The 111,349-nt window shown below is 71.0% G+C and carries 103 protein-coding genes (1 of these 103 cut by a window edge); 40 read left to right on the forward strand and 63 right to left on the reverse strand.

The window, feature by feature from the left end; translation table 11 throughout:
• Positions 1-814 (forward strand): alpha/beta hydrolase family protein (locus IPJ59_RS27870; protein WP_293274060.1); only part of this gene is annotated, 814 nt, incomplete at its 5' end.
• Positions 815-859: 45 nt separating this feature from the next.
• Positions 860-2,362 carry a PQQ-binding-like beta-propeller repeat protein gene (locus tag IPJ59_RS27875; RefSeq protein ID WP_293261740.1) on the forward strand — a complete coding sequence of 501 codons (1,503 nt, stop codon included), beginning with the start codon at positions 860-862 and terminating at the stop codon, positions 2,360-2,362.
• Positions 2,363-2,415: 53 nt separating this feature from the next.
• Here the strand turns inward: IPJ59_RS27875 and IPJ59_RS27880 are convergent, their stop codons facing one another.
• Positions 2,416-3,570, reverse strand: a complete 1,155-nt coding sequence (locus IPJ59_RS27880) for a hypothetical protein (RefSeq protein WP_293274061.1) — start codon at positions 3,568-3,570, stop codon at positions 2,416-2,418.
• 53 nt (positions 3,571-3,623) lie between these two features.
• On the opposite strand from IPJ59_RS27880, the gene IPJ59_RS27885 reads away from it, so the two are divergent.
• Positions 3,624-4,334: an enoyl-CoA hydratase/isomerase family protein gene (locus tag IPJ59_RS27885; RefSeq protein WP_293261734.1), complete on the forward strand. Its 711-nt coding sequence runs from the start codon at positions 3,624-3,626 to the stop codon at positions 4,332-4,334.
• A gap of 67 nt (positions 4,335-4,401) precedes the next feature.
• Positions 4,402-6,162 (forward strand): FG-GAP repeat domain-containing protein, encoded by a 1,761-nt coding sequence (locus IPJ59_RS27890; RefSeq protein WP_293274062.1) that lies wholly within the window; start codon positions 4,402-4,404, stop codon positions 6,160-6,162.
• A 288-nt stretch (positions 6,163-6,450) separates the two neighbouring features.
• On the opposite strand, the gene IPJ59_RS27895 is transcribed toward IPJ59_RS27890, so the two are convergent.
• The 7 genes from IPJ59_RS27895 to IPJ59_RS27925 form a co-directional block, all read right to left on the reverse strand.
• Complete coding sequence (locus IPJ59_RS27895) at positions 6,451-7,695, reverse strand: C1 family peptidase (protein ID WP_293261728.1); 1,245 nt, start codon at positions 7,693-7,695, stop codon at positions 6,451-6,453.
• Positions 7,696-7,748: 53 nt separating this feature from the next.
• A complete protein-coding gene (locus IPJ59_RS27900) occupies positions 7,749-7,949 on the reverse strand; it encodes a hypothetical protein (RefSeq protein ID WP_293261725.1) in 201 nt (66 codons plus the stop codon).
• 45 nt (positions 7,950-7,994) lie between these two features.
• A complete protein-coding gene (locus IPJ59_RS27905) occupies positions 7,995-8,234 on the reverse strand; it encodes a hypothetical protein (protein ID WP_293261722.1) in 240 nt (79 codons plus the stop codon).
• A 45-nt stretch (positions 8,235-8,279) separates the two neighbouring features.
• Positions 8,280-8,522, reverse strand: a complete 243-nt coding sequence (locus tag IPJ59_RS27910) for a hypothetical protein (protein ID WP_293274063.1) — start codon at positions 8,520-8,522, stop codon at positions 8,280-8,282.
• Positions 8,523-8,625: 103 nt separating this feature from the next.
• Positions 8,626-8,754 (reverse strand): hypothetical protein, encoded by a 129-nt coding sequence (locus tag IPJ59_RS27915; protein WP_293261716.1) that lies wholly within the window; start codon positions 8,752-8,754, stop codon positions 8,626-8,628.
• Positions 8,755-9,004: 250 nt separating this feature from the next.
• The gene (locus IPJ59_RS27920) at positions 9,005-9,622 is read right to left on the reverse strand and encodes a hypothetical protein (protein ID WP_293274064.1); all 618 of its coding nucleotides are present in this window, start codon (positions 9,620-9,622) and stop codon (positions 9,005-9,007) included.
• A gap of 12 nt (positions 9,623-9,634) precedes the next feature.
• On the reverse strand, positions 9,635-10,435 hold the full coding sequence (locus tag IPJ59_RS27925; protein WP_366524706.1) for an FAD-binding protein: 801 nt from the start codon (positions 10,433-10,435) through the stop codon (positions 9,635-9,637).
• Between IPJ59_RS27925 and IPJ59_RS27930 the strand changes: the two genes are divergently transcribed.
• On the forward strand, positions 10,382-10,894 hold the full coding sequence (locus tag IPJ59_RS27930) for a protein kinase family protein (RefSeq protein ID WP_293274066.1): 513 nt from the start codon (positions 10,382-10,384) through the stop codon (positions 10,892-10,894). The genes IPJ59_RS27925 and IPJ59_RS27930 overlap by 54 nt on opposite strands.
• On the opposite strand, the gene IPJ59_RS27935 is transcribed toward IPJ59_RS27930, so the two are convergent.
• Both IPJ59_RS27935 and IPJ59_RS27940 read right to left on the reverse strand, forming a co-directional pair.
• A complete protein-coding gene (locus IPJ59_RS27935; protein WP_293261704.1) occupies positions 10,852-11,586 on the reverse strand; it encodes a Rossmann-fold NAD(P)-binding domain-containing protein in 735 nt (244 codons plus the stop codon). The genes IPJ59_RS27930 and IPJ59_RS27935 overlap by 43 nt on opposite strands.
• A gap of 96 nt (positions 11,587-11,682) precedes the next feature.
• Positions 11,683-12,582 carry a porin family protein gene (locus tag IPJ59_RS27940; RefSeq protein ID WP_293274067.1) on the reverse strand — a complete coding sequence of 300 codons (900 nt, stop codon included), beginning with the start codon at positions 12,580-12,582 and terminating at the stop codon, positions 11,683-11,685.
• A 302-nt stretch (positions 12,583-12,884) separates the two neighbouring features.
• Between IPJ59_RS27940 and IPJ59_RS27945 the strand changes: the two genes are divergently transcribed.
• A complete protein-coding gene (locus IPJ59_RS27945) occupies positions 12,885-13,661 on the forward strand; it encodes a hypothetical protein (protein ID WP_293261698.1) in 777 nt (258 codons plus the stop codon).
• A 25-nt stretch (positions 13,662-13,686) separates the two neighbouring features.
• Here IPJ59_RS27945 and IPJ59_RS27950 read toward each other — a convergent pair whose 3' ends face one another.
• The 6 genes from IPJ59_RS27950 to IPJ59_RS27975 all read right to left on the reverse strand — a co-directional run bounded on the left by IPJ59_RS27950 (position 13,687) and on the right by IPJ59_RS27975 (position 21,406).
• Complete coding sequence (locus IPJ59_RS27950) at positions 13,687-14,355, reverse strand: YqaA family protein (protein WP_293261695.1); 669 nt, start codon at positions 14,353-14,355, stop codon at positions 13,687-13,689.
• 27 nt (positions 14,356-14,382) lie between these two features.
• Positions 14,383-15,051, reverse strand: a complete 669-nt coding sequence (mobA, locus tag IPJ59_RS27955) for a molybdenum cofactor guanylyltransferase (RefSeq protein WP_293261692.1) — start codon at positions 15,049-15,051, stop codon at positions 14,383-14,385.
• 115 nt (positions 15,052-15,166) lie between these two features.
• A complete protein-coding gene (locus IPJ59_RS27960) occupies positions 15,167-16,042 on the reverse strand; it encodes a DUF6929 family protein (RefSeq protein WP_293274068.1) in 876 nt (291 codons plus the stop codon).
• Between the two features lie 37 nt (positions 16,043-16,079).
• On the reverse strand, positions 16,080-18,164 hold the full coding sequence (locus IPJ59_RS27965) for a molybdopterin biosynthesis protein (protein ID WP_293274069.1): 2,085 nt from the start codon (positions 18,162-18,164) through the stop codon (positions 16,080-16,082).
• Entirely contained in the window at positions 18,161-19,558 is a 1,398-nt protein-coding gene (locus IPJ59_RS27970) for a molybdopterin-binding protein (protein WP_293274070.1), read from the reverse strand. The genes IPJ59_RS27965 and IPJ59_RS27970 overlap by 4 nt, the downstream gene beginning before the upstream one ends.
• A gap of 195 nt (positions 19,559-19,753) precedes the next feature.
• Complete coding sequence (locus IPJ59_RS27975; RefSeq protein ID WP_293261683.1) at positions 19,754-21,406, reverse strand: NAD(P)H-dependent oxidoreductase subunit E; 1,653 nt, start codon at positions 21,404-21,406, stop codon at positions 19,754-19,756.
• 207 nt (positions 21,407-21,613) lie between these two features.
• On the opposite strand from IPJ59_RS27975, the gene IPJ59_RS27980 reads away from it, so the two are divergent.
• From IPJ59_RS27980 to IPJ59_RS28005, 6 genes are all read left to right on the forward strand, one after another.
• Positions 21,614-22,882 carry a hypothetical protein gene (locus tag IPJ59_RS27980; protein WP_293261680.1) on the forward strand — a complete coding sequence of 423 codons (1,269 nt, stop codon included), beginning with the start codon at positions 21,614-21,616 and terminating at the stop codon, positions 22,880-22,882.
• Positions 22,883-22,934: 52 nt separating this feature from the next.
• The gene (locus tag IPJ59_RS27985; RefSeq protein ID WP_293274071.1) at positions 22,935-23,564 is read left to right on the forward strand and encodes an RNA polymerase sigma factor; all 630 of its coding nucleotides are present in this window, start codon (positions 22,935-22,937) and stop codon (positions 23,562-23,564) included.
• A 106-nt stretch (positions 23,565-23,670) separates the two neighbouring features.
• The gene (locus tag IPJ59_RS27990) at positions 23,671-24,135 is read left to right on the forward strand and encodes a UPF0158 family protein (RefSeq protein ID WP_293274072.1); all 465 of its coding nucleotides are present in this window, start codon (positions 23,671-23,673) and stop codon (positions 24,133-24,135) included.
• Between the two features lie 386 nt (positions 24,136-24,521).
• Complete coding sequence (locus IPJ59_RS27995) at positions 24,522-25,118, forward strand: DUF4331 family protein (RefSeq protein ID WP_293274148.1); 597 nt, start codon at positions 24,522-24,524, stop codon at positions 25,116-25,118.
• A gap of 10 nt (positions 25,119-25,128) precedes the next feature.
• Positions 25,129-25,929, forward strand: coding sequence for a hypothetical protein (locus tag IPJ59_RS28000; RefSeq protein ID WP_293261669.1), 801 nt, complete (start codon positions 25,129-25,131; stop codon positions 25,927-25,929).
• Between the two features lie 100 nt (positions 25,930-26,029).
• Positions 26,030-27,340 (forward strand): tetratricopeptide repeat protein, encoded by a 1,311-nt coding sequence (locus IPJ59_RS28005; protein WP_293274073.1) that lies wholly within the window; start codon positions 26,030-26,032, stop codon positions 27,338-27,340.
• A 12-nt stretch (positions 27,341-27,352) separates the two neighbouring features.
• Here IPJ59_RS28005 and IPJ59_RS28010 read toward each other — a convergent pair whose 3' ends face one another.
• From IPJ59_RS28010 to IPJ59_RS28030, 5 genes are all read right to left on the reverse strand, one after another.
• Complete coding sequence (locus IPJ59_RS28010) at positions 27,353-28,747, reverse strand: serine/threonine-protein kinase (protein ID WP_293274074.1); 1,395 nt, start codon at positions 28,745-28,747, stop codon at positions 27,353-27,355.
• Positions 28,748-28,791: 44 nt separating this feature from the next.
• Positions 28,792-29,739: a hypothetical protein gene (locus tag IPJ59_RS28015; protein WP_293274075.1), complete on the reverse strand. Its 948-nt coding sequence runs from the start codon at positions 29,737-29,739 to the stop codon at positions 28,792-28,794.
• On the reverse strand, positions 29,736-30,242 hold the full coding sequence (locus tag IPJ59_RS28020) for a hypothetical protein (protein WP_293261656.1): 507 nt from the start codon (positions 30,240-30,242) through the stop codon (positions 29,736-29,738). The genes IPJ59_RS28015 and IPJ59_RS28020 overlap by 4 nt, the downstream gene beginning before the upstream one ends.
• 47 nt (positions 30,243-30,289) lie before the next feature.
• A complete protein-coding gene (locus IPJ59_RS28025) occupies positions 30,290-31,201 on the reverse strand; it encodes a PLL family lectin (RefSeq protein WP_293274076.1) in 912 nt (303 codons plus the stop codon).
• A 212-nt stretch (positions 31,202-31,413) separates the two neighbouring features.
• Entirely contained in the window at positions 31,414-32,262 is an 849-nt protein-coding gene (locus IPJ59_RS28030) for a CHAD domain-containing protein (protein ID WP_293261650.1), read from the reverse strand.
• Positions 32,263-32,519: 257 nt separating this feature from the next.
• Between IPJ59_RS28030 and IPJ59_RS28035 the strand changes: the two genes are divergently transcribed.
• Both IPJ59_RS28035 and IPJ59_RS28040 read left to right on the forward strand, forming a co-directional pair.
• On the forward strand, positions 32,520-33,788 hold the full coding sequence (locus IPJ59_RS28035) for a cytochrome P450 (protein WP_293274077.1): 1,269 nt from the start codon (positions 32,520-32,522) through the stop codon (positions 33,786-33,788).
• A gap of 93 nt (positions 33,789-33,881) precedes the next feature.
• Complete coding sequence (locus IPJ59_RS28040) at positions 33,882-34,715, forward strand: hypothetical protein (protein ID WP_293274078.1); 834 nt, start codon at positions 33,882-33,884, stop codon at positions 34,713-34,715.
• Here the strand turns inward: IPJ59_RS28040 and IPJ59_RS28045 are convergent.
• Positions 34,696-36,147 (reverse strand): MBOAT family O-acyltransferase, encoded by a 1,452-nt coding sequence (locus tag IPJ59_RS28045; protein WP_293274079.1) that lies wholly within the window; start codon positions 36,145-36,147, stop codon positions 34,696-34,698. The two genes, IPJ59_RS28040 and IPJ59_RS28045, sit on opposite strands and share 20 nt — an antisense overlap.
• Positions 36,144-37,094 carry a hypothetical protein gene (locus IPJ59_RS28050; RefSeq protein ID WP_293261638.1) on the reverse strand — a complete coding sequence of 317 codons (951 nt, stop codon included), beginning with the start codon at positions 37,092-37,094 and terminating at the stop codon, positions 36,144-36,146. Before IPJ59_RS28050 ends, IPJ59_RS28045 begins: the two co-directional genes overlap by 4 nt.
• A gap of 135 nt (positions 37,095-37,229) precedes the next feature.
• On the opposite strand from IPJ59_RS28050, the gene IPJ59_RS28055 reads away from it, so the two are divergent.
• Both IPJ59_RS28055 and IPJ59_RS28060 read left to right on the forward strand, forming a co-directional pair.
• On the forward strand, positions 37,230-38,402 hold the full coding sequence (locus tag IPJ59_RS28055) for an AAA family ATPase (protein WP_293274080.1): 1,173 nt from the start codon (positions 37,230-37,232) through the stop codon (positions 38,400-38,402).
• Positions 38,399-38,983, forward strand: coding sequence for a DUF4276 family protein (locus tag IPJ59_RS28060; RefSeq protein ID WP_293274081.1), 585 nt, complete (start codon positions 38,399-38,401; stop codon positions 38,981-38,983). Before IPJ59_RS28055 ends, IPJ59_RS28060 begins: the two co-directional genes overlap by 4 nt.
• A 24-nt stretch (positions 38,984-39,007) precedes the next feature.
• On the opposite strand, the gene IPJ59_RS28065 is transcribed toward IPJ59_RS28060, so the two are convergent.
• The gene (locus tag IPJ59_RS28065) at positions 39,008-41,191 is read right to left on the reverse strand and encodes a DEAD/DEAH box helicase (RefSeq protein ID WP_293274082.1); all 2,184 of its coding nucleotides are present in this window, start codon (positions 41,189-41,191) and stop codon (positions 39,008-39,010) included.
• 137 nt (positions 41,192-41,328) lie between these two features.
• Between IPJ59_RS28065 and IPJ59_RS28070 the strand changes: the two genes are divergently transcribed.
• Both IPJ59_RS28070 and IPJ59_RS28075 read left to right on the forward strand, forming a co-directional pair.
• Positions 41,329-41,886: a heme NO-binding domain-containing protein gene (locus IPJ59_RS28070; RefSeq protein ID WP_293261626.1), complete on the forward strand. Its 558-nt coding sequence runs from the start codon at positions 41,329-41,331 to the stop codon at positions 41,884-41,886.
• A gap of 5 nt (positions 41,887-41,891) precedes the next feature.
• Positions 41,892-42,803 (forward strand): sensor histidine kinase, encoded by a 912-nt coding sequence (locus IPJ59_RS28075; RefSeq protein WP_293261624.1) that lies wholly within the window; start codon positions 41,892-41,894, stop codon positions 42,801-42,803.
• 10 nt (positions 42,804-42,813) lie between these two features.
• Here the strand turns inward: IPJ59_RS28075 and IPJ59_RS28080 are convergent, their stop codons facing one another.
• The 6 genes from IPJ59_RS28080 to IPJ59_RS28105 form a co-directional block, all read right to left on the reverse strand.
• Positions 42,814-43,956 carry a hypothetical protein gene (locus tag IPJ59_RS28080; protein ID WP_293274083.1) on the reverse strand — a complete coding sequence of 381 codons (1,143 nt, stop codon included), beginning with the start codon at positions 43,954-43,956 and terminating at the stop codon, positions 42,814-42,816.
• Between the two features lie 26 nt (positions 43,957-43,982).
• Complete coding sequence (locus IPJ59_RS28085; RefSeq protein ID WP_293274084.1) at positions 43,983-44,669, reverse strand: DUF4276 family protein; 687 nt, start codon at positions 44,667-44,669, stop codon at positions 43,983-43,985.
• Positions 44,666-45,244, reverse strand: coding sequence for an AAA family ATPase (locus tag IPJ59_RS28090; RefSeq protein WP_293274149.1), 579 nt, complete (start codon positions 45,242-45,244; stop codon positions 44,666-44,668). Before IPJ59_RS28090 ends, IPJ59_RS28085 begins: the two co-directional genes overlap by 4 nt.
• Before the next feature lie 123 nt (positions 45,245-45,367).
• Complete coding sequence (locus IPJ59_RS28095; RefSeq protein ID WP_293274085.1) at positions 45,368-45,718, reverse strand: AAA family ATPase; 351 nt, start codon at positions 45,716-45,718, stop codon at positions 45,368-45,370.
• Positions 45,719-45,723: 5 nt separating this feature from the next.
• Entirely contained in the window at positions 45,724-46,905 is a 1,182-nt protein-coding gene (locus IPJ59_RS28100; protein ID WP_293274086.1) for a lipid-transfer protein, read from the reverse strand.
• A 37-nt stretch (positions 46,906-46,942) separates the two neighbouring features.
• Positions 46,943-49,954, reverse strand: a complete 3,012-nt coding sequence (locus tag IPJ59_RS28105; RefSeq protein ID WP_293274087.1) for a peroxisomal multifunctional enzyme type 2 — start codon at positions 49,952-49,954, stop codon at positions 46,943-46,945.
• 175 nt (positions 49,955-50,129) lie between these two features.
• Between IPJ59_RS28105 and IPJ59_RS28110 the strand changes: the two genes are divergently transcribed.
• Positions 50,130-51,335, forward strand: a complete 1,206-nt coding sequence (locus tag IPJ59_RS28110) for a protein kinase domain-containing protein (protein ID WP_293274088.1) — start codon at positions 50,130-50,132, stop codon at positions 51,333-51,335.
• Between the two features lies 1 nt (position 51,336).
• On the opposite strand, the gene IPJ59_RS28115 is transcribed toward IPJ59_RS28110, so the two are convergent.
• Positions 51,337-52,419 (reverse strand): hypothetical protein, encoded by a 1,083-nt coding sequence (locus IPJ59_RS28115; RefSeq protein WP_293274089.1) that lies wholly within the window; start codon positions 52,417-52,419, stop codon positions 51,337-51,339.
• A 179-nt stretch (positions 52,420-52,598) separates the two neighbouring features.
• Between IPJ59_RS28115 and IPJ59_RS28120 the strand changes: the two genes are divergently transcribed.
• Complete coding sequence (locus IPJ59_RS28120; RefSeq protein WP_293261600.1) at positions 52,599-52,919, forward strand: hypothetical protein; 321 nt, start codon at positions 52,599-52,601, stop codon at positions 52,917-52,919.
• A gap of 27 nt (positions 52,920-52,946) precedes the next feature.
• Here IPJ59_RS28120 and IPJ59_RS28125 read toward each other — a convergent pair whose 3' ends face one another.
• The 3 genes from IPJ59_RS28125 to IPJ59_RS28135 form a co-directional block, all read right to left on the reverse strand.
• Positions 52,947-53,732: a crotonase/enoyl-CoA hydratase family protein gene (locus IPJ59_RS28125; RefSeq protein ID WP_293261597.1), complete on the reverse strand. Its 786-nt coding sequence runs from the start codon at positions 53,730-53,732 to the stop codon at positions 52,947-52,949.
• A gap of 108 nt (positions 53,733-53,840) precedes the next feature.
• Entirely contained in the window at positions 53,841-54,791 is a 951-nt protein-coding gene (locus IPJ59_RS28130; protein WP_293274090.1) for a hypothetical protein, read from the reverse strand.
• A gap of 172 nt (positions 54,792-54,963) precedes the next feature.
• A complete protein-coding gene (locus IPJ59_RS28135; protein ID WP_293261591.1) occupies positions 54,964-56,598 on the reverse strand; it encodes a bifunctional aminoglycoside phosphotransferase/ATP-binding protein in 1,635 nt (544 codons plus the stop codon).
• 129 nt (positions 56,599-56,727) lie between these two features.
• Here IPJ59_RS28135 and IPJ59_RS28140 point away from each other — a divergent pair, with 129 nt between their 5' ends.
• Complete coding sequence (locus IPJ59_RS28140) at positions 56,728-58,413, forward strand: hypothetical protein (RefSeq protein WP_293274091.1); 1,686 nt, start codon at positions 56,728-56,730, stop codon at positions 58,411-58,413.
• A gap of 3 nt (positions 58,414-58,416) precedes the next feature.
• Here the strand turns inward: IPJ59_RS28140 and IPJ59_RS28145 are convergent, their stop codons facing one another.
• A complete protein-coding gene (locus IPJ59_RS28145; protein ID WP_293274092.1) occupies positions 58,417-58,902 on the reverse strand; it encodes a hypothetical protein in 486 nt (161 codons plus the stop codon).
• Positions 58,903-59,017: 115 nt separating this feature from the next.
• A complete protein-coding gene (locus IPJ59_RS28150) occupies positions 59,018-60,598 on the reverse strand; it encodes a lamin tail domain-containing protein (protein WP_293274093.1) in 1,581 nt (526 codons plus the stop codon).
• 148 nt (positions 60,599-60,746) lie between these two features.
• Here IPJ59_RS28150 and IPJ59_RS28155 point away from each other — a divergent pair, with 148 nt between their 5' ends.
• Together IPJ59_RS28155 and IPJ59_RS28160 are read left to right on the forward strand one after the other, a co-directional pair.
• Complete coding sequence (locus tag IPJ59_RS28155; RefSeq protein WP_293261579.1) at positions 60,747-61,373, forward strand: methyltransferase family protein; 627 nt, start codon at positions 60,747-60,749, stop codon at positions 61,371-61,373.
• Positions 61,374-61,462: 89 nt separating this feature from the next.
• Positions 61,463-62,041: a head GIN domain-containing protein gene (locus IPJ59_RS28160; protein WP_293261577.1), complete on the forward strand. Its 579-nt coding sequence runs from the start codon at positions 61,463-61,465 to the stop codon at positions 62,039-62,041.
• Between the two features lie 72 nt (positions 62,042-62,113).
• Here the strand turns inward: IPJ59_RS28160 and IPJ59_RS28165 are convergent, their stop codons facing one another.
• Complete coding sequence (locus IPJ59_RS28165) at positions 62,114-63,412, reverse strand: glutamate-5-semialdehyde dehydrogenase (protein ID WP_293274094.1); 1,299 nt, start codon at positions 63,410-63,412, stop codon at positions 62,114-62,116.
• Between the two features lie 83 nt (positions 63,413-63,495).
• Between IPJ59_RS28165 and IPJ59_RS28170 the strand changes: the two genes are divergently transcribed.
• The gene (locus IPJ59_RS28170; protein WP_293274095.1) at positions 63,496-63,915 is read left to right on the forward strand and encodes a hypothetical protein; all 420 of its coding nucleotides are present in this window, start codon (positions 63,496-63,498) and stop codon (positions 63,913-63,915) included.
• Positions 63,916-63,988: 73 nt separating this feature from the next.
• Here the strand turns inward: IPJ59_RS28170 and proB are convergent, their stop codons facing one another.
• From proB to IPJ59_RS28195, 5 genes are all read right to left on the reverse strand, one after another.
• A complete protein-coding gene (proB, locus tag IPJ59_RS28175) occupies positions 63,989-65,161 on the reverse strand; it encodes a glutamate 5-kinase (RefSeq protein WP_293274096.1) in 1,173 nt (390 codons plus the stop codon).
• Positions 65,162-65,309: 148 nt separating this feature from the next.
• The gene (locus IPJ59_RS28180) at positions 65,310-66,476 is read right to left on the reverse strand and encodes a calcium-binding protein (RefSeq protein WP_293274097.1); all 1,167 of its coding nucleotides are present in this window, start codon (positions 66,474-66,476) and stop codon (positions 65,310-65,312) included.
• 81 nt (positions 66,477-66,557) lie between these two features.
• On the reverse strand, positions 66,558-67,424 hold the full coding sequence (locus IPJ59_RS28185) for a hypothetical protein (protein ID WP_293274098.1): 867 nt from the start codon (positions 67,422-67,424) through the stop codon (positions 66,558-66,560).
• The gene (gene aroC, locus IPJ59_RS28190) at positions 67,421-68,530 is read right to left on the reverse strand and encodes a chorismate synthase (protein WP_293274099.1); all 1,110 of its coding nucleotides are present in this window, start codon (positions 68,528-68,530) and stop codon (positions 67,421-67,423) included. The genes IPJ59_RS28185 and aroC overlap by 4 nt, the downstream gene beginning before the upstream one ends.
• Positions 68,531-68,547: 17 nt before the next feature.
• Positions 68,548-69,444, reverse strand: coding sequence for an alpha/beta fold hydrolase (locus tag IPJ59_RS28195; protein ID WP_293274100.1), 897 nt, complete (start codon positions 69,442-69,444; stop codon positions 68,548-68,550).
• A 197-nt stretch (positions 69,445-69,641) separates the two neighbouring features.
• Between IPJ59_RS28195 and IPJ59_RS28200 the strand changes: the two genes are divergently transcribed.
• The 3 genes from IPJ59_RS28200 to IPJ59_RS28210 are packed head-to-tail and all read left to right on the forward strand — an operon-like array spanning position 69,642 to position 73,108.
• Positions 69,642-69,821, forward strand: coding sequence for a SlyX family protein (locus tag IPJ59_RS28200; RefSeq protein WP_293261558.1), 180 nt, complete (start codon positions 69,642-69,644; stop codon positions 69,819-69,821).
• Between the two features lie 56 nt (positions 69,822-69,877).
• Positions 69,878-70,258, forward strand: a complete 381-nt coding sequence (locus IPJ59_RS28205; RefSeq protein WP_293274101.1) for a hypothetical protein — start codon at positions 69,878-69,880, stop codon at positions 70,256-70,258.
• A gap of 33 nt (positions 70,259-70,291) precedes the next feature.
• Positions 70,292-73,108: a ricin-type beta-trefoil lectin domain protein gene (locus IPJ59_RS28210; protein WP_293274102.1), complete on the forward strand. Its 2,817-nt coding sequence runs from the start codon at positions 70,292-70,294 to the stop codon at positions 73,106-73,108.
• A 7-nt stretch (positions 73,109-73,115) separates the two neighbouring features.
• On the opposite strand, the gene IPJ59_RS28215 is transcribed toward IPJ59_RS28210, so the two are convergent.
• From IPJ59_RS28215 to IPJ59_RS28225, 3 genes are all read right to left on the reverse strand, one after another.
• A complete protein-coding gene (locus IPJ59_RS28215) occupies positions 73,116-73,505 on the reverse strand; it encodes a TraR/DksA family transcriptional regulator (protein WP_293261548.1) in 390 nt (129 codons plus the stop codon).
• Positions 73,506-73,527: 22 nt separating this feature from the next.
• Positions 73,528-74,166 carry a class I SAM-dependent methyltransferase gene (locus tag IPJ59_RS28220; RefSeq protein WP_293274103.1) on the reverse strand — a complete coding sequence of 213 codons (639 nt, stop codon included), beginning with the start codon at positions 74,164-74,166 and terminating at the stop codon, positions 73,528-73,530.
• Between the two features lie 166 nt (positions 74,167-74,332).
• Positions 74,333-74,608: a hypothetical protein gene (locus tag IPJ59_RS28225; RefSeq protein ID WP_293261542.1), complete on the reverse strand. Its 276-nt coding sequence runs from the start codon at positions 74,606-74,608 to the stop codon at positions 74,333-74,335.
• Positions 74,609-74,772: 164 nt separating this feature from the next.
• On the opposite strand from IPJ59_RS28225, the gene IPJ59_RS28230 reads away from it, so the two are divergent.
• Complete coding sequence (locus IPJ59_RS28230) at positions 74,773-75,855, forward strand: hypothetical protein (protein WP_293274104.1); 1,083 nt, start codon at positions 74,773-74,775, stop codon at positions 75,853-75,855.
• Between the two features lie 81 nt (positions 75,856-75,936).
• On the opposite strand, the gene IPJ59_RS28235 is transcribed toward IPJ59_RS28230, so the two are convergent.
• Positions 75,937-76,515 carry a hypothetical protein gene (locus IPJ59_RS28235; RefSeq protein WP_293261536.1) on the reverse strand — a complete coding sequence of 193 codons (579 nt, stop codon included), beginning with the start codon at positions 76,513-76,515 and terminating at the stop codon, positions 75,937-75,939.
• 89 nt (positions 76,516-76,604) lie between these two features.
• Here IPJ59_RS28235 and IPJ59_RS28240 point away from each other — a divergent pair, with 89 nt between their 5' ends.
• On the forward strand, positions 76,605-77,552 hold the full coding sequence (locus tag IPJ59_RS28240) for a hypothetical protein (RefSeq protein WP_293261533.1): 948 nt from the start codon (positions 76,605-76,607) through the stop codon (positions 77,550-77,552).
• Here IPJ59_RS28240 and IPJ59_RS28245 read toward each other — a convergent pair.
• Genes IPJ59_RS28245 through IPJ59_RS28255 form a run of 3 tightly spaced genes read right to left on the reverse strand, consistent with a single transcriptional unit; the run spans position 77,519 to position 80,963 of the window.
• The gene (locus tag IPJ59_RS28245; RefSeq protein WP_293274105.1) at positions 77,519-79,069 is read right to left on the reverse strand and encodes a DUF1501 domain-containing protein; all 1,551 of its coding nucleotides are present in this window, start codon (positions 79,067-79,069) and stop codon (positions 77,519-77,521) included. The two genes, IPJ59_RS28240 and IPJ59_RS28245, sit on opposite strands and share 34 nt — an antisense overlap.
• Entirely contained in the window at positions 79,066-80,340 is a 1,275-nt protein-coding gene (locus IPJ59_RS28250) for a hypothetical protein (protein ID WP_293274106.1), read from the reverse strand. Before IPJ59_RS28250 ends, IPJ59_RS28245 begins: the two co-directional genes overlap by 4 nt.
• A complete protein-coding gene (locus tag IPJ59_RS28255) occupies positions 80,337-80,963 on the reverse strand; it encodes a hypothetical protein (RefSeq protein ID WP_293274107.1) in 627 nt (208 codons plus the stop codon). The genes IPJ59_RS28250 and IPJ59_RS28255 overlap by 4 nt, the downstream gene beginning before the upstream one ends.
• Before the next feature lie 79 nt (positions 80,964-81,042).
• On the opposite strand from IPJ59_RS28255, the gene IPJ59_RS28260 reads away from it, so the two are divergent.
• From IPJ59_RS28260 to IPJ59_RS28270, 3 genes are all read left to right on the forward strand, one after another.
• Positions 81,043-82,167, forward strand: a complete 1,125-nt coding sequence (locus IPJ59_RS28260) for a tryptophan 2,3-dioxygenase family protein (RefSeq protein WP_293274108.1) — start codon at positions 81,043-81,045, stop codon at positions 82,165-82,167.
• 1 nt (position 82,168) lies between these two features.
• Positions 82,169-83,332 (forward strand): N-methyl-L-tryptophan oxidase, encoded by a 1,164-nt coding sequence (gene solA, locus IPJ59_RS28265; protein WP_293261518.1) that lies wholly within the window; start codon positions 82,169-82,171, stop codon positions 83,330-83,332.
• A gap of 648 nt (positions 83,333-83,980) precedes the next feature.
• Positions 83,981-84,784, forward strand: a complete 804-nt coding sequence (locus tag IPJ59_RS28270; protein WP_293274109.1) for an SDR family NAD(P)-dependent oxidoreductase — start codon at positions 83,981-83,983, stop codon at positions 84,782-84,784.
• 18 nt (positions 84,785-84,802) lie between these two features.
• Here IPJ59_RS28270 and IPJ59_RS28275 read toward each other — a convergent pair whose 3' ends face one another.
• The 3 genes from IPJ59_RS28275 to IPJ59_RS28285 all read right to left on the reverse strand — a co-directional run bounded on the left by IPJ59_RS28275 (position 84,803) and on the right by IPJ59_RS28285 (position 88,745).
• Complete coding sequence (locus IPJ59_RS28275) at positions 84,803-85,870, reverse strand: DUF1295 domain-containing protein (RefSeq protein WP_293274110.1); 1,068 nt, start codon at positions 85,868-85,870, stop codon at positions 84,803-84,805.
• 86 nt (positions 85,871-85,956) lie between these two features.
• A complete protein-coding gene (locus tag IPJ59_RS28280) occupies positions 85,957-86,571 on the reverse strand; it encodes an RNA polymerase sigma factor (RefSeq protein ID WP_293261506.1) in 615 nt (204 codons plus the stop codon).
• A 413-nt stretch (positions 86,572-86,984) separates the two neighbouring features.
• A complete protein-coding gene (locus IPJ59_RS28285; RefSeq protein ID WP_293274111.1) occupies positions 86,985-88,745 on the reverse strand; it encodes an FG-GAP repeat domain-containing protein in 1,761 nt (586 codons plus the stop codon).
• Positions 88,746-89,074: 329 nt separating this feature from the next.
• Between IPJ59_RS28285 and IPJ59_RS28290 the strand changes: the two genes are divergently transcribed.
• Entirely contained in the window at positions 89,075-90,586 is a 1,512-nt protein-coding gene (locus tag IPJ59_RS28290) for a GGDEF domain-containing protein (RefSeq protein ID WP_293261500.1), read from the forward strand.
• Between the two features lie 69 nt (positions 90,587-90,655).
• On the opposite strand, the gene IPJ59_RS28295 is transcribed toward IPJ59_RS28290, so the two are convergent.
• Both IPJ59_RS28295 and IPJ59_RS28300 read right to left on the reverse strand, forming a co-directional pair.
• Complete coding sequence (locus IPJ59_RS28295) at positions 90,656-90,856, reverse strand: SEC-C metal-binding domain-containing protein (RefSeq protein WP_293261497.1); 201 nt, start codon at positions 90,854-90,856, stop codon at positions 90,656-90,658.
• Between the two features lie 35 nt (positions 90,857-90,891).
• On the reverse strand, positions 90,892-92,184 hold the full coding sequence (locus tag IPJ59_RS28300) for an FG-GAP repeat domain-containing protein (protein WP_293261494.1): 1,293 nt from the start codon (positions 92,182-92,184) through the stop codon (positions 90,892-90,894).
• 64 nt (positions 92,185-92,248) lie between these two features.
• Between IPJ59_RS28300 and IPJ59_RS28305 the strand changes: the two genes are divergently transcribed.
• Complete coding sequence (locus IPJ59_RS28305; RefSeq protein ID WP_293274112.1) at positions 92,249-93,622, forward strand: hypothetical protein; 1,374 nt, start codon at positions 92,249-92,251, stop codon at positions 93,620-93,622.
• Between the two features lie 55 nt (positions 93,623-93,677).
• On the opposite strand, the gene IPJ59_RS28310 is transcribed toward IPJ59_RS28305, so the two are convergent.
• Positions 93,678-94,397 carry a hypothetical protein gene (locus tag IPJ59_RS28310; protein WP_293274113.1) on the reverse strand — a complete coding sequence of 240 codons (720 nt, stop codon included), beginning with the start codon at positions 94,395-94,397 and terminating at the stop codon, positions 93,678-93,680.
• Positions 94,398-94,477: 80 nt separating this feature from the next.
• On the reverse strand, positions 94,478-96,007 hold the full coding sequence (locus IPJ59_RS28315) for a Vgb family protein (protein WP_293274114.1): 1,530 nt from the start codon (positions 96,005-96,007) through the stop codon (positions 94,478-94,480).
• A gap of 207 nt (positions 96,008-96,214) precedes the next feature.
• On the opposite strand from IPJ59_RS28315, the gene IPJ59_RS28320 reads away from it, so the two are divergent.
• Positions 96,215-97,177: an RCC1 domain-containing protein gene (locus tag IPJ59_RS28320; protein ID WP_293261482.1), complete on the forward strand. Its 963-nt coding sequence runs from the start codon at positions 96,215-96,217 to the stop codon at positions 97,175-97,177.
• 13 nt (positions 97,178-97,190) lie between these two features.
• On the opposite strand, the gene IPJ59_RS28325 is transcribed toward IPJ59_RS28320, so the two are convergent.
• The 3 genes from IPJ59_RS28325 to IPJ59_RS28335 form a co-directional block, all read right to left on the reverse strand.
• Positions 97,191-98,672, reverse strand: coding sequence for an FG-GAP repeat domain-containing protein (locus tag IPJ59_RS28325; RefSeq protein WP_293274115.1), 1,482 nt, complete (start codon positions 98,670-98,672; stop codon positions 97,191-97,193).
• 1 nt (position 98,673) lies between these two features.
• Positions 98,674-100,029: a Vgb family protein gene (locus tag IPJ59_RS28330; protein ID WP_293274116.1), complete on the reverse strand. Its 1,356-nt coding sequence runs from the start codon at positions 100,027-100,029 to the stop codon at positions 98,674-98,676.
• 145 nt (positions 100,030-100,174) lie between these two features.
• Positions 100,175-100,570 (reverse strand): hypothetical protein, encoded by a 396-nt coding sequence (locus IPJ59_RS28335; RefSeq protein WP_293261473.1) that lies wholly within the window; start codon positions 100,568-100,570, stop codon positions 100,175-100,177.
• A gap of 243 nt (positions 100,571-100,813) precedes the next feature.
• Between IPJ59_RS28335 and mgtA the strand changes: the two genes are divergently transcribed.
• Positions 100,814-103,300: a magnesium-translocating P-type ATPase gene (gene mgtA, locus IPJ59_RS28340; protein ID WP_293274117.1), complete on the forward strand. Its 2,487-nt coding sequence runs from the start codon at positions 100,814-100,816 to the stop codon at positions 103,298-103,300.
• A gap of 12 nt (positions 103,301-103,312) precedes the next feature.
• Here mgtA and IPJ59_RS28345 read toward each other — a convergent pair whose 3' ends face one another.
• From IPJ59_RS28345 to IPJ59_RS28355, 3 genes are all read right to left on the reverse strand, one after another.
• Positions 103,313-103,864 (reverse strand): hypothetical protein, encoded by a 552-nt coding sequence (locus IPJ59_RS28345; protein ID WP_293274118.1) that lies wholly within the window; start codon positions 103,862-103,864, stop codon positions 103,313-103,315.
• 48 nt (positions 103,865-103,912) lie between these two features.
• Entirely contained in the window at positions 103,913-104,707 is a 795-nt protein-coding gene (locus IPJ59_RS28350) for a phosphatidylethanolamine N-methyltransferase family domain-containing protein (RefSeq protein WP_293261464.1), read from the reverse strand.
• A gap of 88 nt (positions 104,708-104,795) precedes the next feature.
• Positions 104,796-106,232 carry a DUF4215 domain-containing protein gene (locus IPJ59_RS28355; protein WP_293261461.1) on the reverse strand — a complete coding sequence of 479 codons (1,437 nt, stop codon included), beginning with the start codon at positions 106,230-106,232 and terminating at the stop codon, positions 104,796-104,798.
• Positions 106,233-106,479: 247 nt separating this feature from the next.
• Between IPJ59_RS28355 and IPJ59_RS28360 the strand changes: the two genes are divergently transcribed.
• Positions 106,480-107,115: a hypothetical protein gene (locus IPJ59_RS28360; protein ID WP_293261458.1), complete on the forward strand. Its 636-nt coding sequence runs from the start codon at positions 106,480-106,482 to the stop codon at positions 107,113-107,115.
• A gap of 25 nt (positions 107,116-107,140) precedes the next feature.
• Here IPJ59_RS28360 and IPJ59_RS28365 read toward each other — a convergent pair whose 3' ends face one another.
• Positions 107,141-109,123, reverse strand: a complete 1,983-nt coding sequence (locus IPJ59_RS28365) for a membrane dipeptidase (RefSeq protein WP_293274119.1) — start codon at positions 109,121-109,123, stop codon at positions 107,141-107,143.
• A gap of 230 nt (positions 109,124-109,353) precedes the next feature.
• Here IPJ59_RS28365 and IPJ59_RS28370 point away from each other — a divergent pair, with 230 nt between their 5' ends.
• The 3 genes from IPJ59_RS28370 to IPJ59_RS28380 all read left to right on the forward strand — a co-directional run.
• A complete protein-coding gene (locus tag IPJ59_RS28370) occupies positions 109,354-109,656 on the forward strand; it encodes a hypothetical protein (protein WP_293261452.1) in 303 nt (100 codons plus the stop codon).
• A gap of 225 nt (positions 109,657-109,881) precedes the next feature.
• On the forward strand, positions 109,882-110,619 hold the full coding sequence (locus tag IPJ59_RS28375; protein WP_293261449.1) for a DUF4097 family beta strand repeat-containing protein: 738 nt from the start codon (positions 109,882-109,884) through the stop codon (positions 110,617-110,619).
• Between the two features lie 82 nt (positions 110,620-110,701).
• Positions 110,702-111,349: the 5' portion of an NmrA family NAD(P)-binding protein gene (locus tag IPJ59_RS28380; RefSeq protein ID WP_293274120.1), read on the forward strand. Its footprint extends 219 nt past the window's final position; 648 of the gene's 867 nt are visible here — the first part of the coding sequence; its start codon is at positions 110,702-110,704; its stop codon lies off the right edge, out of view.

Below are 111,349 nucleotides of genomic sequence, written 5' to 3' on the forward strand. Positions count from 1 at the left end.
GAGCGTCGCCGGCCAGAATTACGACCGCACCTTCCTCGTCATCGTCCCGGACGACTATCAGCCCGGCGAGCAGCTGCCCGTCATGTTCATGTGGCACTGGCTCGGCGGCTCCGGCAAGGACTTCTACGAGCGGGCCGAGGCCCAGATCGCCGTCAACGAGAAGCGCTTCATCGCCGTCATCCCCGACGGCCGCAACAGCGACCAGGGCGTCCTCTTCAAGTGGCCATTTAGCATCCTCGACAGCGACGAGCAGCTCGAGGCCGAGTTCCAGTTCTTCGACGACATGCTGTCCTGCGTGCACGAGCAATTCGGCGTCGACAAGGACTGCGTCGGCAGCGTCGGCGTCAGCGCGGGCGCGCTGTTCACCGACCAGCTGGTCGGCGGTCGTGGCGATCGGCTGTCGTCCTTCCTCTCGCTCTCGGGCGGCACCGGCGGCGGCACCGTGCGGCCGTTCACGCCCCCGGCGCACAAGCTGCCCGCGCTGGTCCTGTGGGGCGGACCCAACGACTTCTGCGTCGTCATCAACTTCCAGGACGCCTCGCACGACCTGGAGAAGAAGCTGGTCGAGGGCGGCCACTTCGTCGAGGAGTGCGTGCATAACTGCAACCATTCGACGCCGCCATTCGACGTTCCCGACGGCATGCCGGCCTTCGCCCCGCTGTGGGACTTCCTGTTCGATCACCCCTACTGGCTCAAGGCCGGCGAGTCGCCCTACAACGACTTCGGCCTGCCGCCGAGCATGCCCAGCTGGTGCGCCGTCGGGGTTGGCAACGCGGTGCCGCCGCCCGGCGTGTGCGACAAGAACGAGTGCTAATGAGGCTTTGACGGGCGCGTCGGCTTCCTGCGATGCTCGCGGCGCATGTCGGCCGCGCGCCTCGCTGTCTCGCTTTGCCTCGCCGGTGTGCTCGCTTGCGGGGACGACGGGGCGGGCGAGAGCGCGAGCACGAGCGCGGCGAGCAGCAGCGGCGAGGTCGCTGAGAGCACGACCAGCCCGACGAGCGGCGTGGAGAGCACCGGCGGATCGAGCTCCTCGGCGGGATCTTCGGGCGGCGAGACCGGCTTCGATCCGCCGACGCCGGCCTGCGGCAACGGCTATCTGGAGGCCGGCGAGGAGTGCGACGACGGCAACCTCGGCGACGGTGATGGCTGTAGCGCCGCCTGCGAGGTGCCCTGCGGCCTCGAGCTCGCGGTGACCGAGCTGGCGCCCACGGCCCAGTCGATCATCGGCGGCGTGAAGGTCGCCCCGGCGCCCGACGGCGGCTTCGTGACCTTCGCCCGCCTGCGCGAGATCACCGTCGACCAGGAGCAGAACTCGATGGTCGGGCCGCGCCAGATCCTCGTGCTCGCCTACGACGCCGACGGCGTGCAGCGCTGGCGTCGCGAGGTCGGCGACCCGATGGGCGACCTCTACGCCGCCGGCGGCACCGTCGACGCGGACGGCGATGTCTTCCTGATCGGCAGCCTCGACGGGGCCGACGCGAAGGACATCTGGATCGGCAAGCTCGCGGGCGCCGACGGGGCCCCGCTGTGGACGCAGGTGTTCGACGGCCAGCTCGACGCCGGCGAGGACTATGGCACCTCGGTGGTCGCCACGCCGACGGGCGACGTGATCGCGGTCGGGCAGATCCGCGACGTGCTCAACGACACGGACGTGTGGATCTCCAAGCTCGCGGGCGCGGACGGCTCGCCGCTGTGGACCACCACCTGGACCGGCGAGCCGAGCGACGGCTACTCGGTCGACGCGCCCGGCCCCGTGGCGCTCGGGCCCGACGGCAGCATCCACGTGCTGGCCCGCGAGTACGTCGACGCCAAGACGATCGAGGCCACCCTCCTCAAGTTCGCCCCCGACGGCGGCAAGCCGCTGTGGACCGCCTCACCGCTCGCCGATGGCAGCGAGCACAAGCACAACATCGGCCCGCTCGCGGTCGGCCCGGACGGTGAGATCGCGATGGGCGTGCTGCGCGACGGCGCCGCTGCGACCTTCTGGGTGTTTCGCCTCGGCCCGGACGGCGGCGCGCCGACCTGGTCGCGCACCCGCGACGACTTCATCGTCGCCGGCGAGGAGTGGTACCTGAGCGGGCTCGGTATCTACCCCGACGGCAACATCGTGGTCGGCGGCTCGTGGCTCGACGACGTGAGCCAGGCCGACAGCGAGTGGTGGGAGGTGTGGACCACCCGCCTCGACGCGAAGGGTGAGCCGCGCTGCCACGTCAGCGTGCGCGCGCCGGGCGAGGACCTCGTGCCGCCGTCGATCTTCCCGGCCGACCTCGTGGCTGGCCCCGATGGCGTCGCCCTGGCCACCGGCGAGCTGATCGAGGGCGGCGAGTCCTCGGTGTGGACCGGCCGCTTCCGGCCGCTGTAGCGACCGGCGAGCTGATCGAGGGCGGCGAGTCCTCGTTGTGGACCGACCCGCGATCAGTCGACCCAGGTGGCGAGGAACACGTTGGTGTCGCCCGGCGTGGCCGCGCCGCGGTTCGACGCGAACACCAGGGTCTTGCCGTCGCGGGTGAACATCGGGAAGCCGTCGAAGCTGTCGTTGAAGGTGACCTGCTCCTGGCCCGTGCCGTCGTCGGCGATCAGGAAGAGGTCGAAGTTGCGGCCCTTCGGGTCGGCCTGGTTCGAGCTGAAGATGATGCGCTTGCCGTCCGGGTGGAAGAACGGGGCGAAGTTGGCCTTGCCGTTGCTCGTCACCTGGCGCTGGTTCTTGCCGTCGACGTCCATCACGAAGAGCTCGAGGCGGGTCGGGCGGACCAGGTTCTCCTTGACCAGCTCCTCGTACTTGGCGAGCTCGTCGGCGCCCTCGGGGTGGTTGGCGCGGTAGACCAGACGCTTGCCGTCGGGTGAGAAGAAGGCGCCGCCGTCGTAGCCCTTGCTGTTGGTCAGGCGGCGCTGCTGCTTGCCGTCGATGTTCATGATGTAGAGCTCGGGGTCGCCGTCGCGGGTCGAGGTGAACACGATGCGGTCGCCGAGCGGCGAGACGGTGGCCTCGGCGTCGTAGCCGGGGCCGACGACGAGCGGCCTGGTGTCGCTGCCGTCGGCCTTCGCGGTGTAGATGTCGAACTCGGGGTAGAGCTTCCACACGTAGCCGCGGCTGCGGTCGGGCGGCGGCAGGCAGTCGTCGGCGGCGGCGTGGGTCGAGGCGTAGAGGATGCGCTCGTCCTTCGGCAGGAAATAAGCGCAGGTGGTGCGACCCTTGCCGCTGCTGATCCGCTGCACCGCGCCCTCGTGCAGGTGCAAGGTGTAGATCTGGTCGCAGGCCGCCCCGTCGCGGGTCGACTGGAACACCAGGCGCGTCTCGTCGCTCGAGAAGTACGCCTCGGCGTTCTCACCCCCGTGCGTCAGCTGCTGCAGTTTGCCCTGGAAGTGGCGCTCGCCGGCCAGAGGGACGCTCGGGTCGACCGGCGCGGGCTTGGCGGGCTCGGTCTTCGCGGGCTCGGGCTTGGCGGGCTCGGTCTTCGCGGGCTCGGGCTTCGTGGACTTCGCGGGCTCGGTCTTCTTGCCCGCGTCCGGCGGGTTGCAGGCGGTCAGGGGCAGGAGACAGGCGAGGATCAGGCGCGGCGAGGCAGACATCGGGGCGCGGATGATAGCAACGCGGCGCGCGGCTTTGCTATGGTCGCGGCCGCATGATCGACCTCGTCCTCGAAGGCCCCGGGAAGAACGCCCTCAGCACCGTCCTGATGCGCGAGCTGCTCGCCAAGCTCGAGGCCGCCGCGGGGGCGCCGGCGCTGCTGACCGGGGCGGGCGACGCCCTCTCGGCGGGGCTCAACCTCGTCGAGCTCGCCGGCTTCGACGTCGCCGGCATGCGGGCCTACCTCGAGCTGCTCGAGCAGACCATGCACGCGCTCTATCTCTACCCCGGGCCGCTCGTGGCCTTCGTCAACGGCCACGCGATCGCCGGCGGATGCATCTTCACGCTGTGCGCCGATCATCGCGTCTCCAGCCCGGCGCCGACCGGGAAGATCGGCCTCAACGAGGTCGCGCTCGGGCTCCGCTTCCCGCGCAGCGTGCTGCAGCTGGTCCGCCGCCGCGTGGCCCCCGAGCACCTCGACGAGGTGGTGCTCGGCGCCGGCCTGCACGACCCGCAGGGGGCCCTGCGCCTCGGCCTCGTCGACGAGCTCGGCGACCTCGCCCTCGCCCGCGCCCGCCTCGCGGCCCTGGCCCAGCACCCCGCCGATATCTACGCCGCGACCAAGGCGGAGCTGCGCGCCGGCGTGCTCGTCGAGGACGCCGCGCAGGCGCGGGCCTTCCTCGAGGACGCGCTGCCGACCTGGACCTCGCCGGCGCTGCGTGAGCGCCTGCTCGGCTTCCTCAAGCAGCGTTCGCGGCGCGCCTGATCGCGGTCGATCGCCGCGTGAGCCGGCGACGCTTGACCCGATGTCGCCCCTTGGCGACGCTGGTGGCATGCCGCGCGAGCTCCCTCGATCCCTCGTCCTCGTCCTCCTGGCCGCTGCGTGCGGCGACAGCACCCGCGAGAGCGCGAGCGAGTCCGTCAGCGCCAGCGCGACCCCGGGCGGTCCGACGAGTGAGCCCACCACCACGCCGACCACGGCGCCGACCACCGCGTCCGGCGAGAGCGAAACCGGCGGGGTCAGCGGGACCGGCAACACCGGCTCCGGGCCGACCAGCACGGTCGCGTCGGACCCGACCGGCGACCCGAGCGGGAACCCGAGCAGCGAGCCCAGCACGGGCTCCGGGCCGAAGTTCGACGTCGGCGGGACCGGCGGCCCCGAGACCGACAGCACGACCGGGCCGCCGGTCGATCTGTGCAAGGTGCAGGACGACATGAACGCGATCGGCGAGTGCGACAAGGAGGCCCCGCCCAACAGCTTCGAGCCCGAGATCCAGTGGGCGTGGACCGGACCGAACGGCGACCAGTTCAGCATCGTCACCCCGCTGGTCGCCAACCTCACCGACGACAACCAGGACGGCGCGATCGACCTGTGCGACATCCCGGACGTGGTCGTGGTGGCCTCGCCGAGCTCGGGCCAGCCGAACATCGTCGGCCACATCTACGTGCTCGACGGCCTGACCGGCGCGCTGCACTTCCAGATCGCCGACGCGGTCGACCACACCGTGACCCCGGCGCTCGGCGACATCGACGGCGACGGCCTGCCGGAGATCGTGACCTCGATCGTCGGCGGCAACCCGGTGGCCTTCGAGCACGACGGGACCAAGAAGTGGACCAGCGCGAGCAACTGGCCGGAGGTCTACTCGGGCTCGATCGCCCTGGCCGACGCCGACAACGACGGCGACGTCGAGATCCTCGCCGGCAACCGCCTCTTCGATCACAACGGGACCCTGCTGTTCACCGCGCCGCAGCCGGCCGGCAACTGGTCGTCCTCGGCTTTCGCCGACCTCGACGGCGACAAGGACCAGGAGGTCGTGCTCGGCCACGCGGCCTATCATCATACCGGCGCGCAATACTATGTCAGCGGTGTGGGCCCCGGCTATCCGTCGATCGCCAACCTCGACCTCGACCCCGAGCCCGAGGTGCTGGTGACCAACATGAACGGCCTGTCCCTGCTCAACCACGACGGCTCGGTCATCTACCAGGACCAGCGCCCGACCGGCGACTTCCCCGGCGGCACGACCTGGCTGCGGCCATCGACGGTCCACGACTTCGACGGCGACGGCAAATCCGAGTTCGCGACCAGCTCGGCCAACAACTACACGACCTACAAGCCGATCGGCCCGGCGATCCTGTGGAAGGCGGCGGTCTCGGACCAGAGCGGCATCGCCGCGGGCACCGCCTTCGACTTCCTCGGCGACGGCGTGGCCGAGGCGATGTACGCCGACGAACACTTCATGTTCATCTTCGACGGTAAGGGCCAGGTGCTGCTGAAGATCCCGCGCTCGTCGGGTACGCTCAGCGAATACCCGATCGTCGCCGACATCGACAACGACGGGTCGGCGGAGATCGTGGTGGTGTCGTGCCAGTATATGCAGCCGCAGTCGCCGACGGTGCAGGTGATCCGCGACAAGATGGACCGCTGGATCCAGGCGCGCCGGATCTGGAATCAGCACACGTACCACGTGACCAACGTGCGCGAGGACGGCACGATCCCGCAGTTCGAGGCGCCGTCGTGGAAGCAGCTCAACACCTTCCGCACCAACTCGCAGATCGAGGGCGGCGGGCTGTGCAAGCCGCCGATCCCGCAGTGAAAGGCGCAGACATGGCCATGTGACTCACATCCTCTGCGCGGCCGGACCGTCCAGTGTCGTGCGACGAGGCGGCGTTGCGGCCGACACGCCACCCCACGTCCACGCACTTCGAATTGATCCGTGCGCGGCACCAGCGTCTACGAAGCGACTCGAGCTCGGAGTACGGAACCCCATGCTCAGTCGTGATCCGTCGCAGCCGCCTCGACCTCTGCCGAAGCGCTTCGGGATCGCCTCGAGCTCACCGCCGAGCGACCATCGAGCCGAGCCTGGCCAACGAACCCGGCTCCCTCATCCCTCGATCCGCCAGGCCTTGGCGACAGAGTGGTGGAATGCACGTTCCTGGGCGAGTTCGCCGTCGGTTTCGTTCACTCGTCGCATCGCCGAGAGAATCCAGGCCAGGTCTTCCGCGGAGAAGAAGCGCGCGAAGAGTGCAATCGATTCATCGATGAGCGCCTGGTTGTCGATGTGAGCGAGCGCGTAGCCGAGGATGCCATTCGCGTCATCGTCGCCTCCGGCCCGCTTGAGGATTGGTCGAAGGTATTCGGCTACCTTCGAGATCTCAGCCTCGCTGAGGGTATTGTCAGCTGCGGCGCTGTGATAGAAGAGAAGTGCGAGTCGGAGTTCGAATCGATGCTCGTCCATCGCGTCGAGCATTTCGGAGTACTCCTTTTCGGACATTTTCGAGAGAATCGTGTCGGCCTTGTCGAGCACGCCATCATCCTCGGTGGACCACGTCGACTTGTCCGGCTCGAGCGCGTCGACGTGCTTGATGATCCATGAGTCGTGATAATTATACGACATCATGTACGTGTATGGGATGTAGCAATAACCGGCGTCGCCGAACTCGGTGCCATGAGAATTTCGGACGATGAACACCGCGTCCGCGTCCGAGTAGCCGACGCAGAGCATGGCATGGCCTCCCCATGCATTCGACCTGTCCGCTGAGGTGGGCATCGGAATGAGCCCCGCCCTATCGCTGGCGAACGACCTGAAGATCTGGACCGCGAAGAGGATGGGGTGTCCATTGGCGAGCGCCGCTTTCCAAGCGGCCATCGTCGTGGGGACAGACTCCTCGCCCTCGATCAACAACCTCTTCCCCTCTTCGTAAAGATTCTTGGGCGGCGCTTGATTCACCGACCCTTCCTCGAACGGCCAGGACGTCTCCCGGCAGGCGCCGTGCTGCTTCAGGGCCTTCATCACAGCGGGCAGCGAGGCCCCCTTGTCCGTGATGCTAGACGTGTCAGGGCTCGCCGACGCGCGCGCGTTGTAGTAGATGAAGAGCCGGCTGACGTCGTGCCCGGCGTCGGCCTGGTGCCGCCTCAAGAGGTACTCGCAAGCGCCGGCCGCAGCGTGCGCGGCGCAGCTCTCTGTCTTCCCCTGCTGTTCGACAGCCGAGAGGGCGTGCCGGAGATCGACCTTTGCCGGTGGTACGAACTCGGGCGATCCGACGAATTGGTGCGTTCCCTTCGGGGCCTCCACGAAATGGTACCCACCTACGTTCAGCGTCTCACCGTTGGCGCGTTTCAGCTTCATTGGTACCATCTCGACGTTGGTCGGTCATCCGGCGGGTTCGGGGGACGCGGTATTCAGCCGCCCGACGTACCTGACCTTCCGACCGGCTCTCCCGTCAACGGGTCCGGTAGGTCCAACAGGTGCCGCAGGAGGCTGTTCAGGTGGACGTGCGGCACCTGGGTCGCCTTGTCGGCACTGGCCTTGAGGGCAGTCGCGACGTCGGCGTCGAGTTCGATGTCTTCAGCGAGGTCGTTGGAAATCTTGATGTTGGTCATGGGGCTCCAGAAGGCTCGATACAGATGGAAGGTCGCGCGAGGACATCACCCGGCTGACGGTCCACTTCCTCCGGTCACCCCAGGCCTGGTCCTGGTGTTGACTGGAGCCCCGACCGGCTCTCCCGTCAACGGGTCCGGTAGGTCCAACAGGTGCCGCAGGAGGCTGTTCAGGTGGACGTGCGGCACCTGGGTCGCCTTGTCGGCACTTGCCTTGAGGGCAGCCGCGACGTCGGCGTCGAGTTCGATGTCTTCAGCGAGGTCGTTGGAAATCTTGATGTTGGTCATGGCGCTCCAGAAGGCTCGATACGGAGGGAAGGTCGCGCGAGGACATCACCCGGCGGACGGTCTACTTCCGCCCGTCGTCCCAGACCTGATCCTGGTGTTGACTGGATCTGCTCCGACCGGCTCTCCCGTCAACGGGTCCGGCAGGTCCAACAGGTGCCGCAGGAGGCTGTTCAGGTGGACGTGCGGCACCTGGGTCGCCTTGTCGGCACTTGCCTTGAGGGCAGCCGCGACGTCGGCGTCGAGTTCGATGTCTTCAGCGAGGTCGTTGGAAATCTTGATGTTGGTCATGGCGCTCCTATAGCAAGACGAAGCCCCGAATTCGGCCTCGTACGGCGGGTTCTGGGAGCCTTCGCAGGTCAGCCACATCGCCAGAGCCCTGTGCCTCGATCACTCACTTGAAGATGTCGAAATTGCCGAGGACGACCCACAAAAGAATGAACAGCAGGATGGTGCCAATGACGCCACCGCCGAGCTTCCAAGCCCCAGCACCCGCAACTGCACCGCGTAGAAGTTTGCTCATCGTGGGACCAGGTTGCCCGCTCGTTGCGTACGCGCCAGTGCGCGAGCTGCGTCCCCCGGTGTGTCGCGGGAGCCCGATCTGCCGCTGAACCCGCGTGAGGGCTCCGGACGGCCAGCAGGCGGCGATTCGTCGCTGGTGTCGGCCGTGCAGCGTAGGCACCGCTCGGGTCATGAAGTCGATGCGCTCGTTGCGTGCGCGGGCCGCGGCTGGCTTGTTGGTGTCGCTCGGCTCGTGCGGTGAGCCGCGGTGGCTATGACGCTCTGCGGGCGAATGAGGCGAAGGGGTAGATCTTGGCCAGGAAGTAGCGACTCCCGAAGCCGAGCATCAACCCCTCCGACGACCCCTCTTTCACCGCGATCGTGTTCGCCGGGTGCCACATCTCACCGGCCAGGAAGTGCAGCGCGATGCAGGTGTCGCCGGCCTCGAGATGGACCTGGATGGTGTGGTGGCGGCCGCCATGTCGCGCGGACAGCCGCACCGTGCTCTCATGCAGGTCGATCTCGTGGGTCTCGTCGCCGAGCGTGACCTCGAGGTGGGTGTCGTCGATCCATCGTAGCGACCCGCGGGCGACCCACCACGACAGCCGCCTGAGCGCGGCGAATGCCACCGCGAGCGAGCCCACGACCCCCCACGCGAACATCGGGATCATCGCGTGCTCCATTTCCCGCGGCTTCACGTCGGCCGTGAACGGCAGCAATACCACGCCGCACAGGACCAGCATGATCACGAGCACCCCGATCGTGCGGAGCGAGTCCTGCGGATCGATCAAGGGGATCCGGTCGCGCGTTCGCTCGAGCCACAGCCACACGCCGCCCCCCAGAGTCAGGGCGGCCCCCACGATGTGCACAGTGGCCGCGAGCGAGTGCAAGGCAGTAATGTCTCACATCCCTGGGCCGCCGTCGCACGGCGGGCTGCTTGACCGCGGCCGTCGCCGAGCATGGGCTGGCGGCCGGGTAGCGATCGAAAACCGCGGATTTTCGCCGCATCCCAGGACCTCGAGCGCCACGACCTCTTCCGAGAAGGCGCCGTGGGCCAGTCCGGTCCCGTGGGAGGCCGTGGAGATCGCGCCCGCCGCCGTGATCTCGGCGATGCTCGGCTCGGTGGCCAGCGCCAGCCCGCGCCCGGCGACCGCCTCGTCGAGGTCGGCGAGCAGGATGCCCGCCTCGACCGTGATGCGTTGGTTGGCCTCGTCGAGCGCGAGCACCTTGGTGAGCGAGCGCGTGTCGATGAGGATCTGATCGGTGCACCCGAGCGCGCTCCACGAGTGGCCCGCCCCGACGACGCGCACGCCGGCTGCGCGCCGCACCGCGGACTGCAGCTCCTCTCGAGTCTCGGGCCGAACGATCTCCCGCGGCGCGCAATGGAGGTTCCCCGCCCAGTTGGACCACTCGCCACACGTCGACGATATCAAGCGTTCACCTGCGACATATCTCTCCACGAATCCAGGCCGCTCCGGTGCGGGGCGCCGACTATACAGAAGACACACGGCGCGGGCGATGGCGGAATCCTCGTGGCGGCCTCGTCGTCGGGGTGCGCTGGCGCGCGGCCGGCCCCTGTTGCCGCACGAGCCCCGTTCCTCGACTATCGCAGGATGGCCGATGTGCCGCGACATCCTCGGGAAGAGCCGGTGTTGCCGCTGCTGCCGCTCGTCGGCGTGCCACCGGCCAGGCGCGGCGACCATCCACCCGCGGAGCGTACACCCGTCGATGCTCCGGTCGACGTGACCTCGGTTGAGCCCCACCGGTCCGCCGACGCCTTCGCGGTGCCGGGCACGCACGACCAGTTCGGCCATGCTCGGCGCCGACGGCCGGGGGTCCGGGTCCTCGACTTCGGGCTGTCGCGCGGCCGCGGCGTCTCGTCCGCGCCGGTCCTCGACGTGTCGCGCGAGAACCTGGCCGACCTCCGCGTCACCGCGGCGGGCACGCCGGCGTACATGTCCCCGGAGCAGTTCCGCGGTGGTGAGGCCGACGCGGGCAGCGATCAGTTCAGCTTCTGCGTCGCGGCGAGGGGCCCGGAGATCGAGGAGGGCAGTATTCGCTTCAGTTGGGGGATTACCGACCGAAGACAGCCAGACCAACGCCGAGTCGACGCTCAGGACTACGCCTGCCCGCTCGCGATCAGCGCCATCATCTCCGGGTAGTGATACGTCGCGCTCGCCGCGGGGTGATGCTTCGCCGTAGCGATCATCGCCTTGGCGATCTGTTCCACGCGGATCGACCTGTACTTCGCCGGCGTGACGAACGAGAACAACGGCAGCGTCTTCTCGAGCAGCCACGGCGTGTGCTGAGAGCCGATGATCATCGCGGGACGGAACACGCTCACGATCGCCGGGCCGTTCGCGCGAACGGCCGCTTCGGCCTCGCCCTTCACGCGGTTGTACCGCGACATGCCTGCGCCACCACTGCCGCTGGCCTTCGCAGTCGGGTTCGCACCCGCGGCGCTCATGAACGCGAGATGCGGTACCTTGCCTGAATCTCGCAGCGCCCGCGCGAACGCTTCGTTCAGCGCGACGTCGACCGCGCGATGCTCCTCGAGCGTGAGCTTCGCCGTGCCGGCGCCGACGCCGAGCACGCTGAATCCTTCCAGATCGCCGTCGAGGTCGCTCACTGCATCGATCGTCGCCGCGGCGAGGGGCGCGGGCTTCATCTCGGGGACGAGCTTCTCCACCAGTCTGCGGCCGACGCTGCGAGCCATGGCGACGGCCTCGGGTAGCGATCGTCGGGATAGCGTGATGACGGCGTCGAAGCCATCGTCGGAAAACAACTCGCGGAGCAGTGCGGCTCCGACCGAACCGGAGCCTCCGAGGACGATCGCTGTGCGCTTGTGGGTCATCGCGGCGCGATGATACGCCAGTCCTGCGGCAGAACGCCTCGGCGGTGTGGTCCCTGGCTGGCAACGGCGACCTGGCCTCGCCTCGAGTGCGTCCCGTCACTTCTGGACCGGAGGGACGCTGTCCGGGCAGCCGTCGAGGTCGTCGATCTGATTGATGGTCTCCGGCTGGACCGGGCACATGTCGACGAGGTCGAGGAGCCCGTCGTCGTCGCCGTCGGTCAATGGACAGCCGCCGTTCGTGGGCGGGCCCGGCTGCTTCGGGCACAGATCCTCGTCGGCCTGGAGCACCCCGACCTGCTTAGGATCGCGGAGCCCGTCCCCGTCACTGTCGATGACCACCAGCGCGGGCGCAACGAGCCTCGCCTTCGCCTTCCCCAGCCGGACCGACAGCCCGAACAGGGCCTCCACGTTGTTGGTTCGCGCCTTGCCGATCCCGAACGCTGTGGTGACATTATCGACGACGTCGAGGCGCAGCGCGACGCGGTGGTTGACGCGAAACTTGACGCCTCCGCCGAGGTTGAGCGACGTATCGACATCCTTGCCGAGGACAGGCGACGAGATCCCGACCAGGCCGAGGCCGGCCCGCATGAACGGCGAGATCCGGTAGGGCAGCTGGGCCTGGACCATGGGTCGGAGCGTGTACAGCGTCGCCCGCTGGCCGTCGGCGGCCGTTGTCGGGATAACCCCGCCCTCGAGCTCGATCCCGACGAAGCTCAGCGGGTAGTAGCCGACGCGGAGCCCGATGTCCGCACCCGCCCGCGCGAGGGGCTGATGCCCGTACCCCGCGACGGCGAGGTTCGGCTGGTAGAACTCATGCCGCGCCGACGGGCTCCACACGCCGCTGTACAGCCCGAGCTCCCAGGTGTTGCGGACTGGCCGGAAACGCTGGATCCACGGGAGCTGCCCCGCGCGGGCCGTGACATTCGCGGTCGCCGCCGCGACGGCCCTGTCCGCGACGCGAGCGGGGTCCGGCGGGGCCGCCTGCGCCGCCGTCAAGAACAGCAATGTCCCGCATGACCACATTCACACATCCCCGCTGCAACGACCGGATGGCACATCGTTCCGAACGACGGTCCCCATTTAGCCAGGTCTCGAAGAACGCGTCAATCGCAGTAATCGCGCCTCGGCAGCCGCGGTCCTCGACGTGCGCGTACACCCGGCGATCAGCAGACCGACACACAGGGTGGGCAGGAAGCGAAGCACCACGGCATCCTACGTCTGCGACGCCGCGGCGATCCAGTCGTCTCAGCCGCTTGAGCTGGCTCGCAATGCGCGCGCGGCTGCGATAGATTGGCGCGATGCGCCTCTTTGTTGGCCTCGCGTTCGCCAGTCTGCTCTGCGCCTGCCCTTCGGGGGGGAGCACCACGGATGCGTCCTCGGGCGGCGACACCGATGCGGCCACGAGCACGCCGGCGACCGGCACGGCGAGCAGCGGTGACGTACCGACCACCGGTGGCATGGTGGTCGAGTGTGTCGGTGGTGGGCTCGGGCCGGCGTTCGCCTGGGCCACGCCGCCGGAGCCCGGCGTCGCCAGCTGTCAGCGCATCAGCGACGCCTCGCTGGCGCTCGACTGCGCCGGCGACTTCACCGGCATCTTCACGCTGACGCTCGTGAACACGGGCGTGGTCGGGCTGGTGGTCGGCGAGGCGGTCGAGGTCGATTATCGGGTCACGACCGACGCGGACGCCGAGGTCACCGGAGAGTGGCTGCGCGTGCGCGGGCAGGGCCAGTGGTACATCGTCGCCGGGCAGGGGCCGACGCTCGCGCCTCCGGACGCGCCGGCCGACTGGTTCCACGCGAACGTCGAGGTCGCGCTGGTCGCGGGTGACTGTGCGCCGCTGGCGTGCAGCGACGGCTCGGGCGACCAGTTCACGCCGCGGGCCATCTCCTTCGGTCAGGGCGACATGGTCAATATCCTCGCAGCGGGCAAGGACGGCGGCGTGCCTGGAGAGTTCGGCGGCGAGAGCTACCACGCGGCCGTGTCCGAGGCGCGCAGCGGCGCGTGCGACGGCGGCGCGGCCGGCGAGGCGATCGACGTGCTGGCGTTCAGCGTCGTCAGCTCGGGTTTTCTTTAGCCCGAGTGCTCACATACCGCGCTGCTTACTTGAGGAACTTGATGAGCAGGAAGCCGCCGATGAGCAGCAGGGTGCCGACGATCGTGGCGAGGTTGAAGTACTCGTCGATCCACTTGCGGGCGCGCGGTCCGGCGAGGCGGATGACGAGGGCGACCAGGAAGAAGCGGCCGCCGCGGCCGAAGATGCTGGCGAGGGTGAAGCCGACGAGGTTCAGCTTGGCGACCCCGGCGGCGACGGTGAAGACCTTGTAGGGGATCGGCGTGAAGGCGGCGATGAACACGGCGAGCACGCCGTATTTGTTGTACTCGTTGGTGACGAGCTCGAAGTTCTCCTGCGAGAATACGCGGTTGATCAGGTATGGCTCGAACACCGCCCACAGCGCGTAGCCGATGAAGTAGCCGAACAGGCCGCCGAGCACCGAGAAGAGGGTGCACCAGGCGGCGAAGCGGTATGCGCGGGTCGGGGCGGCCAGGGCGAGGGCGATGAGCAGGACGTCCGGGGGGATCGGGAAGAAGCTCGACTCGGTGAAGGCGAACACGCACAGGGCGGGCACGCCGTACTTGCTTTCGGCCCAGGACAGCACCCACTCGTAGATACGGCGGATCGGGTTGCGCGAGCGCGGCGCGGGGGCAACAGGCGGTGGCGCCAGCGTCGGGTCAGGCGCGGCGCCGGGGGGTGCTTCGGTCGCGTTCACGGGGCGGGACGCTAGCACGCGAGGCGCTCACCCGGAAGCCGCGCGGTCCTCCGCAAGCGCCGCGGCGTACTCGTCCGGCGTGTTGCAGGTGCGCAGGACTCGGGGCTCGGGCAGGCTGGTGGCGTCGAGCCAGCGGGCGCCGAGGCGGTCGAACATGAAGAGCGGGCGCCGGCCGCCGCGGGCCAGCACCTCACGTGCGGCGGCGTGGGCCGGGGCGACGCGGACGGCGCTGGCGAGCGGGTGAGGGAAGTGGCGGTCGGTGGCCTCGCCGGAGGCGGGCGCCTCGACCGGGAGGATGCCGCCGAGGCCGGGTTCGGCGACCAGGGTGGCGAACAGCAGGCGCAGGTGATCGGCGGTGAGGAAGAGGTTGTCGCAGGCGCCGAGGAAGGCGATGTCGGTGCGGTGGGCCGCGAGCACGCCGAGGCCGGTAAACAGGCCGACCAGCGGTCCGCCCTGCTCGTACTCGCTGGGGTCGTCGACGCGGACGGCGCTCGGGTGCAGCGGCGGCAGCTCCTGGCCGGCCGCGCCGACCACGACGATCGGGTGGTTGCACACCGACGCGACCAGCTCGACCAGGTGCGTGAGCAGGGGTCGTCCGCGCCACGGCAGCCACGGCTTGGGCTGGCCCATCCGCGACGAGCGGCCGCCGGCGAGGATGACGGCGCCGAAGCTTGTTGCTGGGGCCTTGGCGGACACGTTGTGCGAGCGAGGATCGCAGCGCGCGGGCCAGCGGGCAAGGGGGCGTCAGCGCCAGGGGCCGGTGCGAGGGTCCATGCGGGCGTGCAGCGGCGAGGCCGGGATGTTGCGGGCGTCAGCGCCAGGCGCCGGTGCGAGGGTCCATGCGGGCGTGCAGCAGCGAGGCTGGGACGCTGCGGTCGTCGGGGTCGTTGACCAGCCACAGCGTGAGCCGGTCGCCGTGTTGCTCGGCGTGTACGCCCTCGAGCTTGTGCGGGCCGGGGAGTTCGACCTGCCACTGGAGGCGGCGCTGGGGGTCGAGGCGGCCGATCGCGGCGCCGGTGACGACGCCGTCGTGGTAGGTGTCGGGGCTGGCCTCGGCGGCGGCGATGTAGAGGAGTGAGCCGTCGGGCAGGGGTGAGGCGTCGGTGAAGCCGAGCGCCGCGCCGCCGCGATCGCCGAGCTCGAAGCGATGGATCGCGTGGACGAGCGCGCCGGTCCACGGGCGCCCCGCGGTGGTCGCCGCGACGGCGCCGGCGAGGTCGAGCTCGACGATCGCGTTGTGGTTGCCGGGGCCGTTGCCGCGCTGCAGAAGCAGCAGCAGCTCATCGATGATCGCGGCGCCCTCGAGGTTGAGCGCGGGGAAGTGGCGCGCGAGCTCGGCGTGCAGCGGGCCGAGATCGAGGACCTCGACTGTCGCCGAGGACATGTCGCTGAGGACATGTCGCACGAGGCAGGCGCGGTGGCGGGTGGCGGCCGAGCCAGAGCCGAGCGCGAGCAGGCCGTCGCCGGGCCAGCGGCACAGCGCCTCGAAGTCGGGCTTGTGCGCCTTGCGGGCGGCGTGCGCCTCGGGGAGCTCGCCGGGCAGCAGGGTGAGCCTGGCGTCGGGGCCGTGGTCGGGGCAGGCCAGGAGGGTGAGCTCGTCGTCGGCGACGATGTATGAGACGGCGCCGAGGCGCACGAGGCCGCTGGCGGCGGAGACGGGGAGGGAGCGCAGCAGGGTCGGGCCCACGCGGCGAGGATACGCCATGCGCCCTTGGGAGGAGATGTCAGGCGAGGAAGCCGGCGCTGCGGAGCTCGCTGCGCAGCTGCGGGTCGGCGAGGGTTGCGAGGAAGGCCTGGACGGCGGGGCGATCGCGGCGGCTGTCGGGGACGACGAAGTCGTACTGTTCCTCGCGGATCGGCGTGAAGGCGAGGCCCGCGGGGGCGGCCGCGCTGGCGATCGCCACGCCCCAGTCGGCGCGGCCCTGGGCGACGCAGGCGACCACGCCCGCGTGCGAGCGGGCCTCGTGGGTGTAGCCGGACGGGCGGAGCGGGCGGAGCGGGGCGAGCAGCTCGTCGATGACGACGCGGGTGCCGCTGCCGCGGTTGCGATTGACCATCTGCAGGTCGGCGGCGAGGATCGCGGGCGAGAGGGCGAGCGGGTCGCCGACGAGCACGCCGCGCAGGCGCGGGTCGTCCGGGCGGTGGACCAGGCCCTGCATGCGGCCGTAGCCGGGGACGAGCGAGCATCCGCCTGGCACGAAGGCGTGGTTATAGCGGCCGGTGGCGGGGTCGAGGAGGTGGGTCGGGGCGAGGTCGCAGTGGCCGCGGGCGGCCGCCGCGAGGCCGCCCTGGCTGCCCTGGGCGATCAGCTGGACGCGCAGGCCGGCGGCGTGGAGGCGGTCGGCGAGCAGCTCGAGGCCGGTGCAGTGGCTGCCGACGATCAGGAGGTCGGGGGCGTGGCCGCCGGGGGCGCTGCGGATCACCGCGACTCGCTCGCCGGCGTCGAGGCGCTCCTGCTGGCGCGGGACGGCGATGAAGCCGTCGGCGCGGCAGAACGCGGTGACCGAGCCGGAGCCCTTGCCGATCGGGAGGGCGACCGGGAGGATGGAGCTGTCCGTGGGGACATGTGCACGCAATTGCGGGAAGGACATGTCCGTTGGGACATGTGTTAACAATGTCGGGATGGACATGTCCGTGGGGACAGGTGATGGCAATGGCGGGGGCCCTGGATCGGCGGGGGCGAGCAGCTGGACCAGCACGTATTCGCGACGGCCGCGCTCGCTGTTCAGGTCGTGGGCGAGGCGGGCGGGCAGGGCCTCGGCGCGCTCCGGGGGCAGGCCGGCGAGGCAGCGCAGGAGCGGGGCGACGAACTCGTGGAAGGTGAAGAGGGCCGAGGTGGGGAAGCCCGGGAGCACGGCGATCGGGACGCGGCGCGGGCCGACGGCGGTGGCGGCCAGGCACAGCGGCTTGCCGGGCTTGAGGGCGACGCCGTGGACGCAGATCGCGGGCAGGCCGGGGGCGGGGCCGGGGAGCGCCGCGACGGCGGCGAAGCTGAGGTCGCCGGCGCCCTTGCTGGTGCCGCCCGAGAGCAGGATGAGGTCGCAGGCGTGGGTGTGGAGGGCCGCGTGGAGGGCCGCGCGCAGCTCGTCGTCGCGGTCGCGGGCGATGCCGAGGCGCAGCGGCAGGGCGCCGAGCTCGGCGCAGGCGTCGGCGAGCAGGGTCTGGTTGCAGTCGTGGACCTGCCCGGGCGCGAGCGGCTGGCCGGGGGCGGCGATCTCGTCGCCGGTGGACAGCACGCCGACGCGCGGGCGGCGGTGGACACAGGCCTCGGCGCGGCCGATCGCCGCGAGCACGCCGGTCTCGCGGGCGCCGAGGAGGATGCCCGGGCGCAGCACGACCTCGCCGCGGGTGATGTCGGAGCCGACGAAGGAGATCATGCCGCCCGGGTGCACAGGGCGGCGCACCAGCAGGACATCGTCGGCGACGTCGCAGTCCTCGACCATGACGATCGCGTCGGCGCCGCGCGGGACGACCCCGCCGGTGGCGATGGCGACCGCCTCACCCGCCGCGAGGGTGAGGCCCGGGGCGACCCCGCAGGCCAGCAGCTCGGGGCGGAGCAGCAGGCGCCGCGGGGCGGCCTCGCTGGCGCCGTAGGTGTCGCTGGCCTGCACCGCGTAGCCGTCGACGTTGCTGCGGTCGAAGCCGGGGACGTCGCGCGGGGCGGCGACGGCCTCGGCGAGCACGCGGCCGCGCAGCTCGGCGAGCGCGACGGTCTCGCAGGCCAGCGGGGCCGGGCGGGCGGCGGCCCACCAGCGGGCGTGGGCCTCGTCGCCGTCGACGACCTGCAAGAACTGGCGCTGCTCGCTCACGGTGCGGCTCCGCGGGGTGGGCTGTCCGCGAGGACAGGTGGTCTGTCCGTGGGGACAGGTGGGGTAGGTATGTCCGCGGGGACAGGTGGGCTGTCCGCGGGGACAGGTGGGCTGTCCGCGGGGACAGGTGGTCTGTCCTCAGGGACAGGTGGGCCGACATACGGTCCGTCGAAGAGGTGGACCAGGACGGGCTCGCCGGGGGCGGCGCCCTCGCTGTCGCTGGCGACGATCGTGAAGCCGTCGGCGAGCACCGTGGAGGACAGGTTGCTCGCGCCGGAGGTGGCGACGGGCACGACCTGGCCGGCCTCGACGCGGACGCGGACGAAGTCGCAGCGGCCGACCTTGCTGGTCAGCTTGCGCGCGAGCGGGAGGGTGACGCTGGCGTGGGGCAGGGCGAAGGGGCGCGGGCGGCCGGCGAGGGCGCGCAGCCAGGGGCCGAGCAGCAGCTCGTGGGCGCACAGGCAGGAGACCGGGTTGCCGGGCAGGAGGAACACGCGGCGGCCGTCGGAGAGGCGGCCGAGGCCGGTCGGGCTGGCGGGGCGGACGGCGACGCCGTGGACCTCGAGGGTGCCGACGCGGGCCAGCAGTGTGGGCATGAGGTCCTCGAGGCCGACGCTGGTGGCTCCGCTGACGACCAGGACGTCGGCTGGCCCGGAGGACAGGTCCGAAAAGCCAGCCGAGAGCGCGGCCTCACCGTCGCGGGCGCGGAGGGTGGGGAGCCACTCGGCGCCGTCGCGGGCGCACAGGCCGGCGAGCACGACCGAGTTGCTGTCGACGATCTGCCACGGGCCCGGGGCTGTGCCCGGGGCGACCAGCTCGTCGCCGGTGACGAGCAGCTGCACGCGCGGGCGCCGGACCACCGCGACGCTGGCGAGCCCGAGCGACGCCAGCACCCCGGCGTCTTGCGGTCGCAGCACGCGACCGGCGGGCAGCACGAGCTCGCCGCGCGCCAGGTCCTCGCCGACCTCCCCGAGGTGGCGGCGGGGTGCGACCGGGCCCAGCAGCTCGACCTGGTCGCCGCGCGTGCTGCGGGCGAGCTCGGCCTGGAGGACCGCGTCGGCCCCCGCGGGGACCGGCGCTCCGGTGGTGATGCGGACGGCCTGACCACTGGCGACCGTGCCCAACCACGGCCGCCCGGGCAGGCTGGTGCCGAGCAGCTCGAGCGCGATCGGGTTGTGTTCACTGGCCGCGAAGCTGTCCTCGCCGCGGATCGCGTAGCCATCGACGGCCGCGCGGACGAAGCCGGGCACGTCGATCGGCGCGTACACGGGTGCGGCCAGGACGCGGCCGACGCAGGCCGTGACCGCCACCGCCTCCGGGGGCAACGCCGCCGCGTCGCCGCGCAGCAGGGCGACCACCTCGGTGAGCTCGACCCGGCTGCGAAAGCCCCGCATGCGCACATCGTCCGTCACGCGGAAGCCCCTCCCGGAGGTCCCACGGGACCGACCGCGCGGACACCCAAGGCTCTAGCACGGGGGGCTGATGCGAGCCTGTCCCGGGGGACAGACTGATGAGATATCATGAGCCTGTCCCGGGGGACAGACTGCCCAGATATCCTCGCCCCGCGCTCCTCGCCGCACGCGACCATGTCACGCCCGGTCGCGCAAGCTCGGCCGACGCGGCGGGTGCGCGGCGAGGGCGGCGGGGAAGTGATCGAGCACCGAGATCGCCGGCGTCAGCGCGACCTGGCCGAGCCCGCAGATGCTCGTCTGGGCCATCGTCTGGTCGAGCGCCCGCAGCAGCTCGGGCACGTTGGGCCCGGCGTCGCCAGCGAGCACCTGCTCGAGCAGCAGGACCGCCTTCTGCGAGCCGACGCGGCAGGGCACGCACTTGCCGCACGACTCGTTGCGAAAGAAGCGGGTCAGGCTGAGCCCGAGCGCGAGCAGGTCGCGGCCCTCGGCGACGATGACGACCGCGCCGGAGCCGAGCGTGGAGCCGGCGCGGCGCATCGCCTCGAAGTCGAGCGGCGTGTCGACGGCCGCGGGCGGGAGGAAGGCCGAGGACGCGCCGCCGGGCAGGATCGCCGCGATCGGGCGCCCGTCGACGACGCCGCCGGCGAGGGCGACCAGCTCGGCGACGGTCGTGCCGGTCGCGACCTCGAACACGCCGGGCCTTGCCACGTCGCCGGAGATCGAGATGAACTTGAGGCCGCCGCAGCCGCGCAGGCCCTGGGCCTTCCACCACGCGCTGCCGTCGGGGCGGGCCAGGATCGCGGTCGCGGCGGCGAGGGTCTCGACGTTGTTGATGAGGGTGGGGCGGCCGAACAGGCCGACGACGCCGGGGAAGGGCGGCTTGTTGCGCGGCTCGCCGCGGCGGTCCTCGAGCGCCTCGAGCAGCGCCGTCTCCTCGCCCATGATGTAACCGCCGGGGGAGACGAAGATCTCGAGCTCGACGCCGAGCTCGCGGGCGACCGCCGCGGCGACCGTCTGCTCGGCGGCCATGGCCCTGCGCTCGAGCTCGTACTCGTGGCGGATGTAGAGGATCGCCCGGGTCGCGCCGACGACGAGGGCGCCGAGCAGCATGCCCTCCCATACGAGGTGGGGCAGGGCGGCGAGGAGCTCGCGATCCTTGAAGGTGCCGGGCTCGCTCTCGTCGGCGTTGCAGACGACGAACTTCTCGTCCGCGACGGTGGCGCGGACCGTGCTCCACTTGATCGCGGTCGGGAAGCCGGCGCCGCCCATGCCGCGCAGACCCGCGGCGCGCAGCTCGGCGATCGCGTGCTCGGCCGCCGCGGCGTCGCCGGCCCCGATGGCCCCGATGGCCCGGGCGGCGGCGTAGCGATCGCCGGGGCTGGCGTAGGGATCGATGCGGTATGGCTTTCGGGACATGTCCGCGGGGTCAGCTGCGGTGTGCGCGTGCGCGAGGCAGGCGCGCAGCTCGGCCGGGGTGGTGACCGGGTCGTGGTGGACCAGCGCCGCCGGGGCGCGGTCGCAGCGGCCGAGGCACGAGACCTCCGCGACCTCGACGCGCTCGCCGGTGGCGGCCTCGTGGGCCCGGGCCGCGGCGCGCAGGGCCTCGGCGCCGCCGGCCATCGTGCAGCTGAGGTCGCGGCACAGCTCGACGCGGTGGGCCGGCGGGGGCTCGCGGCGGAAGTGGGGATAGAAGGACGCGACGCCCTCGACGCGGTGCAGGGGGACGCCGAGTCGGTGGGCGAGCTCGGTGAGGGAGTCTTGTGAGAGCCAGCCCAGTTCCGCCTGGAGGGCGGTGAGCTGCGAGAGGATGCTCGGCGGCCGGTAGCGCACGGGGCGACCATAACACAGGCCGGGAGCGGCGCCGGAGCGGGAGAGAAGTGGTGCTGTGGACGGGCGTGAAAAAAACTCGATCCCTCGCGGCGGGTTGCGACACCTCAGGGCGAACCCCGAGACGCGCGCCGATCGGCGGGCCGGCTGTCGCCGGTCCCGGTCCGAGCGGCGGCGCGGCGGGCCGACTTTTGTCCGGAGTAACCAGTCATGTCCCGCAAATTCCATACGTCCTCCCTCTCGCTCGCGGCCGTCCTCGGCGGCGCTCTGGCCCTCACCCCCGGCTGCGAGGCCACCGAGGTCTGCGGCCTCGAGTGCCCCGCGGAGGGGCTGCTCGACGGCAACGCGTCGATCTCGGGCCTGGCCAGCGTCGACGCGTTCTTCGCGGCGGTGGTCGGCTTCAACAAGGCCGCGCTGGCGGTCGAGGCCGGGGTCGAGGCCGAGCTGCGGGGCATCGCCGTGTCGCTCGAGCTCGACGCGGGCGCCACCGCGGCGGACATCCGCGCGGCGCTCGAGCTCAAGCTGGAGGCGACGGTCTCTGGCGGGCTCAAGATCTCGTACGCGGCGCCGCGTTGCACGGTCGACGCGAAGGTGGCGGTCGACGCGACGGCGAAGTGCGACGCGGAGCTCGAGCCGGGTGAGCTCAAGGTCGAGTGCAAGGGCACCTGCACCGTCGACGCGAGCGCCGGGGCCAGCTGCGACGCGAGCGCGAAGGTCGTCTGCAAGGGCACCGCGCCGCAGCTCGAGTGCAGCGGCAGCTGCACCGGCACCTGCGAGCTGACCGGCGACCTGCAATGCAATGGCAGCTGCAACGGCGAGTGCGACGGCACCTGCACGGTGACCGGCGCCAACGGGCAGTGCGCGGGCGAGTGCATGGGCGCGTGCAAGGGCAGCTGCGAGCTGCGGGCGGGCGCGAGCTGCACGGGCAAGTGCCAGGGCAGCTGCGAGTACGAGGCGCCAGCGGGCGAGTGCGAGGCCGGTGCCGAGCTGCGCTGTGAGGCGGCCGCGGAGGCCAGCGCGAGCTGCGACGGCAGCTGCGACGGCGAGGTGGTGCCGCCGAAGGCGCGGGCCGAGTGCGAGGCGAGCGTGGAGGCGGAGGCGAAGCTGCAGGCCGAGTGCACGCCGCCGAGCCTGGAGATCGGCTGGCAGTTCAAGGACACGGTCAGCGTGGAGGAGAAGGCGGCCTTCAAGGCCTGGGTCGAGGGCTTTCGCGGGCGCTACGCGGGGCTGCTCGCCGCGTCCGCGCGGGCCGAGCTGGTGCTGTCGGCGGGCGCAGGGCTGGGCGAGGCGGCGGGCCAGCTGGCGGGCAGCCTGCCCGGCGAATTCGCCGACGACTTCAGCGTGCGGGCCACCGTCGGCATCGGCTGCGCGGTGTCCGAGCTGAACGCGGTGGGCCAGGTGCTCGCGGGCGGGACGACGGCGCTCGGCGGCAGCGTGAAGGCGGTCGCCGAGGTGAGCGCGGCGATCGCCGGCGGCTGAGCGTCTTGGTGGCGGGGCGCGGGCGTGCCATCCTGGCGACGCCCGTGCCCGCATGAGCTCCGACGATACACCCGAGGTCCCTGCTGCTGGCGCTGGCCCGCGCGCCGAGGCGCTGGCCCGAAACCCGCAGGACCTGGCGCTGCTCGCCGCGTGGCAGGCCGGCGACGCGCGAGCTGGTGACGCGCTGGCGCGGCACTACGGGCCGCATGTGCGGCGATTCTTCGCCGACAAGGTGCGTGACTTCGAGGTCGACGACCTCGTGCAGCAGACCTGGGAGGCGATGGTGCAGGCGCGCGACCGCCTGGGCGGCGGGCCGGACGGCATCGCCAGCTTCCGGGCGTATCTCTACGGTGCGGCGCGGCTGGTGCTCTTCGGTCACTTCCGGAGGTTGCGCAAGGCCCAGCAATTCGACCCGGGGGTCTCCTCGCTCGAGGATCTGGCGCCCTCGCCGAGTGCGCAGATATCGGCGTACGCGAAGCTCGAGCGCCTGGCCGCGGCGCTGCGCAAATTGCCGCTCGATCAGCAGATCTTGCTCGAGCTGCGATATGCCCACGAGATGACGAGCGCCGAGATCGCGACGGCGCACGGGATCCCCCAGGGCACGGCGAAGAGCCGGCTGCGGGTCGCCCGGCAGCGGCTCGACGCGCAGCTGCTGCGCATGGGCCTGGCGCCGGCGGGGTGAGCAGTTCGGGGGCAATCGCCGCTTTTTCACAGGCGCCGTGGGGTCGCCGCGTTGGGTGCCGCCTCCTCTTGACATACCGCGCGACTTCGCGCACCGTGGGACGGTCATGCGAATCACCGTCGACGCCCCGCGGCCCGTCTGGGATGACTTTGAATTTGCGCTCGACTGCGCCGACCGGGAGCTCCGGTCCTACTACGATACGGCGACCGGTGAAGTCTGTGTGACCGGGCCCTTCGAGGACGACCCCGGCGAGCGCGAGCGCATCGACGCCGACCCCGCGCGCTACCTCGAGATCGGGCACCTCGACGGGCGCACGGAGCATGAGTGGATGGCGCGCTTCAGCCAGGGCGTCGACGATGAGAAGCTGCGGGCGCGGCTCGAGCGGGCATTAAGCGGGCCGAAGCCGTTTCGTCGCTTCAAGGACACGTTGCTGGCGGAGCCCGGCGCGCGCGAGCGATGGTTCGCCTTTCGCGACGGCCTGGTGAAGCAGTGGATCGAGCAGTGGTTCGAGGCGCGTGACCTCGCGGTCGGGGCCCCGCCGGCGTGGTGGGCGACGAAGCAGACCGACTGACAGCGCCCCCGGGCGGTGGTCGACGCCTGGAAGCCCTGGATGCGTCCGGGACTTCCGGGGCCCGAGCAACGCTCGCCGTGACGCCGTCCGCGGAGGTCCCGGCGCTTCGCCGCGGGCTCGAGTCGGCGCCCGACCGCAGGAGCGGGGCCGCGAATGTTGGCTGCTCACGCGCGTATCCATGAACGGTGAGCGCGATATCGTCAGCCGGAGCGGATCGACGCCGCGAACAAGGTGCGTCGGGCGGAGATCCAAAGCACCCCGTTGCCGAGTAGCATGGCTCGGCATGACGACGGCCGCGATTTTTGCGGCCTGACCTTACTGGGAGACGCGATGCAGAAGAACATGAGATCTAAAACTGGGCTGGCGGCCGTCGCCGCCGCTGCGATCTGCGGGGAGGCTGGTGGGCGTCCACCGTCCTCGCATCCGACCACGACGAGTCGCCGAAGGTGAAGCTGGACGCCGCGCAGGACATCACGGACCTGTACGTCTTCGAGAGCGGCCCCGGCAAGACGACCATCATCGTCTGCTGGGCCGGCTTCAACGACAGCATCAAGCAGCAGCCGACCAAGGCGGGCGTGTACGACGCCAAGGCGCTCTACGCGATCCACGTCGACAACGACAACCCCGCCGACGGCAAGGCCGACAAGGTGATCTACTGGCGCTACGGGGCCAACGCGGCCGACGAGATCGGCATCCAGTGGGAGGGCATCCCGGGGGCTGACCCGAAGGTGGCTGGCAACGTGGAGACGATCTTCGACGCCGGTCCGTACGCGCGCGTGTGGACGGGCCACGCGGACGACCCCTTCTTCTTCGACGCGGGAGGGTACCTCGCGACGCTCGACACCGGGGTCTTGTCGTTCAAGAGCGAGAACGACTTCCTGGCGGGGCTCAATGTCACCGCGGCGGCGATCGAGATCGACACCGACGCGCTCACCGGCGGCAAGCCGATTCAGGTGTGGGCCACCGCATCGAGGCTGAAGTAGGGAGGCCACCATGAAGAACAACACATCCATTCACGCAGTTCTTGGGGCCGCGCTGCTGTTCGCGACGTTCAGCGCATGCGGCGACAACGGTGGCGACACCACCGGCAGCACCGGTGACAACACCACGAATCCGTCCGGCAGCTCGACGGACAGCCCGACCACGACGGTCAGCGGCAGCACGACGGACAACCCGAGCACGACGGACACTGCGAGCACGACGGACAACCCGACGACCGCGGGACCCACGACCACCGTGGACCCCGACACGGGTAGCACCGGCGGCGACCCCGGCTTCGTGTTCCCCCAAAATCCGTTCAGCGACTACGAGCAGATCGACCGGCACGGCGCGGTCGAGGCCGGGACGGCGGGCATCGGCGCCAAGGAGGGCCTGGGGTTTACCAAGGGCCAGGACGTCACGATCCGGGACGCCTACAACGCGAGCAATCCCGTCGAGGACATCGCGGGCATGTGGGTCCCGGAGATCGCCAAGAGCGTCATGTTCTTCCACGCGGCGCTCGACGATGATCTCATGGGCGCCGGGCTCACGCCGGCGACCTTCGACGAGAGCATCGCCCAGGCGGGGCCGGTCCTCATCCCGGACACGATCAAGTACGACCCCACCAAGCCGACCTCGTACCCGAACGGTCGCAAGCTCGAGGATCCGGTCGTCGACATCACGCTCGCGGCCGCGTTGGTCAGCCTCAAGAAGCACCCGCTGACCGTGCTCGCGGATCTGCCGCTGAACCCGCCCAAGAACGACGTGGCGTTCTCCGCGGAGTGGCCGTACCTGGCGCCGCCGCACGCGCCCTGAGGCGCTGCGAAGATTGTGCGGAGCTCCCCGGGTGTGCGAAGCTCCCGGGGAGCTTTTCGCGTGCCGCGAGGCTTCGGAAGCGACGATCATGGACCTCAAAATGACCATCGCCGCGGCGGTCGTCGCGTTCGGAGTCTCGGCGGCCATCTCGCAGATCGATCTCCGCGGCGGCACGGGAGCGCTGTCGGGTATCACGCCCGGGGTCGCGGCGCGATCGGGCGTCGCGGCGTCGGGCGCGAGCTACTCGGCGTTGCTCGCCGAGCTCGACGAGCGCATCGACGGCTTGCAGGCGCGGGCGAGCAAGCGTCCCGACGACTGGCTGATCCGGGGTATCCTCGGATCTGCGCTGTTCGAGCGCGCCGGCTTGACGAACCAGCTCGCCGACTTCGATCGGGTCCAGGCGGTGCTCGACGAGGCGTTTGCGATCGCTGCCACGGGCAGCGGCCCCTTGCTGGTCGCGGCCCGCTTCAACTACTCGGTGCATCGCCTGGCCGGCGCCGAGAAGTACCTCGACCTGATGGATCGCCGGGCCGTTCCTCGAGGCGACGAGCAGCTGCTCGCGCGGGTGCTGCGGGCTGAGATCGCGGTGCAGCGTGGCCAGTACGAGGTCGCGTTCAAGGCGCTCGGCGAGGTCGCAGCGGTCGCGCCGGTGGCGGCGAAGGCCGAGCTCGCGCTCTACCACGCGAAGACCGGGCATTCGGTGGAGGCCCAGGCGTTGCTCGCGGAGACGCTGGCGTCGACCGACACGAACGATCCGCGGCGGCGGGCGTGGATCCGGCTGCAGCTTGGCATCATCGCCATGGAGCGCGGCGAGTTGGTGGTTGCGATGGAGCAGCTGCGCGGCGCCGACGCGGAGCTCGCCGGTTGGTGGCTCGTGCACGAGCACATCGCCGAGATCCACACTCGTCGCGCCAACCTTGACAAGGCGATCACGATCTTCGAGGAGCTGGTCCGCACGGCCGATCTGCCGCAGCACATGGACGCGCTGGCCGGCTTGTACCAGCGCACGGGTCGGGCGCAGGAGGCCGAGGCGTTGATTACGCGGGCGGGCGCACGCTGGGAGCAGCAGCTGGCGCGTTGGCCCGAGTCGGCGATGGGGCACAGCCTGCAGCACCACCTGCAGTTCGGCACGCCGGAGCGGGCGCTCGAGCTCGCGCTGGCCAACGAGGCGGCGCGGCCCGGCGGCGAGGCGCAGGTGCTGCTGGCGCTGGCGTACCTCCGATCGGGCCGGGCCGCCGACGCGCTGGCCGTGGCGGAGCGGGCGTTGGCGACGCCGTACCGCACGGCGCGGCTGCACGATGTCGCCGCGAAGGCCCACGCCGCGCTTGGGCACACGGCGGCCGCCGAGGAGCAGGTCGCGCTGTGCCTCGCCATCAACCCGGGGTACTCGAGCGAGGACCACTCGCACTGAGCCGATCGGAGCTCAGAGCAGGAAGGTGTGGTCGAAGCTGCCGCCGGTGGCGCTGACGCGGAATTGCAGGCTGGCGACCAGGCGCTCGATGCACGCATTGAGGTCGTAGCCGGGCGGGAGAGTGACGGTTGCGTGGCCGCGGGGGTCGACCTGGACTGTGCCGACCAGGCGGACGATCGTGGTGACGCGGGTGGTGGAGCTGTCCCTGGGGACAGGCTGCTCGGGTGCTGCAGAGGTGGCGGCGACGGGGCTGTCCGCGGGGACAGGTGCGGGCGGCGGGTCCGCGGTGGCGGCGACAGGGCTGTCCGCCTGGACACGGCGAGCCGCGGTGGTCGCAACCGGGCTGTCCGCGGGGACAGGCCGAGGCGAGGCTTCGCCGGGGTCCGAGATGGGGCGCCAGCTGAGGGTTGCGACCAGGATGAGCGCGGCGAGGGCGGCGGCGGCGGCGGCGGCGAGGGGCCAGTGGCGGGCTGGCCTTGGAGACATGTCTTCGGGGACAGCTGCGGAGGTTCCGGCGGGCGCGGCTGCGAGGGCGGAGCGGGTCTCGTCGATGGCGGCGAGCAAGGCCTCGGCGCTGGGGTGGCGGTGCTCCGGGTCGTCGTGCAGGGCGCGGGCGAGGAGGGCGCGCAGGGGCGGCGGGAGGTCGGCGAGGTGGAGGATCGGTGCGCCGGGTGGGAGTGCGACGTCCTCGGGGGTCTGGGCGGGGAGGCGGCCGATCAGGAGGGTGTGGAGGAGGGCGCCGGTGGCGAAGATGTCGACGCGGTGGTCGGTCCGGCCGCCGCGGTAAATTTCGGGGGCGATGTAGCCGGGCGAGCCGCCGACGGTCCAGGCGCTCTTGCCGGTGCTGGTGAGGACCTTGGCGAGGCCGAAGTCGAGGACCTTGATGAAGTCGGGGTTGTCGTCGCGGGTGATGCGGAGGCAGTTCTGCGGCTTGATGTCGCGGTGGATCACGCCGCGCTGGTGGGCGGCTGCGAGGGCGCGGGCGATCTGGGCGGCGATCGGGAGGGCGCGGGTCCACGGCAGCGGGCCCTCGCGGGCGAGCAGGCGCGCGAGGTCCTCGCCGTCGAGGTACTCCATCGCAAAAAACGCGGGGCCCTCCTCGGGCGGGCCGAAGTCGGTGATGCTGACGACGTTCGGGTGATCGATCTTGGAGGCGGCGCGGGCCTCGAGCAGGAAGCGCTGGCCGATCTGCGGGTCGTCGAGGAAGCGCGGGCTGATGATCTTGAGGGCGAAGTGCTTGTCGAGGTGGATGTGGCGGGCCAGGAAGACCACGCCCATGCCGCCGGCGCCGAGGCGGCGCACGACCTCGTAGCGGTTCTGCACGAGCTTGCCGACGAGGTCGTCGTAGGCGAAGAGGCGGCGAAACTCGGGCCAGTTCGGGAAGGTGCTGTCGCCTGCCTGCTCCACGCGGCCGCCTCGTGGCTTCGCGCGACCTTAGCACGCGCGGGGCTTTAGAAGCTGCCGGCGAGGCCGAGGCCGGCGGGGCGCAGGGCGCTGCGGCGGGGGCCGGGCTTGCGCGCGCTGATCGCGAGGAGGGTGACGCCGGCGAGCAGGCCGAGGCCGGCCAGCACGGCGCCGACGCGGACGAGGGTGTCGCCGCGGCGACCGGAGGTCTCGATGTCGCGGAGCACCGGGTCGTTGGCGACGCAGGCGGTCGCGCGCTCGCTGCAGTATTCGTGGCCGCGTTGGTTGGCGCGGCGGCCGACGACCACGCCGGCGGCGAGCAGGGCCAGGCCGGTCGCGCCGAGGCCGAGGCCGACGGCGCCGGAGATCCGGAGCGGGCGGGTGATCGCCGGGCGTGGTGTCGGGGTCGGCGTTGCGACGACGGGGGGTGGCGGGCGTGGGGTTTCGGCCGCGGTGGTTGGGGTTGTGGTGGTCGGGGTTGCGGGCGCGGGGGCTGGTGGCGGGGTCGCGCCCAGCAGCGTCGCGCAGGTCGGGGCGCCGGCGACCGCGAGGCGCTGCTCGAGGCGTTGCAGGCTGACGCGCTCCTCGGCCGCGAGCTCGGGGGTCAGCGCGGGGTCGGCGAGGTAGTCGCGTAGCAGCGCCTGTGCGTGGCACAGATGCACGCGGGTGGCGGCGCTGCCGTCGTCGGCGCGCAGGCGGGCGGCGACGCTGGCGCGCAGGAACAGCAGGCGCGGGCCGGGCTCGGCGGCGGTGGTCAGGCGATAGGCCCGCTCGTGGGCCGCGGCGGCCCGGGCGAGGTCGCCGAGGGCCTCGGCCTGCACGCCGAGCTCGTAGGCGAGGTCGCGCTCGGAGGTCGTGGGTGGAGGTGTCTCTTGGGACAGGTTGGAGGCCTGGGACGCGGCTGTCTTTTCAGACAGGTGGGCGCGGGCCGGGGTCGTGGCGAGGGTGAGGGCGACGGCGAGGGCGACGCGGGCGAGGCGGGTCGTGGCGGTCATGGTGCGGCGGAGGGCACGCAGACGCCCTGGTGGCACTGCATCTCGGGCGGGCAGGCCGGGTCCGCGCTGCAGTCGATCGCGCACACCGATTGACCGTCGACGGTGGCGCAGGTCCGCGGCGTGTAGTCGACGGGGAAGCCGTCGCTGTGCAGCTCGCAGTTGCGGGTGGGGTCGCCGACGCAGAAGTCGGTGCAGAAGCCGACGGTGGCGCCGGCCCAGTGGGCGCACACTGGCTGGCCGTGGACGAGGCACTGCTCGTCGCGATCGCAGGGTTGGTAGGCCGGGAGGAAGGGCGTGGGTTCGTCGACGCCGGCGGTGCGCAGGCAGTCGTCGGGCTGGGGTCGACAGCGGACGCCGGCGCAGCACTGGTCGTCGCCGCAGTCGGCGTCGCGGTAGCAGAGGGCGCCGAGCAGGTAGTCGTCGCGGTAGCAGGCGAGCAGCGCCCCGATCACGAGGGCGGTGGTCATCAAGGCGAGCTGGATCGCCGGGGCCGCGCCGCGCATCGGCGGCCAGGGTAACGCGGGCCTGATGCGCGCGACAAGGGTATCGATCAGCCGACGACCCTCCCGTACAGGAGCTGGTCGCCCTCGCGGGCAAACACGAGACTCACGTGATCAGCCTCTCCGCCGACGACTGCGGGGTCCGAGCTCGCCGAGACGTGCAGCGGCGAGAAGATGACGCCTTCGCCGCCCGTGCCGGGGCTGAGGCGGGAGATATACAGCTGGCTGTCGGGGGCGCGCGCGACCACGATGACCAGCGGGTCGAAGCCGGCATACGACTGGATCGCTACCGCGGGCTTGCCGACGAGCTGCGATCCGGACGCGACGCCGCCGCTGCCACGCCCCGTGGTGGAGTCGTAGGCGTACATCCACAGCCGGCCGTGGACGTCGCGACCGAGCAGGTTCTCGAGGATCCCGTTGGCGACCGCCACGGGGTCCGAGGCGAGGACTGGAACGACATCCGAGGCCCAGCGCATCCCGGTCGTCGCCCATGTGTCGCCGGTGCTCACCTTGAGGGAATCAGGGAAGCTCGCGTAGACGACCACCGTACGCTCTTGCCAGTCGGTCGCCGCGATCGGCTGGCCGGGGATCGCACCCGCGGCGAAGCGCTTGATGGCGAAGGTCTCACCGCTATCGGTGCTGGTCAGGGCCCATACCGTGGAGTCCTCGCCCGAGCCCACAACCAGGATCTGGGTCCCTGTCGCCGTCGATGCCACGGCGACGCTGGGCCCGGATAGCCAGCTCCCGCCGAGTCGACGCCAGCCGGTCCAGTGCGCCCCCGCGTCGTGGGACCGGTTGTCCCAGAACGCGTTGTCGAGGCCGCGGCCGAATACATGCACCGTGTCGCCCCGCATGTACGCAGCGGGCTGGCTGGTGAGCTCGCCGCCGAGGTCCATGCCGTTGTTGCCGCTCGTCGGCGGGACGGTCCACGGCGGGGCCTTGTTGAACCGGAAGTGGCGCACGGCGCGACGCTCCCCGAGCGCGAACACATGGGCATGGGTCCCGCGGCCGGACGCCACGACGGGTGGTGAATGGATCGAGGCGAATCGAACCCAGGTGGCGCTCTCGGGCATACAGCTGCAACTCCAGCCGACAGCATGCGCAGCCGCCGGGAAAAGCACAACGGTGCTCGAGGGCCCGGCGGTTGGCTGCGCGACAAGGGCGCGGATGGCTCTCAGGGCTCGGCGCGCCAGGTCTGCCAGTAGCTCCGCAGGCGGCGCACGAAGGCCCGCGGGCGCTCGGCGTAGATCCGCTGGCCGGAGCGCCAGGCCGCGTCGCGCAGCTCGAGGTGGCGCGCGGCGATCCGTCGCTGCAGGGCGTCGCTGTCCGGGGCGGCGGTCTGCAGCACGGCGAGGTCGTGGTCCTCGCCGAGCAGCTCGCCGAGCTCGTCGAGCATGCCCTCGAGCGCGCCGAGCAGCGGCGGGCAGGCGTCGCGCAGGAGCTGGCACTGATACCAGAGGTCCTTGGCCCGCTTTCGCCAGGTATGGAACACCTCGTCGTCGGGGAGGGCGATGTGATGGGCCGCGCGCATGGCCTCGCGGCCGCCGAGGTAGCTGTCCTTCAGGCCAGCCTCGAGGTCGGCGAGGCGGATGCCGTCGAGGTCGGCGATGAGATCCGGGCGCAGGCGGCTGAGGGCCTCGGCGGCGGCGTGCAGCGGCGTCGTGGTTTCGTTGCTGGTGGTGTGTGGCGTGAGGCCTCGGCGGAGGGCCGAGAGGGGGTCGTCGGCGGGGACCAGGCGATCGAAGGTGGCGAGGGCGACGGCGGTGTCGCGGGCGGCCGAGAGCTCGCGGGCGGCGTCGCGGAGCGCGAGGTTGTGGGTGCGGAAGCGCCGGGCCGGGACGCCGGCGCGGACCAGCCGCAGCAGGGCGCGCACGCGCTTGATCGCCTTGCGGGCGGCGTGGACGCGAGGGTCGGGCGCGGCGTGGAGATCGCGGAGGCGATCGATGGCGCCGCTCAGCTCGCCGTCGGCGAGGCGGCGCAGATCCTCGCCGAGAGGCGTGTGTTGCGAGAGACGGAAGGCCACGCGGCAGTGTAACCGGATGCGGCTGGCGGCGGGGATGCGGGGCGACGCTCGGGTGTCGGGATGGCGCGACCGGCGGCGACGTCACGCGCCGCGGTGCACGACGGCCCGAGCGGGCGCGACGAGGCGGGGAGGATCGTCTATTGTCGCCCGGCTGTGACGGCGACGACGGAGAGCCCGGAGACCTCGCAGACCTCGGCGGGGGCGTACGCCGTCGGCGAGCTCCGCGGTTGGACGCGCTACGGCAACCTGATGGCTTCATGGCGGAGCCGGCCGGGTTCCTGCGCCGCATCGCGGCGGCCGGGGACCTGGTCTGGCTGCGCATGCCGGGTGAGACGACGGTGGTGTTGCGGCACCCGGCGCTGATCGAGCAGGTGCTGGTCAGCAAGAATCGGAGCTTCGTCAAGGACCGCCAGACCCACGGGCTGCGCGAGGTGGTCGGCAACGGCCTGCTGGTCAGCGAGGGCGAGTTCTGGCGGCGACAGCGACGCATGGCCCAGCCGGCGTTCCACCGCGAGCGCATCCACCGGCACGCGGCGGGGGTGGTGGCGGCGGGCGAGCGGGCGACGGCGACCTGGCGCGAAGGCCAGGTGATCGACGTGCACGCGGCGATGATGGACCTCGCGCGTGAGGTGGTGGCGACGACGCTGCTGTCCAGCGAGGTCGGGCGCGCGGCGGAGGATCTGGGGGCGGCGCTCGAGGTGGTGATGGCGCGCTACAGCGACTGGCGCTACGCGCTGCTCCCGGGGCTCGCGCGGGTGGCCGCGCTGCCGGACAACCGCCGCTTCGCGGCCGCGCGGGCGCGGTTGGTGGCGGTGGTCGACGGCATCATCGACGAGCGGCGGCGCAGCGGGACGGACCGCGGCGACCTGCTGTCGATGCTACTCGCGGCGCGCGACGAGGACGGGTCGCAGATGAGCGACGAGCAGCTGCGCGACGAGGTCACGATCTTGTTCATGGCGGGGCACGAGACGACCGCGCTGGCGCTGTCGTGGGCCTTCGTGCTGCTGGGGCGGCGGCCGGGGGCGTGGGCGCGGCTGGGGGCGGAGGTCGACGCGGTGCTGGCGGGTCGGCCGGCGAGCGCGGCGGATCTGGGGCGCCTCGTGTACACGGAGGCGGTGATCCTCGAGACGATGCGCCTGTATCCGCCGGCGTGGAGCATCGGCCGCGAGGCGCTCGAGGACGTGGAGATCGGCGGCGTGCCGCTGGCGCGCGGGACCCAGGTGTGGATGTTCCAGTGGAGCTCGCACCGCGACTCGCGCTGCTTCCCGCGCCCGCTGGCCTTCGAGCCCGAGCGGTGGGAGGACGGCCTGCTGCAGCGATTACCGCGCGGCGCGTACTTCCCGTTCGGCGGCGGACCGCGGCTGTGCATCGGCAACAACTTCGCGATGCTCGAGGCGGTCCTGTTACTGGCGACGATCGCCCAGCGCTGGCGTCCGCAGGTGGCCCCGAGCGACGTGCCGAGGCCGCAATTTTCGATCACCCTGCGGCCGCGTGGGGGCGTCCGCGCGACCCTGCGCCGACGCTGATGGCCTCCGAAGGTGGGGTCGCGGTCGCCTCACCGTGGGCGCACACCCGCGTGCTTGACCCGCTTCCGGTCCGGACCGCACGCTAGGGGTCGCTTGCTCCTGCCTCGCCTCGACGCCGTGCGCCGCTCGCTCGTGATCTTGTGGGCCGGCGGTCTCACGCTCGTGGCGATCGGCTGGGCCGTCGGGGTCGGGCCGCTGCGGCTGTCGCTGTTCGTGGCGACGGTGGTGGTCGAGCTGGCGGCGGTGGTGGTCGCGTTCGCGGGGCGGGCCCGGCTGTCGCGCGAGGACCCTGGCCGTCGCGCGTGGACGTGGATCGGCGCGGGCCTCGGGCTGCGTCTGCTCGCCGAGCTGCGCCTGGCCACGCTGTACCTCGACGCGGTGCCGGGCTTCATCAGCGGCGACGATCGCCTGTGGGCGCTGTACTTCTTCGGGCTGCGCTACCTGTACACGCTCGCCGATCTGGCGCTGCTCACGGGGCTGCTGGCGATCCGCCGCGACCTGCTGAGCACCGGGCTCGGCTTCCACCTGCGACCCCGCGACGCGCTGCTGCTGGTCGTGCTGCCGCCGCTGCCGGTGACGGTGTACCTGCTGCAGTCCGTGTTCTTGACGGCGCCGGTCGACGCGGGCCTGCACAGCTTTCGCCTGGTGAGCGCGACGGTCGGGGCGGTGGTCAGCGGGGTGTGCGTGGTGCTCGCGAGTCCGGCGCTGCAGATGGGGGGCGGGGCCTGGGCGTGGATCTGGGGCGCGGCTGCGGCGGCGGGGATCGCCAGGGCGCTGGCCTTCGCGTTCGCGGCGATCGCCCCGACCTGGGCCGACGCGATCTTCATCGAGCAGGGGCTGCTGTGGACCTTCGCCTGCTTCTGGCTGCTGGCGACGACGTTGCACCTGCGCCTCGTGACGCCCGAGCTCAGAACTGGAAGTAGATGAAGGGCTGGGGCGCCTCGGGGGCCAGGAGGACGCAGGCGTAGAAGAGGGCGACGAGCAGGAGGAAGCGCAGGGCCGGCGGAGCGCGCCACATGCGAGCGACCCAGACCTCGGAGCCGACGCGGCCGAGCGCTTGCACGAGCAAGAGCATGGCCATCACGAGGGCCCAGAGGGCGAGCAGGCGGCCCTCGCCGGAGGCCTCGACCTCGCCGAGCCAGGCGCCGAGCTGCCAGCCGCGCGGGTCGAGGAGCTTGGCGAGGATGACCTGACAGTCGCCGAGGGTGGGCGCGCGGAACAGGGCCCAGCCGAGGCACACGAGGTGAAAGAACACGAACCAGCGGATCAGTGAGACGAGCGGGCGCAGCGGGAGGCGGGTGTTGAGCCTGTCCCAAAAGCCAGCTCGAAAGATCACTAATAGGAGGCCGTGGTAGGCGCCCCAGAGCACGAAGTGCCAGGCGGCGCCGTGCCACAGGCCGCCGAGCAGCATGGTGAGGAGGAGGTTTCGGGCCGTCCGCCAGCGGCCGCTGCGGTTGCCGCCGAGCGGGAGGTAGAGGTAGTCGCGCAGCCACGCGGACAGGCTGATGTGCCAGCGGCGCCAGAAGTCGGCGGGGCCGAGGGCGGCGTAGGGGGCGCGGAAATTCTGGGTGAGTGAGACGCCCATGAGGCGGGCGACGCCGACGGCGATGTCGGAGTAGCCGGAGAAGTCGCAGTAGATCTGGAAGGCGAAGGCGTAGGTGGCGAACCACAGGGCGGGCGCCCAGGCGTGGGCCGGGTCGGCGTAGACGGCGTCGACGATCGGCGCGAGGTTGTCGGCGATCACGACCTTCTTGAACGCGCCGAGGGCGATGAGGCCGAAGCCCGAGAGGTCGGGGCGCGGCGGGTCGGCGCTGGACAATGCTCGCAGTTGCGGCAGCAGGTGGCCGGCGCGTTCGATCGGGCCGGCCACCAGCTGCGGGAAGAAGGCGACGTAGAGCGCGAAGTCCAGCGGCGAGGCGCAGGGGGCGAGGTTGCGGCGGTAGACGTCGATCGTGTAGCCGAGGGTCTGAAACGTATAGAACGAGATACCGACCGGCAGCACGATCGCCAGGGTGGGGGCGCTGACCTCGAGGCCGAGCGCGTGCAGGCCGGCGGCGGCCGAGTCGGCGAAGAAATTGTAGTACTTGAAGCAGGCCAGCACGCCGAGGTTGCCGAGCAGGCTGAGGCCGAGGAGCTGGCGTCGGCGCGTCGGGTCGTCGCTGCGGCCGATGGCACGTGCGACGCTGAAGTCGAGGAGGGTCGAGCCGAGCAGCAGGAGCAGCAGTGGGGCGCTCCAGCTGGCATAGAAGAGGTAGCTGGCGGCGAGCAGGAACAGCTGGCGCGGGCGCCCGCGCAGGCTCGGCCACAGCCAGAAGAACAGCAGGAAGAAGACGACGAAGGCGGGGCTGGTGAAGCTCATCGGAGCCCCGCGGCCGCGAGCTCGCGCGCGAACAGCTGCTGCTGCAGCGAGATGCCGCGCTTGCTGAGGTGGAAGCCGTCGCTGAAGTCGGCGGGCAGGCGGGCGCCGTCGCGGCTGAGGTCGATCAGGGTGACGAAGGGGCGCGACGCGGCGAGCTGCTGGTGGGCGGCGCGGTGGGCCTCCCACGCCGCGTGGCGGGATGGATCGGCGAGCTGTGAGAGCGAGGCGTCCGGGAGCAGGACGAGGACGACGCGGTCGCTGAGCTCGCCGAGGTCGTCGAGGAGGGCGGCGGTGACGGCGAGCTTGTAGGCGACGCGGGCCGGGGCGTAGTCGCAGAAGGGCCGGGTCTTCGGCGGGGCCTCGCGGGTGTACCAGCGGTGGGCTTGCTTCGCGTCGCGCGGGCCGAGCAGCGCGTCGCGCCACTGCGACTGCAGGAAGGCGGTGTCACCGTAGGCGCCCGAGAGGGTGTTGCCGAGCAGGCGCCCGGCCGCGAGCATTGGCTGCTCACCGCGGGCGTGGAGGGCGAGGGCGCGGGGCCAGTCGCGGGTCGGCAGCAGCGTGTGCTGCTGCAAGATCCGCTTGGGGTGGAGGTCGTCGCATTGCTGGAATTGATTGACGCCGAGGATCGCCAGCTTGAAGTGGCGGGCTTCCAGCGCGGCGCGGCGGACGATCGCGTGGGCGCAGTCCTGGTGGCAGCCGTTGACGTGGGCGTCGAGGATCTGCGGGCGCGAGACGCCGAGCAGGGGCGCGAGGTACTCGGGCGGGAGCCAGTCGACGGCGGTGCTCGAGCCGATCAGGAGGACGCTGCGGCCGTCGGCCTTGGTCCAGCGCCACTCGAAGCCGCGCATGGCGTTGCGCTCCCAGCCGACGCTGCGGTCGCGCGAGAGGCACTGGTCGACGAACCACAGCGCCAGCAAGATCGGCACGATGTAGAGGAGGTGCCGCATCGCGTGCACGTGGGTTTTACCGCGATCGCTGGCGGGGTCGCAAACTGGCGCTCTGGGCCACCACAGCGCCGTGGCCGGCTCGCGCGAGCCTCGTCTGCACTTGTCCGTGGCCACGGCGCGTGATAAGGCCGGCTCATGCAGGATCTGGACGAGTCGGCTGCGCAGGAGCCCGCGAGCGACCGGATCGTGGCCGTGACCGTGGAAGATCCGGCCCTGGGCGGCCTGCTGCGTCTCACGCTGGAGGCGCGACGGACGGTGCTGGTCGGCAAGAATGGTGCGGGCAAGTCGCGATTGCTCGAGGACCTGCATGCGGCCGCCCTGGCGGCGACCAGGCTGGGCACGCGTGGCCGCCCAGAGCGGGTCAAATTCGAGGTGCAGCTTGGAGGGGTGCCTCTCGATTACAGCTATGTCTGTACTCGTGCGCCGGAGCGCACCGAGGACCCTGACGATCGTATGTCCTGGTATTGGAACGAACGATGTATCGATGCTGCGACGGGGCGAAGGCTCTGGCAGGTAGGCGAGGGGATCGCCACCATTGGGGATGACCAGCCGGTAGCGATGATCCCGATTCACGGGCTCTTGCACCTTCGGAGCAGCTCCGCGTTCACGTTCCCGTCCGAGGTCGATCCATTGCGCGCCCTGCTGCGGGGAGTACGGCTGATACGAGCGGGCGTGCCGCGGCAGGCGACGGCGCGCGAGCCGGTGCGGCTGCAGCGTGTGCGCGACGGCGTTGGGCAGGCCGGCTCGCCCTGGACCGGGCGTGGGGACGATCGGCTGCTTGATGTGGTCAAGACCCTGGTGTCGTGGTTCGAGGTTCGGCGCGATCAATTCGATGCGGTGGTGGAGGTCGGTCGTCGGCTGCAGGTGCTGCAGGAGATCGATGTCAAGCTCGAGGCACATCCGCACCCCCCGGCCGAGCAGGAGGCCGAGTTGTTCGTCGATGGCGTCAACTTCGGGCTGCTGTCCGACGGGACCCAGCGGATCGTGGAGCTGGTCATCAAACTCGTGGACCCAGCGGTGACGGTCTTGTTGCTCGAGGAGCCGGAGACGTCCGTGCATCCGGGCCTCCTGGGCCGCGTGCTGGCCGAACTCGACGCTTTCGATCCCGGGCGTCAGGTCGTGATCTCGACGCACTCGCTCGGCGTGGTGGATGCCGCCGCGGCCGGTGATATCCGCGTCGTCGAGCGGAGCGCGGCCGGGGTGACCAGCGTGCGCCCGCTCAACGCCGACGAGCAGCAGCGACTGCGCATCTATCTCGATGATGGCCTCGAGCTGGCGGACTTCCTGTTCTCCGGAGCGCTGGATTGAGCCGGATCGGCGTCATTGGGGAGGATGCGACGGACGTCGAGACGCTCGTGGTCTTGCTGCGCCGGATCGTCCCCGGATCGGTCGGTGTGAAGACGAAGGCGCCACCGTCTGGCCGTGGTGGCTGTGCCAAACTGGTCAGATCGGCCCCGACATATATGAAAGAGCTGTGGGCCAGCGGGTGTACACTGGCGATCTTGTTGCACGATCTGGATCTGGACAGCGCGAACAATGAGCTTAAGGACGAGAAGAAGCTCCGCGCTCACTTGAGCGCTCTGCCGGTGCCTGCCGGACTCGAGCTCGTCATCTGTATTCCCGTGGAGGAGATCGAGGCATGGTTCTGGTCGGACCAGGCCGTGCTCGATCGAGTCGGAATACGCGCGAAGGCGTCGAGCTCGCCGCACCTGATCAAGAAGCCCAAGGAGCAGTTGCGGGACCTGTCCCTGCGGACGCACCACAAGGTGAAGTATGCGACCACGCAGAATCCGAAGCTGGCGGAGGACTTGAACCTCGAACTTTGCGCGCAACGATGTCCTGCCTTCGCGTCGTTGCGAGAGCAGGTGCTGCGGCGCTTCGGGACGTGAGACTGCGCCATGCCGGACGTGTAGCTAACGCAGCAGCTCGAGGAGGTCGTCGCGGGTGAGGGCGGGGGACTGGGCGCCCTCGATGACGCTGTCGGCGAGGGCCCGCTTGCGGGCGTGGAGCTCGAGGATCTTCTCCTCGACGGTGTCCTCGGCGATCAGGCGGTGCACGAACACGGGGCGCAGCTGGCCGATGCGGTGGGTGCGGTCGGCGGCCTGGTCCTCGACGGCGGGGTTCCACCAGGGGTCGAGGAGATACACGTGGTCGGCGGCGGTGAGGTTCAGGCCGGTGCCGCCGGCGCGCAGGGAGACGAGCATCACGGGTGGGCCGTCGGCGGCCTGGAACGCGTTGACGACGGCGGCGCGGTCGTCGGTCGAGCCGTCGAGGCGGAGGTACCCCAGCTCGGCGGTGACGAGCGCGGCCTCGACGAGATCGAGGAGGCTGGTCCACTGCGAGAAGACGAGGGCGCGGTGGCCCGCGCTGGCGATCTCGTCGAGCTGCTCGAGCAGGAGGTCAAGCTTGCTCGAGCGGGTGGCTGTCTGGCCCGGGACCAGCGCGGGGTGGCAGGCGGCCTGGCGCAGGCGCAGGAGCAGCTCGAGGGCCTCGACGACGGTGCCGCCGGCGGCGAGGCGGGAGACGACCTCGGCCTGGGTGGCGAGGCGCAGGCCGTCGTAGACGGCGCGCTCGTCGGGGTCCAGGGTGCAGTGCAGGACGATGTCGGTGCGCGGCGGGAGCTCGGGGGCGACCTCGGCCTTGCGGCGGCGCAGCAGGAAGGGCCGGATCTTGGCCTGCAGCTCGCTGGCGACGAAGGCGTGGCCGAGCTCGATGCGGCGGGCGTAGCGGGTGACGAAGTCCTTGCGACCGCCGAGCAGGCCGGGGTTGCAGAAGTGGGCGAGGCTCCACAGCTCGAGCAGGCGATTCTCGACCGGGGTGCCGCTGAGGGCGACGCGCCAGCCGGCCTTGAGGGCGAAGGCGGCGGTGGCGGTGGCGGTGGTGGGGTCCTTGATCGTCTGGGCCTCGTCGAGGACGACGATGTCCCATCCCTCCGCGGCGAGCTGCTCGTGATCGAGGCGCAGGAGGGCGTAGCTGGTGAGGGTGACGCCGTCGCCCGGGACGAGGGCGCGGGGGCTGCCGTGATAGAGGTGGACGCGCAGCGCGGGGCGAAACCTCGCCAGCTCGGCGGCCCAATTATGGAGGGTGCTGGTCGGGGCGACGACCAGGGTGCGGCCGCGAAGGGCACACAATGTCTGGAGGGTCTTGCCGAGGCCCATATCATCGGCCAGGAGGGCGCCGATGCCGGCGTCGCGGAGTAGACATAACCAGTCGACGCCCTGGCGCTGATAATCTCGCAGGGTCGCGTTGAGGTCGGCTGGGAGGGCGGCCGGGGGGATCTCGGTGAAGCCACCCAGCAATGCAGTGAGGCCGGCGAGCTCCGGGCGCGGCGGGGCGTCGAGGGCCCGCGACAGCGCGGCGGCGGCGGGCCGGGCCCAGCGCGGGAGCTCGCCCGGGAGCTCGCGGGCGGCGAGGTACTGCTCGAGCACGGCGCCGTGCTTGTCGAGCCAGGCCTGGGGCAGCCAGGCGAGGCCGCCGTGCAGGCCCTCGACGGCCATGGTGCCGGAGCGCCAGGCCTTGACGACCGCGTCGGCGGAGACGGAGAGCTGCTCGCCGCTGTCGCTGGCGGCGGTGAAGTCGACGGCGAGGCCGCGATCGTCGTCGGTCCACACCGGGGCGAGATCGAGGCGCTCGGGGAGCAGCACGCGGTCCTCGCCCTCGTCGACGAGCGGCGCTGGGGTGGCGAGCGGCGCTGGGGTGGCGAGCGGCGCTGGGGTGGCGAGCGGGCGCGACGGTGCGGGGCTCGGGGTGACCGTGACGGGCGGGGTCGGGTTCGCGGGGCGCTCGCGGTAGGCGGCGCTCCGGGGCGCCACGCGGGGGCGTGGCGGGGTGTCACGCAGCTGCTGGCCGGTCGCGTCGAGGGTGCATGCGGCGGCGACCACGTGCGCGCAGGGCGGGGCAGCGCCGCACTCACAGCGCCACGCGGCCCAGGCCCACAGCACGCGGGTGCTGCGGCCTTGCTCGTCGACCTGCAGGGCCCAGCCCTCGGGATCGCAGCCGAGGAGGCGGACGGCGCCGTCGCTGGCGAGCTGGACGCCGCGGTCCCACGGCTCGGCGGGGGCGGCAGCACGGACCTTGTCGAGCATTCCTTCGAACACGCAGAGAGGCAGGTACCACGGGCTGGGTGGCGGCGTCATGCTGGATCGAGCGCGCGTGCGCGCGCTCTGGGACGCGCGTGCGCGGCTGGACTTGCGGGCCGTCCCGCCGGAAGATGGGCTCCACAAGGCGGTGCGCGATGAAGGGTGTGGTCTTCACGGAGTTCCTGACGATGGTCGAGGAGCAGTTCTCCGCCGAGATGGTGGAGGAGCTCATCGCTGCCTGCGAGCTGCGCTCGGGCGGCGCCTACACATCGATCGGCACCTACGACCACCACGAGCTGGTGGCCCTCGTGGTGGCGCTTTCGGGGCGTACGGGCGCGGCGGTGCCGGCGCTGGTGCACGCATTCGGGCGGCATCTTTGTCAGCACTTCACGGCGACGTATCCGGGCTTCTTCAGCGCGGCCGCGGACACGCTGGCGTTCCTTGAGCGGGTCGAGGACCACGTGCATATCGAGGTGCGCAAGCTCTACCCGGACGCCGAGCTGCCGAGCTTCGCGTGCCGGCGCCTCGATGGCGACACCCTGGAGATGGTGTACCGCTCGCACCGCGGCTTCTCCGACCTCGCGTGCGGGCTGATCGAGGCCTGCGCCGAGCATTATGGCGAGGTCGTGACGATCGCCATGGACGACCTGTCGGAGGGGACGAAGACGCAGGTGCGCTTCGTGGTCCACCGGGCCGCGCGCCCGGCGAGCTGAGGACCATGGACGAGCTGGAGGCCCTGCGTCGTCGCGTCGAGCGTGAGCGGGTGGCCCGCAAGGCCGCCGAGCAGTTCGCCGAGGCGAAGACGCGCGAGCTGTACGAGGCCAACCAGTCGCTGACGCGGCTGGCCGCGAGCTTGCAAGAGCGGGTCGACCTTCGCACCGCGGAGCTGAAGCGGATCGCCGACGAGGCGCTGGCCGCCTCGCGCACGAAGTCGCTGTTCCTCAGCAACGTCAGCCACGAGCTGCGGACCCCGCTGAACGCGATCCTCGGCTATGGCGAGCTGCTCGGCGAGGAGCTCGAGGAGCGCGGGGAGTCCGGGCTCGGCGATCTGGCGGGTCGCATGACCGAGGCGGCGCATCACCTGCACGCGCTGGTCAACGACCTGCTCGACCTGCAGAAGATCGAGGTCGGCAAGCTGGTCCTCTCGTTCGCCGATGTCGACGTGGCGGCGGTCGTGGCGGCGGTCGGCGACGCCGTCGGTCCGGCGCTGCGTCGCCACGACAATGTGCTGCGGGTGGCGATCGGGCCAGAGGCCCGGCGGCTGTGGACCGACGAGCTGCGCCTGCGACAGATCCTCTCGAACCTGCTCAGCAACGCTGCGAAGTTCACCCAGAACGGAGAGGTCGTGCTGCGGGTGGGGCTCGAGGAGCGGGCCGGCCACCCCGCCGGGCTGGTGTTCGAGGTGGCGGATACCGGCGCTGGTATGTCGGTGGAGCAGGTCGGGCGCCTGTTCGTGCCGTATGTGCAGGTCGACGAGGTCCTGGCGCGCCGCCACGGCGGCACCGGGCTCGGCTTGGCGCTGACGCAGCAATTGTGCAGATTGCTCGGTGGCGAGATATCGGTCGAGAGCGAGGCGGGCCGGGGATCGCGCTTTCGCGTGTATCTGCCGCTGGCGCCCGCCTCGGCGTGAGGCATCTGCTTCACTGCGGGATGAGCGGGGCGCAGGTGGACACGCCGGCGCCGACGACCCGCAAGGGGGCGTCCTGCAGGACGACCTTGAGGTCCTGCTTGCCGTTCTTGTCGCTATCGTCGTAGTCGATGTGGGTGACCTCGCTGGTGCCGTCGGACTCGGCGTCGGTGAAGAAGTAGAAGTCGCCGGCGAAGAAGGCGAAGGCGAAGCCGCCGCCGGTCTTGACGCCGGGGAGGGGGATCGTGCTGATCGTGGCGCCGGTGTTCTTGTCGACCTCGATGAGGTCGGCGGGGTCAGGGCCGGCGAACAGGAAGGCCCGGCCGTCGCCGGTGCCAGACACCTCGGCGAGGCCGTAGTCGCTCTTGCCGAGCTGGACCAGGTCGAGGGTCATGGGGTCGACGCTGAAGAACTCGCTGATGCCCTTGCCCATGGCGACGCCGTTGTAGTGGTTGCCGTAGATGCGGTCGCACTTGTCCTCGGCGCTGTTCGATACGAAGGCCATGCCGAAGTTCTCGACGCCGTCCTGCAGCGGGACGAAGCCGGGGTCGCTGCAGTCGCTGACGTTGGTGATGTCGACCTTGCGGATCTGCAGGTCGCTGAACTGCACCCAGGCGTAGCCCTCGCGGTCGACGCCCATCGAGAAGGTCGAGGGGGCCACGTCGCACTTGATCGGGCCGAGCATCTCGAACTTGTTGGCGCCGGGCAGGTACTTCCACAGGACGGCGGTCTTGGAGAGCACGAAGATGCCGTCGTCGAGCGGGACCAGCAGGTCGTCCGGGCAAGGGCAGGCCTCGGGCATGACGCCGGTGGTGGTATCGGCAGTGGTGGTATCGGCGGTGGTGGTATCGGTGGTGGTGGCCGTCGCGGCGCCGGTGCTGGCGTCGGTGTCGGGGCTGGTGGTCGGGCCCGCGCTGGTGGCGTCGGTTGTGTCGCCGGGGTTGCTGCTGGCGCTGTCGGTCGCGCTGCCGCCGGTGCCGGTGCCGGATGTCGGCACGTCGGTGCTGGAGGCCCCGGTGCTCGCGCCCGGGTCCGTCGCGGTCGGCTGGGCCGTGGTCACGCTGGTGCTCGCGTCGGCGCGCCCGGTGTCGCCGCCGCAGGCGACGAGGGTGGCGCCGAACATGAAGGTGAAGGCCAAGGTGAAGGCAGGTCGCATGGCCGCAGGATACACCGCGGCCTCGGTCAATGTGGGGTGGTCCCGAGGGCCTCGAGCTTGCGTAGCCACCCGGCGAAATGAGGGCAGCGCGCGCGCAGGGTCGGGAGGCCGATCGCGGCGGCCGCCGGGGCGCCAACACGGACCTTGAGATCCTCATAATTCGGGATGTGGCGGATGATGCGCTGGCTCGGGGCGGTGGTCTTGCCCTCGTCGATGCGCTCGGGAGCGAGGCCGGCGACCTCGGCTTGCAGGGTGGCGATCGCCCGGTCGCTGTCGGCGATCCGGGCCCGCAGCTGCGAGAGATCGCAGAACAGGAGGGCCTCGAACTCGTGCAGCTGGATGTGCGGGATAAAGCGAGGGTCGGCGACTTGCTGTTGCCAGGCGGCCTCGAGCACGCCAACGCGGGCCTCGGGCGCGTTGAGCTTTCGGGCCTCGGACCAGCCCGGGAACTCAGCGGGCAGGGCGTAGAGGTCGATCATCGTGGTGAAGCGGGCCTCGGGCTGGCGATCCTCACGCATGCGGCGGGCGAGGTCGCCAGCGAACTGCGGGAAACTGAGCACTCCACCGCGCTTGCCGAGTTTGCGATTTGTGACGACGAGGCACGAGCGCAGGTCGATCTCGAAGGCGGCGAAGTATGGGCGCAGCAGGTCGTCGGCGAACTTGCGCTCGGCGTGACCCTCGACGGTGATGTAGAGGCGGGTCCAGGCGCTCACGGTGACCCGCCGAGCTCGTTCTTCTCCCACAGCTGGCCGAGGGTGTATTCGGTCAGCCACTCGCGCAGCCGCTCGGGGTCGAGGCGCTCGAGCAGGGTCTCGCCGTCGCGGTGGTTGGCGACGATGATCTGCTCGGGGGTGAGCTCGTCGAGCAGCTGCGAGGATTGCGTGGAGACGATCAGCTGGGTGTGCGCGGCGCACTCCAGCAACATGCTGGCGAGCAGCTTGATGGCGAAGGGGTGGAGGCCGAGCTCGGGCTCGTCGATGATGAGGGTGGCGGGCGGTGTCGGCTGCAGGAGCAGGGCGGCGAGGCAGATGAAACGCAGGGTGCCGTCGGAGAGCTGGTGCGCGTAGTAGATGAGATCGCAGTGGCGATCTTTCCACAGCAGCTGGGTCTGGCCCGGGGAGACTTCTTGATGGACGAAGCTGCCGAAGAAGGGGGCGACCTGGCGGATTGCCTCAACGATCTGGGCGTAGTGATCGGGGTGGCTCCATTCGAGGCGCCATAGGAACGCCGCCAAGTTGGCGGCGTCGCTGTGGAGTACGGAGGTGTCTACGATGTTACACAGGCCCATCACGCGCGGCAGGCTGTGGTGTCGTGGAAATGGTAGACGCGCCAATCCTGACGTTTCGGCTCGCCATCCAGGCGCGCGTCCGCCTGAGCGCTCGACCATCCGAGGGCGGAATCGCCCTGTTGGTCATCCTTGGAGGTCGGCGAGGAACAATGAGCGATCATCGCCGCCTGGAGCATGAAATCGCGAAGTGCCAACGCCGTACTTCAATTCGCCCCGGAGCTCGCGTGTGACCTTCATGCCACCGAACAGAAAGGCATCGGCCCGGCCGTGGATATTGACGTAGTTCTGTAGGTCTTTGCCCGGATCGGCGACGTGCTTGAGCAGCTCGAAGAATCGTATGAAGTTCGTCTTGCCCGACCCGTTGGCGCCGATCAGGACGTTGAGGCCCAGGTCGAGGCGCAGGCTGCGAAGCTCGCGGATCGACTTGTAGCCGAACAGAGAGAGCTCGCGCAACTTGCGGTTTGAATCGACCATTGCGATCAGTCGCGGCGGTACAGCGTGACCACGCAGGCGCCGCCGAGGCCGAGGTTGTGCTGGAGGGCCGTGTGGGCGCCGGCGACCTGGCGCTTCTCTGCCTGGCCACGCAGCTGCCACACGAGCTCGGTGCACTGGGCGAGGCCGGTGGCGCCGAGGGGGTGGCCCTTGCTGAGCAGGCCGCCGGAGGGGTTGGTGACCCACTTGCCGCCGTAGGTGTTGTCGCCGTCCCAGATGAACTTCTCGGCCTCGCCCTCGGGGCACAGGCCGAGGGCCTCGTAGGTGAGCAGCTCGTTGGCGGTGAAGCAGTCGTGCAGCTCGATGACCTGGATGTCCTTGGGGCCGAGGCCGGCGCGCTCGTACACCGCATTTGCGCAGTGTTTGGCCATGTCGTAGCCGACCATCTTGATCATGCTCTGCTCATTGAAGGTGCTGGGATAGTCGGTGCGCATGGCCTGGGCGGCGATGTACACGCCGCCCTGCAGGCCGCGCTTCTTGGCGAATTCCGCGGAGCAGATGATCGCGGCCGCGGCCCCGCAGGTGGGCGGGCAGCACTGGTAGCGGGTGAGGGGATCGAAGACCTCGGGGGAGGCGAGGATCTCCTCGACGCTCAGCAGATCGGAGAACATCGCGTAGGGGTTGTTGTTGGCGTGCTTGCGGGCCTTCTCGCTGATCTTGGCGAAGGTCTCGCGGCGGGTGCCGTACTTCCAGCGGTACTCGCGACCGGCGCCGCCGAACATCTGGGCCGCGCCGGGGGCGGCGTTGATGCCCTGGACGTCGTTCATCAGGCTGGCCTGGGGGTCGAGCGGGGTCGGGCGGTCGTTGAACTTGGAGGCGAGGGCGCCCTTCTCCATCTGCTCGAAGCCGACGACGAGCACGCACTGGGCCTCGCCGGAGAGCACGGCCTGGCGCCCGGCGAACAGGGCGGTGGAGCCGGTGGAGCAGTTGTTGTTGACGTTGACGACGGGCACGCCGGTGAGGCCGAGCTCGTAGACGGCCCGCTGCCCGCAGGTGCTGTCGCCGTAGACGTAGCCGGCGAAGACCTGGTCGATGTCGGTGTATTCGACGCCGGCGTCCTTGAGGGCGGTGCGGGCGGCGTTGGCGGCCATCACGTGATAATCGTCGCTGGCTCCGGGCTTGGCGAACTTCACCATGCCGACCCCGATGACGTGGACTTTGTTGGTCATGACTGAGATCCCTCGAGTGTGTTGAAATGGAGCCGGGTTAGAGCGAGCCCTCGATGAGACCGAGGTAGTGGGCCGCCTGCACGTCGCCGTCGACGCGCAGCTTACCGCGCTGGAACAGCTGCTGCGCGCTGGTCTTGCCCTGGGCGAGGGCGAGCAGGTCGTCGTCGGCGATGGTGAGGGTGGCGCTCGGCTTGTCGCCGGGGCCGGCGACGATGTGGCCGCCCTGCGGGCCGAGCGTGATCGACCACTCGCTGGCGGGGTCCTTCACGTGCAGCGCGAGGGTGAGGGGGGCGTCGTGCTTGCTGTCGGCGAGCTTGCGGACCAGGCGGTCGGCGATGAGCGGGGCCTGGGCGGTCTTCGTGGGGGCTGGCTGACTGGCCTGGGCGGGCTTGCTGGCGCCGCTCACCTGGCCGCGGTGGGCCGCGATCGCGGCCTTGGCGGCGTTCATGTCGATCTTCTTGAGGAAGCCGAGCTTGGTCGAGGCCATCACGTTGCCGGCGATCTTGAGCTGGCCGCCCATGTAGAGCTGCTGCGGGTCGGCCTTGCCGGAGGTCATGGCCATCCAGTCGCTGTCCTTGAGCTCGAGGGTGCAGTCGGCGCTGCCCTGGAGGCCCTCGTGGACGGCGCCCTTGCCGGCCTTGAGGTCGATGGTCCAGGCGCTCTCGGGCTCCTTGAGCTTGAAGGCGAAGACGGTCTGGATCTTGGCGGCGAGCTCGGGGTTGCGCTCGATGTGGTCGCGGATCGCGATGAACACGTCGGCGCTGTTCGGGCCGGTGTCGGCGGCGGGGGCGGGCGCGGGACTCTCGCTGGAGGCTGCGCCGACGCGGGCGCGCATGTTGGCGAGGACCAGCTCCGGGTCGAGCTTCTTGAGGAAGTTGAGCTTCATCGAGGCCATGAGGTTGCCGCCGATCTTCAGCTTGCCGCCCATGTAGAGCTGCTGCGCGTCGGCCTTGCCGGTGCACATGTCCATGAAGTCGGCGTCGCTGAGCTCGAGGGTGCACTCGGGCGCGGCGAGCTCACCCTGGGCAACTTTGTTTGCCTTGCAGTCGATGGTCCACACGCTCTCGGGGGCGCTGAGCTTGAACTGGAACACGGTCGCGGCCTTGGCCGCGAGCTCGGGTTGCTTTTGCAGGAACTGGCCGATGGCGGTGAACACGTCGGCGCTGTTCGGGACGGCCTTGATGGCGGGAGCGGCGGCCGTCGCGGCGGCCTGGACCTGGGCCTTGGCCTTGGGGGCCGTGTTGGGGATCTCGGTGTAGAACTCGATCGCGGCGTTCGAGAGGACGACCTTGTCGCGCTCAAGGACCTTGGCGCGGAGGATCGCGCGGGTCGGCGACTCGCGCCAGATCTCGGTGACGAGGGTCTCGCCGGGGAACACGCTGTCGGCGAAGCGGACCTTGATGCTCTTGAACTTGCGCGGGTCGATCTCGAGGGCGCGCAGGGCGTGGCGGGCGGCGTAGCCGAAGGTGCACAGGCCGTGGAGGATCGGGCGCGGGAAGCCGAAGGCGGTGGCGAAGCCGGGGTCGACGTGGAGCGGGTTCCAGTCGCCCGAGAGGCGGTAGAGGAGGGCCTGGTTGGCGCCGATCTTCTCGCTGCGGACGAAGTCCGGGGCGCGGTCCGGGGGGGTGTTGATGTCGCTGCTCGGGCCACGATCGCCGCCCCAGCCGCCGGCGCCGCGGATGACCGCGCCGAGCTCGTTGTAGGCCAGGACCTCGCCGGTCTCGTCGGTGGATTCGATGGCCATGACGACCAGGGCGTTCTTGCCCTTGTCAAAGATGTCCTTCACCCAGGTGCGGTGGCTGAGCTTGGCCTTGGGCGGGAGCGGGCGGCGCAGCTCGGTGTATTGCTCGCCGTGGAGCAGGCGGTCGAGGCCGTAGTTGAGGCCGGGGGCGCTCTGACCGTCGCGGAATGCATTCATCACACCCGTGAGCGCCGGGATGACGGCGTAGGTGGGCAGGGCGGTGAAGCCCTGGCCGTGCATCTCGTAGACGTGGCGCAGGTCGAGGTCGTCGAGCGGGTCCGCGGCCGCGCCGACGCCGAGGGCGTAGAGGGAGAGGTCGCGCTCGTCGTAGCGGGTGGAGATCGGCGGGAACTCGTAGCCGAGGGCGAGGTCGACGTCGATGAACTCGTTGCCGCCCTTGCTGGCGCCGGCGTTGACGTTGTCCATCACCGGCTGGAGGGCGCGCGTGACGTCCTCCGGGTGGGTGGTCTTGCTGAAGTCGACGACGGTCGACCAGTGCGTGCGCAGCAGCTCGGGGGTGATGTCGCGGCCGATGCGGAACATCTGGCCGGCGGTCCGCTCCCAGCGCAGCTTGGCGAAGAAGCCGCCGCCGACCTCGAAGATGCCGCCGGTCTCCTCGCACTGCTCGTGGGCGAGCCAGGCGACCAGCGGGCTGACGTACTCGGGGCGCAGCGCGTCGATCAGCTCCTTGGGGAGGATGGTCTCGGTGAGGCGCGAGCCGGCGATCGGGGCGATGGTGTTGACGCCGATGTTGTACTTGCGGCCCTCGGCGGCGAGGGTGAAGCCGAGGCCGACGAGGCCGAGCTTGGCGGTGCTGTAGTTGGCCTGGCCGAAGTTGCCGTAGAGGCCGGCGGCGGAGGCGGTGAACAGGATGCGGCCGTACTTCTGCTCGCGCAGGTGGGGCCAGGCGGCGTGGCTGACCTTGTAGGCGCCGTTGACGTGGACCCGCTGGATGAGGTCCCAGTCGGAGTCGGTCATCTTGAGGAAGCTGCTGTCGCGCAGGATGCCGGCGTTGTTGACGACGATGTCGATGCGGCCGAAGTGATCGAGCGCGGACTGGACGATCTTGCCGCCGTCCTCGACCGAGTCGTAGTTGGCCACGGCCTCGCCGCCGGCCTCCTTGATCTCGGCGACCACGCGGTCGGCCGCGGCCGAGCTGTGTCCGCCGCCCGTGGCGCTGCCGCCGAGGTCGTTGACGACGACCCTGGCGCCGCGGCGGGCGAAGAGGAGCGCGTGGGCGCGGCCGAGCCCGTTGCCCGCACCGGTGATGAGGGCGACCTTTCCGTCGTATCGAAGCGCGTCTGTCATGGTGGCAGCATGGGCATATCGAGCGCGCGCAGAGGCGTCAACGCCTGCGTGTCCGGCCTGCGCATACGGGCCGCGGCCGCGCGGGCTGGTTTGGGGTCCACGGTTGACGCGAGAAACGCGGGGCCGCTAAGCTCACGCCTCGCGTCCGCCTGGACGCGGCTGGAGATCGCCGACCATGCGCCTCGATGAGCTCCGGCGCCTGAACAAGCTGCTGACGGATGCCAGCGACCCGTGGGACGTGTTCATGGCGCTGCGCGACCGGTCGCTGCAGGGCGACGCGCAGCGGCTGGCGCTGGCGGGCGAGCACCGCCGCCTCGAGTCGCTGGCCAACCCGGAGCGCTTCATGGGCAACCCGCCGGCGCAGGACCTGGCGCGGGAGATCGTCGCGCGGCTCGGCGAGCTGTACCAAACAGCGATCGCCGCCCTGGATGCGGGGACGGCCGAGGGGGTGGTGCCGGCCGAGGTTGTGTTGCCGGCCGAGGTGACGCCGCCTGAAGATCCGCCGCCGCAGTGGCGCGCGTCGGAGCCGGTGCGGGTGGGCGAGCCGGCGGGCTTCGAGTCGGCGGGCTTCGAGCTGGTCGCGGGGGCGAACCGTTATCGCCTCGAGGCGCAGGTCGGGATCGGGGACCTGGCGACGATCTTCCGCGGTCGCTGCACGGCGGGGGCGCGGGTCGGCGCGGAGGTGGCGGCGAAGCTGGCGATCGATCGCGCCGACAACAGCTTCATCCTCGCCGAGATCCAGGCGCTGCGCCTGCTGCAGCAGGGCGATGGGCGTCAGCGCGGGCAGCTGCCGGAGCTGCTCGATCTGTTTCACGGGGGCGAGGGGCAGGCCGGGGTGGTGCTGGGGTGGATCGATGGATTCGACGGCGAGGCGCTGCGCGGGCGCTTCCCGGAGGGCGTGCCGCCGGAGCACGTGATCTGGATCGGGCGGCGATTGCTCAGCGTGGTCGGGCACGCGCACAAGCTCGGTGTGTTGCACGCCAACATCGAGCCGGCGCATATCATCGTGCGGCCGCGTGATCATCACGTGTCGTTGATAGACTGGTGTTATTGCGTGATCGAGCCGGCGCGCACGCACCAGGGCTTTCGCGTGTACAACCCTGATTTCAGCGCGCCCGAGGTGGCCGAGAAAAAAGCGCCGCTGCCGGCGGCGGATCTGTACTCCGTCGGGCGCTGTATGCTGTATCTGTGCGGGGGTGATATGGCCAGCGGGGCGATGCCGGGGGCGGTCGACGATCGCTTGCAGCGCTTCATCCGCTACCTGACGCGGCAAAGCCCGCTGCAGCGGGCGCAGGACGCGTGGGAGATGTTTAGCGAGCTCGAGCGGGTGCGGGCGGCGGTGTACGGGGCCCACCGATTTGTCGAGATGGTGGTGCCGTGAATCACTCGCCGCGGAAGATGTAGACGCCGTCGACCCAGGAGGCGCCGCCGATGAGGTTGTTGGCCGGGGCGCCGGGGTAGCCGAAGGGTCCGAATTGTGCGTAGGGGACGGGCGTGTAGAAGTCGGAGCAATAGCCGACGTCTTGCGGGTATACGAAGCCGTCGCCGATCGAGATGGTGTAGCCGTAGACATCGGTGGGCATGTCGAGGCCGCAAAGCTCCTGGGGGTTGCTGGTGATCCAGCCGTCGGGGTCGCCGATGCGGCTCCAGCCGTCGCGCACGGCGTAGGGGGTGGGTGGCGCGTTGGGGCCCATCCAGTCGTCGCCGCAGCAGGCGACGCTACCCTTGTACTCGAACTGGTTCTGGGCGGCGATGAAGGTGTAGTTGTAGGCGTTGGTGCCGGCGACCGCGATGACGAGCGTGTCGGGGGGCTCGTTCGCGATGCCGATCGCGTGGAACAGCTCCAGGCCCGAGAGTTCGGGGAAGATGGTGTCGCGGGCGCCGGCGGCGATCCAGGTCTGGTCGGTGGTCGAGAGGACGTGGTAGCTGCTGGCAGTGACGACGTAGATCTGCTTCTGCGGGGCGAGGGCGATCGACGCGAGCACCGTCTCCTTGGGGGCGAACGGCGCCTGCGGGTCGACGGGGAAGCGCTTCCAGGCGATGTCACCCTGCGGCAGCAGCCAGAAGGCGCAGCTGTCGAGGTTCTCCTGGCAGGTCTGGGCCGACCAGGTGCAGTCGGGCTGGCAGGTGCGGCGCAGGACGCCGCAGCTGTCACACAGCTCGCTGTCCTCGACGGCGCCGGCCTCACACTCGGGGGCGACCTCGCAATTGTTGGCGGCGCCGGTGCTCGGGCTGTCGGTGGTGACGGGGTCGCTGGTCGGGGTGTCGCTCGTGCCGGTATCAGTGGCGGGCGCGGAGCTCTGGGTGGTCGCCGTGGGCGAGTCGCCGGTGCTGGGGTCGCCGACGGTGGTGCTGCCCGTGGTGGTGCTGGCGAGCGAGGTGGCCGCGCTGTCCGTGCCGCCGTCGGCGAAGCAGGCGAGCTGGGACGCGGCGAGCAGGAGGAGGACGGGTGCGGGCGATCGCATGGGCGTTCGCCACGGTATCAAAGGGCCTGGCGCGAGTGCGCGAGCCGGGCGGTGCTTTGGTCCGGTGCCATCGCTGGGTGGTGACGCGATCGCTCGCGTGGCGCGAACCGGCGGCGCTGCTCGTTCGTTGCAGCCAGCGCCCAGGAGGTCCTCGCATGTCATTCGCACGCCCGACACGCATGTTGCTGCTCACCGTCATGACGATCGGCTGTGGTCGTCCGGGGGTCGAAACCCGGTCGCCCGAGTTGTCGGGCAGGGCCGAGGACGCGGAGGTTGCGGCGGAGAACATGGCGGTCGCGGCGGAGGACCCGGAGGTTGCGGTGGAGGACACGGCGGTCGCGGCCGATGACGCGGTCCGTGCGGGAGGGGCAGCGCAGACGATCTCGTTCGCCGACGACGCGGATCCGGAGCCGACGACGCAGGTCCAGGCGGCGCCCAAACGGCCGCCGATCCCTCGTTTTCGCCTGTTTGGCACGCGTGAGCAGGACGGGCCCAATTGAGGCGCCGACACGCTCGGCGGGCGCAGCTCAGCGGCCGGTGAAGCGAGCCTCGCGGCGCTCGATGAAGGACATGAGGCCCTCGCGGGCGTCGTCGCTGGCCATGATGGCGCGGGCGTCGGCCAGCAGCGGCTCGCGGGCGGCGGGCAGGCCGTGCTCGACCGCTGCGCGGGCGGAGCGGAGGGTGGCCTGCACGCCGAGCGGGGCCTGGCGGGCGATGGTCGCGGCGATGGTCGCGGCGCGCTCGCGCTGCTGGCCGGGCGGGCAGAGCTCCTGGACCAGGCCGATCCGCAGCGCCTCGGCGGCGTCGAAGGTGTCGCCGGTGAGGAGGTAGCGCATCGCGTTGCCCCAGCCGAGCTGGGTGGGCATCCGCAGGGTCGCGCCGCCGAAGGGGAAGATGCCGCGCTTGATCTCGATCTGGCCGAAGCGGGTGTCGCTGGCGGCGACGCGGATGTCGGCGGCGAGGGCGAGCTCGATGCCGATGGTGAGGCAATAACCCTGCACCGCGATCACCAGCGGCTTGCTGCGGACGCGGCCGAACAGGCCGAGCGGATCGACGGCGCCGTCTGGGAACAGCGGCGCGCCGCCGGCGACGGCGGGGCCGACCTCGGCGAGGTCGAGGCCGGCGGTGAAGTGATCGCCGTGGCCGAACACGAGGCAGCAGCGGACCTCCGGGTCGTCGTCGCCGCGGGTCAGGGCCTCGGCGAGGCCGCCAAGCATGGCGAGGTCGAAGGCGTTGCGCTTGTCGGCGCGGTCGAGGCCGACATGCAAGACGTGATCACGGAGCTCGGTGGTGATGCGCGGGGCGGGCGTCATGGTTGAGCGATACCATGAGGGCGGCGCGGCCTGGGGGCGCGCCGACTGCGAATCCGAATACGACGAGTGCGAGCTGGAGTGCCCACGGTGTCGAACCAGAACGCAGCGTCAGGTCATGGCGACCACGGTGCGGCCGGTCGAGACGCCGGCGTTCTCGACGTCGGCGTAGGACTTCACGACGAGCTTCACGTTGGGATCGCGCACGGCGGCGTGGGGATCGGCATAGCCGTGCTCGGCCAGCTTCGCGGCGATGTCGACGTCGCTGACCATCCAGGTCTGGGTCGCCTTGTCGCCCTTCGCCATGCGATGGGGGAAGGTAATGTTCGTGCCGCCGAAGCTGACGCGCATGCCGAGGAGGCCGCCCGCGTTCGACTTGATCTCCGGATGCTGGTCCTGCGCGACGACGATGTCGGCCGGACCGTTCGGGGTCTGCAGCTCGAGGCAGAGCTCGTAGCGGGTCGCTGCGAGCACACACGGCGCCTTGGCGGTGACCACGACGGTGCCCTTGAAGACGCTATCGGTGACCGGGAACGAGGCGCTCGCCGCGGGCTGACCCTCGACGACAGTCGTCTCGATCTTGCAGGGACCGGCGATCGACGGCCCGATGCGCACCTCGGTCTCGGCGTTCGGATCGAAGGGCGAACCCTCGACGTCGGCGGTACAGCACACAACCAGTTTGATCTTCGGGTGGCCCACGACCGCGCCCATGTCGTCGTAACTCTGGTTACGCAGGTAAGTCTCGACGTCGACGCCGTTGATCACCCAGTCCTGGGTGAACACCTGACCCGTCGTCATCGAGTGACGCGCGACGTCCTTGCCGGAGCCGACGGAGATATCACTCCACTGACCCTCGGCGCCCTGCGTGCGCAGGAGGACGTCGTACTTCATCGCCAGCATCGTGCAGTCCTGCTGTGCTGTGACCATCATGCTGCCGCGGACGGTGCCATCGCTGATGGCGATCACGGCGCTCGTCGGCGCCATCCCGTTGATGGATGTGATCGCAACCGTCGCGGTGTTCTTGCCGCCGACGAACTTCTTTACCTTGTCGAAGAATCCCATTGGACCCGCGTCGTAGCGCGAAACCGGACACAATCGCGCCTGTCTGGGTGTGAGGAAGAGCCCCCGTGAGCGCCACGAATGATGATGCGCACGTCGCCAGTCGGCCCGCCGCGCTGCGCATGTTCACCGCGCTGCTGGCCGTGACGGCCAATCGGGTCGTCATCACGGCAAGTCACGCGAGGTCGCGGCGGGCGAGCGCGTGCAGGACAGCGCCGGCGGCGGCGTCCGGGGCTCCGGTGGTGTCGATGACGGTGGCGCCCTGCTCGAGGGCGACGGGCTCCCACGCGGCCCGGGCGGCGCGGTAGATCGCGACGTCGGCGTCGGAGGCGTCACCTGTCCTGCGGGACAGGCGGTCCTCGACCACGGTGGGATCGGCCTCGCAGACGAAGATCTGCAGCGGGACGCCGAGCTCGCGCGCGAGGGCGACGAAGGGGGCGCGCTGGCTGGCCTGGCGGAAGTTGGCGTCGACCACCACGCGCTCGCCGGCCAGCAGCGCGGCGCGGGTGAGGTCGAGGCAGCGCTGGTAGGTGCGGAGGGTCCAGGCGGGGGTGTAGAGGCCGGTGTCGGGGGCGGCGCGGGTCGGGGTCTCGGGCGCGAGGCCGGCGAGCTGCTTGCGGACGGCGTCGGAGCGGACCCAGCGAAAGCCCTCGGCCGCGAGGGCGCGGGCGAGGGTGCTCTTGCCGGTGCCGGGGAGGCCGGCGACGAGCACGAGGCAGGGGCGCAGGGCCGGTGGTTGCAGCTCGTGGAGGGCGAGGAGGAGGTAGCGCTGGGCGGCGAGGTGAGCGGCTGCGGCGGCGGCGGGCGGGACCTCGGGTTCGGCGGCCTTGAAGGCCTCGACCTTGCCTCGGACGGTCGCGCGGTAGGCGACGTAGAGCGGGAGCAGGGCGCGGCTCTCGGCGCGTTCGGCCGCCGCGTCGACGCCGTCGGGGAGGGCGGCGAGGGGGGCGTCGTAGGCGTTGAAGTAGCCGGTGAGCAGGGCCGCGGCGAGCTCGGGGTGGTCGACGCGGCGGAGGTCCATGACGAGGAACGCGAGGTCGGCGATCGGGTCGGCGCAGCGGAACTGATCGGAGAACTCGATGCAATCGAGGATCACCAGGTCGCGCGGTGGGGGGCGCTCGGGGAAGACGTAGAGGTGCTCGAGGCGGAGGTCGCCGTGGGTGTCGCAGGCGACCTGGCGGCGCGCGCGGGCCTCGATCAGATCGTGGTGGCGGGTCAGGGCCTCCTCGGTGCAACGCTCGAGGGTGGTGAGCAGGCGCTCGTCGATCGCGGCGAGGCCGGCGAGCTGGGCGAAGTTCTGGCGGGCGTTGGCGGCGACGGCGTTGAAGGTGGCGAAGGCGGAGACCTCGGGGCCGCGGCGGGCGGCGCGATGGAAGCCCTGCACCTTGCCGCCGATGCGCCGCAGCAGGGCGGCGTCGACCGGGCGGCTGGCGAGTGGGTTGGCGAGGCGGCTGGCGAGGGTGGCGGCGTCGGGCATGCGGCGCATGTGCACGGCGACGTCGACGACCTCGCCGGGGCCCTCGACGCGCAGCTGGCCGGCGGCGTCGCGGCGGATCTCAACCACCCCGAGGTAGACCTCGGGGGCGAGGCGGCGGTTGAGCTGGACCTCGAGGGCGCAGAAGTGGCGGCGGCGCTCGAGGGTGGAGTAGTCGAGGAACTCGAGGCTGCGCGGTTTCTTGAGCTTGAAGACCTCGTCGCCGACCAGGAACACCACCGAGATGTGGGTCTGCACGACCTCGACGGGGGTGCCCGGTGGGTGGCCGAGCGCCTCGGGTCGCGCCAGCTCGGCGATCAGCTCGGGCAGCGACATCGGCCGGAGACTCCCACGCTTTGGCGCGCGCGGGCAAGCGCGGCCCTGGACCCGTGAGGCCGGGCCGCATGATCTGCTGGGGTCGCCGGACCCTTGTGTGCCGGGGGCGCTGCGAGGTATGGCGCGAACATGCACATGGCCCCGGGGATCCTCGTCTGCACGCTGCTGTTCGCCTGCGGGGCCGAGTCGGTGGGCACCGCGACGGTCGGCGGCGGGAGCGATGCGACGGCGACGTCAGCCGGGGGTCCATCGACGGGCGAGCCGGGCACGACCGCGATCACGCCGACCACCGGCGATGCATCGGAGGGCGGCGGATCGGCGAGCGCCAGTACCAGCGGGGAGGCTGCGAGCAGCGGCGGGGAGGCCAGCACTGGCGCCCCGCAGGAGCCCGATCCGTGGACGGTGCGCCGCGGGATCATGCATCTGCACTCGCCGTACTCGCACGACGCCTGCGACGGCGCGGGCCTGATGGACGGCGTGCCGAACCCGGGCTGCCTCGCCGACCTGCGCGCCGCGCTGTGCGACACGGGCCTCGACTTCGCGCTGTTCACGGACCATCCGGCGCACATGCAGGAGCACCCCTTCGAGCAGGTGCTGCTGTACAGCGAGGCCGACGGCGACGAGCTGGTGATGACGCGCGACATGGCGGTGGCGAACCGCCTGCGCTGCCCCGACGACCGGCGGGTGCTGCTGGCGGCTGGCTACGAGTCGACCCATACGATGCCGCTGGGGCTGCACCACCACGTCGACGCCAAGCTGTACGGGGGGCTGACGGACGCGGTGCCGGAGGCGGAGGCGAAGGCGCTGGTGGAGGGGCTCAAGGCTGGCGGCGCGGTGGTGGCGATGGCCCACAGCGAGGAGGACGACCTGTCGGCGGCGCGCATCGTCGAGGTCGGGCTCGACGCGATGGAGTGGTACAACCCGCACGGAAATTTCAAGACTGTGCTCGGCGGCGACAGCATCAGCGCTGACCCGGCGCAGCTGCTCGAGCTGCTGCAAGGGCTGTTGCCCTTCATGGCCGGGAGCAAGAGCGGGGCCCACCCGGATCTGGTGTATCTGCGTCTGCTGCCGAGCTGGCCGGTCGAGGGGTTCAAGAAGTGGCGAGAGGTCCAGCGCAGTCGCGCGGTGACGGGGATCCTCGGCTCCGATGTGCATCAGAATGTGGCGGTCGCGCCGATCTGCGACAACCCGAACCCTGTGCTGCAGACGGCCTGCGTGGCCGCGGCGCAGGCGGTGTTGCCGGAGGCGCTGGCCGGGCTGGTGACCGGCGGCACGATCGACATGTCCGACGGAGGGCGGCTCGACAGCTTCGCTCGCATCCTGCGCTGGCTCGAGAACCGCGTGCTCACGGAGGCCGGGCCGGTGACGCTGGCGCAGCTGCAGGACGCGCTGCGGGCCGGTCACAACTACGGGCTCTTCTCGGTGTTCGGCGAGCCGGAGGGGCTGCGCTTCGTCGGCCACGCGGCGGACGATGTGCTGCTGTGGATCGGCGACACGGCGCCGGGTCCGGTGACGCTCGAGCTGCGCGCGCCGCTGCGGCCGCTCGCGCTCGCCGGGGCGCAGTGGAGCGCGGCCGAGGCCGACAAGGCGGAGATCCGCAGCGAGCTGTGGCGCACGGACGCCGACGGCAGCGTGAAGGTCGACGAGATCGTGGGCCTCGGCGCGACGCTCGAGCGAGTCGGCGCCGAGCCGGGGGCGTACCACGTCGAGGTGTATGTCCGCCCGCAGCACCTGCGCGCCGCGCTGGGCACGGAGGCTACGCTGGCAGACGGCGAGTATCTGTGGCTGATCACCAACCCGATCCGGGTGCAGTGATCATCAGAGCGGCGTGCACTTGATCTCGCGATTGACGCCGGTGCAAGCCACCTTCAGAGCTGCACCCATATCGGTGAAGGTGAGCTCGACCGTGAGGCCCGCGCCCGGAGTTGCCAGCGTGAGGTCGCGGTCGTTCCAGGTGTAGAGACTGTTGTTGTAGGTGACGTTGGAAACGTCGATCGGATCGTCGGCTGGCTCGGGGACGACGGTGACCGCGCCGGCGGCGTAGATGACGCGAAAGTCGATCTGGTCGGCGCCCGGGCAATTGCCCTCCTGGAGCTGAAGTTTGATCGCGGCGTCGTCTTTGCTGTCGACGCCGATATCGGCGATGAAAATGGTGCCAGGATCGACCGGCGCCTGGATTCCACACTCGCCGCAATCATAGCAGACGGTGGTTTCGTCGCCGCTGCCGCCGCCCTCGCCTCCGCAGGCCCCGAGGAGGCCGATGACGAGGGCGAGGGCGGTGAAGCAGAGGCCAGGCCGGGGCATGACCGGGACTGTATCAGCGGGCACGGGCGCGGGGGTAGTCGCAGGGGCGCGGAGTTTTCGCGCGCCCGCGATCGCGATTGGGCGAGCCCGGAGCCGCCCGATCCGGGTGCAGGGCTCAGAGCACCGCGCAGGCGAGCTCGTTGGCGGCGCCGGGGCTGCCCCACTCGGTGTTCATGTAGAAGATGACCGACGAGTAGCACCAGTTGGCGAGGACGTCGTTGTCGACGGCGTTGAGCTTGTTCGGGTCGAGCTTGAAGGAGTGGCCCTGGTTGTTGGCCTGGTTGCCCCAGGCCGGCATGCCGTCGATCGTGATGGTGCTGTTCTTGAGGAACACCTGATCGCCGCCGTTGCCGAGCGCCGGGTTGGCGCCGTAGAACGCGGCCGGCGGGTTCGGGTAGGGCCAGCTGACCATGGTCTTGTAGCCGAGGACGGCGAACTTGCCGGGGTCGACGATCGCGGAGACGGTGACCTTGCCCTGCTTGTTCTTGTCCTGGGCGTCGTCCTGGATGATGAGGCCGAGCAGGTCGATCGGCTGGGCGCTGGCGTTGTAGACCTCGATCCACTCGCAGTCGTCGTTGTTGCAGGTGGGGTTGTACATGACCTCGCTGATCACGAGATCGCCGGCCTTGAGGTCCTCGACGCCGAGCTTGGGGTTTGGCGGCGGCTTGTAGCCCTCGAGGTCGGCGGGCATGCGCGGGGCGATCTTGTAGACGCCGACCGACTGGTTCAGCGGGCCGGCCGCGGCGGTGAAGCTGGCGTCGACGCCGATCTGCGGGAACGAGAGCTTGTCCATCAGCGAGGCGTAGAGCAGGTCGTCGATGACCACGCCCTCGCCGGCGCTCGTGAGCTTGTACTCGACGAGGTTGATGATCTGGGTGATCGTGAGCGGTGCCGCGGTGACGCGGATATGCACGGCCTCCCACGGCTCGGCGGTGATCGGGTCGGCGAGGGTCTTGAGGGTGACGGGTGCGGGGTCGATCTTCACGCCCTTGACGCCGGTCGGGGTGACGGTGCCGAGGCTGGCGTCGATCTCGGTGAGGTCGTTGAACTCGAGGGTGCTGCCGGTGATGTCGACCTCGTCGCCGAGCGCGAGGGCCATGATGTTGGGGCCCATCTTGCCGACGTAGACCCAGGCGCCGCTGTACTGGCCGCCGTCCTTCTCCTGCACGAACATGCCGGTCTTGGTGGCCGAGATGCCGGTGACGATGACGCCCTTGACGTCGACGGGCTGCTTCTCCTTGATCGTGCCGTTCTGGATCTCGTAGATGGTGTCGTCGGTGACGCCCATGGTGTCGCCGGTGCTGCTGCTGTCGGCGCCGGTGCTGCTGGTGGTGTCGCCGCTGGTGCTGGCATCGCTGCCGGTGCTGCTCGTGGTCTCATCGATCACCCCGGTGCTGGCCGTGATCGGGCCGGTCGAGCTGGTCAGCGCGTCGGTGCTGCTGTCGCCGGTGGTGGTCGCGGGGGCGTCGGTGGTGCTGCCCGGGGTGTCGCTGGTGGGGCCGGCGCTGCTGCTGGTGTCGCCGGTGGTGGGCGTGCCGGTGGTGGGCGGGGTCGTGGGGTCGTTGGTGGTCGCGTCGCCGGTGGTGCCAGAGGCCGTGCCGGTGGTGCTGTCGCCGGCGGTGGTGGCGGTGCTGTTGTCGCCGCAGGCAGCGACGCCGAGGGCGAGGGAGAGGAGCAGGGGACGATCAAGGGTCATGTCGCGCGGAAGCTAACTGGCGTGTGCTTCGGGCTCAAGCGACGATGCCGTCACGCGCGGGCGTCCGGGCCATGGCGTGGCGCGCGGTAACGCACGCCACCCTGGGCGGCCCGTCTGTGGCAGGATGGGGGCGATCTGGAGGTCCGGCGTGCAGCTGCCCCACAAGTTCTTCATCGATACGCACAAGGGCAGCAATGCCCTGGCGATCGCGGCGTTGATGGCCTACTTCGACGCGTGGCACAACGAGACGGCGTGGGTGTACCTCGCGCTGCATGGGACCTACGGGGCGCTGTGGATCACCAAGAGTCGGGTGTTCCCGGACAAGCAGTGGGAGCGGCGGGTGCCGTGGTCGCTGGGGCTGGCGACCTGGGCCGTGCTGACGCTGTACTGGGTCTCGCCGTACCTGATCACGAGCCGTGATCTGCACGCGGCGCCGTGGCTGCTCGGGCTGTGCGTGGCGACCTGGGGCGTCGGCATCTTCTTGCACTTCGCCAGCGACATGCAGAAGCACATGCACCTGCAGCTCGCGCCGGGGACGCTGCTGACGCAGGGGCTGTGGGCGCGCTGCCGCAACCCGAATTACCTCGGTGAGTTCCTCGTGTACCTGCCGTTCTGCCTGCTCGGGATGCACTGGGCGCCGATGCTGGTGCTCGCGGTGGTGGTGTTCGGGATGTGGCTGCCGAACATGATCAGGAAGGACAGGTCGCTGGCGCGTTATCCAGAGTTTGCGGCGTGGCGTGGGCGCAGCTGGTTGTTCATCCCGGGGGTGCTATGAAAACGAATCGTGGATGGATGCGAGGCTTCGGTTTGGCGTGTATCGTCGCGTTTGGGGTCTCGTCGGGCTGCGAATATATGTCGCCCGGGGTGCAGGGATCGGGCGTGGCGGCGGTCGAGGAGCGGACGCCGGAGCCGTTCATGTGGGTCGAGCAGATGGGCGCGGCGACGGTCGAGATCGACGTCGGGGCGGCGCAGCGGGTGCGGGTCGAGGCGGATGACAATATCGTGCCGCTGATCGAGACGCGGACCGTCGAGGGGGCGCTGCGCATCTCGTCGACGAAGAGCTACAGCGCGAGGACCGGGGTCATGGTGCGGATCTCGGCGCCGACGCTGCTGGGCGTGGAGGTGGCGGGCTCGGGCGACCTGCGGGCGCGCGGGGTCGCGGGCGATCGCTTCGCGGCGAGGATCGCGGGGTCGGGGGACATGAACCTCGCCGGGGCCGTCGGCGATCTCGAGCTGCGGGTCTCGGGGTCGGGGGACATCGACGCGACGGGGCTCGCGGCGGCGCGGGTCACGGTGCGCATCTCGGGTAGCTCGACGGTCAAGATCCACGCGAGCGAGCGGGTTGAGGCGCATATCAGCGGGAGCGGGTCGGTGCGCTATGCGGGGAGCCCGAAGGAGGTCACGCGGGACATCAGCGGGTCGGGCAGCGTCGAGGCGATGTGAGGCGCCACCCGTATCGTACGCGTTCACTGGTGCCGACCTCCGTGGTCGGGCGGCGCCGAAGCGCTGAGGGCGTCACAGGTCGCGGTGGATGAAGGCGCGCTTGCCGGGGCCGTAGTCGCTGGCGACCTGGCCGTGGCCGCGGAGCAGCCAGCGGTAGCTGAGCAGGCCGGCGGCGCCGACGGGGCCGCGGGCGTGGAGCTTGCCGGTGGAGATGCCGACCTCGGCGCCGAGGCCGAAGCGGTAGCCGTCGGCGAAGCGGGTGCTGGCGTTGTGAAACACGTCGGCGGCGTCGACGATGGCGAGGAAGCGCTCGGCGATCGCGGCGTCCTCTGTGACGATGGCTTCGGTGTGGCGTGAGCCGTGGGCGGCGATGTGGGCGAGGGCGTCGCCCAGGTCGTCGACCTGACGCACGGCGAGGATCAGGGCGCCGTACTCGCTGTCCCAATCTTCGGCGCTGGCAGGATGCAGGTCGGGGTGGCGGGCGCGGGTCGCCGGGCAGCCGCGCAGCTCGACGCCGGCGGAGCGCAGGGCGGCGAGGGTGGTGTCGAGGGCGAGCGTCGCGTCGCGGTCCCACAGGAGGGTCTCGATGGCGTTGCAGGCGGCGGGGTAGCTGCACTTGGCGTCGACGGCGATCGCGGCGGCCATCGCCGGGTCGGCCGCGCGGTGGAGGTAGAGGTGACACAGGCCCTCGGCGTGGCCCATCACGGGGATCTGGGTGTTGGCCTGGACGTGGTGGACGAAGGCCTTGCTGCCGCGGGCGATGATGAGGTCGAGGAGGTCGCGCTGGGCCAGCAGCTCGGTGAGCTCCTCGCGCTGCTCGAGCAGGGCGATGCAGGCGGGATCGAGGTGGTGATCGGCGAGCACGCGGTGGATCAGCGCGACCAGGGCGCGGTTGCTGTGCAGCGCCTCGCGGCCGCCCTTGAGCACGGCCGCGTTGCCGCTCTTGAGCGCGAGGCCGCCGATCTGCGGGACGGCGTCGGGCCTCGCCTCGAACACGACGCCGAGCACGCCGAGCGGGCAGGGGACGCGCTCGAGGATGAGGCCGGTGTCGAGCTCGCGGCGGAGGTCAGGGTGGCCGAGCAGCTCGGGGGCGTCGGCGAGTTGATCGAGGCCGTGGGCGACGCCGGCGAGCTTGTTGGCGTCGAGGCCGAGGCGCTTGTACCGGGCCGTGTCGAGCTCGCCGCGGGCGTGGGCGGTCGCGGCGGCGGCGAGGTCCAGGGCGTTGGCGGCGAGCAGGCGCTCACGCTCGGCAGGTTCGCGCAGGGCCGCCGCGAGGCCGCGCAGGAGGGCGCTGCGGGCGGGGCCGGGGAGCGCGGCGAGGTCGCGGCTGGCGGCCTTGGCGGCGAGGGCGAGGGCGCGGATCGTGGACATCGGCGCGGGAGCGTAGCCCGCGGGGGGGGCGCGCGAGAAGGCCGGCTTGCTGGTGATGTGAGCGCTCCGCTAGGATGCCGGCGGTGATGGTGGGTGGCGACGACGAGCAGGTGCGGGCCCTGGCGCGGCGGATCGAGGCCGAGCTGGCCTGCGCGACGGGGCATGCGCGGCGGCTGCGGCGACAGAACGCGTGGCTCGGCTACACCGGCATCTTCGCCGGGGCCCTGGCGACGCTGCTGGCCGGTGGGGCGGCGACGAATGGGGCGATCGGCGGGCAGTGGGCGACGACCTGCGGGGTGGTCGCGCTGCTCGCGGCGTGCGGGACGGTGGCGTCGGGGCTGCAGCGGCAGCTCGGGGTGCTGGAGAACCTGGCCCGGGCGACGGCGTGCGCGGGCAAGCTCGACGCGCTGCGGGTGGCGCTGACGATCACGCGGCGGGAGCTGCGGGAGGTAGCGATCGAGTATGAGAGATTGGTTGAGGGGAATCGCGAATTCTTGAGCTGAGGATCAGGGTCGGCCCAACAATGGGACGAGCTGGTCGTTGAGGGTGCGCAGATAGGCGGCGGCGGGGCACCAGTCACAGCTCGGAGAGCACGAGGTTGTCGCGGGTGACGATCGTGTCGTAGCCGCGCCAGCCGAGGGCGAGGGAGATGTCGGCGCTGTGGCGGCCGATGAGGAGGCGGCAGTCCTTGGCGTCGTAGTTGACGAGGCCGCGGCCGTGGACGCGGCCGGAGGGGTCGCGGATCTCGACGATGTCGCCGCGGGAGAATTCGCCGTCGACGTGGACGAGGCCGACGGGGAGCAGCGAGGCCTTGCGCTCGCTGATCGCGGCGATGGCTCCGTCGTTGACGACGAGGGCGCCGCGGGTGGGGGCGCCGCTGGCGATCTGGCGCCGGTGCTGCGAGCGGCGGGCGTGGGGGACGATGAGGGTGCCGATGTCGGCGCCGGTGAGGGCGAGCTCGAGGGCGCCGGGTTGGTGGCCGCTGGTGATGAGGACGGAGAGCCCGGCGCGGCTAGCGAGGCGGGCCGCCTCGAGCTTGCTGGTCATGCCGCCGGTGCCGCCGGTGTTGCTGCCGTTGGCGCGGGCGAGGGTGGCGTCGTCGATGTCGGCGAGCTCGGGGATGCGGGCGGCGCTGGGGTCGTTGCGGGGGTTGGCGGTGAACAGGCCGTCGACGTCGGTGAGCAGGACCAGGAGGTCGGCGTCGAGGGCGACAGCGACGCGGGCGGAGAGGCCGTCGTTGTCGCCGAACTCGAGGGCGCCTGCCTCGGGCTCCTGGCCCTGGTTGCGGCGGTACTCGATCAGCTCGCGCACGCTGACGCTGTCGTTCTCGTTCAAGATCGGGACGACGCCGAGCTCGAGCAGGCGGGTCAGGGTGGTGCGCACGCAGAGGGCGCGGTCGCGGTCGCCGAGGTCCTCCTGGGTGAGCAGGACCTGGGCCACCTTGACGCCGAGCTGACCGAAGTTCTGGCTGTAGAGGGCCATGAGCTGGCCCTGGCCGACGGCGGCGCAGGCCTGGCGCAGGCCGAGTGAGTCGGGGCGGCGGGCGAGGCCGAGGGCGCGCTGGCCCATGCCGACGGCGCCGCTCGAGACCAGCACGATCTCGCGGCCCTGGCGATGCAGCGCGGCGACGGCCTCGACGATGCTGCACAGGCGGCCGAGAGCGAGGCCGGACTCGGGGTGGGTGATGACGTGGGTGCCGAGCTTGATGACGATGCGACGGGCGGCGGCGATGTCCTGGCGGTGGCTCACGGGCGGTGAGTGTGCCACAGCGGGGCGACGCGGGGCGTCACTGGCGGGCGAGGCGGATGTCGACGCGCTCGCCGTCCCACGGGCAGCGTGGACAGGTCACTGGCAGATCGACGATCTCGCCGGAGCTGGTGCTGGCGACGTGCACGGGTCACTGGCAGGCGAGGCGGATGTCGACGATCTCGCCGGAGCTGCGGGCGCCGTCTGGGCCCTCGAAGATGAAGCTGGCGCGCTCGCCCTCGCAGTTGCCGCGGGCGTCGCAGCGGCTGGCGGGGAGCTCGAAGCCGAGGTCGATGGCGACGACGCCGTGGCTGGTGAGCGGCTGCAGCTCCCACAGGTTGGAGCGGCGGTCGTTGTCGTGGTCGGCCCAGACGACGAGCTCGGCGAAGCGGTCGTCGCTGGCGGAGATCTGGCCGTCGCTGTTGGCGTCGAGGGCGGCGAGGGCGGCGAAGCCGTTGTCGACGCGGCCGGCGAGGCGCGAGCCGGTGCCGAACAGCTCGTGGCCGCCGTCGATGTTGCCGTTGCGGTCGAGGTCGATCGCCAGCCACGGGGTCGCGGCGGTCGGCCAGTCGCGCGCGCCGCAGCGGTCGCCCGCGGACATCGCGAACTCGGCGTGGTCGCTGCTGTACTCGACCGGGCGGCCGTCGAAGCTCAGCACCAGCGGGGTGCTGCAGTCCTCGTCGGCGTTGCTGTGGGGGACGCCGCCCGCGAGGTTACACCAGCTGACCCAGGTGCCGAAGGTCTCGTCGCAGACGAAGCAGGTGATGTAGGTGCCGGGGAAGCACTCGGGCTCGGCGATGCAGGGGCCCCAGCTGCCGGTGTCGCAGAAGCGGGTGCCGGGGAGGTCGTCGATCGTGGTGCAGCTGCGGTGCTCGCCGGGCACGTCGCAATCGCAGTTGATGTCGGCGGGGACGGGGTTTTCCTCGGGGAGTGGTTCACAGGGCTGCTCGCCGGTGGTGGCATCGGTGTCGCCGCCGGTGGTGGCATCGGTGTCGGTGCCGGTGGTGGCATCGGTGCCGGTGCTGGCGTCGGTGTCGGTGCCGGCACGGACGACCGGCCCTTGCAGGAGCAGGCCGGGGCCGTCCTGCGGGACACAGCCGTCGTTGTCGGGGTCGTCGACCGGGTGGTTGTCGGTGTCGGCGGTGTCGGTCGCCGTGGTGGTGACGGCGGCGGTGGGGTCGCTGCTGTGGCCCTCGCTGTCGGGGCTGCCGGTGCTCTCGCTTGCGCCCTGCTCGTCGCCTGGGTCGCCGCCGTTGATCGTGCAGGCGGTGGCGAGGAGGAGCAGGGGGGCGACGATGAGCAGGGACCGGGGATGCATGTCGGGCCGCGATACAAGTCTCTGGCCGGCGGACAATCGCTGTGATCTTCGGGCGGCGGAGGCTGGACCGCGACGCGGCTGTCAGGGTCCGGGCAGCCAGCGCAGGGGATCGTCGGGCTGGGCCGCCTCGCCGCGCAGGACGCTGCGGCGCTGGGATACGATCGCGGCGCGGGCGTTCTCGACCAGCGCCGGCGGGACGCGGATGCGGGTGCCCTTGCCCTGCAGCAGCACGCCGCCGGTGAGGATGTCGCGGCGGACGCTGCGGATCGCCGAGAACACGAGGCGTGAGACCTCGCCGCTGCGGGTGACCTCGACGATCGCGGTGTCGGTGACGAGCAGGGAGCGCAGGCTGAAGTGCTCGCGCAGCAGCAGCAGCAGCGCCGGGGACAGCAGGGCGGCGACCGGCGGCCAGAGGTCGGCCCAGTCCTGGGACCAGAAGTCGGGGGCGATGACGGTGATCGCGAGCAGGACCAGGGCGCAGGCGCCGATCACCACCGCGGCGGGGCGCGGGTCGATCGCGGCCTTGGCGTCCCACCACACCAGCGCCTCGCCGGTGCGCAGGTGCACGGCCAGCTCGAGCGGCACCGTGCCCGGAGAGAGCGGGGCGCCGGGGGCGAGGCGGCGACCTGGCTCATCGGACATGTCCTTTGCGACCTGGTCCTCGGGACCGGCGGTGAGCGCGAGCGGGGCCGGGCGGGCGGCGGCGTCGACGACCCCGAGGGTGCGCTCGCGGACGAAGCTGGCCTCGGCGTCGAGCGGGCCGGGGCGGTGGTCGGGGCGCGCCTGACGGTCGGCGGGGCCGGCCTGGCGGTTCGGGCGTGGCTGAGGGTCGGCAGGGTTGGCCTGGTGGTTCGGGCTCGCCGGATGGTCGGCGTGGTCGGCCTCGCGGTGCGGCGGGTCGGTCTCGCGGCCGCCCTTGACGACGCGGAGGTTGGGGCGCTCGCTCATGGTTGGAGGTCCCCCACGCGGGCGAGGCGGGCGCGCAGCATGTGGTCGCAGAGGACCAGCGCGGCCATGGCCTCGACCATGGGGACGGCGCGCGGGAGGACGCAGGGGTCGTGGCGCCCGCGGGGCTGGAAGACGATGGGTTGGCCCTGGCGGGTCACGGTGGACTGCGGCTGGAAGATGGTGGCGACCGGCTTGAAGGCGACGGCGAGGCGGAGCGGCTGGCCGTTGGAGATGCCGCCCTGGATGCCGCCACTGTGGTTGGTGGCCGTGACGATCTGACCGGTGATCGGGTCGATGGTGAAGGGGTCGTTGTGCTGTGAGCCGCGCAGGCGGGTGCTGGCGAAGCCGTCGCCGACCTCGAAGCCGCGGCTGGCGGGCAGGCTCATCATGGCCTGGGCGAGCGCGGCGGTGAGCTTGTCGAACACCGGCGCGCCCCAGCCGGGCGGGACCTGGCGGGCGACGCAGCGGATCACGCCGCCGACGGTGTCGCCGCTGCTGCGGGCGTCGTCGATGGCGGCGATCATCGCCTCGGCGGCGGCGGGGTCGGGGCAGCGGACCGGGCTGGCGTCGACCTGGTCGCGGGTGAGGGTGGTGAGGTCGGGGAGCGGGGCGATCACGTCGGCGACCTCGGCGACCCAGGCGACGATCTCGACGCCGTGCAGCGCGGCCAGCAGATCCTCGGCGAGGGCGCCGGCGGCGACGCGGCCGACGGTCTCGCGGGCCGAGGCTCGCCCGCCGCCGGCGACCGCGCGCAGGCCGTACTTCGCGTCGTAGGTGTAGTCGGCGTGCGAGGGTCGGTAGAGCTCGGCGAGGTCGTCGTAGTGGTGGCTGCGGGCGTCGTCGTTGCCGACCAGCATGGTGATCGGGGTGCCGAGGGTGCGCTGGGTGTCTGGCTCGAGGCCGCTGAGCACGCGGACCAGGTCGGCCTCCTGGCGCGGGGAAGTGAGCTTGCCCTGGCCGGGCCGGCGGCGGGCCATCTGCGCGGCGATCCGCGCGAAGGGGAAGGGGTGGCCGGCGGGGCAGCCATCGACCACCACGCCGAGGCCGGCGCCGTGCGACTCGCCGAAGGTGGTGATGCGGAAGGCGGTGCCGAAGGAGTTGCTCATGGGACAGGTGCTTTGGGTCAGGTGCTTTGGGCCAGGTGCTTTGGGCCAGGTTCCGCGACGAGGAAGTCGAGCACGGCCGCGCGCCAGACGTCGGGGGCCTCGATGGCGACGGTGTGGCCGACCCCGGGGACGACGCGGTGGGTGACCGGGCCGGCGAAGCCGGCGGCGAGGGTGGCGAGGTCGGCGGCGGGGGCGAGGCGGTCGTGCTCGCCGGCGAGGAGCAGCACGGGACAGGCGATCCGCGGGGCGAGGGCGGTCGGGTGGAAGGGCCAGGCGGGGTCGTCGTTCAGGGTCTGCTCGAACAGGGCGTGGATGCCGGCGAAGTGGTTGCGCTCGACGGTGGCCTTGACGAAGGCGGGCAGCAGCGGCTCGTTGCGGTCGAGGTAGGCGGGGCCGAGGGTGTCGGCGAGGCTGAGCCAGGCGAGCGCCTCGAGGTCGCCGGTGGCGAGCGCGGCCCGCCAGGCGCGGACGATGACGCGGCCGAGCGCGCCGCGTCCGGCGCTGACGCCGGTGACGACGAGGCGGCGCACGAGATCGGGGCGGGTGGCGGCGATCGCCAGGGCGACGCGGCCGCCGAAGGAGAAGCCGCACAGGTCGACCGGGGCGGGCAGCGCGAGGGCGGCGAGCAGGGCGACGAAGTCGTCGACGTGGCGGGCGGGGCTCACGTCGGCGACGGCGAGCTCGCTGTGGCCCTGGCCGCGCGCCTCGTAGACGACGACCGGACGCGCGGCGGACAGCGGCCGCAGCTGGCCGCCCCAGCTGGCGAGGGTCTGGGTCATGCCGCCGAGGATCACGAGCGGCGGGTGAGGTCCGGGCTCGCCCGGGGCGCGCCGATCGTCGCGCCGGTCGACGCGCACGCGGCCGCTCGCGCCGGGGCCGGCGACGGGGTCGGGGATCGTGACCAGCTCGGGCATCGCGGCGGGCAAGACTAACCCGGGTCCGCGGGCTTGTCTTGCGCGCGCGGGGGCCGTACACCGCGGGGATGTCCGGGGCCGAGAGCGACGCGGGGGTTGTGATGCAGGCGAAGCCATCGGAGCCATCGGAGCCATCGGAGCCATCGGAGCGAGCCAAGCAAGCAGAGCCATCGGAGCGAGCCGAGCTCCTGCGCCGCGTGATCGACCTCGAGGTCCGCGCGGCGTTTCAGGCCCAGACGATCGAGGCGCTCGACGGCGTGCTGCGAGAGTTCGCGGCGCGCGTCGAGGTGCTGGAGCGTCAGGTGCGAGAGCTCGCGGCGCGGCCCGGCGAGCGCGAGCCCGGCGGACCCGAGGACGAGCCGCCGTCGTGGGTGTGACGGCGCTTGACGGCGCGCCGTGAGGGTGGTTGTCTGCGCGGATGCCATCCCCCGCCATGCCGACCAAGCTGCTGGTCGTCCTCATCCTGCTGTGCCTGAACCTGGCGACGAACCTGTACAACCTGTCGGGGGCCTTCGCAGGCACCGCGGACTACGTGCGCATCGGCCTCAACGTCGCGCTGCTGGTCGGCCTGCTGCGCGGGCAGGAGTGGGCCCGCGTGCTGGCGAAGGTGACGGCGGTGCTGACCCTGGTGGCGGGCGCGATCCTGCTGCTGCAAGCGCTGAGTCTCGGCGGGGCCGCGTTCGTGATCCCGCAGCTGGGGATCTTCCTGTACGGAATGATCACGCTGGCGCTGGTGTACGGCGTGTTCCTGCTGTGGTGCATGAATCAGGCGGACGTGCAGGAGTGGTTGATCTCGCGGACGATGAAGGATTGAGCGCGCGAGGGACCACCTCGCGAGGAGTGCATCATGTGGAGGTTCGTCGCCTGGCTCGCTGTCACCGGGGTGCTGCTGACCGCACGCCCCGCATCGGGTTTTGCAGTGTACAACCAGACCGGCAAGCCGGTGAAAGCCAGGGTGGGGGGGATGTGGTCGGCCTCCATCCCTCCAAACGACTGGAAGGCCTGCCCCTCGTATGAGAAGAGCTGTGGCGACGGCACCTTGGTCTTGACGGTGGACTGGTTCACCTGTGAAGTGCCCATCCGCAAGGACGGCTATGCGCACATCATGTGGCACGAGCGAGACAGCCTCTATACCAAGGATGGCCTGCCGCTCTTCGGCGAGGGCTACCCGCGCAACTACTACTGCGAGTCTCGCGCGGCCGATCACTCATTGCTGGGCATGGCCCCCGCCGGGGTGCGGGGTCCTCAGGGACATGGCGACGATCTCTTTCAGCGCGATGTGCGCTTCCTGGCCACCGCCGACCCGCAGTTCAATGGCATCCGGACTGGAGAGGAAGCTCAGATCCACAAGAAGAGCCGCGAGCTGACCGCGGCCATGCTCAAGGCCATGCAGGCCCGGGTCGACTCGGAGAAGCTGCGCGGCATGCTCATCGCGGGCGACTTGACAAGCAGCACGGGCAACTTCGAATGGCGTGCCTACCGCGACGCGTTCGGCGTGTGGCCGAGCGCGGTGTACGATGGGATCGGCAATCACGACTACTACCGACTCACGCCGACCGAGCGCGGGCTGTACTGCGGGCTTGAGCCCAATATCCCCAACCTTGATCGCAGCGTGGGGCCCAACGGCTCGGACGACTGCAAGTCCCCCAAGGGCATCCTTGATGCCATCTCCAACCGGCAGCGCAATACTCAGGTCACCTATTGGGGCGGCAAATTTGTCGACGTGGACGACTACGATGTCAACTACACCCACAAGGTGACCGGATTCCACTACTCCTGGGACTGGCATGATGTGCACTTCGTCCAGCTAAACCTGTTCCCCGGGGACAAGGCCAGCGATGTCGACGGAGGTAAGGCCGATCCCTATCAAAGCCTCTCTTTCCTCAAAGAGGACCTTTCGAGATACGTGGGCGACTCGGGCCGCCCGGTCATCCTGGTGTTCCACTATCCACCCTACATGGAGGCGGGTGCGTGGCAGGTAAAGTTCTGGGATGCCATCCGAGAGTATCAGGTCATCGCGCTGATCGTCGGCCACGCTCATTTGGTGCATGACAACCCCAATTATACGCGCAAGTGGCAAAAACCCGCTGGGACCAAGGAACGCCTGGATGGCGCCAAGGAGCTGCTCGCCGTCGTGGCCGGCAGCGCCCTCGACGATGACAAATCTCAGGGCAAAGACCGGGAGGATGGCAACATCGCGTTCACTGAATTCACCATCGGTGAGACGACAATGTCCATCCAGCGCTTCGGCTTCTCCCAGGCAGCCGGCTCCTTCAAGGTCCTTGACACCCGCAAGTTTGACGTGACTCCGCCCCAGTCCCGCATTCCGGGCAAGGCCATTCCGACGGCGACCGTGACGGTGGGCACCGGCTCGGTCGGCCGGTGGCAGGCGCATGCGCTCTGCCCGGCCGGCGCCTTCGTGCAGGAGGCTTCGCTGCAGGTCGAGCCTGATCGGGGCGGGAGGGACGACTCGGCGCTCAACAACGTCAGCCTCATCTGTTCCGACCCGCAGCGCACCGACATCAAATCCCACCCCGATCAGTGGGGCGGTTGGACCAAGCGCCAGAAGTGCAAGCTCAACGGTGACTACCTGACCGGCGCCCGGATGCGCATCGAGCCCGATCAGGGATCAGGGGACGACTCCGGCGCCAATGACGTGCAGTTCCGCTGTCGGGGGGCCGACACCAATCCATCGGAGGGCGGTGGGATCTGGGGCGAGTGGGGTGCCAACGTCGAGTGCCCAGCCGGTACAGCGGTGTGTGGTCTGTCCACCCGTATGCAGCCCCCCCAGGGTGACGGGGACGATACTGCCATGAATGGTCTCAAGCTGCACTGCTGCCGAACGCCGGATGTACCGGCCTTCGTCATGGTCCGGCGGGAAAGCGGCCAGTGCCTCGATCCCAAAGGCTTCACTGGCGCCATCGGCACGCCGTTGCAGACCTTCCGCTGTGATGGTGGGCTCGATCAGGCGTTCCGCTACAACCTCGGCGATGCGAAGATGCCGCGCCGGCTGACCAATGCCAAGAGCGGCGCTTGTTTGTTGGCGCCATCGCGTGGCGTGGAGCTCAATCGCTGCAACGAAACAATGGACGGGGACTGGGCGTTTGACAACTTCGATACCTGGACGCCCATTCGGAATGGGCGCGCATTCGGTTGCCTGGGGTTGCATAACGACGAGAACATCTGGGAGGAGAGCTGCAACACGCCAGCGCAATGGGCCGCCGTGCAGCTCCCGTTCGCGCCGCGGCCCGTGCAAGCCGCCATCTTCCTCAACGCAGCCACCGGCAACTGCCTCGACGTGGCGGACTACGACGGCGCCGCGGGCCGTCGCGTCGGCACCTATCGCTGCGATGGCGGCCTCGACCAGGCGTTCGTGGCCGAGACGGCGCAAGCCAGCCAAAAGACCACGCTGAAGAACGCTGTCCGAGGGTTTTGCGTCGACGTCGACGGCGAGGGGGGTGAGGCCGGCAAGACGATCGCTCTAGCGAACTGCAGCGGCGCGGCGGACCAGAGCTGGACCTTCACCGCCGACCCCTGGTCCGCCCTGGTCAACGCCAAGAAGGGCCTCTGCCTCACGGCCAACCCGCCTGGTCCCGCCACTCTCCAGAAATGTGATGGCTCCGACAAACAGAAGTGGGTGCGCGTGCTCCTGCCTTCGCCGTGAGTACAGCTCAGCGATAATCGGTGATATGCCGCCGGGCGCCGGGCTTGTTGGCGGTCTCCTGCTCGGCCTGGCAGGCGGCGCAGAGGGTGGCCTGGGGCATCAGCACCAGGCGGGCCTGGGGGATCGGCTCGTCGCAGGATTCGCAGAGGCCGTAATCTTCGGGGTCGTCGCGCATGCGCCGGAGGCCGACGTCGATCGCCTGCAGGGCGGCCGTGCGGGCGCGGTTGCGGTTCGACGCGATGACCTGCGACATCTCGGTGAGCGGGGCCTCGTCGTCGTCGGGTTTGCTGACGGCGTCGGCCTTGGCCATGGGGATCGGGACGTCGCCCTCGGCCAGCAGGGCGGCGCGGCGCTGCAGCAGGAGTTCGCGCAGGGCGCCGAGGTCCTTGGCTCGCATGCCTGGCGAGTGTACGGCCGTTTCAGGCCGGCTTGTCGCCGCTGGCGAGGTAGAGCTGGCCGCCGTGCTGCGGCAGCGAGGGCAGCGGCGCGCGCTCGAAGCGGTGGGCGAGGCGCTCGAGCGGGCGCCAGCCCTCGCGGCGGATGTCGGCGCGGGCGAGCAGGTTGACCATGTGGCCCTGCAGGTTGGGGCGGGCGGCGTGCACGTCGACGATCACGCAGCGGCCGCCAGGCGCGAGCAGGCCCCACAGGCGCTCGAAGGCGGCCTCCCAGCGGGGGAAGGCGCTGAGGCCGAGGAAGATGTGGAGGCGGTCGACCTGGACGGGGCCAGCAGCGTGCTCGCGGGCGGCCTGATCGAGGGCGGCCTGATCGAGGGCGTGGACGTCGCTGCAGTGGAGGACGACCTGGGAGAAGCCGCGCTTGTGGGCCCGGGTGGCGGCCTGGCGGAGCATGCCGGGGCTGAGGTCGACGCCGAGGACCAGGCCCTCAGGGCCGACGGCGGGGGCGAGGCCGTCGAAGCTCTGGCCGGTGCCGCAGGGCAGGTCGAGGATCGTCTGGCCCGGGCGGGCTCGCAGGGCGACCGCGGCCTCGCGCCGCGCCTCACGGTAGAGCGGCTCGAGGCTGCGGTCGTAGAACGAGGAGAACCAGTCGTACCAGCGCATCGCCCCGCGAGGGTAGGCCGCACGGCGCGAGCGAGCAAGCGCGTGAGCGACGATCAGGTGGTGTACTTGATCATAGACTGCGTCGATTACGTCAAACGACGGAATCGACGCGACCGTGGGCAAATGTCCGGGGAATGTGGTGACATCACCGGCGTCGGGCTGGCTGTCACTTCTTGGCGCAGCGCCAGTGGCCGCTGCCGCAGGCGCACACGTGGTCGCCGGCGCCGGAGCGGTAGACGCAGAAGTCGGACTCGCCGCGGGGGCAGGACGCGCCGTTGCGGGGCTTGGCGCCGGGGCAGCCGCCGCCGCTGGCGGAGCCGGGGTTCTGGCTGCCGCTGGTGTTGCAGGCGAGGCCGAGGCCGAGGCCGGCGAGGAGCCCGAGGGTCAGCGCGGAGCGGGCGAGGAGCGAGCGAGTGGGGATGCGGTGGGTGCGGCGGAGCATCACGATCGGCGATGCCAGGCTCGCCGGGGCCTGTCAATGGCGGGGGCGGGATCCCCCGGGGGTTGATCCCGGGATTGGTCCCGAGGATTGGCCCGAGGATTGGCCGCGAGTGGGGGGTATGCGGGGCGCGGGTGGGGGTCGATACTGGGCCCGGAGGAACTGCCATGACGCATTCGTTGCTGAGCGCGGCGAGCCTGGTGCTCGCCCTGGTGCTGGCCTGTGATTCGGGCCCGAAGACCGAGGCGAAGGCCGACGCGAAGGTGGCGGTGGTGGTCGACGCGACGGTGGACACGAAGGCCGACGCGAAGGCCGGGGGCAAGCCGCCGGAGGTGGGCGCGGCGGTGGTGGGCGCGGCGGCGGTGACCCTCAAGTCGGTTGCGGAGGTCGAGGCGGCGCTCGGCAAGCCGATCGCGCTCGCGGCCGCGGACCTCGACCTCGCGGGGCTGGTGAAGCTGGTGGTGGAGGGCAAGCTGACGAGCGCGGCGGAGCTCGAGCTGCTGCTCAACGCGCCGGGCGGGGCGAGCCATCACATCGACATCGACGCCGACGGCAGCCTCGACTATGTGCAGGTGGTCGAGCTGCGGGCCGCGGGCGGGGTGACGCTCGAGCTGCGGGCGATCGCCACGAGCGGGGCCTCGGCGGCGCTGGGGGTGGTCGTCGCCAGCCTGGCGATCACGCGGGCCGAGGCCGAGGGCCAGCTGCGGGTCGCGGCGAGCTACGGCGCGGCGGTGGCGGGCGGGGCGGACTTCACGTTCTCGCAGGCCTACGCGGCGCAGTTCGCCGGGGTCGTGGTGACGCCGGTCGATGCCGCGGCGGGGGCCTTCCTCGCGTGGTCGGTGCAGGCGGGGCGGCCGGTGTATCTGAGCACGCACGTGTCGGCGGCTGACATCACGCTGACGGGCGAGGGCGCGGCGCAGTTCGGGGCGGACGCGTCGGTGCAGCTGGCGGCGCTGCGCCTGGCGGCGCTGCGCGGGGCGCTGAAGGTGGCGCTGGCGATCGATCCAGCGCTCGCGGCGGGGAGCGACGCGAAGCTCGCGGCGGACGCGAAGGCCGGGGTCCGGGTGAAGGCCGGCGCGCAGGTGAAGCACAGCGGCAAGGCGGAGGCGGGGGTGAAGGTGGGCGGCGGCGGCGGGGTGAAGGTGGGCGGCGGCGGCGGGGTGAAGGTGGGCGGCGGCGCGGGCGTGTCGATCGGCGGCGGGGTGAAGGTGGGCGGCAAGGCCGGCGGCGGCGTCAAGATCGGCGGTTGAGGTCGCCTGGCCCGGAGGACAGGTGACCTGGCCCGGAGGACAGGTGACATGGCTCGGTGGGCGCCTGGCCCGGAGGACAGGTCAGCGGAAGATGGAGCGCGCCAGGGCCAGGACGGCCACCGCCTTCATCACGGTCACGAGGTCGACGCTGATCATGAAGCGACCGTCGTGGAGGTCGCGGCCGCCGGCGCGCAGCCACTGGTGGCCGAGCTCGACGCTGAGGATGTTGAGGCCGAAGCTGCCGACCAGGCCGCTGCGCAGGCCGACGCCGGTCGCCCCCCAGGCGTCGCCGGTGACCAGACGCGGGGCCAGGCCGACCTGTGCGAGGTTCGTGCCGAACATCGGCGCGAGGCCGGCGGTGAAGAAGTGGCCGGCGTGGCCCTCGCGCACGCTGTAGCTGTAGCCGAGCTCGGGCCACAGGAACACGTGCTTGTGCACCTGGACGCTGGCGCCGAGGGCGAGGTCGATGCTGAGGCCGCCGGCCGTGCGTGAGGCGCCCGCGACGGGGGCGGAGCGCGGGGCGTAGGCTCCGCCGAAGCCCAGGCGCAGGGTGGGTCGCGGGCGCTCGTGCTTGCGCCGCGCCGGCGGGGGTGCGGGCGAGGTCTCGGGCGCGGGGCTTACGGCGACCAGGGTCAACGACAGCAGCAGGTGGGTCTGCAAGGTGCGTGAGGATAACGCCGTCGTCGTCGGCCGCGAAGCCATGCCAGCGGTGCACTGTTGACAATCCCACCTTGTGGTACCCTGCGCCGATGGCGGACGCCAGGCTCGATGAGCAGCTGCGGTTCGGACGGCGGACGCCGGCCGACGTGGCCCGTTATCGGCGGAGCATTCACCTCGCGTTCGCGATGATCGCGGCGATCTACGTCATCGCTGTCATCGCGGGTCCTGCGGGCCAGGCCGCCGGGGCCGTCGGCGGCGCGCACTGGCTGCTCCCGTGGGTCCTGGGCGTCCTGCTGCTGCGGATCACCGCGTACTTGACGATCCAGGTCCACGAGTATGTCCACTGCGTGGGGCCCGAGCGGGTCGATCTGCTGATCCGGGTGTTCCCCGCGATGATCGGCCCCTTGACGGGATACCGGGAGGTGCACTTGTTGCACACCGCCCACCACGAGCATTTGCTGGAGCGCGAGGACCCGGACCTCACCATCATGGTGGCGCGGCCATTATGGAGCTACCTGCGGATCCTTTTCTACCACGAGTATTTCTTCGTCCATTACCTGCGGCATGAGGGCCACCTCGCGGGGCCGGGCCACGTGGTCGAGCTCGCGGCGCGGGCGCTGCTGTTCGCGGCGGCGGTGGTGTGGGTGCCGGGGTGGACGCTGCTGCTGCTGCTGCTGTCGACGCGCCTGGCCTTCTCGACCGCGTATTTCCTGCTCTCGTGGTACCTGCATCGCGCCGGGCCCCGCGTGGGCACCTATCGCAAGCCGATGCCGGCGTGGCTCGCGGCGGTGGTGTGGGCGCTCGGTGGTGGGCCGGCGCTGGCGACCCTGCGATACCACGACCTGCACCACCGCTTCCCGGAGATCGATGTCGGCGCGCTCGAGCGCCTGGGGCGGCAGATCCCCTTCGATCATGCGGCGGCCACGGCGTTCGTGCTCGGCCCCTGCCCGCACCTCGAGGGCTGCGCGCGCTGCGATGACGCCATCCGGACGGGGTCCGGGTTTCAGGCGCGCAGCATCCAGTCGAGCGGGGCGTAGCCGGCGGTGTCGGGGAAGCTGGCGGCGAGGCTGTCGGGGACGCCGAGGGCCTTCATGACGGTGCGCCAGACGTGGCCGCCCGCGAGGCGCCCGGAGTTGTCGGTGACCGGGGCCATGGGGGCGCCGGTGGCGGGGTCGGGGGCGCTGTAGCTGTAGACGTGGCCGTCGCCGTCGTCGCCGGCCACGCCGACGTCGCCGTAATAGCCGCCCTGGATCATGCCGCCGGCGAGCATCAGGCCGCTCTTGCCCTCGCCGCCGGCGGAGCCAGCCGCGGGGGCGCGGCCGCCGTCGAGGGTGTAGATCGCGATCAGGGTGTTGTCATAGAGGCCGGCGGCCTTGAGGCTCTCGATCAGGCGGGTCAGCGGCTGCACCGTCTGGAGGGCGAGGGTATCGACGATGCTCTGGGGCCGGGTATCGTGCCAGTCGAGGTAATCGAACTCGAGGGCGACCGTGGCACACTGGGCGCCCTGGATCAGCTTGTAGGCGTAGGCGCACTGCTCCCAGATGTTGCACTTCTCGCCGGGCGGGTTGCCCTCCTGGTCGGGGCAGCCGGCCTGCCAGTAGGCGACCTCCTCGGGGGTGAGCGGGAGGCTGATGAGCTTGGGCTCGCCCTGGTAGAGCAGGGGCGAGAGCTCGCCGAGCTGGGCGAGGTGCTGGGCGCTGGCCTGGGCCTCGTACTTGTGGCGCTGCAGGAAGCGGTCGTCGGCGGCGCTCAGGACCTTGATCAGGGCCTCGGCCTGCTGCGGGGAGGGGACGACGTTGTAGTCCTCGATCTTGTCGGGGAAGCCGGCGAGCAGGGCGGCGACGGTCTGCTTGCGGTCGAGCTCGGAGCCCTCGAGGCCAGCGCCGTAGTGATATGCGGTGTGCTCGCGGCTGATGCCCTTGAAGGCGATGCCGTTCTTGACCGCGAGGCCCTGCTGCTTGATGAAGTGGTTGTGCAGGGCGGCGGGGGTGGGCGTGGAGCTGTAATGTTGCTGGTTGCCGGGGACGTAGGGGACGGGCTCGTTGGCGGACATGTCGCCGCGGCCGGGGCCAGGCATGGGGCTGCGGCCGGGGGAGCGCTGCGGGTTGCTGGCCTCGTGGCCGTGGATCTCGCCGATGCCGAGCTCGCAGGTCTCGATCATGGCGATGGTGTCGAGGTGGGGCTCGAGCGGGAGGGAGAGCGGGGTGAGGTAGACCCGGCGCTCGGCGATCTGCTTGAGCTGATCGGCGCCGTAGTACATGGCGCACATGCGGCCGGAGTCGCCGCGCTTGAGGTTGGCGGCGGTGGCGAGGCCGGGGGCGACGAAGACGTGGCCGAAGTCCCACTGGTCGCGCAGGTCGATCTCGATGAAGTTGATCGGCGGCTTGGCCATGTCCTCGGCCTTCGCCTCACCGAGGGCGATCGCGCGGGCGGCGTGGCGCACCGCGAAGGGGATGCCCGGCACGGCCAGCGCCACGCCGAGCAGCTTCATGAAGCCGCGGCGCTGCAGCGGGGGCAGAGAGGCGATGAGCGGCGGACGGCGGAGGTACTTCATGGCTTGGACTCGGGCAGGCCGATGACGACCTGCAGCACGCGCGGGTGGGTGAGGGCGACGACGAAGAGGTCGCCGAAGGTGGGGCCGGCGGCTGCGTCCGCGCGCAGGCGGAGGTCGCGGGCGTGGGCGCGGGTGGTCAGCTCGGCGAGCAGCTTGGGGTCGATGTCGACGGCCTCGGCCTCGCTCATGCCGAAGCTGTACTCGAGCACGTTGCGGGCGGCGCAGGGGTAGAAGGCGGGGCTCTCGGAGAGCACGCGGCCGGCGTCGACGAGGGTGTCGACCAGCTGGTTGAGGACCTGCGAGACCTCGAGCGGGGCGGCGGCGGGGTCGACGAAGTGCGAGGCGTAGAGGCCGTTGATGCTGCGGCCGAGCTCGTTGTCGGGGTCTTGCAGGCCGGTGGCCTCCGGGTGATAGAGGCCGTCCTGGCTGAAGCGGACGAACAGCTGGGCGTGGGCGCTGAACTGGCCGTGGCAGGAGTAGCAGGCGCTGCCGTTGCCGAAGCCGTTGGCGGCCTCGGGCACGGTCTGCTCCTCCTTCGTCATGGCGCGGAACATCGGGATCAGGGTGTCCTTGGCGATCCGCGGCTGGACCGCCGGGTCCATGGGGTAGGTGCTGCAGGTGAAGATGAACATCATCCGCCGGGCCCGGCGGAGGTTGAAGCGGCTGGCGTTGGCGATGAGATAGGCGCGGGTGGTGAGCACGCCGGCGGCGTAGGGGGCCCCGGTGTCGCAGGGGATCTCGGCGCCGACGGGGTCGACGCAGTAGGGGGCGGTGAGCAGCTCGCCGTAGGGCCGGTCGTTGCGGGCGAGGTGGGCGGCGAGGTTGCCGGGCAGCTCGAAGTCGACGCCGTCCTTGCTGCCGCTGGCGGCGAGCTTGACCTGCAGCATGGCCCGCGCGGTGTCGGCGAAGGCGGGTTCGCTGACCCAGGCCTCGACGATCGGGACGATCGCGTCGGCGCCGAAGTGGTGGATGAGGTTGTCCTCGTCGGGGCTCAGCAGGCGGCCGACGACCATCGGGGCGATGCTGGCGAGGTACTCGCGGGCGTCGTCGGCGGTGTAGCCGAGCGCGCCGAGATCGGGCTCGTCGTCGCTGGCGCTGCCGGTGGTGGCCGTGGTGCTGCCAGTGGTGGCTGGATCGTCCGGGCCGGTGCTCGTGCTGCTGGACTGGCTGGTGGTGGCGTCGCCGGTGCTGGCGTCGGGGGTCTCGGCGACGCTGCCGGCGTAGCAGGCGGGGACGAGCGCGATGAGGGCGAGGAGGCGGGTCGGGGTCATTGGGCGACGAACTCCAGGGCCGACAGGGCGACGGCGCAGATCGAGTCGTGGCGGGTGGGCTCGTCGAGGTTGGCGTCGCCGAGCAGGAGCTCGTAGTCGGCGAGGAGGTCGGCGTCGGGGGTGGTGCCGTAGGCGGCGGTGAGCAGGGCGGGGAGGTCGTCCGGGAACACCGGGAAGCGGGCGAGCATGGCGGGCGCGCGGCACACGGGCAGGACCGCGGCGATCCACACCGAGATGCGTGAGGCGTTCCAGGTGAGGTCCGGGTTGACGCCGCTGGCGTAGTCGTAGTCGCCGAGCTCGTAGCGGCGGGCTCGCAGGACGGCGAAGGCGGGGTCGTCCGCGGGCAGGCCGCTGAGCTGCTGCAGGCGCAGGAAGCGGACGCGGAAGGGCAGGAGCTTGACCTTGCTGCGGTCGAGATCGAAGGGGTCGCGCGGGGGCTCGGCCTCGGGGGCCCCTGTGCTCGCGTCTGTGTTCGCGGCGGTGGTGGGCTCGTCGGGGGCGCCGGTGCTGGCGGGGGCGTCGGTGTCGCTGTCCTCGAGGACAGGTGGCGGAGCGCCGCAGGCGAGGGCGCAGGTGGTCAGCGCCAGGGCGCAGGCGCGGGAGGGGATGCTCCGGGGGGACACGCGGGCAGGGTTTCACAGCCCAGGCGCGAATACAAGCGGGGCTTGCGGGGGGGCGCGCAACCTGGCAGCGTCGCCCGCGATGGCCAGCGGCAAATCGACGGTCTATTGGGACTATATCAAGATCGAGGAGCTCCTCGCGCTGCAGAGCGGCATCGCCGACAGCGACGCGGAGCTGGCCAACGATGAGGTGATGTTCATCACCGTGCATCAGATCGACGAGCTGTGGTTCAAGCTGGCGATCCGCGAGCTCGTGCACGTGCGCGACCTGTTCGCCCGCGAGAAGGTGCGCGAGCAGTCGCTGTCCAGCGCGGTGCGCGGCATCCGGCGCACCGCGCTGCTGTTCGAGATGGTCACCGGCCACTTCGCGCTGATGGAGACGATGACGACGCGCGACTACCTCGGCTTTCGCGACAAGTTGAGCCCCGCGAGCGGGTTTCAGTCGGCGCAGCTGCGGGAGATCGAGATCTTGCTCGGCCTGCGGATCGAGGAGCGGCTGCCGCTCGGGCACGACAACGACTATCTGCGGGCGCTGCGTTACCCGGACGGGCGCGAGTCGCCGGCCTCGCGCCGGGTCGAGGCGCGGCTCTCGGACTCGCCCTCGCTGCACGAGGCGATCGGCGAGTGGTTGTATCGCACGCCGATCCAGGGCTCGACGCCGGAGCTCCCGGGCGACGAGGAGGAGGTGGTCCGCTTCCTCGAGCGCTACCTCGCCGCGCAGGCGCTCGAGCTGGAGGACGCGCGCGTGCAGGCGATCGCGGCGGCGCCCGGCGAGGCCGACCGCAAGCGCCTCGATCAGCGCTATCACCAGGAGCAGGCCAACGCGCGGGCCTTCCTCATGGCCGACGACGCGACCCCGGAGCAGCGCCGCCGCTGGTCGCGGATCCGTGCCGCGCTGGTGTTCATCGAGAGCTACCGCGAGCTGCCGCTGCTGGCCTGGCCGCGCGAGGTGCTCGACGCGATCGTGGAGCTCGAGCAGGCCTTCGTGATCTTCCGCCAGCGGCACGCGCGGATGGTCGAGCGGGTGGTCGGGCGCCGCACCGGCACCGGCGGCTCGGCGGGCGTCGACTACCTCGACCAGACGGCGCTGCGATATCGGGTGTTTCGCGACCTGTGGGCGGTGCGCACGCTGCTGATCCAGCGCAGCGCCCTGCCGCCGCTCGAGCGGCCCGAGGCCTACCACTTCATCGCGGCGGACGACGACTGACATGGCCTCGCCGCGGGTCATCGTCATCGGCGGCGGGACCATGGGCCTGGCCAGCGCGTGGGCGCTGGCCAGGCGCGGGGCCCGGGTCACGGTGCTCGAGCGCTTCGAGCACGTGCACACGCGCGGCAGCCACGGCGGTCACACCCGCATCATCCGCGAGTCGTACCACGAGGGCGCGGGCTACGTGCCGCTGGTGCGCGAGGCGACGCGGCTGTGGAATGAGCTGTCTGAAAGGACAGGTGAACGGCTGCTGGTGCGCACGGGGATGGTCGAGCTCGGCCCGCCCGACGCGCCGGACTACGTCGCGACGATCGCGGCCAACCGCGCCAGCGAGGTCGTGCACCGCGAGTACGAGGCCGCGGAGGCGCGGCGGCGCTGGCCCTTCGAGATCCCCGCGGGCTGGCGCGCGCTGCACTCGCCGGAGGCCGGCTACCTGCGGGTGGGGCCGTGCCTGGGGGCGCTGCGCCGCGAGGCGGAGGCGGCGGGGGCGGTGGTCCGCAATGACGTGCGGGTGCGCGAGCTGGTGCGCGACGGTTCCGGGGTGCGGGCGCTGCTCGAGTCGGGCGAGCTGTGCAGCGGCGACCTGGCGGTGGTGGCCGCGGGGGCGTACCTGCCGGCGCTGCTGCCGGGCTTCCTGCCGGAGCGGCTCGCGGTGGTGCGGCGGGTGCTGGCGTGGACGCGCCCGCAGGAGGCGCAGCGCGGGCTGCTGGCGGGTCTGCCGGTGTGGTGTGTGTTCGCCCCGGAGGGCTTCGTGTACGGCTTCCCGTGGGCGGACGAGGGCGTCGACGGCTTCAAGTTGGCGTGTCACTGGCCAGGCGGGGCGACGCCGGGCGGCGAGGTGGCGGGCCGGGTCGCCGACGCGGAGACCGTCGATCGCGTCGTGCATGACTCGGACCTCGCGCCGCTGGCTGGCTTTTTGGACAGGTACCTGCCGGCCGCGCGCGGGCCCTTCGTCGACGCGAGCGTGTGCCTGTACACCTGCACGCCGTCGTGGGACTTCGCGGTCGACTTCCTGCCGGGCGACGGGCGGGTGGTGGTGGCCAGCGGCTTCTCGGGGCACGGCTTCAAGTTCGCGCCGGCGATCGGCGAGGCGATCGCGGACGGGCTGCTATCCGGTCAGATGCCGCCGGCGCTGGCAAAGTTCGCGTGCGCGCGGCACCTGTGAGGTTGGCCGCGGTTGGCCGCGGCTGGCAGGCTGGTCGACCTCCGCGCGCGGGGGCGTAGTACCTTGTCGGGCATGCGCAGCAGCCTCTTTGTCGCCTCGGTCTGTACTCTCCTCCTCACCGCCTGTTCGGGCGGCCTCAGCGATGACGACTCGCGGGTGGCCTGGGCCGCCACGCAGGTCGCGCTCAGCCAGGGCCAGACCCAGGCGCAGCTGGCCGCCAGCGGCACGCCGCTGATGACGGGCGATGAAGTGGCCTTCCCGAGGGGGGCCGCGGACGTCGACTACACCTGGAACTGCACCGGAGGCGGCACGGCGCACTATGTCGGGACCGCGTCGGTGGTGAGCGACGGCGCCGGTGCGGGCGCGGTGAACTTCACGCTGGCGACCACCTGGGGGGGTGGGGCGGGGGGGGGGGGGGCCAGGGGGGCGCGGGGAGGGGGGGGGGGGGGGGGGGGGGGGGTGGTGGGGGGGGGGGGGGAGGGGGGGGGGGGGGGCGGCGCTGGGACCTGACGAAGGTCGCAGGCGACAGGAGGGGGGCGGGGGCGGGCGAGGTCTGGGGGCGGGGCGGGCACGCGGAGCGCACCCTAAGGTCGGCTAGCAAGTCGGCGGCGCCTCGCGCAGGGATCGCCGTCGCTGTAAGCTGGCGCGGTGCGTCGCTGGCGAACCGCGTCGGAGTTTGTCGATCACTACGGGCCGTGGGCGGTGGTCGCCGGGGCCTCCGAGGGGCTCGGGGCGGCCTTCGCCCGCGCGCTCGCGGGGCGCGGCCTGAAGCTGCTGCTGCTGGCCCGCCGCGCCGATGTCTTGGAAGAGGTGGCGGCGCCGCTGCGGGCGATCACCGAGGTGCGGACGGCGGCGATCGACCTCGGCGAGGCGGAGCTCGCGGCGACGCTGACGGCGCTGACGGGCGGGCTCGAGGTCGGGCTGTGCGTCTACAACGCGGCCCTCTCGCAGGTCGGGCCCTTCCTCGAGCAATCGCTGGAGTTTCACCAGCGGACGATCGACGTCAATTGTCGCGGGCCGGTGATCGCGGCGCGGGTGCTCGGCGAGGGGATGGTCCGGCGGGGTCGCGGTGGGATCTTGCTGATGTCGTCGTTGACGGCGCTGTGCGGCTCGCCCTTCCTCGCCGGCTACGGGGCGAGCAAGGCGTTCAACCTCTCGCTCGGCGAGGCGCTGTGGTACGAGCTCGGGCCGCGCGGGGTCGACGTGCTGGTGTGCTGCGCGGGCGCGACGAGCACGCCCGGCTTTCTCCGCACCAGCGGCGCCGGTGGGCCGCGGGCGATGACACCGGAGGCGGTGGTGGTGGAGGCCCTCGCGGCGCTCGGGGCGGCGCCGAGCATGATCCCCGGGGCCTTCAATCGCGTGGCGGCGGGGCTGCTCGCGCGGCTGTTGCCGCGGCGGGCGGCGGTGCGGATCATGGGGGCGCAGACGCGGCGCCTCGCTGGCGCGCCGTGATCTGGGTCGATCCGGTGATCAGTAGATACCGGGGATGATGCGCCAGCGGACGCGGCGGGTGTACATGGTCCACAGGGGGCCGTATTTGCCGGCGCAGCGGAGATCGTCGTGGTATTGCCGCGGGAACAGCAGGGCGACGTAATAGAGCGGGTAGAGCCAGGGGCCGAGGGCGGCGGGGTAACCGAGGGACAGCGCGAGGCCGGTGGCCATCAGGATCTCTCCGAGGTAATTGATGTGGCGCGAGAGGCCCCAGAAGCCGTTGACGAGCAGGCGGTGGCCGTCGTGCTCGATGGCCTCGGGGGTGATGAGGCCGAAGGCCGGGCGCTCCGGGGCGGTCTTGAACCAGAACTTCTGCAGGTTGGCGCCGCGGGCCAGGACCCAGCCGGCGAGGAACAGGGCGGCGCTGGCGAGCAGGGTGCTCGCGGGGGTGTGGGGGTTGGGCGCGGCCGCCAGCGACCACGCGCCGACGGCGTAGAAGAAGGCGTAGAAGCACAGGCAGCCCCAGCCGAGCTTGAAGCCGACGCGCTCGGCGAAGAAGTCATATGTATAGAGATGGACGCGCTCGAAATGCAGGTACTCGCAGAGGAAGAACGAGAACAGGGCGACGTGGAGGAACATGCCCGGGGAGGGGTCGCCGGGGTAGAGGATGCAGTGGTGGGCGAGGCAGGCGAGGAGGTTTAGCTCCAACACGACGGCGCCGACGAGGTAGAGGCACATCTTGGCGTCGATGTGGCCGGCGAGCAGCTGGGGGTTGTCGCGGCGGCCGAGGTAGAGGTCGGCGAGCAGGGGCCCGCGGGGCGGGGCGGTGAGGACGATCGCGGCGGTGAAGGCGAGGCCGATGGCGCAGGCGGTGAGCGCCGACTGGACGCGGTGGAGGTAGAGGTAGTCCCACGGGTAGAGGCCGAGGAGGCCGCCGAGCGCGTAAAGGCCGACGACGATCGCCATGACGCGCAGGCCGTTGAGGCGGTAGCGCAGCGGCTGGCCGTGCTCGTCGCGGACGTAGCCGGTGACCCAGCGGCCCGGCACGATCAGGTGGAGCACGAAGATCAGCGCGTAGAGGGCGAGGATGACGGCGCAGGCGGGCACGGGGGCGAGCGTACGCCCGATCGCGAGCTCAGGGCGAGACCATGAGCACGCTGGCCCACGGGTGGATCGCAGGGACCGCGGCGGGCCTACTCGGGGACCATCTGGCGGCGCAGCTGGGCGGCCCACTGTTTGAGGTTGGTCAGGGTGCTCTCGAGGTCGTGGGGTGCGGCCTGGATCTTGCGGATCTCGACCGCGAGCAGCTGCTTGGCCTTGCGCAGGCGGCTGCGCGCCGTGTCCTCGGGGATGCCGAGGAGGGCCCCGATCTCGCCGCCCTTCATCTCCTCCCAGAAGTACAGCTCGAGCACCATCTGCGAGGTGATCGGGATCTGGCGCAGCGCCTGCAGCAAGATCTTCTCCTCGGCCCGGGCCGCGATGATCGAGATCGGCGAGGCGCCGAGCTCGACCGCGGAGAGGTTGTCGAGGTCGAGGGGCTCGGGTGCGCGTCGCTTGGCACGCAGGTGCTCGCGCAGCACGTTCTGGGCGACGGCGAAGAGGTAGGTGCGAAAGCTGGCGGTCTCGCGGAAGCGGTCGCGGCTGGTGACGCAGCCGGTGAAGGTGCGCTGCACGAGGTCCTCGATGTCGCCGTCGAGCTTGTTGCGAAAGAAGCGGTAGATGCAGTCGAAGTGGCGGGCGAAGAGCTGGCTCCCGGCGGCGACGTCACCCGCGCGCCAGGCATGAAACAGCTCGACGTCGCTCACCACGAGGCGACGGTACCACGGTTGCGCGGCGCGTAACGGCCGGGCCGCCGGCCGACACTACCAGGGCTGGAGTCGCCCGAACTCCGTCGGCGGACCGTATATGTTGCTCACGACTGATACCCGCGGTGCCCGCGAATATCGCGGTGGTGTGGGGGTGGGCGGAGGATGAGCGCGCCTGGGCCCGAGCCGCCGGGGCGCACCTGGAGGCGGAGGCGATGCGGCGAAGGATCGCGGAGCGCCTGTTCGGTGCGGAGCCTGACCGCCCGGTCGACGCGCGAGCGCTGCGGCGTGTCGCCGACGATCCTGGTCGCGCGCTGGCGCGGCCGGGCCGTCGCGTAGGGTTGTGGGTCGCCGGCGGCGTGGGGCTTGTCGGCCTCCTGCTCGCGGCGTGGTGTTGAGGGGGAGCGGGTGAGGGCTCACTGCGGGGGGATGCACACCTCGCCGCCCTCGATCTGCGAGTTGGTGCGGAAGGTGTTGAGCGACTTCCACCACGGCTTTTCGAACTGCGGGATCTTGCCGTCCTCGCGCACGTTGGTGACGTGATAAGTGTGTTGATTCCAGATCCGGCGCGGCTGGATCCAGCGGTCCTCGATATCGCGGATCACCTGGACGGTGGGGGCGGTCTGGTTGTTGGCGAAGCCGGAGTCGGAGACGACGACGATCTCGGCGGAGCCGTCGTTGTCCACGTCGGCGACCACCGGGTATTCGGCGAGGGTCTTGGCGCTGCGCGGGACGCTGAGCAGCGGCTTGCCCATGCCGTCGAAGACGTAGAGGTTGGTCTCGTCGGCGTACATGGCCTCGGCGACGCCGTTGCCGTCGAAGTCGAAGGCGGTGCCGGCGGCCCAGCCGCTGCCGTCCTGGACCTGGGCGATCCAGTTGACCGTGCCGTCGCCCTCGAACATGACGTAGCTGTTGGCCGCGCTGGTGGCGACCTCGGAGACGCTGTCGCCGTCGAAGTCGTGGACGGTGCCGGGGCGGAACCACGACTGGCCGCCGCCGGGCTGCATGTTCTGGTACTTCACGGCGCCGGTGTGCTCGAGCAGGGTGAGGCCGGCGTAGCCGTTGATCATGATCTCGGGCTCGGGGTCGGCGTCGAGGTTGGCGACCTGGGCGAAGCCGTGCTCGATGCCCGGGTTGGTGTAGAGGACGCTGCCGTCGTGGTGATAGGCGTTGGCGCCGATCACCACCTCGAGGTCGCCGTCGCCGTCGAGGTCGGCGGCGACGGTGGTGAAGTTGTCGGCGACGCCGTTCTCCGGGAGGGTGGCGACGGTGTTGCCCATGTGGTCGAGGATGAGCTTGTCGAGGAGGATCTCGACGTCGCCGTCGTTGTCGAGGTCGGCGAGGGTGATCGCGCCGCCCTGGCTGTGCGAGACGGCGCCGGCGCTCTGCCACTTGACGGTGCCGTCGTGCTCGAAGGCGATCGCGCTCGAGGGGCCGCCGAAGCCCTCGCCGACGGCGGCGATGATCTCCGGGATGCCGTCGTCGTCGATGTCGCCGATCGCGGGGTTGATCGAAAAGGTGATCGCGGTGGGGATCATGAAGTGGAGGCTGCCGGTGGCGCCGTCGAGCACGTAGATGTGGCCGGGGGCCGGGAAGGCGGTGACGGTGACGATGATGTCGGGGATGTCGCAGAGGTCGATCACGCCGTTGTTGTCGTCGTCCGTGAGGTTGGCGACCAGGGGGGTGACGAGCGACTCCTTCTCCGCGCCGGGGCCGTTCCAGCTCCACTGGATGTCGGGCTCGAAGGAGTCCGGCGGGGCCTTCATCGTGCAGTCGCCGACGCCGTTCATGTCGTCGTCGGTGGCCTTGCACTTGTCGATCGGCATGCCGGTGTCGCTGGTCATGCCGCCGGTGTCGCCGAGGTCGAACTTGAAGCCGCCGGTGGTGTCGCCGCTGTCGGTGGCGCTGTTGCTGTTGCTGTTGCTGTTCCCGGTGGTCGGCTGGCTGGTGGCGCTGTCGGTGGCGCTGCCGGTGCCGGCGCTGTCGGTGGCGCTGGCGCTGTCGCTGGCGCCCGAGGTCGGCGTGGTGGTGGCGCTGTCCACAGTGGAGGTGGCGGTGATCGGGACGGTGGTGCTGGCCTGGCTGGCCGAGCCGTCGCCGCTGTCACCGCAAGCGGCGAGGCCGGCGGCGAGGAGCGTGAGCAGGGCGCAGGGGAGGGCCGGGGCGGGGCGACGCATGATGCGGTCCACCCTACGCTGTTGCGGGCGCGCGGCCAAGCTCGCGGTCAAGCTCGTGGCCAAGGTCGCGGGTGGCAGAGGGGTGATTGTCCGGGTGGCGGCCGCCGGCGGGTACGTTCAATGTGTATGGAATGACGGGACTGTGATTGCGGGCGCAATGCACATAGATCGCGGGATCGCGGGCGGCCGGCGGCGCGCCAGCGGAGGCCGTGAGGCGCAATACTGCTCGCTGCAGCGCGCGGGGATGTCCGTTGACGATGGGGCGTGCACCAGCCAGCATCAGGCTCCCGATGCTGGACGCACGCTCCCCTGGAATCCCCGCGGAACTGGTGCAGCGAGTGCGCACCGCGTCGGTGCCGCCGTATCTGCGGGCGTTGTTTCGCCGGCTGAGCGTGCCGGTGGCGCTCGTCGTGGAGCTGCCGGCGGGGGCGACCAGCCTGCCGGCGATGGCGCTGCAGCTGTGCAAGTTGGCGCAGCAGGGGACCAAGCTGGAGGGGCCGAAGTTTGAGGCGGTGGCGGCGACGGCCTCGCCGCGGGTGCGGCTCGAGCACGCGGGGCGCTCGCTGGTGCTGGACCACGAGGCGCTGGTCGCCGGCAACGTACCGCTGGCGCGGCAGGTCGCGGCGGAGCTGCTGGACCGGGCGGAGACGGCGGAGGCGCTCGAGCGCTTCGCCCGTGAGGCGCCGCGGCAGGACGCGCTGCGCCGGCTGACGCGGGCGATGCTCGAGACGCAGAGCATCGAGCGGCTGCGGCAGATCACCTTGCTGGGCATGACCTCGTCGGCGGCGCTGGGCTTCGACCGGGCGGCGCTGTTCGTGCACGACGAGGAGGCGCGGGCGGTGGTCGGCAGCTCGGCGATCGGGCCCTACGACGACGACGAGGCGCACCAGGTGTGGGAGGCGATCGAGCTGCACGACAAGACGCTCGAGGAGCTGATCGCGGAGCACGTGGCCGGCGACACCGAGAGCCGCTTCGAGGCCTTCGTGCGCACGCTCGAGTACGACATCGATCAGGCGGTGCCCGGCGACGAGGTGGCGGCCGCGTTGGCGGCGAGCGGGCCCCTCGTGTTCACGCGCTCCATGCGGCGCAGCGGGCCGCTGGCGGCCTCGGGGCTGTTCACGCTGCCGCAGCCGGTGAGCCCGGTGATCGCGGCCCTCGACCCGCCGGATGAATTCCTGGTGTCGGCGATCAAGCTGCGGGGCAAGGCGCTCGGGGTGGTGGTCGCGGACAACCGCTACTCGCGGGCGCCGATCGAGCGCGAGGCGCTGGCGTCCGTCGGCTTCTTGCTCGACGCGTCGGCGCTGGTGCTCGAGAACCTGCGCCTGCTCGAGAGCGTCGAGACGCTGGCCCGGCACGACGGGCTGACCGGGCTGTTCAACCGCCGCGAGTTCGAGACGCGGATGCAGGAGGAGCAGTCGCGGGCCCAGCGGCTCGGCTCGCAGTGCGCGCTGCTGCTGCTGGACGTCGACCACTTCAAGGCGGTCAACGAGGAGCAGGGGGCGCGGGCCGGGGACGAGATGCTGCAGATGGTCGGCGTGCTGCTGCGCTCGACGCTGAGGGCGCACGACATCGTGGCCCGCTTCGGCGGCGACGTGTTCGCGGTGCTGGTCACCGACACGACGGCGGAGCAGGTGGTGGCGATCGTCCGCCGCGTGGGGGCGCTGGCGCTCGAGCAGGGCATCTCGCTGAGCGTGGGCGGCTCGCTGTGGCCGCGGGGGAACGAGGACACCTCGGTGCTGTATGCGGAGGCCGACGGGGCGCTGTACGCGGTCAAGCGCGGCGGTCGGGGTCGGGCCCGGATCGAGGGCGCAGCCGAGGACAGCGTGTTCTTTCAGGCCTGAACGGGGGCCTGAACGGGGGCCTGAACGGGGGCCTGAACGGGGGCCTGAACGGGGGCCTGCACGGGCGGGTCACGCCGCGGCGCCGCAGCACTTCTTGGACTTCTTGCCGCTGCCGCACACGCAGGGGTCGTTGCGGCCGACCTTGGGCTGGTCGCGCACGTACGGGCGGGGGAGGTGGCTGTGCCCGTCATGCGCGTGGTCGTGGTCGTGATCGTGATCGCAGCCGGGGCCGTGGATGTGCGCGGGGTCGTGGTCGTGGGGGCCGTGCATGCGCGGGCAGGCTAGCACCGGGGCCGGCGCGCTGGCTAGGGCGCGGCGCGGAGGACGGTGACGGTGCCACCGGTGGTGTCGGCGGTCGCTACGTCGAGGGCGCCGTCGCCGTCGAGATCGGCGACGATGAGGTCGACCGGCCCGAGCCCGACCGCGTAGAGATCGAAGGTGGGGAGCTTGCCGGGGCCGAGGTTGCGGATGACGACGAGCTCGTGCTGGTCGCGGTCGACGCCGACGATGTCGAGGGCGCCGTCGTGGTCGAGGTCGACGACGGCCACGGCGTAGAGGCCGACCGCGTAGGGGACAAAGCCGGGCTTGTCGGCGAAGCTGCCGTCGCCCTGGCCTAGCAGCACCTTGAGGTTCGGGAAGGTGTAGCTGGAGGCGACGACGTCGAGGTGGCCGTCGCCGTCGATGTCGCCGATGGCGAGGGCCCGCGGCTCCTCGGTGACGGGGTAGGCGAGGGCCGGGGCGAAGGCGCCGTCGCCGGGGTTGATGAGGACGCTGACGGTGTCGCTGCCCTTGTCGGCGGAGCAGAGGTCGAGGTCGCCGTCGGCGTCGAGGTCGGCGAGGGCGAGGTCGTAGGGCTCGAGGCCGACGGGGTAGAAGCCGGGGGCGGCGAAGCTCCCGGGGCCGTCGGCGAGGCTGACCCCGAGGTCGTTGGAGCCCTCGTTGGCGTGGACGAGGTCGAGGCGGCCGTCGCCGTCGAGGTCGCCGGCGACGATCGCCCGCGGCTTGCTGCCGGCCGTGAGCTGCTGGAAGTCGGCGAATTCCCCCGGGGCGCCGCTAGCGAAGTAGACGGCGAGGGCGTTGATGCCGAGGTCGGCGACGGCGAGGTCGGGGCGATCGTCGTCGTCGAGGCCGGCGATGACGAGGCTGCGCGGCTGGAAGGATGATGGCAGCGGCGGCTCGATCGCGGTGAAGTCGGCGTCGCCGGTGCCGCGCAGTCGCACGATCGATCGGCCGACGAAGTCGACGACGCCGAGGTCCGGCAGGCCGTCCTGGTCGAGGTCGGCGGCGGCGAGCGAGACGGGACCGAGCCCGGCGGCGAAGCTGCGCGGCGGGTCGAAGCAGAGCTGCCCGGGCTCGATCTGTCCGTCGCCGCAGGCGGTCGCTGGGGCCCCGGTGGTGGCGCCAGTGGTCGGGTCGGTGGTCGGGTCGGTGGTCGGGTCGGTGGTCGGGTGGACGGTGGTCGCGTCGCCGGTCGTGGGTGCGAGCGTCGTGGCGTCGCCGGTCGTGGCGGGTTCGCTGCTGCTGCTCGCTGTCTGCGGGGGGTCGCTGGCGGGGACGCAGGCGAGCGAGACGACGAGCGAGAGGGCTGCGCGGCGCATGGGCAGGTCAGGATACGCCCGCCCGCGATTGCGAGGGGCGGCGTTGTTGGCTTAGGATCGATCGATGTCCGGCAGCGGCGCGGTGCGTGGGGTGATCGCTGGCGGGGCGTTGTTTGCGTGCGCTCCGACGGCGCCGATCGCCGCGCCGGTGGCAGTGCGCACGGTGGAGTCGGCGGGGCCTGGGGTCCCCGCGGCTCCAGCGGCAGCTGACCCTGGGCCCGCGCTGCAGGCCCGCGTGTGCGGCGAGCGGTCGCCCTGCGAGGTTCGTCGCGCACGCGCGGCCGGGCAGGACCCGGCCGGGCGGACGCTGACGGTGCTGAGCGTCGACCTGGGATCGCGTTCGCCGCGGAGCGACGCGCCGGCCGAGGTGGCCACGACGGACGATGGCTTCGCGGAGGAGGGGTCGCAGGACAGCTTCTGGCCGGGCGCGAGCGGGCGGTGCCGGGAGATCGAGTACTGGCTGGTGGTCGGCGAGCAGCGGGCACCCGAGGCCGTCCAGCAGCTGTTCTCGGTGTGCAACGACGGCAACGGGGCGGCGGGACTCGGCGAGGACACGGTGACGATCGGTGACGACAGCCTCGAGCATGCGAGCTCGGGCGGGTCGAACTGGCGGTGGAGCTCGACGCGGCGCTTCGAGCTCGCACCGCTGCGGCTGCGCGAGCGCAGCGGCGACGGGTCCTTCGTGTTCGGGCCAAACGTCGAGCGCCGCAGCTGGAGCTTCGATCGCTTCGCGGGCGAGGTGAGCTGGTACAGCCCGCCCTGCGACCGCGCGACGGGTGAGCCGAGCGAGGTCGCGGAGGGCTCACAGGTCGAGCTCACATATTCGCTGATCCCGGCGGTGGCGATCGACGCCGCGTTCACCGGCGGCGGCTGGAAGGAGGCGGGGCTCGGTGGTTGCGCGCTCGCGCTGAAGGACGGCTCGCCGGGGGGCCCGAACGACGCGGCGATGCGGGTGGTGGCGGCGGCGGGCGAGGCCGCGACGACGCTGCTGATCGAGGTGGAGGACGACCAGCTCACGCCGGGCGACCAGCTCGAGCTGTGGCTGGCCGAGCCGGCGCTGAACTACATGGATCATTGCCTGGGCGACACCGCGGGGGGGCTGCGGCAGTGGTCGATCGGCGTCGTCGACGGCCGCGTGCTCGCAGGCCACGGGCGCCCCGAGCCCGCGGCGCTCGCGGTGGAGCGGGCGGCCCAGGGGCTGCGCCTGCGGCTCACGCCGCGCGGGAGCTTCGCGGCGCTGACCCTGGTGTACGTCGACCGCGATGCCAATGAACGCAGTGCGCGGCGGCTCGCCACCAGTCCGCTCGTGCCAGGGCGCCGCGAGACGCTCGGAGGGCTCCAGGCGATCGAGCCGGAGGCCGCGAGCTGTGCGGTGATCGCCGGCCGGCTCGAGCCGGTGCTCCACGCGCTCGCCGGGCCCGGTCCGGTCCTTCGCTGAGCATCGCGGCGGTCCGCGTCACGGCGATGTTTCGACCTGCGCGGCCGCGAGGCGCTCAGGGGACCTGCGGCTGGCGGAGCCAGCGGAGCCCCTTCGGCATGCGGTGGTCGAGGTCGGTCATGACGTCCAGGTGGTGGTTGAACCACTCGCGGTAGCCGTCGAGCAGGACCAGCGAGCGATCGACGCTGCGGCGCTCGAGCAGCAGATCGATCAGCGTCTGCTCGGCGGTGTCGATGTTCTGGCGGACGGTCGAGGAGTCGCGGCCGACCTCGATCTCGCCGAGCACGGCGCTGCGCCGGAGCTTGCGCGTGGCGGTGGTCCCGTCGAGCAGATCGACCGTGACCTCGACGGGCGCGCCGACGACGAAGCGATTGATGCCGGTCTTGCTCGAGGTCAGCGGATAGACCACGAAGATCAGCGCACGCTTTTCGGCCGGCCACGCGGGCACGAGCGCCGGCGTCATCAGGCGCTCGCCGGTCTGTCCGAATGCGCCGTCGGCCGCGCCGAGCGCGAGCTCCCTGGCCGCTGCGATGGTGTCGAGCTTGGCCGGGATCCCTGCGACCGCCGCGACCCGCTTCGCCTCGGCGGCGTCGGTCTCGAGCGCTGGCTCGCCGGTCGGGGCCGGTGGGCCGACCTTCGCCCCGGAGACGTAGGTCATGGTCTCGGCGGCGGGCGGGGCTTCGGCGGGCGGCTCGGCGACGCGGGCTGGCTCACCCGCGCCCGGGGCGCTGCGACACCCAAGATTACACAGCAGGACAATCGCCAAGGCGCGCATATTTGGACCTCCCTATCGTGTTTCGCGGGACCTGGAGCGGCCAGGCAGGCGACGCGTCTTGCGGGGCGCCGCCGCGGGCGCTACTGCGGCATCACGGCGTTGAGGAGGCCGCCGCCGGTCATGTCCGAGTACGTGTAGTGGACGTTGGCGATCGGCACGAGCTCCTTGGCGTAGGTCTCGGGGTCGATCTTGTAGGCCCAGCCGTTGTAGTCGACCATCCAGACCTTGCCGGCGACGTCGATGCTGACGCCGACCGGGGTGCCGCACTGGTCGAATTGATGGAAGGTGACGACGGTGAGGGTGTCGGCGCTGATCTGGATCAGGCCGCAGCCGAGCGCGCCGCCGTTGTTGGCGGCCCACACGTTGCCGTCCGCGCCGACCGCGATCCCGCGGAACAGGTTGCCCGTCGAGCCCGGGATGATCGTGAACTGCTCGGTCATCGGGTCGAACATGCTGACGCCGCCGTGGCCGGTATAGTTGGCGAACCACACCTTGCCCTTGCTGTCCGTGGTCATGCCGTAGTGCGCGTCGCCGTTGCCGCCGGAGTACTGCTTGACCTCCAGCGTCACCGGGTCGATGCGCCAGGTCGAGTCCGAGAAGACGGCCGAGGTCCACACATAACCGGCGGCGTCGACCGCCGCGCCGTAGGGGGCGTAGCCGTTGGGGGCGTCGTAGAGCGGCCAGTTGGGCAGCGGCACGGTCACCTCGAGCGCGCCGGTCTCGCCGTCGAGGCGACCCATGACGGCCTGCCCGGGGCCGGTGAGCCAGCCGACCCAGACCTTCTGATTGTCGAATTGGCAGGTCTCCTTGTTGAAGTCGCCGGGGGTCCAGGTGGTCCCGCGCGGGCCAGCGCCGCCGCTAAAGACGTTGTTGGTGACCTGGGTGCTCCACAGCTGGCACTCGTCGCTGCCCCAGGGCAGCAAGGTGTCCTTGTCGGGCGAGGTCTCGATCATGCCATTGCCGTTCTTGTCGATGCAGTCGGCCTTGTTGGCGGCGACCTTGGTGACCCAGCCGGTGTTGCGATTGGACACGACGACGAAGCGGCCGGTGATGTTGACCGAGGTGCGTGACGGGCTGGACGCCCCCGATTGCGTGAGGTCGGAGAAGTAGCGGGCCTCCTCGACCAGGGTCTCGGTATTGACCTTCGAGATGCTGCCTTGATCGGTGTTGGCGACCCAGAGGTAGCTGAAGTCGAAGCCGCCCATGCCCATGCCCTCGCAGTTCGGCGGCGGCTCGCCGGTGGTGCCGGTGGAGTCGGAGTCGGAGGCGCTGACGGGGCCGGTGCTGCTGCCCGGATCGGAGGCGCTCGCGGAGGTCGCGTCGGTGGTGGCGCTGTCGCTGACCGAGGTCGCGTCGGAGACCGTGCTCGGCGTGCTCTGCGAGTCGCTGACGGAGTTCGAGCCGCCGCTGCTCTCGCCGACGCTCACGCTCGCGGTCGCGGTGGTGGTCGGCGTGGTCTCGGCGGTGCCGGAGCCGGCCTCGGTGATCGAGCTGTTGCCGCTGTTGTCGGAGGTGCGCCCTCCGTCGTCGCCGCAGCCGACGACCATCGCGCCCAGCGCGACCCACGAGAGCCGCCGCGCACGCCCATACCCATGAAATGATCCAGCCATGCCGACACCCTACCATGGTGGCGATGACCGGACGCGGGCCGGGGCGCGCAATAACTCCGCGGTCGCGCACGGACCCGCGTCTGCCGAGGCTGTCCGGACCGCGCGTAGCGACGAAGTGGGTGTCGACCACCGATGCGTGACCTCTGTTAGGCTGGGCCGCGAGGATGGATGCCGATGCGGAGCGCTCACTGGAGATTGGTGGCAGGTGTGCTCTCGTTCGCAGCGGGAGGGTGCTCGCCCGCGCTCACGCCGATCGACGCGGTCACCAGCGTCTGGGTCGCGCCGCGGGGTGGTTGTGCGATCAGGGCCGACGGTGTGGCGTGGTGCTGGGGGCCCAATGAGAACCAGGAGATCGACGCCAGCGGTCAGTACCGGCTGTACGCGGTGCCGCTCAGCTTGCCCGCACCGGTGACGCAGATCGGTCGGGGTACCGAGGCCACCTGCGCCCTCCTCGCCGACGGCGCGGTGCACTGCTGGGGACCGGACATCCGGAGCGCCGAGCCGCGGCGGATCGAGGAGCTCACGCCAGCGGCCGAGCTGCTGTTCGGCTGGCACGAGGTCTGCGCCCTCGGCAGGGACTCGTCGCTGTCGTGCTGGACGAAGGACGACCTGCGAGCGCGGCGGATGTTCGCGTGGCCCGAGGTCAAGCACGTGGCCGGGGCTGCGGACGAGCGGGTGTGCGGCGTGATGGTCGGAGGCACCGTGGAGTGCCTCCGCCTGGATTTTCTGCTCAGCGGCTTGATCGACGAGCGGCCCAGGGCGGTCGAGGGTCTCGCGGAGGTCGAGTCGCTCACGAGTGTCGGTGGTTACTTCTGCGCGACGCATACGGACGGCGCCGTGGACTGCTGGGACGGGCAGACGCCGGATACCCGGACCCGCGTGCTGCCGCCGGGGAGCAAGCTCGAGTTCGCCGGGACTCCGGATTACTACTGCACGCGCGACGCCGACGGTGCGGTCGCTTGCTGGGACGGGATCTACAAGGAGACGCGGCCGGTCACCGGTCTGTCCAGGGTCACGAGTATCGCGGTGGGGTCGTCCTTCGGCTGTGCGGCGACCGCTGATCAGCGTGCGCTGTGCTGGGGCTTCAGCGACGGCACTCTCGGCAATGGGTTGGCGGAAGAGCTCAATCGCGACCCGTGGCTCGCCACGCCGCTGCTGCGCGCGAAATAGCTGCAGTCATGCTTCACTGCGCGAGCAATACGCTGATCGTCGGGCTGTTTGGATCGCCGACCACGAGGTCGACGCGCCCGTCTCCGTTGAGGTCGCCGGCGGCCAACAGTGACTGCACTGTCGGGGCGTCGGTGGGCACGACGCGCTCGCACATGAAGCCGCCCTTGGCGTCGCCGAGCGCGAGCAGCAGGTTCGGCGCCCCGGTGGCGGCGAGCAGGTCGGGGCCCGCGGGTCCCCCCAGCTCGACCAGCGCGCCGCCGCTGAGCGGCAGGCTGATGGCGAACTCGACCGGGGCCGCGAAGCGCTCCGGGGCGTTGATGCCGGCCCGCACCGCGAGCACGCTGGAGCGATTGAAGAAGTGGGCGCTGACCAGCGCGGGCAGGTCATCCAGGGCGGGCTGGGGCTCCTGGTTGAGGTCGCCGGCGAGGACCGCGGGGGGCTGGTTGGAGGCGGAGTCGAGGGCGGTTAGCGGGATGAAGCTGCCGTCGCCGACGCCCGACCACACGCCGATGACGTTGCTGCCGGCGACCGCCCCGACGACGTCGAGGCGGTCGTCGCGGTTGATGTCGACGAGGCTTGCGCGCACGTCGAGCGGCTGGTCGAGGGCGAAGAGCGACTGCGAGAAGTCGGCCTTGGCGTCGCCGAGGCGGGTGGCGACGCCGATCGGGCTGACGGTGACCACGTCGGCGAAGGTGTCGAGGTTGACGTCGGCGATGAAGACGGTCGCGGTGCCGGGCACGAGCAGCAGCGGCGGCTGCGGGGTGAACACGGCGTCCTGTCCGAACAGCAAGGTGAGGCCGTCGTTCGGGGCCGGGCCGACCACGGCGAGGTCGATGTCCGCGTCGCCGTCGAGGTCGCCGCTGGCGAGGCTGAGCGAGATGGTGGGCGCGCCGACCCCGAAGGCGCCCGCGACCATGAAGTTGCCGGCGCCGTCGTTGAGCGCGATCTCGATCTGGGCGACGCTGGGCTGGGCGGCCGCGAGGTCGAGGTCGCCGTCGGCGTCGAGGTCGGCGAGCAGGAAGGCGCCCGGGCTGACGCTGAGCTGCCACTGCTGGACGATCACGCCGGGGTCGTCGCAGGCGGGCAGCGGTATCGGCGGTATCGGCGGCATCCGCATGGGCACACATTCACCGTACTCGCAGACCTCCTGGTAGCCGCACTGCTCGTCGTCATAGCAATCGTAGGGCGGGCTGCAGCGCCAGCGCTGGGCGTCGGGATGTCGCCTCGGGCCCTCGTAGTAGCCGCAGCAGCCGCCGCCTTGCTTGCACACGCCCTGGTCGCAGTAGCCGCAGTAGGTCCCCGCGCAGTCGCTCGAGTCGATGCATTCGGGCGGCGTGGTGGTGGTCGGCTCGGTGCTCGTGCCGGTGGGGTCGCTGTCGGTGGTGGGTCCCGTGTCAGTGCCGTCGGCGCTGGTGCTGCTATCCGTCTGCGGGGCCGTGGGGCCGCAGGCGGCGACGAGGCCGAGGATTCCGAGGCTGCGGGTGAGGTCCGACATATCAGCCTTGCGGGTTGGCGACGTTGCTGAGGCCCCAGCCGGTCATGTCGCTGTAGGTGTAGGGGCCGACCAGGCCGTCGTAGGAGAGGACGCTGTGGTCATCGGGGTCGACGCGGAAGGCGCTTTGGTTCATGTCGACGACCCAGACGTAGCCATAGAAGTCGATGCTGATGCCCTTCACCGAGCCCGAGTTGAGGGGGATCGTGTCGAGGATGGCGAGGCTCTCGGGGTCGATCGCCCGGGTGCCGGGGAGGGAGTAGTCGGCGATCCACATGCGGCCGTCGGCGTCCTGCTGGAGGCCGTAGCCGAGCACGGGGAACTGGTCCCAGGCCTGGGTCTCCGGGGTGAAGCGGGCGCTCGCCTGGCAGAACGAGCCGGTCCAGGGGCGGCCCTTGCTGTCGACCGCGAAGCCGTAGGGGCACAGGCCGTTGGGCACCGAGAACTTCTCGTAGGCGAGGGTCTTGGCGTCGACGCGGACCAGGGTGCTCGGGAGGTCGTAGGTGATGAACCAGAAGTCGCCGGCCTGGTTGACCGCGCCGCCGTAGGCGCCGAAGTAGCCGTGAAAGACGTCGGGCATCGCGATGGTGTCCTCGATCGCCCCGGTCTCGCCGTTGAGGCGGTGGATCGTGAGGCTGTCGGCGATGTTGTTCTGGCCGCCGGCGGTCCACAGCTTCTCGTTCTCGTACTTGCAGGTCGCGGGGTTCAGGGTGCCCGGGGCCCACGCGACCGGCCGCTGGGTGGTGAAGGCGAAGGGCGTGTGCCAGGCGATGCACTCCTCCTCGCCCCAGGCCAGCGAGATGTTGTTGCTGGAGGTCTGGATGCCGGGCTGGCCGTTGCTCTCCTTGCAGTCGGCCATCTCGGCGTAGACCTTGGTGACGCCGCCGAGGCGGTTGGCGACCGCGACGTCGCCGGAGAGGTTCACGCTGGTGCGCGAGGGGCTGCCGGCGGAGTCGGGGCGCACGCGATAGCGGCCCTGCTCCACCAGCGTCTGGGTGTCGATCTTGCTGATCGTGCCCTCGCCGCTGTTGGCGACCCAGATGTATGAGAACTCGGGTTGATTGCCGCCGGTGTCGCCGCCGCAGGGGCTGCCGCCGAGGTCGGGCATGCTGCCGAGGTCGAACTTGGGGCCGTCGCCGGTGCTGCTGGCGCTGACCGGGCTGGTGGATTCACCGAGCGTGCTGGTCGCGCTCGCGCTCGCGCCGCTGGCTCCGGTGGTGCTGGTCGGCGCGGCCGTGGTGGGCTCGCTGGTCGGGGTGAGGCTGGTCGCGCTGGTCGTCTCGCTGCCGCCTCCGCTGCCGCCGCCAGAGTCGCCGCAAGCGAGGGGAGCGAGGCAGAGGAGGGCGAGCAGCGAGCGCATCGTCGGATGGTACGCCCGCCGCGGCGCGGACCGCAACTCGCGTGATGATCGTCCGCGGGTGCTCGCGGGCCCCGTGGTGCTGGTGCGCGGCGGGCGATGCTGCGCGCGCCGGATTCATGGCGAGCGGCCGCCGATCGAATTGGTGTCACTTTGCCTGGCATTCGTAGAGCGCCAGGGCGCGTGAGCACAGCTTCTCGAGGTCGGCGAGGTTGCCCTCCGCCTTCAGTCGCCTCCATTTGTCGATGATGAGCTTGCCGATGTCCGGGTGCTTTTCATAGGGGTCGCAGACGGCGACGCGCTGCATGTACGTATCGCAGTCCGTGATCCCGAACTCGCCGTCGGCGGGCGCTGGCTCGGGCTGCGCTGGCTCGGCGGGCGGCGCCACCCCGTTGGCCACCCCGTTTGGCGGTTGCTCTGGCGGCGGCGAGTCCGGCCTTGTCGACGCCGGCGCTGGCTCGGCCGGCGTGGTATCCGCGGGTGGTTTGCCGCACGCGAGGAGCGCCCCGAGCGACATCCAGCCGGCGATATGTGTCACTTTCATGCGGCGCCAGGATTTCATTGCTGGGTCCGCGAGGTCAAGCTCCGCGGGGCTCAGGCGTGTGACCGCGTCGGGCGGAGCCCGCGTATGTGGACTAGACACAATCACGCGCTGGACAACAGACTGCTGGCGTGTCCGCGAGAGCTGCCAGTCACGGGGGATGCCTCCGCGGGCGCACGGAGCGGGTCGCCCCGGAATATGCGTATGTCGTGACGGCGCGGGCCTCGCTCTTCGACCGGAGCTGATATGACGGAGCCCTCGCCGTGGACGCTGACGCCGGCGGAGCTGCTCGCCCGGCTCGGCGTCGATGCAACGGGCCTGAGCTCCGAGGCGGCGCGCTCGCGGCTGGCGCGGTTCGGGCGCAATGAGCTGGCGGCCGCGAGCCGCTGGACGACGCCCCGCCTGGTGCTGCGCCAGTTCGCCAGCCCGCTGGTCCTTATCCTCGTCGCGGCGGCGGGGGTGTCGGCGGTCGCGGGCGAGTGGACCGACTCGGTGGTGATCGGGGCGATCGTCGTGCTCTCGGGGGCGATCAGCGCCTGGCGCGAGTATGCGGCTGGCCGGGCGATCGACCGCCTGCGGGCGCGCGTGGCCCTGCGCGTGCGGGTGCGCCGCGACGGCGCCGAGGCGAGCGTGCCGACGGCGGAGATCGTGCCTGGCGACGTGCTCGTGCTGTCGGCGGGCACGCTCATCGCGGCCGACGCGATCGTCCTCGACGCGCACGACTTCTTCGTCAGCGAGGCTGTGTTGACCGGCGAGAGCTTCCCGGTGGAGAAGCGCCCGGGCGCGATCGAGGGCGCCCGCGGCCTCGCCGAGCGGCGCAACAGCCTGTTCATGGGCACGAATGTTCGCAGCGGCACGGCCACGGCGGTGGTCGTGGCCACCGGCGCGGCCACAGAGTACGGACGCATCGCCGATCGGCTCAAGCTGCGCGCGCCCGAGACGGAGTTCAACCGCGGTCTGCGGCGCTTCGGCGGCCTGCTGACCTGGCTGATGCTGGTCCTGACATTGGTGGTGCTCGCGCTCAATTTGCTGGTCCACAAGCCGCCGATCGAGTCGCTGCTGTTCGCGGTGGCGCTGGCGGTCGGGCTGACGCCGGAGCTGCTGCCGGCGATCTTGATGATCAACCTGGCGCGGAGCGCCACGCGGATGGCCGGGGTCGGGGTGCTGGTCCGGCGCCTGAGCGCGATCGAGGATTTTGGCAGCATGGACGTGCTGTGCTCGGACAAGACCGGGACGCTGACGGCGGGGGTGGTCCGCCTCGACGCGGCGGTCGACGAGCGCGGCCAGGCGTCGCCGCGGGTGCGCCGGCTGGCGTTCTGCAACGCCGCGCTCGAGGCGGGGATCGAGAACCCGCTCGACGAGGCGATCGTCGCGGCCTGCCCGGGCGAGGTGGCGCCGGAGAAGCTCGACGAGATCCCCTACGACTTCACCCGCAAGCGCTTGTCGGTGGTCGTCGACGAGGGCGGGGCCGCGATCTTGATCACCAAGGGCGCGGTCGGCGGCGTGCTCGGGGTGTGTACTGGCATCGATGCGGCGCGGGCGGCCGCGATCGAGGCCTTCGTCGCGGAGCGCGGCAACGCGGGCTTTCGCGTGCTCGCGGTGGCCAGCCGGGTGGTCGAGCGGCGGTCCAGCTATACGCGTGACGACGAGCGGGAGCTCGAGCTGGCCGGGTTCCTGCTGTTTCACGATCCGCCGAAGCCCGGGATCGAGGCGACGATCGCCGCGCTGCGGGCCCACGGCGTGGCGTTGAAGATGATCACCGGCGACAACCTCCACGTGGCGCGTCACATCGGCCGCCAGGTCGGGCTCGCGGAGGCGGCGGCGCTGACCGGCGCCGAGATCGCGGGGATGCGCGACGAGGCCTTGTGGCACGTGGCCGAGCGGACGGACATCTTCGCGGAGGTCGATCCAAATCAGAAGGAGCGCATTATCCTCGCGCTCAAGAAGACCGGGCACGTGGTCGGTTACCTCGGCGACGGCGTCAACGATGCGCCGGCGCTGCACGCCGCCGACGTCGGCGTCTCCGTCGAAGCTGCGGTCGATGTCGCCAAGGAGGCCGCCGACCTGGTGCTGCTGCGGCCGGACCTCGACGTGCTGCTGCGCGGCGTGCTCGCGGGGCGCGAGACCTTCGCCAACACGCTCAAGTATGTCATGACGACCACGAGCGCGAACCTCGGCAACATGCTGAGCATGGCGGTGGCGTCGGTCGTGCTGCCGTTCTTCCCGCTGCTCGCGGGGCAGATCCTGCTCAATAACTTCCTGTCCGACATTCCGGCGTTCGGACTGGCGAACGACGCGGTCGACGCGGAGTCGCTGCAGAAGCCGCAGCGCTGGGACATGGGCGTGATCCGCCGGTTCATGACCTGGTTCGGCGCGCTCAGCTCGGCCTTCGATCTGCTGACATTCGCGGCGCTGTTGCTGGTGTTTCACGCCGCGCCGGAGGTGTTTCGCACCGGGTGGTTCGTGCTGTCGCTGCTGACCGAGCTGGCGGTGGCGATGGTCGTGCGGACGCGACGCCCGGCGCTGCGCAGCCGCCCCGGCGCGCTGCTGCTGTGGAGCACGGTGGTGGTGGCTGTGATCGCCGTGGCGGTGCCCTACGCGCCGGGTGCGGGCGCCTTCGGCTTCGTGCCGCTGCCGCTGCCGCTGCTGCTGACGATGCTCGGCATCACCTGCGCATACGCGATCGCCACCGAGAGGCTCAAGCGGTGGTTCTTCGCCCGGACGGCGGCCTGAGCGGAGCGCTGGTCATTCGCAGAGGCAGGTGCAGGCGTCGGTGCACACGCCCTGCATGCCCATGCCGCCGCCGCAGCAGAGCGGCTGGGCGGGGTTGTCACAGTCGATGTCGCTGAGGCAGTCGGCGCCGCATTTGCACGGGTGCGGGCCCGGGCCCGGGCCGCCGCAGGCGCAGCCGAAGCCGGGCGGGCAGGCGTTCGGGTTATCCGTGCAATCGAGGAGCTCGCCGCCGGTGGTCCCGGTGTCGCTGCTCGTGCTGGCGGCCGTGGAGCTCATGTCCGTGGTGGTGCCTGGTTCGCCGCTGGTGGTGGCGCTGGTCGCCGCACTGGTGGTGCTGGCGACGCTGGTCTCGGCTCCGGTGCCGCTGTCGGTCATGCCAATGCCGCTCGTGCTGCCGGCGCTGCCGGAGCTCGCGGCGGCGCTGGTGGTCGGCTCGAGCGTCGTCGTGGTGGGGCTGGTCGCGTCGGTCGTCTCCGTGGCGCTGACGGTCGTGGTGGTGCCGCCCTTGGAGTCACCGCAATGGATGAGGAGCGCGGCGAGGACGAGGATTCGCGGGGTAGTCACGATCGTCGACTCTACACCGGGCCGCGCTTTCCGTCACGCGGGTGGTCTTCACATCAGGAAGGGGATCAGGGCCCGGCGCTCGCGCGGGTAGTCGGGGAAGCGCTCGCGATACCAGCGGTGGGTCGAGAGGGCGCGCGGCACCAGGTTGGCCGCGCTGACGGCGAAGATGAAGACGCCCGCGAGCGACCAGGTGCACAGGGCGAGGCCGGCCCAGGCCGTGAGCTCGGTGAGGTAGCTCGGCGAGCTCACCCAGCGGAACAGGCCGCCGCGGGGGATCCGGTAGACTCGCTCGCCGAGCGCGACCTCGTCGCGGCTGCGCAGGCCGCGGACGATCGCGTCGGAGTGGATGTTGAGCGCCAGCGACACCGCGTAGATCGGCAGGCCGATGAGGAAGCGGGGATCGCAGAGCCAGGCGCTCGTGTAATGGGTGGCGTGGCTGGTGAAGAACGCGGCGTGGAGGTAGCCGTGCATGCCCGTGACGAGCCATCCGACGGCGATCACCATGAGCGAGAAGCTGGCGCGGGCGCCGTGCGGGGAGCGGATCGAGAGCGGGAAGTAGAAGCCGCGGTTGCCGTAGTGGACCAGCCAGATGCACAGGAACACCAGCGGCACGGTGTCGGCGTGGTGCGGGCCGCGAAAGAAGAAGTAGAGGAAGCTGACGGTCGCGGGCAGCTCCATGAGGAACCACCCGAGTCGCGGGTCGAGGGCCAGGCCGAATTTGTCGGAGGCGAAGCGGCCGTAGGGCGAGGCCACGAAGGGGGCGGTGAGGGCGACCAGCGCGGCGAAGCCGAGCGCGAGGGCGAGGACGGTGTCGTAGGTGGGATCGCCGGTGTACCAGGTCATGCGCGGCGCGAGCATATGCCGGGCCGGGCGGCGCGGTCCACCGCGGAGCGCCGCGGCGCTGGCCCGACACGGCCCGACACGCCGCGGCTCACGGTGCCACGTACACCCACAGGTAGCGCTCGCCCTGGATGTTCTGGCCGAAGCAATTCGATGCCTCGTATGTGCAGAAGTTGTTGAAGGTGATGTTCGTGGAGTTCTCGTCGCAGCCATTGCCGCCGTTCCACCAGCTGCGGCCGGTGTTCGGCTGGTTGTTCTCCGCGTAGATCACGTTGTCGATCGGGAAGCCCGCGCCGCCCTGGTCCTTCGCCTCCGAGATCAGCCCGTTCTCCGGGTATCCGTTCAGGCCGTCCTTGAACACGTTCTTCTCGACGGTGATGTAGCGGTACGAGTTGAGGCCGGTGCCGCACACGACACGCAGGCGGCTGAATTCGACGCCAACACAGTCGTTGCCCCACGCGGTCGGGATGTCGTCTCCGCCGTTGACGTCGAGGTAGCCCTCACACTGCTGCCAGCAACCGTCGTTGAAGCTCGGCCCGACCTTGCCCATGAAGTTGGGCGCTCCGGGGCTGGCGCAGTCCCCCGTGTCGAAGCCGCAACCGTCGCACGCGAGGGCGCCGCACGAGAACCCGAAGTCCCCACAGGTCATACCCATCAAGTCGTTGCCCTGACACTCGCAGAGCGTGCAGTCCGTCCGGCACGGGCCCGTCTCGTCGTTGTTCGCCCCGCCATCGTCGCAATCTTCCTTCCCCGCCCAGACGACGCCGTCGCCGCAGCTGGAGAGCTTGCAGGAGTTGAGGCAGTCGTCAGTGTCCACCAGGTTCTTGTCGTCGCACTCCTCGCCGAGGCCGGCCTGGACGACGCCGTCGCCGCAGCTGGCTGACGCGCATGTGTTGCTGCACGCGTCATCATCGACCATGTTGCCGTCGTCGCAGGCCTCGACGCCCTCCCAGACGATCTTGTCGCCGCAGCTGGCCTCCACGCAGGTCGCCAGGCAGCCGTCCTCCTCGACCGCGTTGCCGTCGTCACAGGCCTCGACGTCGGTCTGGATGAAGCCGTCGCCGCAGCTCGCGGCCGCGCAGGTGTCGAGGCAGGCGTCAGTGTTGTCGGCGTTCGCATCGTCGCAAGCCTCGACGTCGGCCTGGATGAAGCCGTCGCCGCAGCTCGCGGCCACGCAGGTGTCGAGGCAGGCGTCGGTGTTGTCCTTGTTGCCGTCGTCACAGGCCTCGCTCGCGGCGACCTCGCCATCTCCGCAGACGACCGGGTCATCGCCCGTGGTCGCCGCGCTCGGGTCGATGGTGTCGGCGGTATCGCCAGTGTCGCTGGTGGAGCTGGTGGAGCTGGTGGAGCTGGTGGAGCTGGTGCTCGTGCCAGGAACCTCACCCGTTGTGGGTGTGTTCGCGGTTGTTGGCATCGCGGTGGTGGATTCCTGGCCTGTATCCGCGGTCGTCGATTGCCCGGTGGTGGTGGTGGCTGCATCGCTGGTGGTGCCCGTGCTGTCGCCGCAGGCCCCGATGAGGAGAGACATGACAAAACACTGCTTAGCGTGTGACATTTAGACCACAATAGCGGACGGATCTCCACGACGCAACCGCTAACGTCCGCCAAGGGTGATACCATCCGGGCGAGCCAGGTGCCCGCATGACACGGGGTCGTACCTGGACCGAGGGCGTGCCGATGTGGCGAGGCCGGGTCCGTGGTCTCGCGGCAAACGTTCATGACTCCGGCGTCGCCGTGTGGTCTCGTTCTTGCGGGGGCGCGGCAGGAGATCCTGCATGACATTCTCGCCCGTCCCTCGTCCTGATCCCGCGGCCTCGATCGTCGGAGGCCTGCTCGGCGGCCTCACGGTCGCTGCCAGTTTGCTCGCCTTCTTCGTGGTCCACGATCCGCGGGAGCGCCGTGCCCCCGGGGGGTCGCTCGCCGAGCTGCGCGTCACGGTCGCCGAGCTCGGGGTGCAGACCGGCGAGCTTCGGGCCCGGCTTGCGAGCCATGAATTGGCTCACGTGACGCCGACGACGGTGTCGGCGGTTGCCGTGCCGCCGATGCGGTCGCTCCCGCCGGGCCTCGAGCGGGCCGTCGCTTGCCCCGGGGAGAATCGTTGCACCCTCGATCGCACATATCTCGCGGAGCTGCTGGCCGACCCGTCGGCCCTGGCCGGTCAGGCGCGGATCATGCCGTCGGTGCGCGACGGGGTGGTCCGCGGGTTGAAGCTGTACGGGATCCGCCCTGGCTCGCTCCCGCGGCTGCTCGGCTATCGCAACGGCGACCTCCTGCTCAGCGTCAACGGCCTCCCGCTGATCGGCGCGGACGCGGCGATGACCACATTCTCGCGGCTGCGGCGCGCGGACACGCTGGCGGTCGAGCTGGAGCGCAAGGGCGAGCGAATGATCATGACCTGCGACATTCGCTAGCGATCACCCGGTCGGTGGCCGCGCGTCACGAGCAGGCGCCTCGGGGCTTGCCGCACGCGCCCGCGCCGGCGCAGCTGCCGCTGCTGCACTCGCCGTCGAACCGACACTCGGCGCCGGTCTGCAGCGCGCCGGCGCAGTACGAATCGCCGCACTCTTGCGGGAACTCGGCCTCGCGGGCGGCGTGGACCGGCAGGACGGTGATGCCGCTATTGTCGATATCGTCGACCGCGCTCGCGGGGCCGGAGCGGGGGCCCGCGGCGCGCTCCCACATGCGCACGAAGTCATCGGCGGAGTGGCGCAGGGCTGCGGTGTCGCTGCCGAGCTGGTCGAGGTCGGCGAGCAGGTCGGGGAGCAGGCCGATGTGGCCGAGGCCGGCCTCGTCGAAGGCGGTGGTGAGCGGCGGGGTGCCGGCCGTCTGCTCGTCGCGGGCCTGGCACTGGGCCTCGGTGGGGAAGGAGGCGGAGCAGGCGTCGGGGCCGAAGCGGGGTCGGACCTGCTGGATGAAGCCGTTGAGGTCCGAGCCGAGGGCGAGCGGGACCTTGAGGCCGAGGCGGCCGAAGTCGTAGGCCTGGGCGAAGGAGCGGCTGGAGCCGTGGCAGCTGTTGTCGACGGCGGAGGGCTCGTAGGTGTTGACCTCCTCGTGGCCGGTGCGTAGACCCATGATGCCGCCGGTCTGGCGCAGGACCTCGACGATCCACTGCGGGGTGGTCTTCTCCTCGCGCTGGCGCTCCTTGGTCATGATCTCGCGGAAGTGTCCGTGCGAGATATAGATGGGGTAATGATCGCGGGCGACGGCGAGGTCACGCACCTCGCCGACGCCCTTCTCGGACATGTGGGCCACGTCGAGCAGCATGCCGCGGTCCATCATCTCGGTGATCAGGGCCTTGCCGTCGGCGGTCAGGCCGAGGGTGTTCTTGCAGTCCTTGTCGACGTCGAAGCCGAGGGTGACGGCGGCGGTCGTCAGGCCGCAGTCCATATCGATGTGACAGTTCTCGGCGAACTGGGCGACATGAAAGATCGGGTTGTGCGGGGCGGCGCCGGCGAAGCGACTGTTCAGCTGGTGCACCGGCTGCAGGGTGCGCACGCCCAGGTCATAAAGCTCGGCGAGCTGCGGGCGCCAGTCGCCGTCGCCCATGAGGTGCGAGGCCTCGACGCTGAGGACGATCGCCAGGCGGTCCTCCTCGACGATGCGGCGGGCGTCGGCGGCGGTCAGGGCGATCTCGGCCCAGTCGTGCTGGGCCACGAATTCGTGGGCCTGCTGGAGCTGCAGGCGGACATCGGCCATCTCGTCGCACTCGGGGCGGTCGAGGTTCTCGGGCGGGATGGCGCGGCACAGCCAGTCGAGCGACACGGCGGACATCACCTCGATGCGCAGGCCGGCCTCGTAGGCGGCGTGGAGCTGCTCCTCCCATACTTGCTGGTGGGCGATGACGTCCCAGCGGGGCCAGCCGTCGAGCTCGGGCCAGCCGTGGGTGCGGTCCGCGTGCTTGCCGGTGTCGCCGTCCGAGCCCGGTATCTTGCTGACATATTCGCTGACCGCGGCGCCGCCCCCGGGGGCGGCGATGATGGCGACGAGGGGGACCAATTTGCCGAGCTCGGTGGGGCTGATATTTTCGCAGACGCCGAGCAGCGGCGCGAGGTCGTCCTGTAATCTCGCGTGATCGCCGGGGTCGCCGCCGTCGCAGGGTGCGAGCGCCTCCTCGCCGGGGCCGCGGTGACTGCCGTGGAACCAGCCGCCGCCGAAGGCCTCCTCCGCGAACATGTGCAGGTGCAGATCGGCGATTCCTACCAGCGGTGGGGGGGCGGCCTCGGTGTCGCCTCCGGTCGGGGTGCCAGTCGCGCCAGTCGTGCCAGCCGAGCTGCCAGTCGAGCTGGCGCTGCCCTCGCTGGCGTCGCTGTTGCTGGTGGCTGGATCGGCCTTGCAGGCCAGCAGCAGGGCCCCAGCGCAGATCGAGAGCGACACTTCGAATGCGCGTCGGGTCGGGGGGGACAGGGCTTTGCGCTGCATCGAGGCGGACGCTAGCGGCTGGTGTGAACGCCGTCAAGGCGGTCGCTTCGGCGGGCGAGCGGCGGGTCTTCGTCCATCAATTCATGGCGTTGCGACCCTGCCTGCGGCCAAGTGTAGATTTCGCCGTGTGCTTGACATTTCGCGGAATGGCGCCCAAACTCCCGCGTTGGGCGAGGTTCCGGCCGACGTGCGTATCGTCGCTGTCCGCTGCCCTTTCGCGGAGGTTCCAGATGCGTGCATTCTTTCCGTCCATCTTGTTTGTGCTGCTCGGGGTCGGGTGTGGGACGAAGCCGGCGCCCGCCGAGGAGACGGCGAAGCCGGAGAGTCGGGCGACGGCGATGCCCGAGAATCTCCGCTGCGATCGGGCGGCCGACTGCACGCCCGAGGCGACGTGTTATTGGAGCACCCCGTCGTGCGTCGCCGCGGCCACGGCCAAGACGCCCAAGTGCGAGGACGCCGATCCGGTCGACGCGTCGCGCCCGCAGTTCACGTGCGGGTGCCAGGAAGGTCAGTGCGTGCCGGTGACGGAGTGAGCGTCGCGGGCGATATGGTAGCTATTATTGCCCAAATCACGCAAATGGCCCAAGGCTCCCGCCTGGCGCGGTCTGCGGCCGATCTGCCTCGGCGACGGAGGTGTGCAAGCCGTGCACTGCGAATGCACGCACTGCACGGCGCGTGCCGCGATGCCCGACGACACGCCCGTATCACTTGAAGATTCTGCGAGCGAGCGGCGGCACGGATGCTGCTGCTAACGGGGCATGATTCGCAGATCCATCGCAATGTTCGCCCTCGTCGCTGTCGGCGCCGTATCCACCGGTTGTGAGATCCAGGCCGAGACGATCACGCATGACGAGCCCGGCGTGGCTGCTCCCGTGAAGCGGATCGTCACCACCGTGGATGTCGGCGATGTCGTGGTGAACGCCGGGACCGACACGACCGCGCACGTCGAGGCCGAGGCCCAGTGGAGCGCTAAGCGCCCGAGCGTGAAGTTTCGCCTCGAGCAGCAGACGCTCTACATCGACGCCGCCTGCGAGGACCGGGACCCGAACTGTCGCGTCGACATCAGCGTGAAGGCGCCGGTCGGCGTGGTGATCGAGGTCAACGGCGGGGACACCAGCATCACCGCGGCGGACCAGCGCGGCGCGGCGACCCTGCTCACCAGCAAGGGTGACATCATGCTCGAGGACATGAGCGGCACGCTGACCCTCGGGACCCTGGAGGGCGAGATCCGCGGCAACGCGGTGCACAGCGCGATCGTCAAGGCCAACGCGGTCGACGGCAACGTCAACCTCGTGTTCGACGGGGGCGCCGACGATGTCTCGATCACCACGGCCGCCGGCGACATGCTCCTGACCGTGCCGCGGATGACGTATCGCGTCGACGCCAGGACCGAGGGCAAGCTGAGCGTCGGCGTCACGCAGTCGATGGCGAGCACCACCAACAAGCGGCTGTATCTCCGCTCGGACACCGGCGACATCACGGTCAAGCCGCGCTGAGCCCGGACGGTTGGTCGGCTCGGGGTGATGGCCGGACGCGGCTTGACCTGGATGGCGGCGTGACCGAGGATGCCGCGGAGTCATGTCTCCGGGTCAGGCGCTGCATACATTGGCTGGGCCGATCCTCGTCACCGGGGCGAGCGGCAACATGGGGCGCGCGACGCTGAGGGCGCTGCGCGCCCGCGGGCTGCCGGTGCGGGCGGGCCTCCGTGATGGCGGGGCGAGTGAGGTCGAGACTGTGCGGCTGGACTTCGGGCGGCCCGAGACCTTCGCCGCCGCGGTCGCGGGCGCCAGCGGGCTGTTGCTGGTGCGGCCGCCGGCGATCAGCGACGTGCGGCCGACGCTGTGTGCGCTGGTCGATGCGGCGCTGGCGGCGGGGCTGCGGCGCGTGGTGTTCTTGTCGGTGATCGGCGCCGAACGACGCGGTTATATCCCGCACGCGAAGGTCGAACACCACCTGCAGGGCAGCGCGGCGGCGTGGACCATGCTGCGTGCGGGGTTCTTCGCGCAGAACCTCGGCGACGTGTACCGCAACGACATCCGCGAGCGCGATGAATTGTTCGTCCCGGCCGGGGCCGGGCGGGCCGCGTTCGTCGACGTGCGGGACCTCGGCGAGGTCGCGGCGCGTTGTTTCAGCGAGGACGGGCACGCGGAGCAGGCCTACACGCTGACCGGGCCGGAGGCGCTGGGCTTCGCCGAGGTCGCCGCGTTGCTGTCGGCGGAGCTCGGG

This window comes from Nannocystis sp., assembly GCF_016714285.1.
Lineage (GTDB): Bacteria > Myxococcota_A > Polyangia > Nannocystales > Nannocystaceae > Nannocystis.

Coding starts and splice junctions, on each gene's coding strand:
- IPJ59_RS28080 (WP_293274083.1), bottom strand. CDS start 43,956: ATGCGACCTGCCTTCACCTTGGCCTTCACCTTCATGTTCGGCGCCACC.
- IPJ59_RS27990 (WP_293274072.1), top strand. CDS start 23,671: ATGCGAATCACCGTCGACGCCCCGCGGCCCGTCTGGGATGACTTTGAA.
- IPJ59_RS28360 (WP_293261458.1), top strand. CDS start 106,480: ATGACATTCTCGCCCGTCCCTCGTCCTGATCCCGCGGCCTCGATCGTC.
- IPJ59_RS27895 (WP_293261728.1), bottom strand. CDS start 7,695: ATGAAGCTGAAACGCGCCAACGGTGAGACGCTGAACGTAGGTGGGTAC.
- IPJ59_RS28325 (WP_293274115.1), bottom strand. CDS start 98,672: ATGTCGGACCTCACCCGCAGCCTCGGAATCCTCGGCCTCGTCGCCGCC.
- IPJ59_RS28070 (WP_293261626.1), top strand. CDS start 41,329: ATGAAGGGTGTGGTCTTCACGGAGTTCCTGACGATGGTCGAGGAGCAG.
- IPJ59_RS28075 (WP_293261624.1), top strand. CDS start 41,892: ATGGACGAGCTGGAGGCCCTGCGTCGTCGCGTCGAGCGTGAGCGGGTG.
- IPJ59_RS28135 (WP_293261591.1), bottom strand. CDS start 56,598: ATGTCGCTGCCCGAGCTGATCGCCGAGCTGGCGCGACCCGAGGCGCTC.
- IPJ59_RS28115 (WP_293274089.1), bottom strand. CDS start 52,419: ATGCGATCGCCCGCACCCGTCCTCCTCCTGCTCGCCGCGTCCCAGCTC.
- IPJ59_RS28100 (WP_293274086.1), bottom strand. CDS start 46,905: ATGACCAACAAAGTCCACGTCATCGGGGTCGGCATGGTGAAGTTCGCC.
- IPJ59_RS28215 (WP_293261548.1), bottom strand. CDS start 73,505: ATGCGAGCCAAGGACCTCGGCGCCCTGCGCGAACTCCTGCTGCAGCGC.
- IPJ59_RS28185 (WP_293274098.1), bottom strand. CDS start 67,424: ATGAGCGAGCGCCCCAACCTCCGCGTCGTCAAGGGCGGCCGCGAGACC.
- IPJ59_RS28165 (WP_293274094.1), bottom strand. CDS start 63,412: ATGTCCACGATCCGCGCCCTCGCCCTCGCCGCCAAGGCCGCCAGCCGC.
- IPJ59_RS28335 (WP_293261473.1), bottom strand. CDS start 100,570: ATGAAAGTGACACATATCGCCGGCTGGATGTCGCTCGGGGCGCTCCTC.
- IPJ59_RS28210 (WP_293274102.1), top strand. CDS start 70,292: ATGTGGAGGTTCGTCGCCTGGCTCGCTGTCACCGGGGTGCTGCTGACC.
- IPJ59_RS28350 (WP_293261464.1), bottom strand. CDS start 104,707: ATGACCTGGTACACCGGCGATCCCACCTACGACACCGTCCTCGCCCTC.
- IPJ59_RS27875 (WP_293261740.1), top strand. CDS start 860: ATGTCGGCCGCGCGCCTCGCTGTCTCGCTTTGCCTCGCCGGTGTGCTC.
- IPJ59_RS28300 (WP_293261494.1), bottom strand. CDS start 92,184: ATGCGCCGCGCAGCCCTCTCGCTCGTCGTCTCGCTCGCCTGCGTCCCC.
- IPJ59_RS28000 (WP_293261669.1), top strand. CDS start 25,129: ATGAAGAACAACACATCCATTCACGCAGTTCTTGGGGCCGCGCTGCTG.
- IPJ59_RS28140 (WP_293274091.1), top strand. CDS start 56,728: ATGCACATGGCCCCGGGGATCCTCGTCTGCACGCTGCTGTTCGCCTGC.
- IPJ59_RS28145 (WP_293274092.1), bottom strand. CDS start 58,902: ATGCCCCGGCCTGGCCTCTGCTTCACCGCCCTCGCCCTCGTCATCGGC.
- IPJ59_RS27910 (WP_293274063.1), bottom strand. CDS start 8,522: ATGACCAACATCAAGATTTCCAACGACCTCGCTGAAGACATCGAACTC.
- IPJ59_RS28250 (WP_293274106.1), bottom strand. CDS start 80,340: ATGACCCCGACCCGCCTCCTCGCCCTCATCGCGCTCGTCCCCGCCTGC.
- IPJ59_RS27970 (WP_293274070.1), bottom strand. CDS start 19,558: ATGCGGGGCTTTCGCAGCCGGGTCGAGCTCACCGAGGTGGTCGCCCTG.
- IPJ59_RS27925 (WP_366524706.1), bottom strand. CDS start 10,435: ATGGTCGCCGCGCCTGGCCGGTGGCACGCCGACGAGCGGCAGCAGCGG.
- IPJ59_RS28370 (WP_293261452.1), top strand. CDS start 109,354: ATGCGTGCATTCTTTCCGTCCATCTTGTTTGTGCTGCTCGGGGTCGGG.
- IPJ59_RS27945 (WP_293261698.1), top strand. CDS start 12,885: ATGCGCCTCTTTGTTGGCCTCGCGTTCGCCAGTCTGCTCTGCGCCTGC.
- IPJ59_RS28205 (WP_293274101.1), top strand. CDS start 69,878: ATGCCGACCAAGCTGCTGGTCGTCCTCATCCTGCTGTGCCTGAACCTG.
- IPJ59_RS28285 (WP_293274111.1), bottom strand. CDS start 88,745: ATGCGTCGCCCCGCCCCGGCCCTCCCCTGCGCCCTGCTCACGCTCCTC.
- IPJ59_RS28180 (WP_293274097.1), bottom strand. CDS start 66,476: ATGCATCCCCGGTCCCTGCTCATCGTCGCCCCCCTGCTCCTCCTCGCC.
- IPJ59_RS28015 (WP_293274075.1), bottom strand. CDS start 29,739: ATGACCGCCACGACCCGCCTCGCCCGCGTCGCCCTCGCCGTCGCCCTC.
- IPJ59_RS28055 (WP_293274080.1), top strand. CDS start 37,230: ATGCAGGATCTGGACGAGTCGGCTGCGCAGGAGCCCGCGAGCGACCGG.
- IPJ59_RS27885 (WP_293261734.1), top strand. CDS start 3,624: ATGATCGACCTCGTCCTCGAAGGCCCCGGGAAGAACGCCCTCAGCACC.
- IPJ59_RS28230 (WP_293274104.1), top strand. CDS start 74,773: ATGACGCATTCGTTGCTGAGCGCGGCGAGCCTGGTGCTCGCCCTGGTG.
- IPJ59_RS28050 (WP_293261638.1), bottom strand. CDS start 37,094: ATGCGGCACCTCCTCTACATCGTGCCGATCTTGCTGGCGCTGTGGTTC.
- IPJ59_RS28035 (WP_293274077.1), top strand. CDS start 32,520: ATGGCGGAGCCGGCCGGGTTCCTGCGCCGCATCGCGGCGGCCGGGGAC.
- IPJ59_RS27915 (WP_293261716.1), bottom strand. CDS start 8,754: ATGAGCAAACTTCTACGCGGTGCAGTTGCGGGTGCTGGGGCTTGGAAG.
- IPJ59_RS28225 (WP_293261542.1), bottom strand. CDS start 74,608: ATGCTCCGCCGCACCCACCGCATCCCCACTCGCTCGCTCCTCGCCCGC.
- IPJ59_RS28365 (WP_293274119.1), bottom strand. CDS start 109,123: ATGCAGCGCAAAGCCCTGTCCCCCCCGACCCGACGCGCATTCGAAGTG.
- IPJ59_RS28355 (WP_293261461.1), bottom strand. CDS start 106,232: ATGTCTCTCCTCATCGGGGCCTGCGGCGACAGCACGGGCACCACCAGC.
- IPJ59_RS28330 (WP_293274116.1), bottom strand. CDS start 100,029: ATGCGCTCGCTGCTCGCCCTCCTCTGCCTCGCTCCCCTCGCTTGCGGC.
- IPJ59_RS28120 (WP_293261600.1), top strand. CDS start 52,599: ATGTTGCTGCTCACCGTCATGACGATCGGCTGTGGTCGTCCGGGGGTC.
- IPJ59_RS27935 (WP_293261704.1), bottom strand. CDS start 11,586: ATGACCCACAAGCGCACAGCGATCGTCCTCGGAGGCTCCGGTTCGGTC.
- solA (WP_293261518.1), top strand. CDS start 82,169: ATGGCCTCGCCGCGGGTCATCGTCATCGGCGGCGGGACCATGGGCCTG.
- IPJ59_RS28260 (WP_293274108.1), top strand. CDS start 81,043: ATGGCCAGCGGCAAATCGACGGTCTATTGGGACTATATCAAGATCGAG.
- IPJ59_RS28315 (WP_293274114.1), bottom strand. CDS start 96,007: ATGGCTGGATCATTTCATGGGTATGGGCGTGCGCGGCGGCTCTCGTGG.
- IPJ59_RS27980 (WP_293261680.1), top strand. CDS start 21,614: ATGTCCCGCAAATTCCATACGTCCTCCCTCTCGCTCGCGGCCGTCCTC.
- IPJ59_RS28105 (WP_293274087.1), bottom strand. CDS start 49,954: ATGACAGACGCGCTTCGATACGACGGAAAGGTCGCCCTCATCACCGGT.
- IPJ59_RS28045 (WP_293274079.1), bottom strand. CDS start 36,147: ATGAGCTTCACCAGCCCCGCCTTCGTCGTCTTCTTCCTGCTGTTCTTC.
- IPJ59_RS28020 (WP_293261656.1), bottom strand. CDS start 30,242: ATGCGCGGCGCGGCCCCGGCGATCCAGCTCGCCTTGATGACCACCGCC.
- IPJ59_RS27880 (WP_293274061.1), bottom strand. CDS start 3,570: ATGTCTGCCTCGCCGCGCCTGATCCTCGCCTGTCTCCTGCCCCTGACC.
- IPJ59_RS27905 (WP_293261722.1), bottom strand. CDS start 8,234: ATGACCAACATCAAGATTTCCAACGACCTCGCTGAAGACATCGAACTC.
- aroC (WP_293274099.1), bottom strand. CDS start 68,530: ATGAGCAACTCCTTCGGCACCGCCTTCCGCATCACCACCTTCGGCGAG.
- IPJ59_RS28125 (WP_293261597.1), bottom strand. CDS start 53,732: ATGACGCCCGCCCCGCGCATCACCACCGAGCTCCGTGATCACGTCTTG.
- IPJ59_RS28375 (WP_293261449.1), top strand. CDS start 109,882: ATGATTCGCAGATCCATCGCAATGTTCGCCCTCGTCGCTGTCGGCGCC.
- IPJ59_RS28240 (WP_293261533.1), top strand. CDS start 76,605: ATGGCGGACGCCAGGCTCGATGAGCAGCTGCGGTTCGGACGGCGGACG.
- IPJ59_RS27900 (WP_293261725.1), bottom strand. CDS start 7,949: ATGACCAACATCAAGATTTCCAACGACCTCGCTGAAGACATCGAACTC.
- IPJ59_RS28110 (WP_293274088.1), top strand. CDS start 50,130: ATGCGCCTCGATGAGCTCCGGCGCCTGAACAAGCTGCTGACGGATGCC.
- IPJ59_RS28305 (WP_293274112.1), top strand. CDS start 92,249: ATGTCCGGCAGCGGCGCGGTGCGTGGGGTGATCGCTGGCGGGGCGTTG.
- IPJ59_RS28245 (WP_293274105.1), bottom strand. CDS start 79,069: ATGAAGTACCTCCGCCGTCCGCCGCTCATCGCCTCTCTGCCCCCGCTG.
- IPJ59_RS28220 (WP_293274103.1), bottom strand. CDS start 74,166: ATGCGCTGGTACGACTGGTTCTCCTCGTTCTACGACCGCAGCCTCGAG.
- IPJ59_RS28005 (WP_293274073.1), top strand. CDS start 26,030: ATGACCATCGCCGCGGCGGTCGTCGCGTTCGGAGTCTCGGCGGCCATC.
- IPJ59_RS28295 (WP_293261497.1), bottom strand. CDS start 90,856: ATGCACGGCCCCCACGACCACGACCCCGCGCACATCCACGGCCCCGGC.
- IPJ59_RS28090 (WP_293274149.1), bottom strand. CDS start 45,244: ATGGGCCTGTGTAACATCGTAGACACCTCCGTACTCCACAGCGACGCC.
- mgtA (WP_293274117.1), top strand. CDS start 100,814: ATGACGGAGCCCTCGCCGTGGACGCTGACGCCGGCGGAGCTGCTCGCC.
- IPJ59_RS28150 (WP_293274093.1), bottom strand. CDS start 60,598: ATGACCCTTGATCGTCCCCTGCTCCTCTCCCTCGCCCTCGGCGTCGCT.
- IPJ59_RS28130 (WP_293274090.1), bottom strand. CDS start 54,791: ATGGGATTCTTCGACAAGGTAAAGAAGTTCGTCGGCGGCAAGAACACC.
- IPJ59_RS28310 (WP_293274113.1), bottom strand. CDS start 94,397: ATGCGCGCCTTGGCGATTGTCCTGCTGTGTAATCTTGGGTGTCGCAGC.
- IPJ59_RS28195 (WP_293274100.1), bottom strand. CDS start 69,444: ATGCCCGAGCTGGTCACGATCCCCGACCCCGTCGCCGGCCCCGGCGCG.
- IPJ59_RS28095 (WP_293274085.1), bottom strand. CDS start 45,718: ATGGTCGATTCAAACCGCAAGTTGCGCGAGCTCTCTCTGTTCGGCTAC.
- IPJ59_RS27985 (WP_293274071.1), top strand. CDS start 22,935: ATGAGCTCCGACGATACACCCGAGGTCCCTGCTGCTGGCGCTGGCCCG.
- IPJ59_RS27890 (WP_293274062.1), top strand. CDS start 4,402: ATGCCGCGCGAGCTCCCTCGATCCCTCGTCCTCGTCCTCCTGGCCGCT.